The sequence below is a fragment of the uncultured Slackia sp. genome, assembly GCF_934630525.1.
In the GTDB taxonomy this organism is placed as follows: domain Bacteria; phylum Actinomycetota; class Coriobacteriia; order Coriobacteriales; family Eggerthellaceae; genus Slackia.
The window spans coordinates 1-87,868 of record NZ_CAKTVX010000009.1 but is presented as its reverse complement, the minus strand read 5'-3'; the positions used below and the strand labels follow the sequence as shown (position 1 = coordinate 87,868).

At 59.2% G+C, this 87,868-nt stretch carries 73 protein-coding genes, 3 tRNA genes and 1 riboswitch; of the genes, 25 read left to right on the top strand and 51 right to left on the bottom strand.

The window, feature by feature from the left end; all coding sequences use genetic code 11:
* Nucleotides 1-79 precede the first annotated feature (79 nt).
* Complete coding sequence (locus Q0D41_RS08105) at nucleotides 80-3,403, top strand: hypothetical protein (protein WP_294377686.1); 3,324 nt, start codon at nucleotides 80-82, stop codon at nucleotides 3,401-3,403.
* Nucleotides 3,404-3,556: 153 nt separating this feature from the next.
* Entirely contained in the window at nucleotides 3,557-4,345 is a 789-nt protein-coding gene (locus Q0D41_RS08100) for a zinc ribbon domain-containing protein (RefSeq protein ID WP_294377682.1), read from the top strand.
* 37 nt (nucleotides 4,346-4,382) lie between these two features.
* Here Q0D41_RS08100 and Q0D41_RS08095 read toward each other — a convergent pair whose 3' ends face one another.
* A complete protein-coding gene (locus tag Q0D41_RS08095) occupies nucleotides 4,383-5,903 on the bottom strand; it encodes a helix-turn-helix transcriptional regulator (protein ID WP_294377679.1) in 1,521 nt (506 codons plus the stop codon).
* Between the two features lie 291 nt (nucleotides 5,904-6,194).
* Between Q0D41_RS08095 and Q0D41_RS08090 the strand changes: the two genes are divergently transcribed.
* Complete coding sequence (locus Q0D41_RS08090) at nucleotides 6,195-7,838, top strand: FAD-binding protein (protein WP_294377677.1); 1,644 nt, start codon at nucleotides 6,195-6,197, stop codon at nucleotides 7,836-7,838.
* A 134-nt stretch (nucleotides 7,839-7,972) separates the two neighbouring features.
* Here Q0D41_RS08090 and Q0D41_RS08085 read toward each other — a convergent pair whose 3' ends face one another.
* Nucleotides 7,973-8,947 (bottom strand): TM2 domain-containing protein, encoded by a 975-nt coding sequence (locus tag Q0D41_RS08085; RefSeq protein WP_294377675.1) that lies wholly within the window; start codon nucleotides 8,945-8,947, stop codon nucleotides 7,973-7,975.
* A gap of 167 nt (nucleotides 8,948-9,114) precedes the next feature.
* Nucleotides 9,115-10,341, bottom strand: coding sequence for an MFS transporter (locus Q0D41_RS08080; protein ID WP_294377673.1), 1,227 nt, complete (start codon nucleotides 10,339-10,341; stop codon nucleotides 9,115-9,117).
* Nucleotides 10,342-10,526: 185 nt separating this feature from the next.
* Here Q0D41_RS08080 and Q0D41_RS08075 point away from each other — a divergent pair, with 185 nt between their 5' ends.
* Nucleotides 10,527-11,471, top strand: coding sequence for a peptidase (locus Q0D41_RS08075; protein ID WP_294377670.1), 945 nt, complete (start codon nucleotides 10,527-10,529; stop codon nucleotides 11,469-11,471).
* 41 nt (nucleotides 11,472-11,512) lie between these two features.
* Here the strand turns inward: Q0D41_RS08075 and Q0D41_RS08070 are convergent, their stop codons facing one another.
* From Q0D41_RS08070 to Q0D41_RS07980, 19 genes are all read right to left on the bottom strand, one after another.
* A complete protein-coding gene (locus Q0D41_RS08070) occupies nucleotides 11,513-12,115 on the bottom strand; it encodes an HD family phosphohydrolase (protein ID WP_294377668.1) in 603 nt (200 codons plus the stop codon).
* Nucleotides 12,116-12,321: 206 nt separating this feature from the next.
* On the bottom strand, nucleotides 12,322-12,546 hold the full coding sequence (locus tag Q0D41_RS08065; RefSeq protein WP_294377665.1) for an HTH domain-containing protein: 225 nt from the start codon (nucleotides 12,544-12,546) through the stop codon (nucleotides 12,322-12,324).
* Between the two features lie 349 nt (nucleotides 12,547-12,895).
* On the bottom strand, nucleotides 12,896-14,035 hold the full coding sequence (locus Q0D41_RS08060; protein WP_294377663.1) for a putative manganese transporter: 1,140 nt from the start codon (nucleotides 14,033-14,035) through the stop codon (nucleotides 12,896-12,898).
* 138 nt (nucleotides 14,036-14,173) lie between these two features.
* The gene (rsgA, locus tag Q0D41_RS08055) at nucleotides 14,174-15,148 is read right to left on the bottom strand and encodes a ribosome small subunit-dependent GTPase A (RefSeq protein WP_294377661.1); all 975 of its coding nucleotides are present in this window, start codon (nucleotides 15,146-15,148) and stop codon (nucleotides 14,174-14,176) included.
* Nucleotides 15,148-15,891 carry a hypothetical protein gene (locus Q0D41_RS08050; protein WP_294377659.1) on the bottom strand — a complete coding sequence of 248 codons (744 nt, stop codon included), beginning with the start codon at nucleotides 15,889-15,891 and terminating at the stop codon, nucleotides 15,148-15,150. The genes rsgA and Q0D41_RS08050 overlap by 1 nt, the downstream gene beginning before the upstream one ends.
* Nucleotides 15,881-17,401 (bottom strand): TrkH family potassium uptake protein, encoded by a 1,521-nt coding sequence (locus tag Q0D41_RS08045; RefSeq protein ID WP_294377657.1) that lies wholly within the window; start codon nucleotides 17,399-17,401, stop codon nucleotides 15,881-15,883. The genes Q0D41_RS08050 and Q0D41_RS08045 overlap by 11 nt, the downstream gene beginning before the upstream one ends.
* Nucleotides 17,402-17,861: 460 nt before the next feature.
* Nucleotides 17,862-17,937: transfer RNA gene (locus tag Q0D41_RS08040), tRNA-Gly, on the bottom strand.
* 9 nt (nucleotides 17,938-17,946) lie between these two features.
* A tRNA-Val gene (locus Q0D41_RS08035) sits at nucleotides 17,947-18,021 on the bottom strand.
* An 83-nt stretch (nucleotides 18,022-18,104) separates the two neighbouring features.
* Nucleotides 18,105-18,962 (bottom strand): exodeoxyribonuclease III, encoded by an 858-nt coding sequence (locus Q0D41_RS08030; protein ID WP_294377653.1) that lies wholly within the window; start codon nucleotides 18,960-18,962, stop codon nucleotides 18,105-18,107.
* Between the two features lie 108 nt (nucleotides 18,963-19,070).
* A complete protein-coding gene (locus tag Q0D41_RS08025) occupies nucleotides 19,071-19,946 on the bottom strand; it encodes a TVP38/TMEM64 family protein (RefSeq protein ID WP_294377651.1) in 876 nt (291 codons plus the stop codon).
* A gap of 203 nt (nucleotides 19,947-20,149) precedes the next feature.
* The gene (locus tag Q0D41_RS08020) at nucleotides 20,150-21,301 is read right to left on the bottom strand and encodes a PRC-barrel domain-containing protein (RefSeq protein WP_294377649.1); all 1,152 of its coding nucleotides are present in this window, start codon (nucleotides 21,299-21,301) and stop codon (nucleotides 20,150-20,152) included.
* 77 nt (nucleotides 21,302-21,378) lie between these two features.
* On the bottom strand, nucleotides 21,379-21,993 hold the full coding sequence (locus tag Q0D41_RS08015) for a YtxH domain-containing protein (RefSeq protein ID WP_294377648.1): 615 nt from the start codon (nucleotides 21,991-21,993) through the stop codon (nucleotides 21,379-21,381).
* Between the two features lie 276 nt (nucleotides 21,994-22,269).
* Nucleotides 22,270-22,626 (bottom strand): hypothetical protein, encoded by a 357-nt coding sequence (locus Q0D41_RS08010; protein ID WP_294377645.1) that lies wholly within the window; start codon nucleotides 22,624-22,626, stop codon nucleotides 22,270-22,272.
* A gap of 110 nt (nucleotides 22,627-22,736) precedes the next feature.
* On the bottom strand, nucleotides 22,737-23,879 hold the full coding sequence (locus Q0D41_RS08005; protein ID WP_294377643.1) for a hypothetical protein: 1,143 nt from the start codon (nucleotides 23,877-23,879) through the stop codon (nucleotides 22,737-22,739).
* A gap of 28 nt (nucleotides 23,880-23,907) precedes the next feature.
* Entirely contained in the window at nucleotides 23,908-24,777 is an 870-nt protein-coding gene (locus Q0D41_RS08000) for a hypothetical protein (RefSeq protein ID WP_294377640.1), read from the bottom strand.
* Between the two features lie 18 nt (nucleotides 24,778-24,795).
* The gene (serS, locus tag Q0D41_RS07995) at nucleotides 24,796-26,079 is read right to left on the bottom strand and encodes a serine--tRNA ligase (protein WP_294377637.1); all 1,284 of its coding nucleotides are present in this window, start codon (nucleotides 26,077-26,079) and stop codon (nucleotides 24,796-24,798) included.
* A 220-nt stretch (nucleotides 26,080-26,299) separates the two neighbouring features.
* Nucleotides 26,300-27,244: an FHA domain-containing protein gene (locus tag Q0D41_RS07990; protein WP_294377632.1), complete on the bottom strand. Its 945-nt coding sequence runs from the start codon at nucleotides 27,242-27,244 to the stop codon at nucleotides 26,300-26,302.
* The gene (locus Q0D41_RS07985; RefSeq protein WP_294377627.1) at nucleotides 27,237-29,261 is read right to left on the bottom strand and encodes a hypothetical protein; all 2,025 of its coding nucleotides are present in this window, start codon (nucleotides 29,259-29,261) and stop codon (nucleotides 27,237-27,239) included. The genes Q0D41_RS07990 and Q0D41_RS07985 overlap by 8 nt, the downstream gene beginning before the upstream one ends.
* Nucleotides 29,258-30,190 carry a hypothetical protein gene (locus tag Q0D41_RS07980; protein ID WP_294377624.1) on the bottom strand — a complete coding sequence of 311 codons (933 nt, stop codon included), beginning with the start codon at nucleotides 30,188-30,190 and terminating at the stop codon, nucleotides 29,258-29,260. The genes Q0D41_RS07985 and Q0D41_RS07980 overlap by 4 nt, the downstream gene beginning before the upstream one ends.
* A gap of 396 nt (nucleotides 30,191-30,586) precedes the next feature.
* Between Q0D41_RS07980 and Q0D41_RS07975 the strand changes: the two genes are divergently transcribed.
* Together Q0D41_RS07975 and Q0D41_RS07970 are read left to right on the top strand one after the other, a co-directional pair.
* On the top strand, nucleotides 30,587-30,790 hold the full coding sequence (locus Q0D41_RS07975; protein ID WP_294377621.1) for a DUF6724 family protein: 204 nt from the start codon (nucleotides 30,587-30,589) through the stop codon (nucleotides 30,788-30,790).
* 363 nt (nucleotides 30,791-31,153) lie between these two features.
* Nucleotides 31,154-31,240: transfer RNA gene (locus tag Q0D41_RS07970), tRNA-Leu, on the top strand.
* A 382-nt stretch (nucleotides 31,241-31,622) separates the two neighbouring features.
* Here the strand turns inward: Q0D41_RS07970 and Q0D41_RS07965 are convergent.
* On the bottom strand, nucleotides 31,623-31,811 hold the full coding sequence (locus tag Q0D41_RS07965) for a 4Fe-4S binding protein (protein ID WP_114615306.1): 189 nt from the start codon (nucleotides 31,809-31,811) through the stop codon (nucleotides 31,623-31,625).
* 391 nt (nucleotides 31,812-32,202) lie between these two features.
* Here Q0D41_RS07965 and Q0D41_RS07960 point away from each other — a divergent pair, with 391 nt between their 5' ends.
* On the top strand, nucleotides 32,203-32,559 hold the full coding sequence (locus Q0D41_RS07960) for a helix-turn-helix domain-containing protein (RefSeq protein ID WP_114615305.1): 357 nt from the start codon (nucleotides 32,203-32,205) through the stop codon (nucleotides 32,557-32,559).
* A 1-nt stretch (nucleotide 32,560) separates the two neighbouring features.
* Here Q0D41_RS07960 and Q0D41_RS07955 read toward each other — a convergent pair whose 3' ends face one another.
* Nucleotides 32,561-33,007: a hypothetical protein gene (locus Q0D41_RS07955; RefSeq protein ID WP_288484683.1), complete on the bottom strand. Its 447-nt coding sequence runs from the start codon at nucleotides 33,005-33,007 to the stop codon at nucleotides 32,561-32,563.
* A 304-nt stretch (nucleotides 33,008-33,311) separates the two neighbouring features.
* On the opposite strand from Q0D41_RS07955, the gene Q0D41_RS07950 reads away from it, so the two are divergent.
* From Q0D41_RS07950 to Q0D41_RS07920, 7 genes are all read left to right on the top strand, one after another.
* Nucleotides 33,312-33,566: a dynein gamma chain protein gene (locus Q0D41_RS07950; RefSeq protein WP_114615303.1), complete on the top strand. Its 255-nt coding sequence runs from the start codon at nucleotides 33,312-33,314 to the stop codon at nucleotides 33,564-33,566.
* 3 nt (nucleotides 33,567-33,569) lie between these two features.
* A complete protein-coding gene (nikR, locus tag Q0D41_RS07945; RefSeq protein ID WP_294377610.1) occupies nucleotides 33,570-34,088 on the top strand; it encodes a nickel-responsive transcriptional regulator NikR in 519 nt (172 codons plus the stop codon).
* Nucleotides 34,089-34,103: 15 nt separating this feature from the next.
* Entirely contained in the window at nucleotides 34,104-36,590 is a 2,487-nt protein-coding gene (gene hypF / locus Q0D41_RS07940) for a carbamoyltransferase HypF (RefSeq protein WP_294377608.1), read from the top strand.
* Nucleotides 36,591-36,605: 15 nt separating this feature from the next.
* Nucleotides 36,606-36,854 carry a HypC/HybG/HupF family hydrogenase formation chaperone gene (locus tag Q0D41_RS07935; protein WP_114615300.1) on the top strand — a complete coding sequence of 83 codons (249 nt, stop codon included), beginning with the start codon at nucleotides 36,606-36,608 and terminating at the stop codon, nucleotides 36,852-36,854.
* Between the two features lie 9 nt (nucleotides 36,855-36,863).
* The gene (hypD, locus tag Q0D41_RS07930; RefSeq protein WP_114615299.1) at nucleotides 36,864-37,943 is read left to right on the top strand and encodes a hydrogenase formation protein HypD; all 1,080 of its coding nucleotides are present in this window, start codon (nucleotides 36,864-36,866) and stop codon (nucleotides 37,941-37,943) included.
* A 230-nt stretch (nucleotides 37,944-38,173) separates the two neighbouring features.
* Complete coding sequence (gene hypE, locus Q0D41_RS07925; protein ID WP_294377605.1) at nucleotides 38,174-39,199, top strand: hydrogenase expression/formation protein HypE; 1,026 nt, start codon at nucleotides 38,174-38,176, stop codon at nucleotides 39,197-39,199.
* 255 nt (nucleotides 39,200-39,454) lie between these two features.
* Nucleotides 39,455-41,179: a glucose-6-phosphate isomerase gene (locus Q0D41_RS07920; protein WP_294377602.1), complete on the top strand. Its 1,725-nt coding sequence runs from the start codon at nucleotides 39,455-39,457 to the stop codon at nucleotides 41,177-41,179.
* A gap of 80 nt (nucleotides 41,180-41,259) precedes the next feature.
* On the opposite strand, the gene panF is transcribed toward Q0D41_RS07920, so the two are convergent.
* Nucleotides 41,260-42,777, bottom strand: a complete 1,518-nt coding sequence (gene panF, locus Q0D41_RS07915) for a sodium/pantothenate symporter (protein ID WP_294377599.1) — start codon at nucleotides 42,775-42,777, stop codon at nucleotides 41,260-41,262.
* Nucleotides 42,764-43,120 (bottom strand): YhdT family protein, encoded by a 357-nt coding sequence (locus Q0D41_RS07910; protein WP_294377596.1) that lies wholly within the window; start codon nucleotides 43,118-43,120, stop codon nucleotides 42,764-42,766. Before Q0D41_RS07910 ends, panF begins: the two co-directional genes overlap by 14 nt.
* 93 nt (nucleotides 43,121-43,213) lie before the next feature.
* Here Q0D41_RS07910 and Q0D41_RS07905 point away from each other — a divergent pair, with 93 nt between their 5' ends.
* Complete coding sequence (locus Q0D41_RS07905) at nucleotides 43,214-44,755, top strand: hypothetical protein (RefSeq protein ID WP_294377593.1); 1,542 nt, start codon at nucleotides 43,214-43,216, stop codon at nucleotides 44,753-44,755.
* 167 nt (nucleotides 44,756-44,922) lie between these two features.
* Here Q0D41_RS07905 and Q0D41_RS07900 read toward each other — a convergent pair whose 3' ends face one another.
* The 4 genes from Q0D41_RS07900 to Q0D41_RS07885 all read right to left on the bottom strand — a co-directional run bounded on the left by Q0D41_RS07900 (nucleotide 44,923) and on the right by Q0D41_RS07885 (nucleotide 49,610).
* The gene (locus Q0D41_RS07900) at nucleotides 44,923-45,636 is read right to left on the bottom strand and encodes a LytTR family DNA-binding domain-containing protein (protein ID WP_123219552.1); all 714 of its coding nucleotides are present in this window, start codon (nucleotides 45,634-45,636) and stop codon (nucleotides 44,923-44,925) included.
* A gap of 267 nt (nucleotides 45,637-45,903) precedes the next feature.
* Nucleotides 45,904-47,199 (bottom strand): histidine kinase, encoded by a 1,296-nt coding sequence (locus Q0D41_RS07895; RefSeq protein ID WP_294377588.1) that lies wholly within the window; start codon nucleotides 47,197-47,199, stop codon nucleotides 45,904-45,906.
* A gap of 123 nt (nucleotides 47,200-47,322) precedes the next feature.
* Complete coding sequence (locus Q0D41_RS07890; RefSeq protein WP_294377586.1) at nucleotides 47,323-48,288, bottom strand: sulfite exporter TauE/SafE family protein; 966 nt, start codon at nucleotides 48,286-48,288, stop codon at nucleotides 47,323-47,325.
* A gap of 20 nt (nucleotides 48,289-48,308) precedes the next feature.
* Nucleotides 48,309-49,610 (bottom strand): hypothetical protein, encoded by a 1,302-nt coding sequence (locus Q0D41_RS07885; protein ID WP_294377583.1) that lies wholly within the window; start codon nucleotides 49,608-49,610, stop codon nucleotides 48,309-48,311.
* Nucleotides 49,611-49,786: 176 nt separating this feature from the next.
* On the opposite strand from Q0D41_RS07885, the gene Q0D41_RS07880 reads away from it, so the two are divergent.
* Complete coding sequence (locus Q0D41_RS07880; protein WP_294377581.1) at nucleotides 49,787-51,148, top strand: class I SAM-dependent rRNA methyltransferase; 1,362 nt, start codon at nucleotides 49,787-49,789, stop codon at nucleotides 51,146-51,148.
* An 83-nt stretch (nucleotides 51,149-51,231) separates the two neighbouring features.
* Here the strand turns inward: Q0D41_RS07880 and Q0D41_RS07875 are convergent, their stop codons facing one another.
* From Q0D41_RS07875 to Q0D41_RS07860, 4 genes are all read right to left on the bottom strand, one after another.
* Nucleotides 51,232-51,840, bottom strand: coding sequence for a hypothetical protein (locus tag Q0D41_RS07875; protein ID WP_294377578.1), 609 nt, complete (start codon nucleotides 51,838-51,840; stop codon nucleotides 51,232-51,234).
* 148 nt (nucleotides 51,841-51,988) lie between these two features.
* A complete protein-coding gene (locus tag Q0D41_RS07870; protein WP_114615289.1) occupies nucleotides 51,989-52,861 on the bottom strand; it encodes a phosphoribosylaminoimidazolesuccinocarboxamide synthase in 873 nt (290 codons plus the stop codon).
* A 3-nt stretch (nucleotides 52,862-52,864) separates the two neighbouring features.
* Nucleotides 52,865-54,334, bottom strand: coding sequence for a HAMP domain-containing sensor histidine kinase (locus Q0D41_RS07865; RefSeq protein WP_294377689.1), 1,470 nt, complete (start codon nucleotides 54,332-54,334; stop codon nucleotides 52,865-52,867).
* A 195-nt stretch (nucleotides 54,335-54,529) separates the two neighbouring features.
* A complete protein-coding gene (locus Q0D41_RS07860; protein ID WP_114615287.1) occupies nucleotides 54,530-55,234 on the bottom strand; it encodes a response regulator transcription factor in 705 nt (234 codons plus the stop codon).
* Nucleotides 55,235-55,588: 354 nt separating this feature from the next.
* Here Q0D41_RS07860 and Q0D41_RS07855 point away from each other — a divergent pair, with 354 nt between their 5' ends.
* A complete protein-coding gene (locus Q0D41_RS07855; protein ID WP_294377572.1) occupies nucleotides 55,589-56,905 on the top strand; it encodes a hypothetical protein in 1,317 nt (438 codons plus the stop codon).
* A 360-nt stretch (nucleotides 56,906-57,265) separates the two neighbouring features.
* Here the strand turns inward: Q0D41_RS07855 and purB are convergent, their stop codons facing one another.
* The 11 genes from purB to Q0D41_RS07800 all read right to left on the bottom strand — a co-directional run bounded on the left by purB (nucleotide 57,266) and on the right by Q0D41_RS07800 (nucleotide 68,573).
* Nucleotides 57,266-58,609, bottom strand: a complete 1,344-nt coding sequence (gene purB, locus Q0D41_RS07850) for an adenylosuccinate lyase (RefSeq protein ID WP_294377570.1) — start codon at nucleotides 58,607-58,609, stop codon at nucleotides 57,266-57,268.
* A 370-nt stretch (nucleotides 58,610-58,979) separates the two neighbouring features.
* Entirely contained in the window at nucleotides 58,980-59,660 is a 681-nt protein-coding gene (locus tag Q0D41_RS07845) for a TrkA family potassium uptake protein (protein WP_288485160.1), read from the bottom strand.
* Between the two features lie 6 nt (nucleotides 59,661-59,666).
* A complete protein-coding gene (locus Q0D41_RS07840) occupies nucleotides 59,667-60,329 on the bottom strand; it encodes a TrkA family potassium uptake protein (RefSeq protein WP_114615283.1) in 663 nt (220 codons plus the stop codon).
* Between the two features lie 38 nt (nucleotides 60,330-60,367).
* Nucleotides 60,368-61,108, bottom strand: coding sequence for a hypothetical protein (locus Q0D41_RS07835; protein ID WP_294377562.1), 741 nt, complete (start codon nucleotides 61,106-61,108; stop codon nucleotides 60,368-60,370).
* Between the two features lie 171 nt (nucleotides 61,109-61,279).
* Nucleotides 61,280-61,714 (bottom strand): PspC domain-containing protein, encoded by a 435-nt coding sequence (locus Q0D41_RS07830; RefSeq protein WP_294377559.1) that lies wholly within the window; start codon nucleotides 61,712-61,714, stop codon nucleotides 61,280-61,282.
* 13 nt (nucleotides 61,715-61,727) lie between these two features.
* A complete protein-coding gene (locus Q0D41_RS07825; RefSeq protein ID WP_294377557.1) occupies nucleotides 61,728-62,489 on the bottom strand; it encodes a PspC domain-containing protein in 762 nt (253 codons plus the stop codon).
* A gap of 42 nt (nucleotides 62,490-62,531) precedes the next feature.
* Entirely contained in the window at nucleotides 62,532-63,314 is a 783-nt protein-coding gene (locus Q0D41_RS07820; RefSeq protein WP_288485170.1) for a hemolysin family protein, read from the bottom strand.
* Between the two features lie 117 nt (nucleotides 63,315-63,431).
* A complete protein-coding gene (locus Q0D41_RS07815) occupies nucleotides 63,432-64,115 on the bottom strand; it encodes a hemolysin III family protein (RefSeq protein WP_294377553.1) in 684 nt (227 codons plus the stop codon).
* A gap of 241 nt (nucleotides 64,116-64,356) precedes the next feature.
* The gene (locus tag Q0D41_RS07810; protein ID WP_294377550.1) at nucleotides 64,357-65,256 is read right to left on the bottom strand and encodes a DUF2797 domain-containing protein; all 900 of its coding nucleotides are present in this window, start codon (nucleotides 65,254-65,256) and stop codon (nucleotides 64,357-64,359) included.
* Nucleotides 65,257-65,501: 245 nt separating this feature from the next.
* Nucleotides 65,502-66,503, bottom strand: coding sequence for a ferrochelatase (gene hemH, locus Q0D41_RS07805; RefSeq protein ID WP_294377548.1), 1,002 nt, complete (start codon nucleotides 66,501-66,503; stop codon nucleotides 65,502-65,504).
* A gap of 300 nt (nucleotides 66,504-66,803) precedes the next feature.
* Nucleotides 66,804-68,573 carry a serine/threonine-protein kinase gene (locus Q0D41_RS07800; protein ID WP_294377546.1) on the bottom strand — a complete coding sequence of 590 codons (1,770 nt, stop codon included), beginning with the start codon at nucleotides 68,571-68,573 and terminating at the stop codon, nucleotides 66,804-66,806.
* An 86-nt stretch (nucleotides 68,574-68,659) separates the two neighbouring features.
* Between Q0D41_RS07800 and Q0D41_RS07795 the strand changes: the two genes are divergently transcribed.
* The 7 genes from Q0D41_RS07795 to Q0D41_RS07765 all read left to right on the top strand — a co-directional run bounded on the left by Q0D41_RS07795 (nucleotide 68,660) and on the right by Q0D41_RS07765 (nucleotide 78,797).
* Complete coding sequence (locus tag Q0D41_RS07795) at nucleotides 68,660-70,000, top strand: FhaA domain-containing protein (RefSeq protein WP_294377544.1); 1,341 nt, start codon at nucleotides 68,660-68,662, stop codon at nucleotides 69,998-70,000.
* Between the two features lie 10 nt (nucleotides 70,001-70,010).
* The gene (locus Q0D41_RS07790; RefSeq protein WP_123219567.1) at nucleotides 70,011-70,424 is read left to right on the top strand and encodes an FHA domain-containing protein; all 414 of its coding nucleotides are present in this window, start codon (nucleotides 70,011-70,013) and stop codon (nucleotides 70,422-70,424) included.
* Nucleotides 70,424-71,578 (top strand): Stp1/IreP family PP2C-type Ser/Thr phosphatase, encoded by a 1,155-nt coding sequence (locus tag Q0D41_RS07785; protein WP_294377541.1) that lies wholly within the window; start codon nucleotides 70,424-70,426, stop codon nucleotides 71,576-71,578. Before Q0D41_RS07790 ends, Q0D41_RS07785 begins: the two co-directional genes overlap by 1 nt.
* Nucleotides 71,578-74,391, top strand: a complete 2,814-nt coding sequence (locus Q0D41_RS07780) for an FtsW/RodA/SpoVE family cell cycle protein (RefSeq protein ID WP_294377539.1) — start codon at nucleotides 71,578-71,580, stop codon at nucleotides 74,389-74,391. Before Q0D41_RS07785 ends, Q0D41_RS07780 begins: the two co-directional genes overlap by 1 nt.
* 121 nt (nucleotides 74,392-74,512) lie before the next feature.
* A complete protein-coding gene (gene pknB / locus Q0D41_RS07775; protein ID WP_294377537.1) occupies nucleotides 74,513-76,492 on the top strand; it encodes a Stk1 family PASTA domain-containing Ser/Thr kinase in 1,980 nt (659 codons plus the stop codon).
* Between the two features lie 203 nt (nucleotides 76,493-76,695).
* On the top strand, nucleotides 76,696-77,628 hold the full coding sequence (locus Q0D41_RS07770) for a DMT family transporter (protein WP_294377535.1): 933 nt from the start codon (nucleotides 76,696-76,698) through the stop codon (nucleotides 77,626-77,628).
* A gap of 281 nt (nucleotides 77,629-77,909) precedes the next feature.
* On the top strand, nucleotides 77,910-78,797 hold the full coding sequence (locus tag Q0D41_RS07765; RefSeq protein WP_294377533.1) for a DMT family transporter: 888 nt from the start codon (nucleotides 77,910-77,912) through the stop codon (nucleotides 78,795-78,797).
* A gap of 201 nt (nucleotides 78,798-78,998) precedes the next feature.
* Here the strand turns inward: Q0D41_RS07765 and folB are convergent, their stop codons facing one another.
* The 4 genes from folB to Q0D41_RS07745 form a co-directional block, all read right to left on the bottom strand.
* Complete coding sequence (gene folB / locus Q0D41_RS07760; RefSeq protein WP_294377532.1) at nucleotides 78,999-79,358, bottom strand: dihydroneopterin aldolase; 360 nt, start codon at nucleotides 79,356-79,358, stop codon at nucleotides 78,999-79,001.
* Between the two features lie 17 nt (nucleotides 79,359-79,375).
* Nucleotides 79,376-80,197 carry an HD domain-containing protein gene (locus tag Q0D41_RS07755; RefSeq protein ID WP_294377530.1) on the bottom strand — a complete coding sequence of 274 codons (822 nt, stop codon included), beginning with the start codon at nucleotides 80,195-80,197 and terminating at the stop codon, nucleotides 79,376-79,378.
* An 87-nt stretch (nucleotides 80,198-80,284) separates the two neighbouring features.
* The gene (gene folE, locus Q0D41_RS07750; protein WP_294377528.1) at nucleotides 80,285-80,842 is read right to left on the bottom strand and encodes a GTP cyclohydrolase I FolE; all 558 of its coding nucleotides are present in this window, start codon (nucleotides 80,840-80,842) and stop codon (nucleotides 80,285-80,287) included.
* A gap of 196 nt (nucleotides 80,843-81,038) precedes the next feature.
* On the bottom strand, nucleotides 81,039-82,538 hold the full coding sequence (locus tag Q0D41_RS07745; RefSeq protein ID WP_367113829.1) for an alanine/glycine:cation symporter family protein: 1,500 nt from the start codon (nucleotides 82,536-82,538) through the stop codon (nucleotides 81,039-81,041).
* A gap of 144 nt (nucleotides 82,539-82,682) precedes the next feature.
* A riboswitch (glycine riboswitch) is annotated at nucleotides 82,683-82,791 on the bottom strand.
* A gap of 357 nt (nucleotides 82,792-83,148) precedes the next feature.
* Here Q0D41_RS07745 and Q0D41_RS07740 point away from each other — a divergent pair.
* Nucleotides 83,149-84,375 carry a deoxyguanosinetriphosphate triphosphohydrolase family protein gene (locus tag Q0D41_RS07740; RefSeq protein ID WP_294377525.1) on the top strand — a complete coding sequence of 409 codons (1,227 nt, stop codon included), beginning with the start codon at nucleotides 83,149-83,151 and terminating at the stop codon, nucleotides 84,373-84,375.
* 189 nt (nucleotides 84,376-84,564) lie between these two features.
* Here Q0D41_RS07740 and Q0D41_RS07735 read toward each other — a convergent pair whose 3' ends face one another.
* Together Q0D41_RS07735 and Q0D41_RS07730 are read right to left on the bottom strand one after the other, a co-directional pair.
* Nucleotides 84,565-86,286 (bottom strand): Na+/H+ antiporter NhaC family protein, encoded by a 1,722-nt coding sequence (locus tag Q0D41_RS07735; RefSeq protein WP_294377523.1) that lies wholly within the window; start codon nucleotides 86,284-86,286, stop codon nucleotides 84,565-84,567.
* Between the two features lie 273 nt (nucleotides 86,287-86,559).
* Entirely contained in the window at nucleotides 86,560-87,564 is a 1,005-nt protein-coding gene (locus Q0D41_RS07730; RefSeq protein ID WP_294377521.1) for an amidohydrolase family protein, read from the bottom strand.
* Nucleotides 87,565-87,868 lie beyond the last annotated feature (304 nt).

Below are 87,868 nucleotides of genomic sequence, written 5' to 3'. Positions count from 1 at the left end.
GCCCGCCAGAGTCTGCATTGCATCTGAAAGCATTCGATATTCGGCTCCCAAATGCAACAACTAAAAGATAGGAGTTCCCATGAAAGCCCACGCAACCGAAGCAACGCCTCGCTTAGCAAAGAACGCATCGACGGCAAAGCCCATTGCCACAGCGTTGAATACCACTCTCGTCGCAAGCCTGGTGCTCTTCTGCGCATCGCCCCAACAGGCTCTCGCGCAAAACGAGCCGAGCGACACCGGCAACATCCCCGATATGCACACGCCCGATCTATCGCAAATCGCTTCTGCCACGCGAAGCGGCACCGCAATCATCAAAGCGCAGCTCGAGCACGCGACAAGCATCAATGAATTGAAGAGCGTCGCAAGCAGCGCCCAGCAAAACGCCGATGAGGCGAAGGAAGCCCTCAACAGCAACGGCGCACCCTACATTCAGGCAAAAGCGACGCAAGATGCCGCCCAAGCCGCGTACGATTCCGCAAAAACGAACGCCGACGAAGCAAGGCAAGCCGCGCTCGATGAACTTTCCGCGCAAACGAATGCCGCAATGAAAAAGGCTGATGAAGCCCGGGTCGCGCTCGATGCCGCGAACGCCGAACTGCAAACCGCCAAGAACGACGCAGCCGCTAAAGCCAATTCCTACGATGCCGCAAAACGCACAGCAGCCGAGGCTCAGGCCGCCCTCAATGCGGCCAAGCAAGCCGCAAGCGATGCAACCCCCGAAGCCCTCGCAGCCGCGAAAGCGGCTGTCGACCAGGCGAACAGCGCGCTGCAAAAAGCGCAAACCGATGCGGCGAATGCGCAAACCTCGCTCAACGAAGCGCAAAAGCATGCCGATGAGGCAGTCGCCGCCAACACGGCAGCGCAAACGGCGCTCGCCGCCGCCCAGCAGGCCAAGAATGCGGCAGATGGCCAAGTCGCTTCGGCCCAAGCCGCTTTCGACTCCGCACAAAAGGCACTCAATCAGGCAAAACAAGGCGAAGTCGGCTACAACGAAGCCCAAGCGCGCGTCGATCAAGCCAAAGTCGCCTTAGATTCCGCCACATCCGCCGCACAAGCAGCGGCAGATGAGCTCGCTACCGCGCAAGCAGCTTCAAACGCCGCCAACAACGAGCTTGCCCAAGCCACTAACGAACTTTCTGAAAAAGAAGCCGCCGACGCAACCGCGCAACAAGCGCTCTCCAATGCCAACGATACGGCAGCGGCCGCTCAAACCGAATTCGAGAAGGCGCAGACCGCATATCCCAACGCTCAAGCAAATCAGCAAAAAGCCCAGCAGGCGCTCGAAGCGGCACAGTCCGCGAAAAAGGAAGCCGACGAAGCCCTCTCCAACGCGCAGCAAGCAAAAGAAGATGCCGATACCGCTGTCGCAGCAGCTCAAAAGGCCTACGACGACGCGCAGAAAGCCGCCGACGGCGCCATTACCGAAGCCGACCTGAAAGGCACCGAATTCATCGATTGGATGGTTGGCAATACAGGATGGACCCAGCAGCAAATCGACAAACTCGGCATGGGTTACTGCAATGCAAACGACCCGAAGGATGCCTTTTCTATGGCGAACATTCGAGCCGCGGTGCAGCAAATGCGCGTCGTGAACAAATGGCGCACCGACCGCGGGCTCAATGAGCTGCTCGTCTCTTATCAAAAGGCGGGCGTTGTCGCCATGCTCAACGCCGACTATTCAGATGTGAAACTCGAGCATTCCCCAAACTGGACCATCTGCAATGCCGAAAATGCCGCATGGAACTATGGCGTTGACGCAGATTTCGTTAGCCAATGGGCAGGAGAAAAGGCCGACTTCGATGACATTTGCAAGGAACTCGGCTACGAGCAGCAGAGCGAAGCAACCGCCTTCCAGTTCTATCTCGACCACCAGAACGAAATCGACAAGCAGGCAGGCAAGCGCGTGGTGGGGCATTACATCAATCTCTGCACCACGAGCAGCAACGCGATGGGCTTCGGCATCTGCGCAAAGGGAACGAACAGCGGCTGGACAACCGCCGTGCTCGATTTGGACTGGATTAACACCTCAAACATAGAACCAGGAGCACTCACCGTCGATTGGTACGAAGCGAAAATCGACGAATTCGTCAAAGAAAAGACCTCGGCGTCGACGACCGCTGTCGACGCAGCGAAGCAACAGCTCAACGAGGCCACGTCTGCTCAGTCGCGCGCCGCGAATGATGTGCAAGCAAAACAGGAGGCAGCCGCAAGCGCTCTGGAAAATATCGCTTCAGCGCAAAGCGCTCTCGACCAAGCGAACGACGCGCTCGAGAGCATCGATATCGCAGGCAAACAGCAAGCGGTAAACGACGCGAATGCGGCACTCAGCGAAGCGAAAGAGCAAGCGAACGCCGCCGAACAGACAAAGGCAAAGGCAGCCGAAGCGAAGGCGCGAGCTCAGCAAAAGGCCAACGACGCTGCTGCAACACTGCAAGCAAAACAGCATGCAAGCGAGCAAGCCGCAGGAAACGTCGCTGCGGCGCAAAAGGCTTACGACGACGCAGTACAAGCGAGAGACAACGTATTCGCAGGCGTGAGCACCGCGCAGCAAGCCCTCGACGCGGCACAATCGAACCTGTCGGCAGCAACTGCGGCACAGGCCGATGCAGAAGTGGCCCTCGAGAGCGCAGCCTCCCAGGCGCGCGACGCCCAAATCGCACAGACCGATGCGGAAACCAAACTCAACGCCGCCAAGGCCGCCGCAGCGCAGGCGGGCAAAGACGAAGAAGATGCAGAAAAAACCTCCGAGGGAGCCGAAGCCGCATACAACGCTCTCGTCACCCACGCGAACGCGCTCGCCGCAGCACAGGCGGCAGCAGACAAGGCCGCAGAAGACCAAGATGCCGCCAAAGCCGAATTCGATTCCGCCAACACCGCCGTTTCTGCCGCCGAAGCAAAGATTGCTGCCGCCAGCGAAGCCAAGGCCGGAGCCGACGAGTCCCTCGCCACGCTTCAAAGCATTGACCCAGACGCGTCGATTGGGGCAGGAAACAACGCCAACGCAAACGATGCCTTGAATACTCTGTTTGCCGCAGCGAAGCATGCTGCCGAAAACGCTTCCGACGCTCAAGCCGCCCTCGATGCCGCCGCCAAAGAAACCGGCAAACACGCACCCGCCTACATCGAAGCGCTAGTCAATTACAACGAAGCCTTGGACGTGCTCGATGAAGCGAATGCCAAACTCGCGAAAGCCCAGGCAGCCGAGAGGGAAAAGCAGCTAGCCGCCTCGCAGCAAACCAACGCCGCATCGCAACCGCAGCCCGATTCAGCTCAAGCGAAAAGAGCCGGTAAACATACCTTGCCCACCACGGGCGACGCCGCTCCCTTGGGCGCTGCGGCCGCTATCGCAAGCGCAGCCGCCATGCTCGGAGCACTTGCCAAGCGCAAAATAGTCCGCAAGTAAATCGCAGTCAAGACAGCGGCGAAACGGAAGATTCCCCGTTTCGTCGCTGCGCTTTTCGCGACTTTTCAGCATGCGGAAGCCGAGCGCACTACAATGGGCTCATTCACGAAAGGACCCGTGGGCCCGGAAAATTCGTCGCGAAGGAGCCATGCAATGTTTTGTGTTTATTGCGGCACAAAACTCCCCGATGAAGCACGATTCTGCTTCATGTGCGGAAAGAAAGTCGAACCCGCCGACAATGCAGAAAATATCGTTGCCGCAAACAGCGGAAGCATCGACGAAGAAGAATTCAGCATCGAAATCCAAGAGGATCCCACAACCAGTTCCAGCGAGAAAAGCCCCGACGCACCAGAGCCCGCCATCGAAGGAGACCTCGTCGAAGATGCCCACGACGCGTTCGCAACAACCAATGAAAACGACCCAGACGAGACGTCAGCGGAGGGGCAATCCAGCGAGCAAGCCCACGGCGCATCGGAACCCGCCGATGAAAATGACCACGACGAAGCTGAAGAAGGCCAGGGCTTAAACCCGACCAAGCTCGATGCCCCGAACAACTCGTCCAGCGAGACAATCGTGATTCCACTTGCCACACCGTCGGACAAAACAACGATACTCCCTGGATTCGGCGCCGAAAAAGCAGCCCTCGAACAGGAAAAGTCCGACGAAATCGCCGCGCTTGCAGCTCTCTACCCCGATGCCAGCCCCGCTCAATTCTGCGACCCCACGCCTTTTGAGGCGAAAAGCCCCGACATTACCGAATTCATCGCCCCCGCACCCATAAATGGCACCAAGCCCGCCTCTGCGGAATCGGTCCATTACGCCGAAGGCCCAAAAAAGAAGAGCGCTGGTAAACGCGCCCTTCTTATCGCCATCGTTGTAATTATCGCAGTGCTTGCAGCAGCCGCCGCATTCGGCATGTCGCTCGACATTTCGCCCAACTAGCCCTTTGATCTGCGGCTATCAAAGCCGCCAATAGGCATTAGACAACGAGCCTTTGCACTTCATCCTTAGAGTGAACGCCAAGCTTCGCATACAAATGGCGAGCGTGCGTTTTCACCGTATTCTGAGACAAGAACAGCTCACGCTCAATTTCAGCGCGCGTCTTGCCCTGAGCAATAAGTGCGAGGAGTTCAGTCTCTCGCTCGGTAAGGCCGAATTGCTCGCGCAGCACTGAGCATCGCGCAAGCAGCCGTTCGCGTTGCCCAATGGCGCGCTGACCGCTTTCCAAATCGATGCCCGCAGCGCCCCAGTCGGCGTTCACCGATTCCTCGCTGCGCCAAACCAGCACGCTCACGCCAACGAGCAAAAGTCCCACGCCCGCCACAACCGACAACGCGAATGCATCGGACACCACACCAAGCGCGCGCAGTCCATCGCGAACAAGAACGCCTGCTAAAATAGCCCCCTCGCTGCTTGCGCGCGCGATGGCGAACATGCGCAAGCTGGGAATCTCAAAACGAAACGCCACATTCGCGAGCATCGCGAGCGCAAACACGGTAAACCACACGTACGCGAATTTCGTAAGGAACGAAACCACCGCCCCAAGCCCCGCAAACGCAAGCGGGGTAAAAGCGTATGCCGCAATTGCCGCAACCAGGCACGCCTGCGCCAGCTTGCGCAGATCGAATGATTTTTCTCCATGGAACGCGGCGTACATAAGCGCACCGCCCGCCACCGCCGTCGCCCAAATGCGATGAATCGCGCCCATGCCCTCGCCTATATTCGCGAAGAGGCCCGAAATTCCTGACGCGAGCCCCGCAAGAGCCATAATGCCCACGATTTTCCAGGGAATACGAAACTCCACAGCGACGCAAGGCACGGGCCGCTCGGGAGCAACGAGGCGAAAGCTCGCCCACGCGCACGCGAGTGACAGCACCGGCAAAAGCGCTGTAGCCGCAACTGAGTAATTATGGGTCATGGTAGAAATTAGACAATACGTAGCCCATGCAGCGACGCATGACCCGCCGCCATACACCACCATCTGCATGGTGCCAAGCTGACAATAGATTTCCGCCCACAGGCAGAACAAATAAGCACCACCGAGCGCCGAAGCTATGCCCGCGACAAAAACGAGAGTCGCATTCGCATCACCCGGCACAAGTACATAACCGAGCACCGCCGTAAGCGCGGTCGTCGCAGCAACGAGCACGTTGCCCATCGCGCGCTGCGAGCTCAACGGCCCCAAGCGCGAAGCGATCAGCGCCATAATCACAAACATGCCAATATCGCCCACGCGCATACCCATAGACGCCACACTTCGCAGCACGGTGGACTCACCGCAAAAAATAGACGGAATGTGAACGCAGCACAGCCATGCCACAAAAAGGCCCATTCCGAGCAAGCGCAGAGGATGAAGCGCGGTCGATACGGCGGAATCGTCCGGTGCATCGACGCTGGCGGAATCGAACTCGCCAAGCGTTTGCGCGCTCTGTACGCTTCCCGCTAAACACACGTTTTCCGCCGAGCGCGCGCCCTGCGACATCGTTTGGTTTTTCGACATGGCCCCTCCCAAAAAGCCGCTCGACTGCACGGCACCCACTTCACACGGCATTATACCCAAAACGCAATGCTTCTTTCGCATATGCATTCTTCCAGGTCACTAAAGGGGTGATGAGGGGTGAACGCGAATTCACCCCTTTGTGCGCACGCTTCACCCGCGACAGAGCAAGGCGGCGGCGCAATGATGAACCCACCGAAGGCGGAGCCAAGCGCACCACGCGCAAACGGCCCGGGCGAAAGGGTCGCCTCGAGTTCGGAAGAACGCGCGCCTTATACCATTGAGGACGGAACAATGAGCACTAAAGGAATGAGCCGCCGAAACTTCTTGGCATTGGGTTCGCTGGCCACCATCGCTGGAGGCGCCGCTCTTGCAGGCTGCGCCCCAACGAAGTCGGAAGGCAATGCATCAAAAGACGACGCCAAAGCCGCCGAGGTTAAAACCGCCGACGAGACCATGGAATGCGACATCGCCATCGTTGGTGCGGGTGGCGCCGGCATGTGGGCTGCCGTCGAAGCGTGCCGCGCTGGCAAAAAGGCCATCGTGATCGAGAAAGGCCAAGACGTCGGCGTATCCAATGGCTCGATAGCGGGCGGCCCATTCATGGTGGGATCGAAACTCCAGCAGGCAGCCGGCATCGATTTCGGCGTTGAGGAGGCCTTCTGCCACATTATGGAATACGCCCACTGGGCAACCAACGGCGGCGCTATCAAAAAGGCAGTCGAGCTCTCCGGCTCCACCGTCGACCAGTTCACCGACGATTTCGGCGTTCCCACCGGCCTTCGCCCCGATAACTATGGCGCCGGCCACGAGTCGGTTCGCTGCAACTTCCAGGCCGACCCGAAAGATTCCAAAACTCAGCAGAAGGGCGTGAATCGCATGGGGCCGCTGCAGCAATGGTGCGAGGCCAACGGCGCCCAGTTCGTGTTCAGCACCACGGGCAAAACGCTGCTCATGGAAGAAGGCGCCTGCGTCGGCGTGCAATGCGAGCAGGACAAGAAGGTCATCGACGTGAAGGCCCCGGCCGTCATCGTATGCACCGGCGGATTCCTTGGCAACGACGAAATGATGCAGAAGCAGTTCGGCACGCACGTGAACCCCTTGGGCAACGTGCTGTCCATCGGCGAGGGCATCGACATGGTTACCGCCGCGGGCGGCCAGCTGTCCACGCAGTGGGGCATTGCCGGCAACGAATTCTCGGGCTCTAACCAAAACGCCGACGGCGTGTGGGGCAAAAACAACGCCGCCTTCTCCATTGGCATTTATGGCACCATGCTGGTGAATAACCAGGGCCGCCGCTTCGCCAACGAAGGCCGCTTCGCCAATTTGCCGTTGGCACTCGGCGGCGCAATTTCGCTGGTCGGTGGCCAATATTACGCCATTGTCGACCAGACTTACGTTGATGGCCTGAATGCAGGAACCGACGCATGGACTCTATGCGGATCTGATGCTGAAAACTGGCGCACCGGCTCTATGACCCTGAAAGGAAAGAGCCTCGAAAAGGTTCAGGAAAATATCGACGCCGCCGTGGCGGCAGGCTGGGCGTTTAAGGCAGACAGCATTGAGGAGCTTGCCAACGCAATCGACGCGCCTGATCTCGTCGAAACCGTGGACGAGTACAACGACTACTGCGCCGACGGCAAAGACGAGCAGTTCTACAAGCCCGCATGCTTCCTGCAATCCGTTGCCACCGCGCCGTTCTATGCCCTTCAGTACGAGCCCAGCGCTTGGGTAACCATCGGCGGCATTCGTACGAACGACCGTATGCAGGCCATCGACAACAAGGGCAAGGCCATCAAGGGCCTCTACGTTGCCGGCGCCGACAACGGCACTCTGATGAGCGCGCCCTATTGCGACTACGAGGGCTTCTCTCTCATGTGCGCTTATAACGGCGGACGCATGGCAGGCATGTACGCTTCCGAGGACATCGACGCGTAAGCCAACTTTACTCGCGGCCGCAGCTGCGAATGCATGCGCCCAAAAAAGCACCTCCCAATTGCCCCTCCCAAAAAAGCAGGACGACCCAACGGCCGTCCTGCTTTTTCTTTCGAATACGAAGAGGTGGCGCACCTCTAGAACATCTCGCGCTTGTTGAATACGTAGAGCTGCTCGAATTCCGATTGGCTCTTCGTGAGGTAGATAATGCCCTCGATCACGCCGATGAGCCATACCACGCCCGCCGCAATGCCGATCGTGAGCAGGCTGCCCAAAATAGTCACGCCCAACATAATGAAGCCCGTGGTGTGATAGCCCAGATAGAACTTATGCACGCCGAACACGCCCAGGAAAATCGCGAGCAGGCCTGCAGCCACATGGTCTTTCGTATGCACGAGCGGCTGCTGATAGGGAACCTGATAGGCGCCTTGGCCTGGCGCGTAGTAGCCATTGCTTTGCGAATAGTACGCCGCCTGGCCCGGCTGCTGAGCATAAGGCTGCTGAGCAGCATAACCAGGCTGCGCGTAGGGCTGCTGCGGCTGGCCGGCAGGTTGCTGCGGCGCCGCACCTTGCTGCCCGTAAGGGACGCCATTGAAAACAGGAGGCGCCGGCTTGGGAGGCTGCGACGTAGGCATGAAATCGGCAACGGCCGCCGCGACATAGGCGGGATCGACCGGCTTGCCGTCGTCGTCGACGACCTTCTCAATCGGCGGGGTGTTCGGGAAAACCCCGGAAGCCTCCGGCGCAGCAGCCGGCACGTTGGGGGCAGGGGCGGGAACCGCTTCGACCTCAATGGCCTCCTTGGCGCCCTCAATGGGACCGGATGAGCAAGCGCTTTTTTCCTCAACGACGCCTTCCGCTTCCGCGCCGCCCTCTTCCTCGGCATTGTCTTGCGTTTGAATCGCGGGTTCAGCGACCTCGGCCGACGCGGCGGAAGCCGAAGCGGCCGAAGCAGAAGCATCGTCCTCGGCAGACGCGCCCTCGGCGGCCACCTCCGCGCTCGTGGCCGCGGAAAGCTCCTCGAGGCGCTTGTTCATTTCTTCGATTTGACGCTTGAGCGCCTCAATTTCGGCAGCATGCGCAGCCGCCGAATTCTTCGCCTCTTCAGCCATGACCTCTCTCCTTTTCAAAACGGCGCATCGCGCACATTCGCGATGCCCGAAATATGTGTTGGGGCCATACTATAACGAAAAAAGGCGACGGCCTTAAGCCGCCGCCCACCTGTTAAACGAGCGTTATGTTTTCGTAAGTTGCACGCGTCGCGCGAGCGATGCGGGTCCTACCTCTCGGGAACTTTCGTCATAAGAACGAAGCCGACGATGAACAGCACGGCAATGCTGAGCACGCCGATAGAGGAGTTGCCGGTAATCTGGGTAAACACGCTCACGAGCAGCGTGCCAAGCACCGTTGCGTACTTGCCGAAAATATCGAAGAAGCCGTAGTACTCGTTGGCGTGCTCCTTCGGGATGAGCTTGCCAAACTCGCTGCGCGAAAGGGCCTGGATGCCGCCCTGGAACAAACCGACGCACACAGCGAGAACCCAGAATTCCGTGGCGGAGCGCAGGAAAAACGCGGCGAACAACGTGATGCAGAAGTACGCGAAAATCGCGATAAGCAGCATGCGCTTCGTGCCGACTTTGCCCGCCAGGCGGCCATATGCGATGGCCGAGGGGAACGCCACGAATTGCGTAACCAACAGCGCAAGCACAAGTTGGGTTGAGCCGATGCCCAAATCGGTGCCATAGCTCGTCGACATCGTGATAATGGTATGCACGCCGTCGATGTAGAAGAAGAACGCAAGCATGAACATGAACACGCGTTTGTCGGCGAAAATGCGCTTCGCCGTGGCCCACAGGCCCACGAGCGCGTCGCGGAACAGGTGCTCGGTGCGTTCCTTGTAATGCGTTTGGTGCACGTTCTTCAGCACGGGAATGCTGAAAACAACCCACCACGCAGCAGTGATTACAAAGGAAATGCGAATAGCGTCGAGTTGGCCAAGGCCGAAACTCTCACCGAACAGCACAAGCACGAGGCAGATGATGAAGGGCACGCACGAACCAATGTAGCCCCACGCATAGCCTTGCGAAGACACCTCATCGTAGCGGTCTTCTGAATCGGTCGCGTCAATAAGGAAGGCGTCGTAGAACACGAGCGACGCGTTGAGCATGATGGTCGCCACCACGTACATCACCAAGAACACCATCGCGTTGCCCGGAATGCCCATGCATGCGAGCAGCACGGCGCCCGTGCCAATAGAACCCACGAGCAAGCGCTTCTTGTTGCCCTTCAGGTCGGCGATGCTGCCCAAAAACGGCATGAGCAACGCAAGCAAAAGCGACGCCACCGTGGTTGCATAGCCCCAGGCCACCACAACAGAGCTGCCCGGGTCGGCGATCGCCGAAAAGTAAATGGGGATAAGGGTCGACGCCAGCAGCACGAATGCCGAGTTGCCAACGTCGTAGACAATCCAGCTCTTCTCGCGCTTCGTCAGTTTCATTGCGGACATGCGTGCTTCCTTTTTTTTCGTGGGAGGGACGCCCAAAATAACAACTTGCGTAAAGTTCTGGGCGCTGCGGAAAAAACGCTCGAACGATTGTATATCATGGGGCCTACACTGGGGCGCGTGCATTGGCGGCTTAACGTCAATTCGCCGTAAAACGCCCCGCGCCACACTTCCGAAAGGGAGGCATCATGCCTGCAATTCTTACCCACGATTTCTTCGGCCAAGACGTCTATGCTGCGCATTCGCACGTCATCGGCAAATCAATCGACGAGAAAGATGCGTTCTTACTGGGCAACCAAGGCCCCGATCCGCTGTTCTACCTCGTTCTTTCACCGAGCATGAAGGAATTCTTCGGACTGGGCGGCGTCATGCACCACGACACCCCCAGCAAACTCATTGCCGCGTTGAAGGAAAGCCTGCAGGTGCTCGAGGAAGACGAAGCGCCCGTGGGCCGCGCCTATGCGCTGGGCTTTTTGTGCCACTATTCGCTCGACCGAGCCATGCACCCGCTTGTGTATTGCCAGCAATACGCCATTTGCGATGCGGGTGTCGACGGGCTCGACCGCAGCCAGGAAAGCGAAGTCCATGCCGAAATCGAACGCGAATACGACGAGATGGTGCTGTTCAGCAAGCTGGGGCGCACCATTCGCTCCTACCGCCCCTTCGAAGAGACGCTCCATGCGAGCGAGCGCACCCTGCAGACCATTGGGAAAATGTACGCCTTCATGGCGATGAAGGCGTACCGCGCATTCCCGCCCGTCGACCTGTTCGTTTCCGCCGTGCACGATTTCCGCCGAGCACAGCGCTTGTTCTATTCGCCGAATGGCACTATGCAAAGCGCGCTCAATACCATTGAAACGCGCATTCTGAACAGGCAATTCTCGTTCTATAAATCCATGTCGCACCGCGACAATGCCACGCGCGTGAGCGACTTCGACAATCGCATGCGCCACCCCTGGGAAAACCCGTATACCCACGAAGTGAGCACGCAAAGCTTCTGGGATATTTTCGACGGCACGAAAGCCATCGCCTTCAGGGCGATCGAAGCCTTCGATAAAGACGATTTCGACGAAGCCGCAGCGCGCGCGCTCACGGGAAGCCTCAATTTCTCGGGCCAACCGGTGGAAGAATAGAACCGCGAACAGAAAGGCCGCCCCAGGGGCGGCCTTGTTCGTTATTCGGCAGGCTTGAAGGTGTCGCGATCGGGCGCGAAACTCTGCATGGCCTTGATGGTGCGGTCGAACAGCTCGTCCAGCTCCCAACCGAGCATCTCGGCGCCCGAGCGAATCACATCGCGATTCACGCCGGCGGCGAAACGCTTGTCCTTGAACTTCTTCTTCAGCGATTTCACCTCGAAGTCCATCACGCTCTTGCTGGGACGCATAATGACCGCCGCGCCAATGAGGCCTGTGAGTTCCTCGGTCGCGAACAGGATTTTCTCCATCTGCAGCTCCGGCTTGGGCAGGTCGGTATTGAAATCGCTCGTGTGGCTCTGAATCGCGCGAACGAGCTCGGGCGATCCTCCAGCAGCTTCGATGAGCGGCGTGGCATACAGCGTGTGCATCTCGGGCTCATCGTCGTGCTCTTCCCAGTCAAGATCGTGCAGAAGGCCAACAATGCCCCAGAATTCTTCGTTCTCGGGATCGAATTCACGCGCGAAATACCGCATGGTCGCCTCAACCGTTTCGCCGTGCTCAATATGGAACGCGTCTTTGTTGTGCTCCTGCAGCAAATCGAATGCCGTTTCTCGCGTCATGCCAGCATCGAGTTTCGCCATAGTGTTGCCTCCTTATTCCTGCGCGCCGCACGGGCGACGCAAAACGAATTCGCCCTTGAGCAAAATGGCACCCGCAGCGTTTCTATCGCCCACCAAAGAGCGACCCCTAACGAAACGATGCAGGTGCCATTTTCGCCCCTCATCCGGGGATGAGGGCAGGCAAATCTTCAATTAAGCCGAATTATAGGCAAAAAGTCCAGGTGGTGCTAGCGTTTGGCGCGATAAAGGTTCGCCGTTTGCGCGCCGGAATCGGCATGGCATTCCTCGACCTCGACAAGGCCAAGCTTGCGCAAGCGGAAAATCGCCCTGTCGACGGTTTGCACGCTACAGCCCGCCTGCTTAGCGAGCTCCTTTTTCGAGCAGCGCACGCCATCGGACAGCGTCGTTTCCGCTGAAATGTAGCCTAGAATTCTTTTTTGAGCGGAGCTCAAGCGAACTCCTTGGGATTCGGTCTCGCCACGCAACGAAGCCGACCTCCCTTCATAATCCAATATTCCCCCTATGCCGCGCCCTGGCCAAAGTATGCAACGACACAGACCCTATTACATGCAAACAGTTTTCCAACAGTATTAGTAATTCGAAATAAACCCCTGTATTGAAACGATACTGTTTACATGCTGAAAGAGCGCTGAAAAGCCACTAACGACTGGCGAACGACTGCTGACCCCTATGCAATAACGAACGCCAGGAACGCCCTTTCAACTGAACGATTATACTAAACAGCTTCTAAATAATTGTCCATATCATTTCGCCGAAAGACGAAGTTCAACGACAATTCGGCTAGAGTGCGACCCCGAATACTCCAGCAATAAACCCAAACACTACGCCGCATGCGACCAAGCCCGCGACAATAAGGAAATTCTCATGCATGGGACGGTTCGCGCGGAACAGAACGAGCAGGCCGACACCCGCGCTCACCAACAATCCAGCAAGCATGGCCCCCGTAGAAAGGGCGCCCTCGAGATACAACTCAGTAAGAACGACCGACGCGGCGCAATTGGGAATAAGCCCCACGATTGCCGAAACCACCACAGAGAGGTTCGAATTCGCGGAAATGAAGGAAGCGAGCGCGTCTTCGCCAACGCCGTCGATAACGATTTCAAGCGCAAGCGAAACGAGGAATATGAACAGCGTGACCTGCAACGCATGCACCAAAGAGCTCTTCGCGATAGCGCCGAAGCCATGGGCGTGGCCATGCGAGTGATCGTGGGCATGGGCGTGATAATGGGCGTGATCGTGGGCGTGATCGTGGGCGTGCTCGTGCTCGTGCTCGCGGGCATGATCATGGCCATGGTCGGGTCGCTCGCCGGAAGCGCACGCAAGTTCAGCCTCGCGTTCTTCCCCGCGCGAAAGCCCGCCATCCGAATCGTCAGTGCGATCAGCGGCGCCTTCCCCATGCTCCTGGCGCGTATCAGAAAGCGCGGACGGCGCATCGTCTTCATCGTCACAGCCGCAGTGGTCGCGCTCGCACAAATCATGGATGCGCATCGCTTCTACAGCATGGTGGCGAAGCCGCAGCACCGCATCAATGGCAAAACCGGCAATAAGGCCGCAAAGCGCTTTGATCGCGAGAACTTCAACAATGAACTCCACTGGGGCCTGCGCGGCAATCATGATGGGCAGCATCTCATCGCTCGTTGAAAGGAATACAGCGAAGAGCGTGCCCAGGGTAATAACGCGTGCGGAATACAGCGTCGCGGCAGCGGCGGAAAAGCCGCACTGCGGCACTACGCCCAGAAGCGCGCCAATAATGGGGCCCGCAGTGCCAGCACGACGAACGGCGGCAATGCTCTTCGAGCTCGCGTAGTGTTCGAGCGCTTCCATGGCGAGATACGTCACGAAAAGGAACGGCACAAGCTTCAAAGTGTCGATGAATGCATGCTCGAAAGCATGCGGGAGTATTTCAGCAAAAGTTTCCATAGCGGAACATTTTAGGGCCGAATGCCAAAAAACGCCTGATAACGTCATCAACTCACACGACGAACATGTGCATTTTTGCTCATATGAGTAGAGATTCGAAGATGCAAGAGCAGGGACGCCATAAAGGCGACCTGCGCCCTATCCCTTCCAGCGGCGAGGATGGCCCTTGCGCGAGCGAATGCGCTTCGCCTCTTCGTTGCGCTTTTTAGCCTCACGAACCTCGCCGCGCAAACGAAGGTAGCTGTCGTAGCGTTCTTTGGGAAGCTCGCCCGATTTCACGGCGGCGCGCACTGCGCACCCAGGCTCCGCCTCATGGCGGCAATCGCGGAATCGGCACTGTTCAGCGAGCTGCTCCACATCGACGAATGCGGCTTCAATGCCCGCATCAGAATCCCATAGGGCAAGACCGCGCACGCCCGGCATATCGACGACGCTGCCGGCGCCAGGAATCGCGATCATTTCGCGAGAAACCGTCGTGTGGCGACCCTTGCCATCGCCCTCGCGAACGGCGCCCGTTGCCTGCACATCGCTTCCGACCAGCAAGTTCACCAAGCTCGATTTGCCGACGCCGCTTTTTCCCAACAGCACGGCGACGCGACCTTCCGGAATTAAGGCGCGCACCCCCTCAACGCTTTGGGGGTCTTCAGCAGAAACCACCAGAACGGGCGTGCCGTGGGCGATCTTCTCGACCAAATCGCGCGCCTGGGCAAGCTCGACTTCGGTTTCCGCCAAATCGGCCTTGGTAAGCACGACGGCGACGCTCGCGCCGCTCTCGTGAGCCAAAACGAGTTCGCGTTCGAGCCGGCGCACATTGATGCCCACCAAAGGCTCGGCCACGATAACCGTATCGAAATTCGCCGCGAGCACCTGCTGCTCCATGCGCTCGGTCGGGTCTTTGCGCACGAAAGCGCGCTTGCGATCGTGCACGCGTTCGATAATGCCCTTGTCGTGCCCATCGGGCGCAGACACATCGACGACATCGCCCGTCGTCGCGCGCACGTCGGCGCCCTTCACCAAAGCCGTTGCGTGCTCGCAGCGAAGCTCGCGTCCATCGCTCAAACGCACGAGCGGATACCCGCGGTCAAGCTTGATCACAGTTCCTTGCATAAGCATTAACGCGACCTTTCCCGCATGCGCCAAAACACGAGCGCCAAAACGATGCCCGCCGCCAACGCGGCGACACCGGGCACGAAATCATCGATATTGAAGGCGTCTTTATGTTCATAGCCAGCCGAAACCACGTTTACCACCTGGGCATGCACGTCGCTTTCGCCTTCATGCTGAGAGCACGTCAAATTGAACACGCCCCGAACGCGCAGGGTAGTTCCCGTCGTGCCGTATGCCCCGTAGGTGTCGATCTTGCGCAAATCGCTGCGACGCACGAATACGGTAACGGTCGAACCCGTATCTGAGTCGCGCAGCACGATCCACGCATGGTCGGCATCGCCCGTCACGGAAATGGCCTCGCCCACCACTTCGCCCGTCACCTGCACGGTTTGTTTGTCGTAATACGAATCGGCGCCAGCCAAATCGGCGATGGACGCATCGTAGAGGAACGAGTTGTCGGAGGTCTGCCCGTCATCAATCGAGTTAGTCGGATCGTCAACAGGTTTAGGCGCTTCGCCATTGTTGTTTTCGCCCTTTGCGGCATCGGCGTCAGCAGCAGCGGCATCGACGCGCGCCTTGGACACATCCTTCTTGTCGGCGGTGGCGGTTGAATCGGAGCTCGACACCGATCCAGTTGAGCTGCCATCGCCGTCGGTGGCAAATGCAACACCCGCGGGCACCAATGCCACAGCGGCAGCAAGAACCGCAACCAGAGCGGTTCGCGATAGCTTGTTCACGCTAACGTGCACGGACCCTCCTCCTCGGGCGAATGGACGCGATGATGGAAACCAGCAATGCGATGAGCGTTACGTATTCGAGACGGCCAGCCCACATATCAACGATATAGAGCACCTTCAGCGGGTCAGGCATGCCAGGCTGGATAATGCCGCACGACATGCCGATGTTCGACACCATGGATACCGATTCGAACATCGAGGGCGCGGCGGCATAGCCGAACGTGACGGTGACGATGGTCGTAACGAGAAACGCCACGCCATACAGCAGCAACACCACGAGGTTTGCGCGAACCAAATCGTGGGAAAGAGGGCGGCGGCCAACGTGGTAGTACATAACCACCTGTCGCGCCGAAGCAGGTGCGAGCAAATCTTTGATATAGGCGACCAATTCCTTGACCAGAACACCGATGCGCAGCACCTTGATACCACCTGTGGTCGACCCGGCTGAGCCGCCAACCGCCATGCAGAAAATGATGATGAGCAAAGCGCCGCTCGAAATCACCGTGGTCATTTGGTTCACGCTAATGGTTTGGAAGCCCGTCGAGGAGAATGCCGCCACAACAGTGAATACGGCTCGCCGCAAAAGCGTCGGCAGGTCGTCGTAGACTTTCGCCGCGCACAGCGTCGCGACGAAGGCAACCAGAATCACGCTCAACCATACGACGAGCGTGCGAATCTCGATATCGCGGAAGAAATGCTCGATATGGCCCTTCCATACCTCGCTATGCAGGGTGAAGTTGATAGAGCCCAAAAGAATGAGCACCATAATGACGATCTCGAGCGGCGCGCAATGGTAATAGATAATGCCCGTCGACATCGAAGTCATGCCGCCCGTATTGAACGAAGCAACGGCAAGCCAAAGGCCGTTGAAGAACGCGCGCACGGGCGCCATGCCGATGAAGAGGCACGCCGCCGTGGTCAGAATCGTGCCAATGACGATGGTCGCCATCGAGAATCGCACGATGAAGCGAGCCGTTTGCATAATGTTGGGAATAACGTGCTCGCTGCGACCCTCGGAAGAATACAAAGACGAATCAACCGCACGCCCGAACAAGCCCAGCGACAAAGCGATAACGACAACGCCTTGGCCGCCGATGCATTGCATGGTGAAGCGCCACGTATTATCGGCGATCGACATATGATCGATATCTTGCACCAACGAACAGCCCGTCGTGGTCCATGCGCTCATTCCCTCGAACACCGCATCGAGCATGCTGCCATAATGGCCCGACATATATAAAGGTATGCACCCCAAAAGAGCCAACGCAAGCCACGCAAAACCCGTAACGGCCAAGGCCTGCTTCGGCGTGAGTTTGCCAGGGCTGGGGAGGATAAGACGCAAAAGCGAACCGACGATGAGCGCGACGCCCATGCCGAACAGATAATGCGACGCCGGCTGCCACTCGCCAAGCACAATGGCCACAACGAACGGGACGCATTCAGCGGCGGCAAGAAACATCATGAGCACGCCCAGATAATGCGCGATCACGCGGAAGTCATAGAATGAGAATTTCTGCCACATAGCGCGCTAACCCATCAACAGCTTCGTGATAACGACAAGCACACCAAGCCACACGACAAAAGCCACCGTGCACAGCACAACGACGAAAACCCCCTGCATGGGAGTTTTCAGGCTGTTCAAGGTTTCTTTGTAGGCTCGCAAATCCATAATTGCATGATTATACGCCAGCTGGCACAAAACCGTGCATGGGGCGGTTTTCTTGACGGAATTCCACCTCATCGGTTCGAGCCCCGATCCGTGCCCCCTTCGGACCAGAGTTGTAGGCTGGATTCCGAAGAGCCGCATTCGCAGCAAAGGCAGCGAGCGCCATGCTGGGTGAGCAGATTGCCTTGAAAGAGGAGCGAAGCGTACTTCGGTACGCGAGCGACGATTGAAGGGCAAGATGCCGCCCAGCATGGGGTGCAGCGTCAGGTCGCCTCATACGAAAAAGCGCCGTTCGTTAGAACGGCGCAATAAAGACTGGAGCGGACAACGGGGCTCGAACCCGCGACCCCCACCTTGGCAAGGTGGTGCTCTACCAACTGAGCCATGTCCGCATATATAAATGGTGGGCGATACAAGATTTGAACTTGTGACCCCTACCGTGTCAAGGTAGTGCTCTCCCCCTGAGCTAACCGCCCATTTAACTGGCTGTTGTCGAACCAGCGGGTAATTATTATACGAGTTTCAAAATCGCGGTCAAGCCCTCTTTTGAAAATTTTTTCTACAGCCTCAAATCGAGCGACACAGGGCAGTGGTCGCTGCCGAAAATCTCGTTGTGGATTGCAGCATTTTCAACCGAAGCTCGCAGGGTCTCGCTCACCAAGAAGTAGTCAATGCGCCAACCCGCATTGTTCTTGCGCGCATTGAAGCGGTAGCTCCACCACGAATACGCGCCTTCCACATCGGGATGCAGCGTGCGGAACGTATCCACAAACCCCGCATCGAGCAAATCGGTGAATTTACCGCGCTCCTCATCGGAAAAGCCCGCATTGCCGCGGTTCGTCTTGGGATTCTTCAAGTCGATTTCCTCATGCGCCACATTGAAGTCGCCACACATGACAACGGGCTTCGGATGCGCGACTTCACCGGCCCCCGTTCGCGGAAGCTCGGCGACGCACACATGCCCCTCACCTGCCGCCTGAGCTTGCACAGGCACGCCCGCAGGAATCACGCCGGCCTCAAGCCCCTTGCAGAAATCACGAAACGCATCATCCCAGGCCATGCGATGGTCTATGCGGGCCAAGCCATCTTGCGCGTTCGGCGTATAGACATCAACGAGCCAAAACTCGGGGAACTCCAACGCCACAATGCGCCCTTCGGTATCAAGCTCGGGCACGCCCAAACCATGAAGCGCGCGCAGCGGCTCGCGGCGCGTAAAAATCGCGGTGCCCGAATAGCCCTTCTTCTCGGCATAGCTCCAAAACTGCAGGTAGCCAGGAAGATCAAGATCAATCTGACCCTCTTGCAATTTCGTCTCTTGAAGACAAATCGCATCGGCGTCCAAATCGAGCACTGAGTCCTCGAAACCCTTCTTCACCGCAGCTCGCAGGCCATTCACATTCCATGAAACCAAACGCATGACGCGCACTCCTCTTCAAAAACGAAAAACGGGCCAGATAACCCAGCCCGTCAAGTGTAGCAGTCCGGCCGTGCGCGGCACACCACGCCACGCATCTTCCGAATTCGTTTATTTCTCCTGCTCAGTGCCCTTCTTTTTGGAAAGCCCAAGCTTTGCCGCGATATGCAGAATGCGGTCGTGCTGCCAAATCGCAAGAATTCCGATAACCGCCGCGATGCCGAACAGAATGGCGCTTTGGCCGTAATCTCCTTCGATAAGTCTATCGGCGCCAAGCGTGCTAATGAGCACGCCGGGGATGCGCCCGACATTCGCGAGCACCACAAAGTTGCGCATGCTCATATTCGTAAGCGGAACCAGGTAGGTGAACACGTCTTTCGGCAGACCGGGAATAAGGAACAGGATGAACACCATGACATCGAGCTTTTCAGAATTCTCGAAGCGTTCAAGCTTGTTCATCCACTTCTCGGGAATCATCGCGCGAACGAACGGCGCGCCGAGCTTATGCACGATTGCGAAAATGAAGGCGCTCGAAATCACGGCACCCACAATTACGACGAGGGCGCCAATCCATGGCCCATACATCATGCCTGCCGCGATTTGCACGACTTCGCCGGGAATGAACGCCACCACGATTTGCAGGAACTGGAAGGCGAGCAAAATGAACACGCCGCCGACGCCCGCGTTGCGCACATCTTCAAGCACGCGCTGCAAACCGTCAGGCTCGGAAAGCTCAGAAATCCACGGCGCGACAAGCACGCACACGCCCGCCATGAGCACGAAGAACAATCCCAGGCCTACCAATTTGAAAATATCGGCCTTGGTCAGGCGGGCAAGAGAAGGGCGCTCGGAAACGGGAACTTCGTACTTTTCGTTAAAGGCTTCCTTTTTCGCTTCGTATTTCTCGCGATGCTCTTCGCGCTTCTCCTGAAGCTCCTCGCGCTTTTCTTGAAACTCTTCTTTTTTCAGAGCAATCTTGCCGGTCATGCCCGACGAATCCATCGCCATCTGGTTCACCTAGTTTCATCAAAGCGCCTCACCCAAACGCATTGACGCCATTGTGACGCAAAAGACGGTGGCGTCAGGCGAAAAACCCGAATGCCACCGTCTTGCCGTAATTTCGTTAGGTTGCCGTAACAATCGATACGGATTAAGACGAATGCCGCCAGAACGAAACCCGTTCGACTGAGCTACTCGCCCTTCGCCGCCTTGTCGAATTCGCTCTTGAACGCAGCGAACATGCCTCCTATGCCAGGATCTTTGCGAGAAGGCTCCTCGTCGGCATCTTCGTCATCGTCTTCGTCTTCGTCATCGTCATCGTACCCGTCGTCATCGGGCTCTTCGTATTCGCCCTCGTCGTCGGCCGCCTCGACAAGCGCCTCGCCCTCTTCGTCGTACTCTTCGTCGTACTCTTCGTCGCCGGCCTTGGCCTTATCAAATTCTTCTTTGAAGGCGGCAAACATGCCCTTGGTTTTCGATTCGCGCTCGGCGACCTCTTCGCCCACTTCGGTCTCTTCGCCCGCAGCAGCCTTGTTGAACTCTTCCTTGAATGCGCCAAACGCGTCTTTAGTCGCGCTCACTTGGCGGCCAACGCCTTCGGCGCCCTCTTTCACCGCAGCGCCCGCAGCAGCCGTCGCGGCCTCAACCTTGGGCTTTGCAGCATCAGCCGCCTCCTTGGCGGCAGCGGCCGTTTCCCGCGCGCGAGCTCCAGCCTTCGCCGTGAATTTGCCCGCGGCCTCGGCCCAACCACCTTCGGGAGAGAGCTCCCACACATCGTCGGAGACCAAAATCGCGCCCTTGAACACGACCTCTTCGCCCGCTTCGCGCGAATCTTCCTTCACGGCCAAATCGGCACCCATGCCGCGCTTAAAGCCCACAATGTAGCTCGCCGGCACCTCGAGCGTTCCCAAAAGAAGCTTCGCCGTAGCACCGTTGCTCGCTTCCACGGCTTCGACCTGGCCCGTTTCGATATCGAACGTGATGTTGCTCACGAAGCCGACCGCCGTTTCGTCGGCAGTCATGATTGGCAGGCCTTCCCACAAAACGCACTTATCCCAATCGAGGCCCATGGCTCGACATACCGCATGGCCCGAAGTAGGCGCATCGGGCTTAACCCGAATGCGGCCGTCGGCGAAATCGAAGCCGCCAAGGGCCACGAAAATGTCTTTGCGGTGGAACATCCACAGCAAATCGGGACGCTTCACCATAAAGCCAATGCAGCGTCGCTCGGTCGGGTGGAACACGCACGATTTCACCTTGCCGATGCGCTTCGCTCCCTTCTTGCCGCCCACAACGCGGAGCTTTCGAATATCGTGGCTTGTCACCAGCTTCTTACGAGCCATGTCGGCTTCCCTTCCGTTCGCGAAAAGGGCCGGCGCAAGGCCGACCCTTCATTTGTGCTGTACCTGTAGCTGCGGCGTTATTCTGCCTTCTGCTCTTCTTCGGCGGCCTCTTCGACTTGCTCGACGGCCTGCTCAACAGCGGCTTCTGCCTGAAGCTCGTCTGCGACCTGCTCGGCATTCGCGGATGCTTGCTCGGCGTTTTTCGCCACCTGGGCGGCAATACGCTCGCGGGCGGCGTCGATCTTCGCGCGCAGCTCGTCGTTCTTTTCGGCGAATACGGGCTTCACGCCCTCGGCCGCCTCATGCGCGCGGCCCGCAACGACCTGAGCGCCCTGGGCAATGGCGTCGGCGGCCTGCTTGCCGCGATCAGCCGCGGTCACGTATGCCTGTTGAGCGCCCTGAGCGACATTGGTGTACGCCTGCTGGGCAGAAGCGGCGACGTTCGTGTAGGCGGCCTGCGCGTTGGCGGCAGCAGCGCCGTATGCCTGCTGGGCATTTTGGGCGGCGTTGCCGTAGAACTGCTGAGCGTCAACCGCAACCTGTGCGCCCAAACCCTGGGCTTGGCCCCACATTGCCTGGGCCTTGTCGGCCACCATCGCGCGCGTCTCAACGCCCGTGCGAGGAGCGTAGAACAATGCGACTCCCGCGCCGATCAATCCGCCCGCCAGGAACATACCGAGTTTGTTGTTCATATTTGCCTCCTCGAGTACGCGCCGCCGCCACGCAACGACGTTGTTATCATTATTGGGGTCATTATAAGAGAAAACGCCCGCACGAACGCGAGCGTTGCCGTTATGTTGAAGCGAAAGGCCGATGCGCCAAAAAGGAGAATTCGCACAGTACGCAGAACTGCCGGCGACCCATGCCCGCCGCGAGCGCAAGAGCCTCGGACGATTTCCGAGCTTACTCGAAACGATCGGGAATCGGGCCAGGCGATGCACGCAAAGCACCGGTGCCGGAACGCCCGCCTAACGAGCTCGCGCGAGCAAGGCGTCGTTCAGCTCGCACTGCGCGACGGCGAGCGCCTGGCGAGCAACATGCTCGTCGGCATAACTCACCTGCACGCACGCTTTGCGCTCGGAGCGATTCGACCACGCGGTTTTGCCGACAAACACCACCTTGCTGGGCGATTCATCAAGCCGAGCCTGCTCGTCAATAACCAAATGCTCGAGCACATGGGGAATCGACGTGTTTGCGGCCACGCTCATAAACGTTTCGCCACGCTCATTCACGCACGTGTGCGACAGAATATTCGGAAAGCGCGGCAAAAGGTCGGCGATAAGCGCCGGCGTGGCAAAGCAGAATCGCTCATCGGATATTTCCACATGAGCAACCATGCGGTCGGGCCGAACCTCGATAGCCACAATTCGGCACGCCCACTGAAAAGCCGGCGGCGCTTGAGTTGGTTCAAACGGTTTTCGTTGGGAAAACAAGGCTACGCTCCTGCAGCCGCGCCCATCGCGCCAGGTTGCACGGCATTCGATCCGGGAGACAAATCGCCCGAGCTCGAGTTAAGCGCTTCGGCGATTTTGGCGCTTTCCTCTTCATCTAGCGCAGGATCCGAAGACGCAGAGGATGCCGATTCATCGGTCGTTTCGGTTTGCGCGGCTGAATCGCCAGCTGCTTCACCAGAAGCTTCAGCCGATGCTTCACCCGAGGCTTCGCTTGAATCGCCAGAATTCTGAGCAGTGGCGCCTTCTTGGCCTTGGCCAGCATTCATTAGAGCCGCCGCTTCATCAGCCGAAAGCACGCGAGGCTCCCCATCGGTTGAGTCGGAGTATTTCTGGAACACCGTTTGGGACCCATCGGACTCGGTGATAGTGAGCGTCGCACGGTCTCGCGAGAACTCGTATGAGCCGCCGCCCGTAAGATCAACGAACGTATAAGAAATCGTTTTGCTCTTCGTATCCAGGGTGTATTTGAAATCGACCGAATCGGGCATATGGATTGCTTCGGCATCGATAACCACGAGCGCGGTGCCGTTGGCGGTAAGCCATTCGCCCTGGATATCGGCCGAATCGTCGAAACGAAGCCACGTATCCCACGCCCAGAATGCGGCCACGGCAGCGCATGCGACAAGCACTGCCGCAAAGCATACGGCGACGATTTTAAGAATGCGGTTGCGGTGCTCCGAAGAGTGGGGCTTTGCCACCGCTCCCCTACGCGAGGGGCGATTGCGCGACGACGAGCCCGCATCAGGGGAGCACGTCTCATCCAATGCGGAATTCGAGAGGGCATCTGCACCAGGCGAAGACGACGCGTCGGCACGGCCCGACTCGGCCACACTCGGCGATAACGGCGTTTCCTGCGCGACAGGAACTTTCTGCGCAGGCGCCGGTTCCTTCGTCGCCGCAGTCGCAGCCGACCCACGGGCGGTTTTTTCTTTCAGCGATTTTTTCTTGCGCGATTTCGCCGCGGCCTTGCGGCCAAGCCACTCTCCCGCAGCCGCCTCGGCGCTGGAGGCGTCGTCCCCCAGGTCAAACGAATCGGCTGGTTCAAGAAATTCTTTTGCAGGCTGCGGAACAGACTGGCGCACGGAAGGGCGTGCATGAGAGTCGTTCGAACGAGACTTGACCATTCCTACTGCAGCCCTTTCTTGAATTTCACTATGAACCCCATGCCGAACCGAGCAGCGATTCCACGTCGCTTTGCGAAACCTGCCACCCATCATCGCCCTGCTCGAGCGTGAGCAGCACGCGCACCGTGCGCGGCTTTTGCTTGTCGATTGAATCGAGCAGCGCTTCTTTCAAATGTGCGCGATAAGCATCCTCGTCGTCATACGACAAGGCATCGCCCGCCACCTCGCGAGCGAACGAATCAACTGCGCTCGCTATGTTTTTCGAGGTCACATCAACGTCGACCCAAGCCATGCCGTTGTATACATCAGCTTGGACAACTTTGCATTCGAACTCCGAGCGCAAACGCGGAGCCAAATCGGAGGCGTCGATATCTAAATCGGCGAGCGAGTAGCTCCTCTCGTCAACGACGGAATCGTATGCGTCCACGAATTCCTGTACGCAATCGAGGAACTGGCTATCTTCATCGGCGGCAAGCGCATTGAGAGCCTGCTGCACATCGGCCGTCGCTCGCTTCGACTCGTCGTTTTTCGCGGCATCGTCAGACGAAGACGAACGCGCGCTCGACGAATTTTGCGACGACGCATCGCCCAGACGGGTGTCGAGAGGAGACTTCTGTGCAAAACCAATCGCCCACAACGCGAAAATCAAGGCGGCGACAACGATGCATGCGGCAACCAGGGCTACAACCGTAGAGGCGGTAACCACGCGTTTGCCGCCGTGAGCCTTTCCCTTGCCCTTGAGCTTCGCCCGCGATGCAGCTGAGCCCCGCGCGCTTCCGCTTTCCTGCTGGAGTTCCTCATCGGGCGCAGGATTCGACGACTCCGGCGCGTATTTCGGCGGAGGGGGCGGTGGGGGCGCCGCAGCGCCCCGTGTATCGTCGCGAAGAGGTTCGGTCATTCGTGCGCCTTTGCGTTTTTACGCTTCGGCCTTGATGTATTCCATGCCGCCCATGTAGGGAACGAGCACGTCAGGCACCTTGATGGAGCCGTCGGCCTGCTGGTAGTTCTCCAAAATGGCAGCCATCGTGCGGCCCGCAGGCAGGCCGGATCCGTTCAGCGTGTGAACGTAGCGCGTGCCCTTGAAGTTCGCGGGGTCGCGATACTTGATGTTCGCGCGACGCGCCTGGAAGTCGCCGCAGTTCGAGCAGCTGGAAATCTCTTTGTATGCGTTGTAGCTGGGCAGCCACACCTCGACGTCGTAGGTCTGGCGTGCGGAAAAGCCCAGGTCGCCCGTGCACAGAGAAATAACGCGGTAGGGCAGCTCGAGCTGCTGCAGCAGGTATTCGGCTTCAGCGGTCATGCTCTCGAGCTGGGCATCGGAATCTTCGGGCGTGGCGAACTTCACCATCTCGACCTTGTCGAACTGGTGCTGGCGGATGATGCCGCGCGTGTCGCGGCCAGCCGAGCCAGCCTCTTCGCGGAAGCACGGCGTGAACGCGGTGTACCACTTCGGCAAATCGGCAGCATCGAGCACTTCGCCCGCATGCAGGTTGGTAAGCACGACTTCGGCGGTAGGAATAAGGAAGTTGTCGCCGGAAACGTGATATGCGTCGTCTTCGAATTTGGGAAGCTGGCCCGTGCCGAACATGGCCTGACGCTTCACGACGATAGGCGGCCACCACTCTTTGAAACCGCGGGACGTGTGCGTATCGAGGAAGTAGTTGATGAGCGCACGCTCGAGACGAGCGCCTGCGCCGCCGAGCACCGTGAAACGGCTGCCCGAAAGCTTATTGCCACGATCGAAATCGAGGATGTCCAAATCGGTGCCAAGATCCCAATGGGGCTTGAAATCGAAATCGAACTCGCGCGGCGTGCCCCAGCGACGGCGCTCGGGGTTTTCGCTTTCGTCTTTGCCCACCGGAGTGGCGTCGCACGGAATGTTCGGCGAGCCCACCAAAATGTCATTGAGCTTGGCGTCGACTTCTTCGCGCTTGGCGCTTGCCTCGGCGAGCTTTTCGTTGATCTGGCGAACCTGTTCCTTGGCAGCTTCGGCCTCTTCCTTTTTGCCAGCGCCCATGAGCTTGCCGATTTCCTTAGAAGCGGCATTGCGCTCGGCCTGCAGGCTTTCCTCGGCGGAAATAGCCTCGCGACGCTGCTCATCGAGCGATGCGAACAGCTCGGCATCCCACGGGAAATTGCGGTTCGCCATTGCCTGGGCAACGGCTTCCTGGTTATCGCGAACATAGCGAATATCAAGCATGGCCTGGCACTCCTTCAAGTGACTGCGACGCGCGGCGCGCCGCCTTCGGTGGCTTTGAGCCCCGCGCGCATCGCGAGGGGCAATAGAAACATATCGCCAAAGTATAGCCCAAACGCGCACGCTTCAAGCCACGCGCCGCCCCGCCTGCGCGAAGGTTGCACAAGAAAGGGCTGAACCAGCCATAAGACCGCCAGACGCAGCATCCCTCTGTTTATTCGCTTTACGCCCCTGGCACGCCCTCGATGACGATGAACACCGTATCGTCCCCGAGCACAAGGCGGTCGCCCGCGCTCAGCCGCGACATCGCGCCTTCGTGCACAACCGCGCGCTCGCCCGTGGCGCCGCTCACGATTTCCGTGCCGTTCGTGGACCCAAGGTCGCGCACAAACCACGCCGCGCCTTCACGCACGAGACGCGCGTGGTGGGCCGAAGCGCCCGCCCCCACGTCGGCGATATCGTCATCGCCCAAGGCGAGCGCGCCAATTTCAATCTCTTTGCTGCCGGGGTCGACCCAGTGGGGCGAGCCCTTCACGTAGCCATCGACGACACGAAGAAGGCCGAGCGACAAAGGAAGCGGCTCTATTTCACGCACGTCTTCGGCGCCATCGTCGCGCATCATAATGGCTGGCGTGGCCGCGAGTCTGCCACCGTGCGAGGTTTGCGCATACTCGAGCGCAAACGCGGCCGCCTTGCGAGCGCTCCCCATGCAACCGGCCGAGATGAACAGCACCATGGCCACGTCGGCCCGCTCGTCTTCGGAATAGCCCGATCCGCACACCAGGCGGTCGAACACGTTGCGCAAGACGCTCGCGTCTTCGCCAATGCGCGAAAGAGCTGCCGCCATTTCGGGAATTCCCTGGTCGCGAAGCATGATAAGCACATCACGGCCCTGCATGGGACGATTGGTGCGAGAGCGAAGGCGTGCCATGACGCGAAGCGCCGCCACGCCATAGTCGCAGAAATAACGCTCCTGCAGCGAACCAGCCGGCGCATGCACGATGAAGCGCGAGATCCACGTTCTATCGCCGACGCGGCTTATGGGGCTCCGGCCATCCGAAAGAGGGCGATTCGACAGAATAAGGCCCGCGAGCTCTTTGTAGCTGATGCTGGCGTGTTTTTTCATCACGTCAAACAGGGCGCCGCAGGGCGTAGGGTTGTTATTCACTCTGGTCACCTTCCTTCCTTGGGTCTTCTAAAACCGAATCTTTCTGCTCAGCTGGTTCTTCCTGCTCGTCCGAAGCGTTCTGCTCGGCCGAAACATTCTGACCATCCGAAGCATTTTTGCACGCTCTATCGCCTTGGGGCTCTTCCAACGCCGCCGCAGCAGCGCCAAACGCGCCCCGAGGCGCTGCGCCCGGCGGCAAGGTCCCATGTATTTTCTTACGAGCGGGGCCATATACCACCGCCAACGCAAAATCGGCCACAAATGGACACCATGCCGCAGCAGCGGCTGCAAAAAGGGCCGCCGCCAAACTCGCATGCGCGCTCGGCGGAGCCACCGCCGCATTCGACAAGACGAAGCCCTCAACCACGGCCGCCGCCGCAACGCCGAAGCTCGCCCGAATGAAGCCGGCTCGCGAATGCAAGCTCGGACCGCGAAAAACAACTCCGAGCACGGCGGGCGCAGCCAACGCAAGGGCGACCATCCAAGGCTCAAGCGCCCCTCGCCATTGCATGCCGGGTAAAAGAAGGCTCGCCTCCATGCCATCCACCGAATACGCCGCCGACGCGGCTACAACCACGAGCACTGCCGCCGAAGCCGCCCACGCGGCAATACGCACCGCCAATCGCGCGGCAAACATATCGCGCATCGACCCCGCGCCCGAACCATCGAACGTGCATGGGATCAGCGGCTCGCCCTGAAACGAAAGCACAACGTTTTCCAAATAGTGGCCGCAAAACGCCGAAAACGCATTGAAAGCCTCATGCGCCGTGGGGCGCGCCCCTTGATCAGCGGAAAGGCACGCCAAAAGCACGGAGGCGAGCTGGTCGTCGACGAACGCAAGCGCATCGCGCACCTCGTCGACGCTCGGGGCTTGCGCCGCATCGGAGCACGCGCGACGAAGAGCCTTGTCCACTTCCGGCTCGCAGAGAAGCACTGCGGCGATATCGGCCGCCGCCGCATGCGCGAACACGGGGCGGGCGGGAGCGGTCTCGGTTTTTACGCGATACGGAGAGAACGCGCGGTTCGCTGCTTCGGCATTTTTCCCGAACCTTTTTCCGCTTCTCGAATCGGCCGCATCGCCCGAACCTGCCGCGGGCTGCGCGGTTTCCGCCTCCAGGTCAAACGGCGCACGCCCGCAGGCGAGCCGGTATATCACGCTCGCCGTCGCATACACATCGATTTTGGGCGATTTGCGCAGCGCATCGACTCCCGCGATATCCTCCGTAAGCATCTCGGGCGGCGCAAAATCGGCCGTCGCCTTGCGAGTAAGAGAACTGACCCTCGTGAACGACGAGCCTTGCATCTCTTCCGGCGTCGACGACCCGAAGTCGATAAGGCACACATCGAAGAAGCCTTCCTCAACCTGCTCGGCAAGGGAGAGGCGTGAAGTTCGAACCATCACATTGGCGAGCGAGATGTCGCGATGGACAAAGCCGCCTTCAAGGAAATCAAGGTGCGCAAGCAGGTCAAACACGTCGCGGCCGATTTGAGCAGCCACAAGCGTGGGCATGCGGCCGGCCCCGTCAACCGCAAGGGCGTCGCATACATGCGCGAGCGTTTCGCCGCACACCCATTCCATAACGATGGCAGGCGCGCCCGCGACCTCGCCCATCCCATACAAATGAGGAAATCCCTTGAGGCCCGAAACGGCCTTGTGACACTCGAATTCCTGACGAAACGCGGTTTTCAAACCCGCTCCATAGCGTTCGTATTCAGCATCGCTCGCACGCTCGTCGCGCTCGGGCATAACGAGCGTTTTCAGCGCGAACTGCTCGCCAAGCACATTGGTCGCACGCACGACCGACCCAATGCCGCCGCGACGGCGTGTAGACTCGTCAACGAAGAGCGTGCCGAAACGGCGCTTGTACGAATCGAGCGCCTCGCCCTGCATGCCAACAGCCGGCTCGAAGTGCGCAACGCTCACTACCCGAGCGCCGCCGAAGGGGTCGCCGCCCCCATCGATTGCCGAATATCCCAATGGCCGCGAGTCGCGCGGCCCCGAAAGCCAGCCACTCATGCCAAGCTCCTCGCCCTATCCTCATGCGCGCGGTAGCTCGCATAGGGCCCAGAGATGTCCACGGCGCTCGCCGAGGCCGATTGCTTCGCGGCCCCCCACTGACCCACGAGCGCGACCGACATAGTGCCCAAGTCGTTCACCATATATTCAATTTCTTCCCAAAAGCGGTAATAACGCGAACGCTCGGCCACGGCAACTTTCATGTTGAGCGCCGCCTTCATGGAGTCGATCGAGCTGTCATAGACAAGCATGTCGGAATACCATTGCGCGGCATCGCCGAAATACCCCAAGTCCACGTCGTAGTTCAAATGCCCCGCAGATTCACGCAGGCTGCCAGAAAGCTGCACGCATTGATTGAACCGGTCCACGAGAAACGCGTGGAATTCATTTTCTTCGGCCGCCGTAAGGCCCGACGCCGTCGCAGCGCCGCCCGAACTGTTGGAACCGGTGCCACCCGAACCACCTGAGCCAGCGGGGCTTCCGCCCGAAGGGCCCGACTGGTCAGAACCGCCCGACGCATCGCCCGAAGAGGAATTGCCCGATGAAGGGTCCTGCGAGTTGACGGATTCGTTTTTCGAAACGGTCGCCTCGGTCGATTGGAGCGCGGAAGCGAAAAAGCTCGAGAACGTAAGCGCAGAAGATGCCGAAACGTCAGAAGAGGGCTCGCTCCCGTCATCAGAAGAGGCTTCGCTCGAACCGTCGCCGACGAGCGCGCGAATAATGCCCTCAGGCGATGCGGAGCTGCTCTTCTCGGCGTGGAAAGACGCATACGAGCTCGGCACGGAAAAGCCCGGGAAGAGCGCCGCATACAACAGCGCGCTTGAAAACAAAAGCGCGAAAGAAAACGTCACAAGTGACGCGGCCGCTGGCGCAAGCTTCACCCGCTTGCGGGGGTTCGATGCCTCAATCTCACCGCCCAGCCTCTTCAAAACCCACCAACCTTTCCCTTCGCGATGCATTTGCTTCACCAATAACCGTTTATAGTATCGCAAAGCCCCGCAGTCTTCAGGCGCGCGCTCGCTAACGGCCTTCTTTATCCGCCGGCGCCGACCGCAGAAGCGTATGAACGCGGCTTCGCGCGAGCCCGCTAAACCATCCGCCAAGCTCCGGCGAAAAAGCAAACGCGCTTGCACAGGGCGGCCCGAGTGCGCCCAAAAACACGCCAAGCGCCGCAAGCGCGCAATTCCCCCGCACGCGCACCCGTTCCGCGAGGTTGTTTGGTTCTCTGCAATATGAACAAGTCTCGCCCAACTTCTGCGCGCAATCGTTTAGAATCGCAGGAGCGCGAAGGCGCAATTACTCATCTAAAACTTAGGAAGATCGTCATGAGCATAGAGTCGCTGTACCACTTTTTCTTCGAATCATTCGCTGGCGTGGGCATTCTGGTGCTTGCAGGCCTCGTGATTTCGGTCTTGGTGTGCGTGATTATGGAGTGGCGCACCCGCCAAACATTCAAAGATCGCGGCGAAGTCGAAGACGACGATGACGATTTCACCTTCTTCGATGATGACGATGACGAGGACGAATAGTCGCCGAACCAACCAGGCACCTCAAGCCCACAACCGTTGAAAGAAATGCCGGCTTCGTGTCGGCATTTTTATTTTGAGGAAGGCGCCCGAGGGATAAAGCTCCCGAGCTCGGCTCCCCGCGCTCCCGAAATCAGAAATCCTCAGGCTGAAAAAACAAGTGCAAGGGCGTTGCGCTTGCACTTGCAGCGTTGCGCGCGCTTTTTCAACTAATCCAAATGCAAGCGCAAACCCCGCGCCTCCATTCGCAGTGCCGAGGTTACTTCTTCAGCCAACCACGAAATCGAATCTCATTTTTTCGAAAAAAGTGCTTGCATCCACGAATCGCTTCAGATATAGTACTAACTCGCTTCAGCAAGAAGCCACGCGGGTGTGGCGGAATTGGCAGACGCGTACGGTTCAGGTCCGTATGGGGGCAACCCCATGAAGGTTCAAGTCCTTTCACCCGCACCACTTAAAACTTGAGGCCAGGAGTTCACTCCTGGCCTTTTTCTATTTCCGGGAATGCCGAGCCACAGCTTTGACTTAAACGCCGCTGCCGGCGCGAAAGGGCAAACTTTTCCAGCGCGAGCGCAAAGGCGCAAGATTTGCCAGTGCGAAGGCGCAAAACCTTGCTTGGCAAGCATGGGCACCGCACCATCGATTGCAAATAGCGGCGGTTTTGACCACTTCGGCGTAAATCGTGGTCAAAACCGCCGCCATTTGCAAACGCCGCTCTCGCGAAATCTATCTGCAAACGTCTCCTTCGCGAAGCTCCTTCACTTTCAGCCCAAAACGAACGAAGGCCCCGCGCTCATCTCGAACGCGGGGCCTTCAAAGGCAACCAAAATCTGAATTAGTCTTCGCTGATCTCGGTGATGCAGCCCATGGGGCATTCCTCGACGCAATCGCCGCAGGCGATGCATGCATCTTCGTTCTCGACAACGACAACGCCGCCGGCAATCTCCAAAACGTCCTGCGGGCAAGCGTCAACGCAAATGCCGCAGCCAATGCACTCTTCGGTTTCAAGCACAGGATGAGCCATTGTGTGCTCCTCTCACTTGTGTACTCAGCTTCAACGCTGAAAATCAACACTGACAAAAACTCAAACCGGCACCCCGCCGGCTCAAATCACTGACCGCAAAATACCATGACTTGCAGCGTTTGCAAGAAGAAATTCGGAAATGGCGTTGAACGGTTCCAACCTTTTTGTAACGCGTTAGCAAAACCCCACGTCACACGTTCAGAAGATAGCCGCATGCAACAAATTGCATTTTCGAATTGCTCGTTTTTTTCATAGGAAACCCTATGAATTATTTGCGGTAATCAGGTTTCTGTGGGATACTAACCACCGTGCAACCAGCAACCGCACACAATTTCATAAGTTTCGCTTACACACACCTTAAACACCGCACGAGCGAAAGGATCCATGGCGCATGGCCACTAAGCTGTCTAGAACTTCATCTCCCGTCGAGGCGACGCTTTCCTTCATGTCTGACAAATGGAAAGTCCTCATTCTTCGCGACCTTCTTACCGGCACGAAACGCTTTGGCGAGCTGAAGAAATCTATCGGCAGCATCTCCCAAAAAGTGCTCACCTCAAATTTGCGTGCCATGGAAGAAGACGGCCTGCTCAAGCGTGAAGTGTTTGCCGAAGTGCCGCCGCGCGTCGAATATACGCTCACCGATCGCGGCCGCAGCCTCGAGCCCGTCATCGACGCCATGCGCGTCTGGGGCGAGGCGCACATGGCCGAACTCATCATTGAAGAAGAAGCCACCTACAAGCAGAACTAAGTTACGCACGTTTCAGCGTTTTGATGAGCGCCCAGTCGCGCTGCTTCAACTTGTCGTCAGACAAATCTTCCTGGAACGATTCGAACGCCACGAACGGGCGCCCCAACAAGCGCGTTGCGGCATTGAGCGGCAGCTTTGCATGGTAGCCATCTGAGAGCATGGCCGCCGCAATCCCATCGGCCACGATAATCGCCGCTGGGTCAAGCGCTTCCACTACGAACGTCGCACGCGCGGGGTCGCCAACAAGCGACGCATCCACTATCACGGGGTCTGGCATGCCAATACCTGCGCATGCCGCGCAAAGCGCAGAAAACACCTGGTCAGGCAATTCGCCAAAACCAACGATGCACGCATCGGCATCCACGTCGCCCGCAATGGCCGCATCGTATTCCGCGAGCTGCTCGAACTTCGCATCGAGATACATGTTACTTTTCGCTGGTTTTTTCACACCTATCCCCTTTTCTTGCTTTCAATGCAACACGCGCGGGACCATAATAGCCCCAAACCCGAGAGGCCAAACAGCAAAACCCTCTTCGGGGCAACTCCGACGGAGCAACCCGCCCGAAAGGCAACGCGCTCAGTCGCCGCACTTCCAGTCGCGAGCGGCAACGTAACGTCTAAAAGCGAACGCCCGCCGAAAACCGTACGGATGAGCGCCCATCGCGCCCATCGCCATTTTTTGCGCCAGCCCCAACGACCACCGGCCAACGAGGCCGAAGCGTCGCCCGCGTGGCGCAGTGAGAGGAGCCACCATGTGCACCAACGGCATTAACACCGGCCAGTTCGAGCAAATGATCGAGCAGATCGACGACCACATCAAGCTGGAACGCCGCTGGGCCCACAACCTGGCCCACCAGGCAGAAGACGCAGGCTTCGAAACCGCCGGCGAGAAGCTCCATGCGGCCATGAGCGCCCTCGACGACATTCGCGCGCTGCTCGACGACGCCAAAGAAGCCCTGGAAGACGACGCTGAAAAGGCCAGCGGCGTGACCGTCAAACTGGTGTAAATCATGGCTCAAGACCTTATGAGGTTCTCGGTCGCAATGCCCGAGAACCTCTTGGTTCGCTTCGACGCCCTGGTCGCGCGACGCGGCCTGGCGAAAAACCGCAGCGAGGTCATTCGCGACCTGGTGCGCGACGCGCTCATCGAGGAAGAATGCTCCATGCCCGGCGAAGAGGTCATGGGCACGCTCACCATCGTGTTCAATCACCACACGGGAGACGTGCGCGACAAACTCGACGGCATTCAACACGAGTTCTTCGAGCAAATCATCTCGAGCATGCATGTGCACCTCGATGCCGAAGCCTGCATGGAGGTCATTATCCTGCGCGGCGAAAGCGGCCTGATTCAAACCATCTCGAATATCATCCTGGGCACGAAGGGCGTAACGCACGGGCATCTCACCATGACCTCGACGGGGCATGGCATCTACGACAACCAGCCCACACCGGGCACCGATGCCGTGAATGCCGCGCGCGCTTACGCGCACGACCACCCGCATACCCACGGCCATAGCCACACGCACTAGCCCCAAGGAGCATCCATGAGAGAAGCCCTCGACATAGAAGTTCATGGCGTCGTTCAAGGCGTAGGCTTTCGCCCGTTCGTCTTCAACGCCGCGCTGCGCCACAACATCTGCGGTTGGGTGCTCAACGCCACCGCGGGCGTCTTCGTGCACGCGGAAGGCGAGCCCGAAGACATCGACGCGTTGGTTATGGAAATCAACAGCAATGCGCCGGCCGCCTCGCGCGTGGACGAAATCAATATGAAAGAAGCCCCTCTCGAAGGGTTCTCCGATTTCGAAATTCGCTATTCGGACGAAGCCGAAGCCGACGCGACCACCCTGGTGTCGCCCGACTTGGCGACGTGCGACGAATGCGTGGCCGAGCTGTTCGACCCGCACAACCGCCGCTACCATTACCCGTTCATCAATTGCACGAATTGCGGACCGCGCTTCACGATCATCGACAGCCTCCCCTATGATCGCGCGAAAACTTCCATGGCGGGATTTCCCATGTGCGAAGCGTGCGACGCCGAATATCGCAACCCGGCGGACAGGCGCTTCCACGCACAGCCCGACGCATGCTTCGAATGCGGTCCCCATATCTCCTGGTGGGAAAAGAGCTTTGCGGAAAACCCCGCAACGGACAAAGCTTTTGACGGCGCCGATGCTGACGAGGACGGAACGCTGTGGGGTTGCACCCTTCAGGCCAGCGATGCGATTTTCGCGCGCGCGGCCGAACTTTTGCATGAAGGGGCCATCGTCGCCGTGAAAGGCCTTGGCGGCTTCCATTTGGCATGCGACGCACGCAACCCCGAAGCCCTCGCCGAGCTGCGCCGCCGCAAGCGCCGCGAAGGCAAAGCATTCGCGGTTATGTATCGCACGCTCGACGATGTGCGTGAAACCTGCCAGGTCAACGACGCCGAACGCCGCTTGCTCACGGGCACGCAGCGACCCATCGTGCTCTTGAAGAAGCGCAGCGACGCGCAATTCGCCGCAGGCCTCGCCGACCATCTTCCCGAACTGGGCGTTATGCTGCCGTATACGCCGGTGCAGCACCTGCTGCTTGCCGCGTTCGGCGGACCGCTCGTCATGACGTCGGGCAATCTGCACGATGAGCCCATTTGCATGACCGATGACGAGGCGCGCTCCCAGCTCGCAGGCATCACCGACGCGTTCCTGGGCAACAACCGCCCCATTCGCTGCCGTTTCGACGATTCGGTCGTGCGCGTGATTTCGGCGGGCAGCGCCGGCGACGCCGTGCAAATGGTGCGCCGCGCGCGCGGGTTCGCGCCCATGCCAATTTCGCTTGCGAAGAAGGGTGATCAGGACAGCGGCCAGGCAAAGCGCGTGCTGTTCGCCGCAGGCCCCGAACAAAAGAATACGTTCTGTCTGCTGCGCGGCGACGAGGCGTTCGTGAGCCAGCATATTGGTGACATGGAAAACGCCGAGACATTCGACGCGTGGCTTTCGGCAAAAGAGCATTTCGAGAGCCTGTTCCAAGCCGTGGCCGAAAGCCTTGCGTCCGACATGCACCCCGAATACCTCTCGTCGAAATGGGCCGAAGAGGCCCATCGCCGCGCAGCCGACGCAGGCGAAGAGCTGCCCCTTGAGAAAATCCAGCACCATCACGCGCACATCGTAAGCGCCATGGCCGAATGCGGCCTCGACGAAGCGACCATTGGAGTTGCTTTCGACGGCACGGGCTACGGTTACGACGGGCGCATTTGGGGCGGCGAGGTTCTGCTCGCGAACCGAACCGATTTCGAGAGATTCGCGAACTTCGCCTACCTTCCCATGCCAGGCGGCGCGGCGGCGGTGAAAAACCCGCTGCGCATGGCCTATGGGGCATTGCACGAATTCGACCTGCTCGATCACCCCGCGGCCGCCCCCGCGATTGAGGCGCTCGGCGATGCCGCCCAGGTGTGCGACCACATGATTGAACGCGACCTGAATTGCCCGCGCACCTCAAGCGTCGGCCGGCTGTTCGACGCCGCGAGCGCGCTTTTGGGCGTATGCGAGCACCCCGCCTACGAAGGCGAAGCCGCTGCGTTGCTGGAGGCGGCCATAAGCGACGCCTCGTTGGGCCGAAAGCGAACCATCGACCCCGAAGCCGCAGGCGACGCCTACCACATGGGCGTTTCCAAGAATTGCGCCAACCCCGACAGCACCGCGCATGACACGAGTGTCATTCTGCTCGACGCCCAGCCCGTATTCGCGAGCATGCTCGATGACATGGCGGCAGGCGTGGCGACGTCGGATATCGCCCGCAAGTTCCACGACGCCATGGTCGAGGCCATTATGCAGGCATGCCTGGTGGCAAATGCCGCCTACGGCATTTCTACCGTGGCGCTTTCGGGAGGCGTATTCATGAATCGCTACCTGCTCGAGCACACGCTCGCCGCGCTCGAAGCCGCCGGCTTCACCGTCGCACTCAATAAAGAGCTGCCGTGCAACGACGGCGGCGTTTCATTCGGACAAGCCGTCATCGCCGCAGCGCGCCACGCGCAGGCAGATGCGCAGAAATAGAGGGAGGAACCCAATATGTGCCTTGCGATTCCCGCAAAAATCACCGAGCTCGACGAGGGCAATATGGCCACCGTCGACATTTTGGGCGTCACGCGCTCCATCTCCATCGACCTTACCCCGCAGGCAACCGTAGGCGACTACGTGCTGGTGCATGCGGGATTCGCGATTGAGGTGGTAAGCGAACAGGCCGCGAACGAAACGCTCGATCTTATTCGCCAATTCCCCGAATTCGCCGACGACGTGCAACCCGCGCCCGCGGTGTAGGTGGCAGCCATGGTTGACCAAAACAGCTTCAAAGACCCCGTGCTTGCACGCGGGCTCATCGAAAGCATCCAGGCGCTCGCGCCCGAGCATGCGACCCTTATGGAAGTATGCGGAACGCACACCGTCGCCATCGCCCGAAACGGCATTCGTTCGCTCATGCCCGAAGGCTGCCGCCTCGCAAGCGGTCCAGGCTGCCCCGTATGCGTGACGAGCAACCACGACATCGATACGGTCATCGCGCTCTCGCGCGTTCCGAACGTGATTATCACCACCTTCGGCGACATGACGCGCGTGCCTGGCTCCACGAGCTCGCTTCTTAAGGAACAGGCCGCGGGGCGCGACATTCGCATCGTGTATTCGCCCCTCGACGCGCTGACGGTCGCCAAGGAAAACCCCACGCGTCCCGTCATTTTCGTAGGCGTCGGCTTTGAAACCACCACGCCGCTCGTTGCCATGGCGATCAAACGCGCCAAGGCGATGGGGCTTGCCAATTTCAGCGTATATGCAGCGCACAAGAACATGCCCGGTGCGCTCGACGTGCTCATGGGCGACCCCGAGCTGAAGGTTAACGCCCTCATTTTGCCGGGGCACGTAAGCACCATCATTGGAATGAAGCCTTACCAGTTTTTGGCCGAGAAATACCACATCCCCGGCGTTATCACCGGGTTCGAGCCGCTTGACGTGCTCGAAGGCATCGCCATGATTATGCGCCAGCTGCACGAAGGGCGCGCCGAAATCGAGAACGCGTACGCGCGCGGCGTCATGCCCGAGGGCAATCCCGTGGCACTTGCCGCGATTGACGAGGTGTTCGATACCTGCACCGCGACATGGCGCGGCCTTGGCCCCATCGAGGGAAGCGGCTACCGAATTCGCGATGAATTCGCCGATTTCGATGCGATGCGCGTGCATGAGGTCGAGGTAGAGCCCACGATCGAGCCGAAGGGGTGCCGCTGCGGCGATGTCCTGCGCGGCATTATGGCACCAAGCGAATGCCCGCTGTTCCGCAAGGTTTGCACGCCGGAAAACCCCGTAGGGCCCTGCATGGTGAGCTCCGAGGGCTCCTGCGCCGCGTATTTCAGGTATTACTAACTATGATGATGGCTGGTGGTTCCTCGCGGAGGGGCCGCTTCGACATGCTCGGTTTCTCAATTTTTTCCAAAACGGGAAACCGGAGCGAGGCGCATAGGCCGCAAAGCGGCCGGTAGCCGAGCGGGCATGTCGTAGCGGCCCCTCCGCGAGGAACCACCGAAATCGCCCATCGAATCCCGCTATTACTGGATGGGGTCCACACTCATCACCCGATGAAGGGAGTTTTCATAATGGCTGACGAAACTGTTCTTTTGGGTCATGGCTCCGGCGGAACCATGATGAAGCGCATCATCGACGACGTGTTCGCCGCGACATATGGCTCTGAAGAACTTGCCCAGGGCAACGACGCGGCGCTTCTGCCTGCCCCCGCCCCTGGCGAGCGCTTGGCGTTTTCCACCGACACGTTCGTGGTCACGCCGCATTTCTTCCCCGGCGGCAACATCGGCCGTCTGGCCGTTTGCGGCACGGTGAACGACGTTGCCACGAGCGGCGCCAAGGTGAAATACCTCTCGGTCGCCATGGTGCTCGAAGAGGGCTTCCCCATGGATGACCTGCGCCGCATTTGCGAAACGATTCGCGAAGTCGCTGCCGAGGCCGGCGTACATGTGGTAACGGGCGACACGAAAGTCGTGAATCGCGGACACGGCGACGGCATTTACATCAACACAGCAGGCGTGGGCCTGGTGCCGGCCGACGTCGAGCTTTCTGGCGCGAACTGCAAGCCCGGAGACGCCATTCTGCTTTCCGGCACGCTGGGCGATCACGGCATTTGCATCATGAGCCAGCGCGAGAACCTCTCGTTCAACGCTCCCATCGAAAGCGACGCCGCCCCTCTGAACGGCCTTATTGCCGACGTGCTCGCCGCCGCCCCCGATACGCGCTGCTTCCGCGACCCCACCCGCGGCGGCTTGGCCTCGACGCTCAACGAGCTGGGCGCGCAAAGCGGCGTTGACATGGTGGTCTCGGAAGACCGCGTTCCCGTGAAAGACGTGGTACGTGGCGCGTGCGACATGCTCGGCTACGACGTATTCCAGGTTGCCAACGAAGGCAAAATGGTCTGCATCGTGCCCGCCAAGCAGGCCGAAGCCGCGCTCGCTGCCATGAAGGCCAACAAATACGGCGCCGATGCCGCCATTATCGGCCGCGTCGAGGAGGCCAACGAAACCCGCGGCCCGAAAGTCTTTCTGGAAACGGGCTTCGGCACGCGCCGTATCCTCGATATGCTCGTAGGCGAACAGCTTCCGCGCATTTGCTAATTACCCGCAATGGGGCAGGGAAAGCACCCCCTGCCCCATTTTTTTACGGCCGCGCTCGCCCCGCCATCACGCCACCTCCACATTGAGCAGGCGATAATTTCCAGTTGAGGCCCGATTTCGGTACAATACCCCAACAACGAAGATATCACTCAGGCGCGCGTTTTCTGCGCGCCTGCTTCGTGAAGGGGAACTTTCGGCAACACCTGCACCAGATTGCTCCCCGCATTCGCATAATGATTGCGAGAAAGAGGAACCATGCTCATCAACGACACCGAGAAGCTTTACCCCTCGGCGAAAATCCTGGTTCGCGACAAAGTCGCCAGCCGCCTTCACGCCAAGGATGCAAGCCTCTACGATTTCGACGAAGCTGCCGCCGAATGCGCAAAGAACTTCACCGGTTGGGCAACGCTCGCGAGCCAGCCGCCCTATCCTTATAAAAAGATTCAGGCTTTCGCAGAAGGCATCATCGCCGAAGGCTTTAAAACCGTTTTGCTTATTGGTCAGGGCGGCTCCACCCAGGCCCCTATGACTATTACCAAATACAACAAAGTCGACCGCAACGCGCTCGACTTCAAGGTACTCGACTCCGTGTCGCCCGTTCGCGTGCGCTCGATTCTGGCCGGCCTTGATTTGGAGCGTACGCTCGTACTCGTTTCCAGCAAATCGGGCGGCACCATCGAAATGCGCAGCGTGCTCGACGCCGTGCTCGATCACTTCGAGATGTACCTGAAAACCGAGAAAATTCCCTCGCACCTGGTCGCCATCACCGACCCCGGCAGCGACCTGGAGAAGCGCGCCCATGATGAAGGCTGGCGCGCATGCTTCCTTGGCGAGCCCACCGTTGGCGGACGCTTCAGCGCGCTTTCGGTATTCGGCCTCGTGCCCGCTGCGCTCGTTGGCATCGACCTGGGCGGTTTTTTGGGCCACGCCAAAGACGCCGAGCGCGTCTGCAGCGAAAACTCCATCGACAACCCCGCCATTACGCTGGCCAGTTTCCTGTATGACAACTACTTGAACGGCCGCGACAAATTCAGCTTCCTCACGCCAAAGCGCGGGCGCGTGCTTGGTCTTTGGATCGAGCAGCTTGTCGCCGAAAGCCTCGGCAAGCAGGGTGTGGGAATTCTGCCGAACATCGAGCTCGACGCGCTGCTTCTTACCGAAGACCCGAAAGACCGCAGCGTCATCACCTATCAAACCAAAACCGACCTATGGGACGAGCGCAAGAATTTCGACATGAGCCTCGCCTACCTCGACCCGACCATTCCGCGCCTTTCCTTCCGCATCGACAGCGTGCTCGATTTGGCTGAGCATTTCGTGATGTGGGAATACGCAACGGCCATGTGCGGCTATCTTATGAAGCGCTGCCCGTTTGACCAGCCCGACGTCGCCTCCACCAAGGCAGCTGCGCTGAAGTTCCTCGCGGAAGGGTGTCCGAAGCCCGATTTCACCGAGAACTTCATCGGCAACGTGAACATGGGCGAGGCCGAGGTCACCATTGCGCCGTGCATCAAATCGGACACGCTTATGGGAGCCTTGCGCAACCTATTTGCGTCGATTAAGCCGGGCGACTACTTCGCGCTCGATGCATTCTTGCCTTTCGACGGCGAAGGACGCCGCGAGGCGCTCGAGATTATTCGCCATGGCGTCGCCGACAAGCTCGGCGTCGTAAGCTGCCTCGAGATTGGCCCCCGCTACCTGCATTCCACGGGCCAGCTGCAAAAAGGCGGCACGAACAATGGCGTGTTCCTCATGGTTTCGGCCGACGAATTGAAAGATATTCCGCTGCGCCATGTTGAGCCCGAAAGCTTGGGCATGCTCGCGCGCACGCAGGCTGCCGCCGACCTCTCGATTCTTATCGAGCGCGGCCGCCGTTGCATGCACCTGCACCTGCCCGACAATTCCGGCGTGACCATTCGCGCCCTGGGCGATGCCGTCATGAAGGTTCTCGACGAAATCGAGCGAGAGCGCGCCGCCGAATAGACGCGCCCCACAAAAACGAAACGAGCCCGCAGTTCATTGAGCTGCGGGCTCTTCTCTTCGGAAAGAATATCGATGGATCCCTACGCCTCGGGGAAGAACACTTCGCGCATCTCAGCGTCGGCAGCGGCGTCGGCAACATTCGCGCGACGATTGCCGACCCACGAGCCAATCACCATGCACAGAAGCGACACGGTAATGCCGATCACGATTTGGTGCAGGCCGAACAGCTTGAAACCAAGCGCCATGCACAGGCAATAGACAGCCGTGCCGCCCACCATCGACGCAATCGCGCCCACTTTGTTCGCTCGCTTGAAGAAGAGCGCGCCCACAAGAACCCAGCAAAATGCCGTTTCAAGACCGCCGAACGCGAACATGTTGATCTTCCAAATGACGCTCGGCGGAACCACGGCAAGCACGAATACGATAACGCCCACACCCAGGGTAATAATCTGGCTCGAACGAGCCACCACGGCGTCGCTTACCTGCTGGCCCCTATCGTCTGCATAGTGCAGCCACAAGTCTTTGATAATGGCCGAAGACGAAGCGATGAGCAGCGAAGACACCGTAGAAATGGACGCGGCGACAGGACCGATGATCGCCACGCCGGCAAGCCATGGCGGCAGGGTTTCCACAATGGTACGCGGAATAATATTGTCAACGCTTCCGCCGTACGAGGCCAAGTCCCCCGTAAGCACGCCCGCGGAAAGCACGCCGAGCGTGGTAACGCCGATCATCATGGCGCCGATAATGATGGTGCCGCCGATCATCGCGCCGCGCAGGCTCTTCGTGTCTTTGTAGCCCATGCATCGCACCACCGATTGGGGCAGCGCAAACGTGAAAATGCCCACGAGCAGCCACTGCGTGAAGTACAGCGACACAGGCATAGTGCCACCCGAAAGGGGTTCGAGCATCTGCGGATGGTTCGCGCGAATGGTGCCCATGATGTTTTCCCAGCCGCCACCCGCAATAAGAATACCAGCCGCGAGCACCACAATGCCCACGAGCATCGCGATGCCGCACAACGCATCGGTCACGGCAACGCCGCGGAAGCCGCCCACCGTCGTGAAAATAATCACGGCAACACCGAAAATGGCTAAGCCGACGAAATACGAATAGCCCGTCACGGCCTCGAACAGCTTCGCGCCGCCCACGAACTGAGCGACCATAGTTGCCGCAAAGAACAGCACGATAATCAGAGCCGCAGCATTCGCCAACGCATTGCTGCGGAAACGGGCGCGAATCACGTCGATCACCGTAACCGCACCGAGCTTGCGCGACACGAGCGCCATCTTCTTGCCCATGATGCCATAGAGCAAAAACAGCGTCGTTACCTGCACGGCCGCCATATACACCCAGCCAAAGCCGGTTTGCCACGCCTGGCCGGGGCCGCCCACAAACGAGCTCACCGAGCCATAGGTGGCAATGGTGGTCATGGCCAGCACGAAACCGCCGAGCGTGCGGTTGCCAATGAAGTATTCCTTCACGAAGCCGCCTTCGCCCGCCGCCTTCGAACGGCGACGTGCCGCAATCGCGAGCCCGAGGGCAAATACGAGGAAGATGAGCACGGGAAGCAGGCCCGCAATACTAGTTGTTTGCATCGCGTTCCTCCTCGTCCAGGTCGAAATCAGCGAATACCCGACGGCCCAGCACCACAGTCGCCACGATGGCGGCGATCCATGTGCCGACTGTTCCGCCGAACACCCAAAGCGGCGTTCCGAACGCTTCCACATCGAATGCGGAAAGGCCAAAGCCAGCCACTATCCACACCACCACAACAATCGCGAGCGCGACCACGGTCGCCTTCGCCTCGTGATTGGCTTGCGCCATTTTCTCGCGATAGGTCCACTGCTTCTTTTCTGGCCGCACGGTCAGCTCCTCTCCTTCGGACGTGCACGCGCCACGAACGATAACGCGCATATTGTACGCGCCGTCGACCTGCATAAACGATTTTTCCTTACCCATCGGCATTATGCGGGGGTAAGCGGGGCATTCCGAACGAGAGGCGGAGCTATACTTACACCCAGGAGGTATGCTATGCACTTGAAGAAAACGAAGCGCGGCGAGCGCGTATACCTCTCGGTTGTGCAGAACTACCGAGAGGGCGGAAAAACGAAGACGAAGACCATCGAATCGATTGGCTACGTCGACCAATTCACGAGCCAATACGCCGACCCTATCGCCCACTTCCAGAGCTACGTCGCCGAGCTCAACGAGAAGGCGAAGAGCGAAAACCCGCCCATCGCTTTCACATTCCCACGCGACGCAACCATCGACGACACCCATATCGCGCAGGCCCGCTGGGGAAGCGCCATCGCGCTCGCATACCTCGACGCGCTGGGCGTTCGTCGCTTCTTCGAAAATCGCGCGGGACACGTCGGATTTCCCGCGCATGCAGGCCGCATTTTCGAGATGCTCGCATCCGAACGCATGATTCACGTGGCCCCCAAGCGCGAAACGTGGCAACGCCGCGCCTCATTCCCGCGCACGTGCGATTTCACGCTGGCCGACACGTACGCCGCCTTCCAGTGCTTCGCGCGCAACGAGCGAGCTCTGGTGGCGCATCTCTCAAAAGCCTATCAAGCGATTCGCGAGCCCTACCAGGTCAATTCGGTGCTGCTGGTTCTCGCTTCGTTCACGCTGGCCGACACGGGCGACGTGAACGCGACGAACGCTCGACTGGCAGGCGGAATCGATCGCGACGAAGGGCTGTCGATGGGTATTGGCATGCTGCTCGACCGCACGGGCATTCCCATGACCTACCACGTCACGAGCGCCTCGCCGAGCGCCGAAGAGGTATCGGGGCTCGTCGCGAGCGCGAAAAGCAATTTCGGCGCCAAACGCGTCATTGTGGTTGCGGGCCGCACTCCCCATGCGCGCGAAATCGTCGAGACGCTCGCGGAAAGCGGCGATGGCTTCGTCTTTTTCCGGCCGCTCGAAACAGCCGCTTTCGACCTTCAAGCATGGGTCGCCGACGCCTCCGATTACATCACCACGCAATCGGGCAGCTACAAGGTCAAATCGCGCACCGACGAAATGGCCGGCATTCGCGTCAAAGACACGGTGCTCTGGGGCCGCGACTACGCGAAAATCGCCCGCAAGCAAGGCCGAGCCGAAGACGAGGCGCGCGATTTAGCCCTCGATGGCTATATTTGCATATCGTCAAGCGAAACGAAGCTCACCGCTGGCACGCTGTTCCATATCTATCGCGAGCTGTGGCGCCTCACCGAACCGTTTCAGCTGTTGGAATCCGATTTCTCGCCTTCGCCCTACCCCGTCGCCCATGCCATTCACTTGCGCGCGCATTTCCTGGTGTGCTACGCCGCATTCTTCGCCTTGCGTCTGCTTCGCAGCGATATGGGATGGAACAGAAACGCCGCTCAGGTCGCCGATGCGCTTTTGCGCATGGAGGGCAGCCACCTGGCCGAGAATTGGTTTTTGTTCAGCTACCGAAGCCCCGTAACCGACGAGATAGAGCAGGCCGCGGGCGTTGACGTGGCGCGCAGGCTGCGAACGGCCGCCGACATTAAGCGAGACATCGCAAAAGCGAGGGCGCATATTGAAGAAAAATCCCAATAAGCCGCCTGACAAGAAAAAGACAGCGAGAGCCCGTCTCGTGAGGTGAGTTCGGTTGAAAGCTAGGCGACACGTACTTTGGTACGCGAGCCGACGCTTGAAACCGAAATCGCCCGCGAGACGGGATCGCAGCGTCAAGAAAAAGGCCGTTCGTCAGAACGGCCTTTACGTTAAAGTCCCAACGCCTTTTTCAGCGAGGAAACGCGGCGACGAGAAACGGGGATTTTCTCGTCGGTCGCATTCAGCGACAAAAGCAGCGTGCCGCCGGGAACGGGCTCGACCTCTTCGACATGCGAAAGGTTCACCAAGTAACCGCGATGCACGCGGAAGAAACCGTGGCCATCGAGGCGCTTTTCGAGCTGAGCGAGCGACACGGTGGAGAAGTAGCGGTCGTTGTCGGTTTGCAGGTATGCGTAATCGTCGCGCGCCATGACGAAACGAATGCTGTCGATAGGGATGAGAATCTTCTTGCCGCCCTTTTCGACAGGAATGCGCTCCGACTGGCTGGCCTTCACATGCAGCGTGATGTATTCGCTCGCGCGGTTCACAGCCTGCTGCAGGCGATCGGTTTCGACGGGCTTCACCAGATAATCGACGGCATTCACCTTGAAGCCCTCGAGCGCGTGCTCGCTGTAGGCGGTAACGAAAATGACCGCCGGAGGATTTTTCAAACGCTGCAAGGCCTCGGCGAACTGAATGCCATTGACCTCGGGCATGCTCACATCGAGGAACAACACGTCCACGGGATAGCTCTGCATTTTCTCAATAGCCTCGCGTACGCTCGCGGCCTCGGCGAGCACTTCGACTCCACCGACTTCGCCCAGCAAGTAACGCAGCTCGGAACGAGCAGGAGCTTCGTCGTCAACGATAATCGCGTTCAGCACAGCATCCCCCAATAACTGGAAAGTTCGTATAAGGAAGGCGGGCTCAAGCGCCCCGTGCCAACGGCGTAAAACCGTCGGCGAGCGATGCCCGTATACGAATAGTAGCCCAAATACGCGATGTTTAAAAGCGTGGAAACCATAGAATGGGACACCTTTGGCCCCACTTCACGCAAGCTATAGATATCGCTAATGGAAAATACCGCTCACCAGGAAATTCATACCTTTCGCTAGCTCAGGAAAACCAGTCGCCGACAAAACGCCATGACGCTAGTCTTCCACCAAGCCATCTTTCATGAACATGGTCACGCGGGTGCCATTGCCCGGCGTCGAATCGACTTCCATGCGCGACTCGGTGCCGAAATAGCCGCGCAAGCGCTCGTTGATGTTCTTCATCGCAATGCCCAAGCCCTTCGAGGCTTCGGGGCGCAAAAGCTTGCGGCGTTGTTCGGCGTCCATGCCCACGCCGTTGTCGGAAACGGTGATATACAAGTCATCGCCTTCGCTGTACGCCAGAATATGAATCTCGAGCTTGCCTTCTTGCGGCATGGCGTGGCGCACGGCGTTTTCCACAAGCGGCTGCACCATGAACGCGGGCACCATCACGCTTTCCAAGCCCGGCTCGATATCGACGTCAATGGCAAGGCGGTCTTCGCCGAATCGCGCCACTTCGAACGTGAAGTAGCGCATCGTCTGCTCGACCTCACGCGACAACTCGAGCAAATCGTCGGAATTCTCAAGCGTGCGGCGATAGAACACGGCGAACTCGCGCAGCAGCATGCGGGCGCGATCGGGGTCGGTGCGCACGAGCGACGCGATGGTGTTGATGGTGTTGAACAGGAAGTGCGGGTTGATTTGGCTTTGGAGCGCCTTGAGCTCCATGGTGGTCGCGAGCTTCGTTTGCTGTTCCAGCTCAACGGCGGCAATCTGCGTCGAAAGCAGCTGACCCAGGCCCTCCGCGAGCGCCACCTGCGTTTCGGTGATGTCGCGCGAGCGGCGATAGTAAAACTTCAGCGTGCCGATAATGGCGTCGCCTCGCGTAAGTGGCACGATAATGCCCGCTCGCAGGCCTTTGATGCTATCGGGGAAGCCAATCTCTTGCGGCGTGCCCAACACGCGCAGCTTGCCGTCTTCAAGCGTGGCATGCGTAGCCTTCGTGCGAATGGGGGCGCCACCGGGGCTGATTTCCTCGTCGTCTCCGGCATAGCCCAAAATCGACTCGCGGTCGGTGATTGCCACGGCCTGCGCTCCAATGGCGGGCAGCAACAAATGGCACACCTTCTGCGCCGTGGGAATGTCGAAGCCCTCTTGGAAGCACGCAAGCGTCTGCGACGCGATTTTCAAAATCGTATCGGACTGGCGAGCGCGCACCGTGTCAGGGTTAAGGCGCAGATAGATGAGCAGCGCCACAGAAATGGTGAACGAAACGCCCGCGACCACGTTCAAATTGCCCACCGTTTCGGGCCAAGCCACCGCGCACGCAAGCACCGCGGCCGAAAGCATGCATATTGCCGCAAGCACGACATCGAGCACGCGCGCATAAATATTTCGGGGTGGTTTGGACATGAGATTCCTTTCATACGTTAAAAGACGCCAACCGCTGAGCGGAATTTCGAGAACGTCTCTTGGGGGTCGACCAGAACCGCTATGCGCCATTTTCGCACGACGCGACGGAGCAATCGCCTTCCCTTAAATCACACTTGCCTCATTCACGATCAAAAGCACGGCCATCAGCAGCAAAAACGCCGCAAAGGTAAAGCGCAACGCACGCTCGGGCACGCGTTTCACCAAATTGGCGCCGACAACCGCGCCAGGGATAGATCCAACCATCATCGCAATGCCAACCATGTAGTCGATATTCCCTAAAACGGCCTGCTCGATAACGCCGGGAATAGCCAGGATGCATACCGCGGTAAGCGACGTTCCCGACGCCAGGCGCATGGGAATGCCGAGCATACTCACGAACAGCGGCACCATGATGAAGCCGCCGCCCACGCCAACGTATCCGCTCATGAAGCCCGCAATAACGCCGATGAACGCCACCTTCGCCACGTACTTCGGGGTGAGCTTGATTGCCGGCATCTCGGGGGAAGCGGCTTGCGCCTCCGCGACACCCGAGCCGCCAGCCGCCACAGGCGCCGTCGCCACGAGGTTTGCCGCCGTCGCATCGTTCGTCGCCACAGCAGCGCCCACCGCCTTGCCGTCGCTCCTCTTCGCGGATGCGGCCGCTATGTCCATCGCTTTGCCGTCGCACGCCTGGCAACGTTCTTTCGCAGCACCGCCCTTCGGCGCCGCCAATGCCTTTTTCAGCATAGTGAACGACGAGTACGCAACGATGACCGCAGCCGCACCCATAATCGCCCAGCCAGGCGACACGTTTGCGGCCCACACGCCAACGGGCGAGAGGCACGCGCCCGCCAAGCCGCACACGATTCCCACGCGCGGCAGGGACGTCTTGTTTTTAGCATGCTTCCACATGCCCGAAATAGACGTAGGCACAATGGTGAACAGCGATGTCGCCGTGGCGGCAATGGGCTCCATGCCAAAAACCAGACGGAACAGGGGCACCATAATGGTGCCGCCGCCAATGCCCAAAAGTCCTGAAAGCACGCCGACGCCCACACCAACGAGCGCGGCGATGAAGAACGAAACCATGAATGTACTTCCCATAAATCCTATTCTGCGTTGCCCATATTAAGGCGAATCTCCGTTGTTGCGCCAGGGTCGATTCCGCCGGCGGCTCCCCATGCCGCACGTTGGGCGCGCTGCGCCTCGGCTTGCTGCGCATCGCGGTTCGATGAGCTCAAAAGCACGCTCTGGAGAATCGCGTCGTTCGCCATGCGCTTCATGACCGCCGGCCACATCGACTGGAAGCCGAAATACTTCGAGCAGTGGTCTTCGGCATATCGAGACGCCTCGCCCGTGGCCGCCTTCGCCGCGCGACGATACCCGGCGCCATCGGGGCGCCCGAAGCTGCGCAGCCACGCCGTGCGCTTAATGCGGCGCGTGATGCCCGGCTCCAAGAAAGGCCCCGGGTACGGCAGCAACGATTGCGGCTTGATCTGAAGCAGGTCGATCTGGGTTCGCCCGTATTCCACCTTGCGATACTCGTAGAGCCAACGGAAGATATCTTGACGGAAACGAAGCCCTTCACGCTTGGTTTCGGGCGGAAGGTGATGCATGTACCACGTGTTGTCGAACCAGATATCGCTTCCGTACATGCGCAAATCGAGCATGTAATCCAAGTCTTCGCCGCGAGCGATCCACGGGTCGAACGACACGCGACGAAACGCCTCGCGATGCAGCGCCAAGCAACCACCGCACACATGGTTCGAACGAGACAGGCGCGGGCCCTTCATGGCCTTGGAAATCCACTTGTTGAATGCGGTAGCCTGGTCCCAATAGCGGTTGTACCATTTCGTGGATCGACTCGAGAGGTATTGGCCTTCTTTGTTCAGATAAAAGCCCGACTTCGCAAGAATGGGCACGCCGCTGCGCGTAAGCTTGCCCAGGCCATACATCGCCTTTTCCAAAAACGCGGGGTCGTCAATCACCACATCGTCGTCGATGAATACCACCGAATCGAAATCGAGCGCACCCGCAAGAAGAAGCCCCAGGTTGCGCATTGCGCCATAGCCCGCAAGACCCACTTCGCCGCGCAGGCCGATATTGAGCTGCTCCATGCGCTGACGCACAAGCGCCATCTCGGGAGCGCCCACCACGGCGATATTCAAATCGGGGAATTGCTCGGCAACGGCGCGAATTTTGCTTGCGGCCTTATTCTCGATAGCGGGTTCGGCAATCACGAGCACGATGATATGCCCAAGCCCGCGCACGCACCGAAGCGATTCGAGGCAGCGGGGCAACTCGCCCGAGGCAGACATCGACGTTGTATGGTCATATGTCGTGGTAACGGGACCCGATTCAACGCGCCCACGCGCGGACACGAACGTGGGAATAATCACAACTGGGTTCATGGGCACTCTTTTCCATCGCCCGAGGCAAGGTGCGTGTCCTCGCCCCAGCGGAGCCGTATTTCAGTTACGGTTATTCTACCCCTTTGTTCCGCCCCGCCCCAACGCAACGTATAATGCCCTGGTATTACTTGCGATGCGGCCCATGCGGCCAAGCACGCTCCAACCAAGGAGAACCCATGAAAACCCACCGTCCCTACCCTATGGCATTCATCACGCCCAAAGGCGAACGCGCATGCCGCGCCGGTCACCCTTGGGTCTACGATGCGGAAGTCGAGCGCATTGTGGAAGCGGGCGACCCCAAAGAAGCGGCCCGCACGTGGAAAGAATCGATCGAATCCGGCGGAATCGCCCCGGAAAACGGCGCCCTCGTCGACGTGCTCACACGCAAAGGGGCATACCTTGGCACGGGCATTTTCTCGCAGCAAAGCAAGATTCGCATTCGCCTGCTTTCGACCAACGCGAACGACGCGTTCGATTCGGCGTTTTGGGAACGCAAAATTCGCTGGGCATGGAACCATCGTCGCGCCGTGATGGGCGACGACGTTTCCGCCTGCCGCATGATTTTCTCCGAGGCCGATGGCTTTTGCGGCCTCGTCGTCGACCGCTTCAACGACGTGCTTGTGACCCAAACGCTCGCCTACGGCATGGAGCGCCTGAAACCTGTCGTGTTCCCCCTGCTTGTGAAGGTACTCGCCGAAGATGGCGTCATCATTCGCGGCATTTACGAGCGCAATGACGTGTCGACGCGCAAGCTCGAAGGCCTTCAGGAAAGCTGCGGATGGTTCCCCCTGGGAAGCGATTTTGCCGGCCTGGGCGCTCAACCTGCGCTTACGGCGGTGCCCGCGCCTCTCGCGCCAAACGACGAAGCCGCAGCGGCATTCGGCCCCACTACGACCGAAATCGTCGAAAATGGCGTGCGCTACCACGTCGATTTCGAAAACGGCCAAAAAACCGGCTTCTTCCTCGACCAGAAATACAACCGCCGCGCTGTGGCCAACATCGCCCGCGGACGTCGCGTGCTCGACTGCTTCACGCACACGGGTTCGTTCGCCCTTAACGCCGCCGCTGGCGGAGCCGAGCACGTGCATGCCGTCGACATCTCGCAGCTCGCGGTCGACATGGCAGAATCGAATGCTCGCCTGAACGGCTTCGAAAACCGCATGAGCTTCCAGGCTGTCAACGTGTTCGATTTGCTGCCCGAAATCGAGGCTCAGAAAAAGGCGCCGTACGACTTCATCGTTCTCGACCCGCCGGCGTTCACGAAGAGCCGCAAGACCATCGATTCGGCCACGCGTGGCTACCACGAGATCAACTATCGCGCTATGAAAGCCTTGCCGCGCGGCGGATACTTGGCCACCTGCAGCTGCTCGCACTTCATGGATACCGATCGCTTCCGCAAAATGCTCGTGAGCGCGGCGCACGATGCTGGCGTTCAACTTCGCCAAATCGAGGAACGCCAGCAATCGCCCGACCATCCCATCGTGTGGGGCGTGCCCGAAACCGACTACCTCAAGTTCTTCCTCTTCCAGGTCGTGTAAAGGCGGAGCAAGGAAGGGCATGCCAGCGCGGCACGCCCATCGGAGCCGCACAAAAAAGCCCGCTCGATTGAGCGGGCTTTTTGTTATTCGGACTTCTTTTCGTCTTCAGCTGCTTCTTCGAGCTTTGCCTTGCGAATGAAGGAATGGCCGAAGCGCTTCTTTTCCGCCTTCGCGGCTTCGCGCTCAGCTTCCTTGGCGGCATCGACCTTGTTCTTCGCTGCCGTGGTGGGATGCTTCTTGGCCTCTTTGGGGTGCTTCTTGAGCATCTCCATTTGGTACTCGCGGCGAACCTTGCGCACCTTGGCGAAGTCGAACCACAAAGCACCGATGATCAACGCATATGCGGGAATCAGGAAGCACCACGTCATGGTCGGGTTATCGGGCCACCAGGAGCCAGCGCCCATAGCGACCAGCGTGCAGACGATAGCGCCGCCGAGCATGCCCCACCAAATGCGCTTGTACTTCTTGTACTGAGCCGTAGGCGGATTGTAGTACTTGCGGTCGAGCTCGGCCTGCTTTTGGCGGGCGGCCTTTTGCGCGGCCTTCTTTTCCTGCGGAGTCTTCTGCGTGGACTTCACGTACACGCTCGACGCGGCTTTCGACTTCGGCTTGAGCGAAGAGGCCGACCTCTTGGTCTGGCCCTTCGGTCCGTCGGTCTGATAGCGGTCGTTCATCGGGTTTCGTGTGCTCATATGGATACTTTTCTTCTCGAAAACACTTGGTAAATCCAAGGCATAAATAATAAAGAAAGGCCCCATCAAAGGCAAACCTTCAATGGGACCTTTTGGCGTTTCATTGAAAAACGTCGCAATCGCGCCGAAATAAACGAAAGAAGAGCGCTTAGAAGTTGAACGTGCGGCCCGAAAGCTTCTCGTATGCCTGGATGTACTTCTCGGTGGTCTTCTCGATAACGTCGGCCGGCAAATGCGGCGGGTTGCCCTGGCGATCCCAATTGGCGTTGAGCCAATTGCGCACGAACTGCTTGTCGAAGCTCGCCTGCTCGCGGCCCACTTCATAGTCGTCGGCGCTCCAGAAGCGAGAGCTGTCAGGAGTGAGCACCTCATCGCCCAGAATCGTACGGCCATCGAGCACGCCGAACTCGAACTTCGTGTCGGCGATGATGATGCCCTGCTTGCGCGCATGCTCTGCGGCGGTCTCGTACACCTTCAGCGACAGGTCGCGAATGTCGGTCGCAGCTTTCTCGCCCACGATTTCAACCGCGCGCTCAAAGCTGATGTTCTCGTCGTGATCGCCAATCTCGGCCTTCGTGGAAGGCGTGAACAGCGTCTGGGGAAGCTTGGCGGAGTTCTGCAAGCCAGAAGGAAGCTCGATGCCGCATACGCTGCCCGTCTTCTGGTAATCCTTGAAGCCGGAACCGGTCAGATAACCGCGCACGATGCACTCGATAGGAATCATCTGGGCTTTCTTCACGATCATGAAGCGGCCGTTGAGGTAGTCGCTCCACTCTTTGAACTGCTCGGGCAAATCGTTCACGTCGGAAGAGACCAGGTGGTTTTCGACAACGCCCTCGAGCAGCTCGAACCAGAAGCAGCTGATCTGGGTAAGAACCTGGCCCTTGTGGGGAATTTCGTCTTCCAAAATGTAGTCAAACGCCGAGATGCGGTCGGTCGCGACGAACAGCAGCGTGTCGCCAAGATCATAAATGTCGCGTACCTTGCCCTGCGCGTCGGGCTTGATGGTAATGGGGTTCACAGCCTAGTTCCTTCCCTTTCGTTTTGCCGCCTGCGCTTTTGCGCCGCGTTCTTTCGAATTGGCCTTTTCCTTTTGCGCCTTGATGCGCTCTTCGTCATAAAGCGGAACATGAATGGTAAAGCAAGCGCCTTCGCCCTTCTTGCCTTCCACCTGCACCCAGCCGCCATGGCGGTCGACGATTTCTTTCACAACGGCCAAGCCTACACCCAAACCGCCGCTTTGACGCTGACGGCTTTCCTCGGCACGCCAAAAACGCTTGAACACCATGCGGCGCTCTTCGGGGGAAAGGCCGATGCCCGTATCGCGAACGGCAATTGCGGCCATAACATCGCCGCGCTTGACCGAAACGGTAATCTTGCCCGGCGCCGGCGTATAGCGAACCGCGTTGGAGATGAGGTTCGCGGTTGCCTGGCGCAGCATATCACGGTCGCCGTAGACGATGACGTCGGGCTCTGCGTCGTATTCGAGCGTGAGGCCGGCGTCGTTGACGAACGCTTCGTGCGACATAACAAGCGGACGAATAATGTCGCCCACGTCGACGACTTCCTCATTCATGGGGGTCGAGCGGCTCTCGAGGCGCGAGAGCTTCAAAATGGCGTCGACCAAGCGAGAAAGGCGCTGCACCTCGGCGTCAATCGTGTTCAGGCGCTCTTCGTCGGCCTCGAACACGCCATCCATAATGGCCTCGACCGTCGATTGAATCGCCATGAGAGGCGTGCGCAGCTCATGCGCCACGTCGGTGGTGAGGCGGCGCTCGAGTTCCTGATTGCTCTCGACGCTTTCCGCCATGGCGTCAAACGTTTTGGCGAGCTCGGCGATTTCGTCTTTGCCATCGAGGTTCACGCGAGCCGAAAGATTGCCTTCTTTGATTTCCTGCGCCGTTTTCGTGATGCGGTTAATAGGACGCACCAAGCCACGCGCGAACAGAACGCCGATAAGCGAAGCAAGCGCGACAGAGAGCACGGCGGCAAGACACATGCCCTGGTAGCTCTGCATGCGGAATTCTTGATCGGCCTTCGAAAGCAGCAAATCGCTGCCATAAACCCAAATTTGGACGGTGCCGACAACCTGCCCATCGCCAAGCGTGATGGCCGCGGAGGCCATCTTGCCATCGGACGGCGCAAACGAGCCCGTTTCATCAATGCTGTTCGAAGACGAATACGAAGAGCCGCTGGGGCGCGACGAGTCGTACACGACGGTTTCGGTCGAAGAGGAAATAACTTGAATGCCCATGCCCGGCTGCAGCATATGCACCGATTCGGCAGGCTCCACGTCGTTAATCGAAAGCGACGGGTAGCTCATTTTGTTGCCCTCGCCAATGGCGCCAAGCGTTGCGGAATTGCTTCGCTCGTAGCGGTTCGCGATGTTGGCGGCAGTCGTATCGGCGAGCTGCTGAACGTTTTCGCGGGTATAGGCCTGGAAATGCTCTTCCCACACATAGGAAAGAACGCCCATTGCCACCACGACGGTCATGATGGCAACGAGCGAAAAGGTTACGGTTACGCGAGTGGTATACGAGAAGCCAAAGAACCAATCATGGATGCGCTGGCGCGCGGTTCGCTCGTCGTCTCGCTTTTTCTTGCCACTTGCTTGCTTAGGTTCTGACGCCATAATTGCTGCGATCTCACCCTCGTGTTTCTCAATGCCGGCAAGCCGGCGCAAACCGACTTACTGCTTGGTGGGGTCTTCGAAACGATAGCCCACGCCATGCACGGTGTGCAGCCACTTGGGGTTACGCGGATTGTCGCCGATTTTGGCGCGCAGGTTCTTCACGTGGGAGTCGATCGTGCGCTCATAGCCCTCGAAGTCGTAGCCGAGAACCTTCTCGACGAGCTCCATGCGCGAATACACGCGGCCAGGATAGCGAGAAAGCGTGGTGAGCAGCTTGAACTCGCTGGCGGTAAGGTCGACTTCCTTGCCCTTGACGAGCACCTTATGGCCCGAAACGTCAATCGTGAGCTCGCCGAACTCGAGCACCTCGCGCTGAGGCTCAGAATCGGCGTGCACGCGGCGAAGCAGCGCACGAACGCGGGCGACGAGCTCGCGAGGGCTGAAGGGCTTCACCAGATAGTCGTCAGCGCCAAGCTCGAGACCGATGATGCGGTCTTCAACCTCGCCCTTCGCGGTGAGCATGATGATAGGCACATCGGAATTGTCGCGAATGGCACGGCACACGCGCTCGCCCGGCACGCGGGGAAGCATGAGGTCGAGCACGACCAGGTCGAAATGATGCTTGGAAAATTCTTCGAGGGCTTCCTGGCCGTCGCCAACGGCGGTCACCCAGTAGTTCTCACGTTCGAGATAGGCGGCTACAGCATCGCGGATTGCCTTCTCGTCTTCGACGAGGAGAATGCGTCGCGTTTCGTTGCTCATGATGAATGCTCCCCTGCTGTATTGATTTCGAGGCCGACACGCGACCCCGGCGTACGGCGCATGCCGCGCGCAATTTTCGATTTGGGTTTATTGTAACGATTCAGGCGCAACCGTGGGCCATTTGCTGGCAAAACGACATAATAAGCCCCTATGGCCCAAAGAAACCAAACACCACGACATTCCACACGCGGCGCTTCGCAGCGCAGCAGGCGTCCGCATGCCCAAAACACGCGCGCAACCCGCGCGTCGCGCGGCGCAACAGCACGCCCATCGGCACGCAGCCAGGCGACAAGGGCGCCTCGCCATGGAGCCTCGGCGGTTCGCGGCAAAGCGGGGCGCGGCGCGCATGGCACCGTGAAACAGAGCCTCGGCTCTACGACCTTTATGCCCGGCCCCAATGCGAGCATTGGCGCAGGGCGCCCCAGCGCGGCATCCCAAGCGCCTGACGCGAGGATCAACATCTCCCTGCCGGCGGGCGAAAGCCTCTCCATTACGCGACGTCAATTGCTCATTGGCGCTCTTGGCGTTGGTGCCGTGGTGGTTGCCGGCGCAGCCGCATCGGCCGTAAGCAACGAAAAGAAGGCTGACAGCGAAGTCGACGCGCTTACCGTGAATAAGGAATCGGTGTTCTCGATTTCCGATTGCACTGTGCTCGACTCTGCCCCGCTCTCGCTCGCCGGCGAGTTCAAAATGCCCTACGGGACGTTGGTGTGGGCGAACAGCGAAACCTACGCGGCATGCCTTCTGCCCACCGAAAGCTCAAGCCCGCTCACGCAGGCCGCCGTTCTCTCGCTTTCCAGCGGGCAATACACCGTCGTGCTCGACGGTCCGCATAGCAGCGAACGCGGGTTCGACATTTACGACGTGCGCTGCAACGACCAGGGCATCGTATGGATTGAATCCAATTGCTATACGGGCGAGTGGCGCGTTTTCCAAGCCACGCTTTCGCGCGGCGTTGCAGGCGATGCCAAGCAAGTCGATTCGGGCAATGGCGACTGGGACGTGCCATCGATCACCGTTGCGAAATCGCGAGCGTTTTGGCAGGTCATGCCCTCAACGAGCGGAAACGCCACCTCCGAGCCGTCCGCGCTGAAATCGGCGGCCTTCGGGTCGAGCGACGTGCGCGTCGATTGGGAAAGCAATGGCCGCATGAGCACGTCGCCCTATTCCACGGGCGACGCCATTTGCATTTCGCCGCGCTCGCAAGCCTCCAGCTCATATTCGCAGCTCACGCTCATCGATGCGGAATCGGGAGCCATGCGTGAGTCGCTCACGCTGCCCGCCTCGATGCGCCCGCTCGAAGCCGCCTATGTGAATGGACGCTTCTCGTTCACGTTCGACTCCATTTACACCTACGGCGAAGGCCTCGCGAGCCTCGGCACATACGCTCCCGTAAGCAACGACACGGGCGGCCAATGGTTCTGCTTCGACCGCAACCCGCTGTGTGCCCCCGCATGGTGCGGCGGAAACCTCGTCGTGAAATCAACCCGCACGGTCGCTGGCGTGAACTTAAACACGCGCGAGATGTTTTCGCTCGACTGCCCCGACGATTGCGACAACTACGGCGATTTCCTCGCCAGCCAAGGCGATGTCGACTCCCTCGTCACGTATCTGGGAATGAGCACCAATGAAGACGACGCGTATACCCTCGTGCGCGTGTGGACCGTATAATCACGCCCCGTCAAACAAGCCAACAACAGCCCAAGGGCGACGCCGCAAGCGCCGCCCTTTTTCATGAAATGCTGGCCGTCAAAAACCAAACAGCAGCCGTATCAATGTGCGGAAGGTGCCGGGGCGGCCGCCCCGAAATGCCCGCTCGGCTACCGGCCGCTTCGCGGCCTATGCGCCGAGCTCCGGTTTCCCGTTTTTAGAGGAAATGAGAAACCGAGCATTTCCGATCGGCCGCCCCGGCGCCTTCCACGCACGGGCCACGACGAGCCCTTCCGCGCAACAAGCAAGGCTTCTTTCTCCATATACAAAAAGGAGCGCCCGGCAGGTCGCCGAACGCTCCTTCGCGGTAATCGAACAAGCTTAGAATTCCAGGCCTTCGAGCTTCTTGAAGGCTTCATCCTTGTGCTGCAAGAACGCCCACGGATCGAAAATCTCGTCGAGGGTTTCCTTGGAAAGCTTTGCCTCGGGGTCGGCTTCCAAACGCTCGCGATAGGTGGGGCCGGCAACCGCATTCTGGATGTCATGCCACACAGCCATGGCATTACGCTGCACAATGACGTAGGCGTCTTCGCGCGTAATGCCCGTATTCACGAGGGCAAGCAGCACCTTCGAGGAGAAGATTAGGCCACGCGTGCGATGGAGGTTGTGCTCCATCTTGTCAGGATACGTCTGCAGGCCGTCGAGCATCCACTGCATTTTGCCGAACATGTAGTCAAGCGCAATGAAGCTGTCGGCCAGAGCCACGCGCTCGGCGCCCGAGTGCGAGATGTCGCGCTCGAACCACAGCGCCACGTCGTCGAGGCCGACCTGGGCGTTCGCCTTCACGATGCGAGCCAGGCCGCACACGCGTTCCGCGGTGATGGGGTTGCGCTTGTGAGGCATGGCCGAAGAGCCCTTCTGGCCAGCCTTGAACGGCTCTTCCGCCTCGATGACGTCGCTTTCCTGCATGAGGCGCACCTGCAAAGCGATGCTCTCGAGCGTGGAGGCGCACACGGCAAGCGCGCACATGACCTGCGCATGGCGATCGCGGGCAAGCACCTGCGTAGACAGCGGGTCGGGAGTCAGGCCCATTTTCTCGCAGACGTACTGCTCAACGAACGGGTCGATGCTCGAATAGGTGCCAACCGCACCAGAAATGGCGCCCGTTGCGGCAACCTCGCGGGCCTGCTGCAGGCGAGTCTCGGCGCGCTTGAGGGCCCAAGCCCAGCTGCCGAACTTCATGCCGAACACCATGGGCTCAGCATGAATGCCGTGGGTACGACCCACGCACAGGGTGTCCTGGAATTCAAACGCGCGACGCTTGCAGGTTTCGCCGAGCTGCTTCACGTCGGTCAAAATAATGTCGAGCGCCTGGGTAATTTGGTATGACAGCGCGGTGTCGCCCAAGTCGGAAGAGGTCATGCCATAGTGCACCCAACGGCTGGGCTTTTCTTCGCCTTCGGGAATATCGGCATCGATATACTCGGCCATGTTCGTGAGGAACGCGATAACGTCGTGGTTCGTCACGGCCTCGATTTCGGAAACGCGGTCGACGGTGAAGTTCGCATGGTCACGAATCCACTTTGCGTCTTCCTTGGTGATGCCGCACTGCCCCAGCTCGGCCTGGGCCTCGCATGCGAGCAGCTCGATTTCCTTCCAAATGTTGAACTTGTTCTCAAGCTCCCAAATGGCGCCCATGGCCGGGCGCGTGTAGCGAGAAATCATACTGGTCCTTTCAGGCGAATTGACCAGGCTATTATACGGCCAATGGTACAGCGGGGGCGCAAACTCGCGGAATCGCGATAAAGTCGAAGCACGAACACCTTAGAGGCGAAAAAGAGAACCGCTCGCGCGCAGAAGGCGCCGGGGCGGCCGCCCCGAAATGCCCGCTCGGCTACCGGCCGCTTCGCGGCCTATGCGCCGAGCTCCGGTTTCCCGTTTTTAGAGGAAATGAGAAACCGAGCATTTCCGATCGGCCGCCCCGGCGCCTTCTGCGCCTATGAACAAAAATCGCCTTGCATGGAACAGTCTTCAAGGATGGCCGAGACCGCCTCAATTCCCGAAAGCAAACCAAAGAGAGCAGCCCAATCTGGCCCTACAAAGCGCCGAATACCGCGCGAACGTCGTCGACGATATCGTGCTCGGCAACCACGACGGCCTTATCGCCCGGGTAAAGCACCATGTCGTCGGTCGCCACCTCGGCCTCGCCGTATTCGCGGCGATCAACAGCAATGAGCAGGCTGCCTTCGGGCAGATCGATAACATCGACGGGCACGCCGTCGTTCATTTTGAAGTGGCGAAGCTTCTGCGGGATCGCGATTTCGAGCAGCGCGATATCGCCGCGCGAAAGGGCCGACACGACGCCCACGCCGCCCATCAGGGCTTCTTCTTCAATCATGTTCGCGATAAGCATGGTCGACGACACGCTCTCGATGCCGACCTCGCGAAAGATTCGACGATTCTTGGGGTTGTTCACGCGGGCGATGCAGCGATTCACGTTGAATACGCGCGTCGCGATTTCGCACGCCACCAGATTGTCGTCATCGCGGCCCGTTACGGCAACGAAGACGTCGGCCTTACGAATGCCCGCGTCTTCCTGGAAGTCGGAGTCGCAGCCATCGCCGTTAATGATGAGGTATTCACCCTGAAGCTCGACGGAGAGATGGTCGGCCGTATCGCGGTCGCTTTCGAGCACGGCGACTTCATGGCCCTTACCCAACAAAACGCTCGCCAGGTATTCGCCGACTTTGCCGCCGCCCATAATAACGATATACACCGCAGCCTACCTTTGCATCATGTAAACCGAGAACGAATTCAGCAGGTCATGGCGAATGCATGCCAGCACGCTGTCGCCATGGTAGAGCACGCTGTCGCGCGTGGGAATGGAGCTCATGGAGCCGTCGCGGCGCTCGAACGCGATAATGCGAATGCCGTGGTTGCGTTCGAGGTCGCCCACCTTCACGCGGCCGCGAGGCGTCATAGATAAATCGATGGAGAAGCGAAGTACCTCGAAGTCGCCGAACGTATCGAGATGGCTTCCGTGGCCCGACATGATTTTCGAGAAGATTTCCTCAGCAACGAGCGAGGTTCCGCACACATAGTCGAGGCCCAACTGCATATAGGCTCGCTCGCGCGCGGGGTTGTAAAGTCGCGCGATAACGTGAGGCACGTGGAAAATACGGCGAGCAACCTCGATCACCATGAGGTTCGAGTTGTCCGACTGCGTAACGGCGGCCACAACATCGGCTTCCTCCACGCCCGCGCGCACAAGAACGTCCTCGTCGAAGCCTACGCCCTGCAGGGTGTTGCCATTGAAATTGCGATCGAGATTCGAGAACGCCGCAGCATTGCGGTCGACGACGCACACATTGCCGTCGCCCTGGGAAAGCAGCGTTGCGAGCTGAGAGCCAACACGCCCGCAGCCAACGATGATGATATTCGCCATACTCCTGCCTTTCGGCCTACGCCGAGGTCAACGGCGCGTTAGAGGAATTTGTAGTAAACAGGCTTGACGCCCCAGTCGCCGATTTGGCTTGCACCGAGGGCTTTCCAGCAGCCCGGCGCCAAATCGAGGGCTCGGCCATATTTCTCGAAGCCGCCCGTGTCGGTCACCGTTGCGACGATGATGGTTTCGCCGTAGCGAATGGCAACCGCATGTCCAAGCAGATTCGACTGCGATTGCGGAACGGCCACCGTGAGCTCGTTTTCGGAAAGCAGGCGGCCCGACGCGGTGGCATCGGTACAGAAGTTGCCCGAGCCATCGTCGTTGTCGGAGCGGCTGTACGCCGAAGCCATGCCATAGGACCAGCCGTCAGACTCATCGGGGAGAATGCGCGGTGCAGTGGGCAGCGGATTGGTGGTTCCCAAGGCCAACGCGGCCTCGGCGGTAGACAAATTCAAGGTGTCATATGCAGCAAGCGCGATAACCGGATCGGGGTCTTTCACCGTAATGGTGCGCGATGCGGTTTTCGTAAGCGAATTTGAATCGCTAATGCGCTCCTGCGCGTTGGAATTGCCTTCGGAAGAAGCGAATGCTTCATCGTCGGAAACGGTATTGCGCGCCTCGCCGATGCCAAGCGTGGAGTTGTCCACGTCGTGGGATGCAACGGCGGGCTCAAGGGTGATGACCGTGAACCCCGCAGCAACAAGGGCGACAACCGCCACGGCGATGAACGCCGCTGCGAATGCGTGCCTATTGCCGCGTTTTTCAGCGATACGAGCCACTCGGCCTCCAATGTTCAAGATGCGCGCCGCCCAAACCTCATGCGGCGAATCGCGGCCGAAAGCACGTATGTGCTGGCCTGCGAAACGCATCTGCCAATACAAGAAAACTGGATTATTATATCGCGAAACCGAGACGGCTCAAAATCCACGCCGCGAACGGCGCTCGCAGCTTCACACCTGCGGCACAAAAAGAGCAATAACCAGGTACGCCACCGTGGCCATCGGGGGAAATGCGGCAAGCAGAATAACCGCGATAATGCGAACCACCGTAGCGTCGACGCCGAAGTAATACGCGATGCCGCCGCATACGCCGAAGATGCGCTTGTCGGCGCGCGAACGGCGAAACGCCTCATGGTTGCCGGGCTGTGCAAAGCCCGACAGCTTTCCAGACTTAGTCGCCCACAGCAAATACCCGCCGGCAGCAAGCAATCCGCAGGGCCACACAATGCTCCACAAATGACGAACGAAGTTGATCAAACTCGAAATCGCGGCGGCCGGAACAAGCACATTCACAAGGTTCCATGCGCCAATAAGAATGAGCACCACGCCAATAACGACGGCGACCTGCGGGGCATTGCCGCGTTTTCCCGAAGAATTTTGAGCCATGACGAAACGCCTCCTAGAACATGCCGCGCGGCGTATAGGGCGACGGCGATATCTCGATTACCTCAAGCGGAGCCGGAGGCGCAAAACCAAACGTCGCTGCAGCCAAAAGCACGGCGAAGCACGCAGCGGCCGCGAAATAAAACAGGTCGTCCTTTATGGCTTTCCCAATGAGCACGAGGCCAACGACGACAAGAAGCCCGGGCCACAGTTCCGAAATGCCATACAGAAGCGTCTCAAAATCGACCACCCCGACCGAAACGGCCAAAAGCGTCAGCCCGCAGAACATGAGCATGAGGCCCAGCGAGAAACGGCGCAGGCGCGCCATGCTGCGAGAGGGCGTGATCATGAGAGCCGCGCCCGTAAGGCACACGGCGATGGGCAAAAACTGCCACCACTCGACCTTCGGCGCAATAATCGTGAGGGAAAACGCCGTGACCACCGCGAGCGCCGCGGTGCCGATCCACATGCCCGCGCGCGACCAGCCGTGAGGCCCAATGCCGCAAGGGGAATCGTCTTCGGAAAAACACGGGCGCGGCGAACCATCGGCCGCATACGCGTCACACGGCAGGGTCTCGGGGGAAATCGCCACATGCTTGGGCAACACGAGCCACAGCGTGGCATATACCAGGGTAAAGAGCCCGAACGTAGCAAGAACGAGCAGCACGGCGAGAATGCGAACGGCAGCGGGATCCATATCGAGCCCTTCGGCGATACCGGAGCACACGCCGGCAATGGCCGTATCGTCGGAGCGATAAATTTTCCTCGTTGCCGCCAACGTGTCCTTCCTTCTCGCCACGCGCGGCACGTGGCCGCGCTCTTAAGCCTGCTCTACCTTCGTCACCAAAAGCTCCGAAATGCGACGGCGGCGCACCTTGCGCACCTTGAACGTGAAGCCGTCTTTCGCGAATTCATCGCCAAGCTGGGGAACGCAATCGAATTCGTCCATAAGCCAGCCGGCCACGGTTTCGTAATCGTCGCTCACCTTCACGGGGAAGCCCGCCTCGGCCGCGTCGTCTGTGGGGCACGAGCCTTTCACGCACCACGAGCCCTCGCCAAGTGCTTTGATGTCGGCATCTTCGAAGTCGGTTTCGTCGACGATTTCGCCAACGATTTCCTCAACGATGTCTTCGATGGTAATTAAACCAGCGGTGCCACCGTATTCGTCAACGACTATCACCATCTGTTGACGATTCGTTTGCATCTCGTTGAGCAGCGGCAGCAAGCTCTTGCTTTCGGGCACGAAACCCACCTCGGCCACGTAATCGGCCGCAAGGTCGTCTTCTTTATCTTCGAGCAAAGGATCGATGAGGTCTTTGTAGCGAACGATGCCGATGATGTCGTCGTCATCGTCGCGAAACACGGGCAGGCGCGAGTAGCCTGTGCCGCGCATGCGGTCGATGGCCTGGCGCACCGTTTCGTCGGAGCCCACCATGATCATGTCGACACGCGGGGTCATGACCTCTTCCGCCGTGGCATCGCCGAGGTCCATGACCTCGTGGATCATGCGCTTCTCTTCGTCGTCGAGCTCTTCGTTGTCGGCGACCATCGTGCGAATCTCGTCTTCCGAGACCTCTTGGCGACGCTTGTCGCCGAAAAACATCGAAAGGAAGCCTTTCGAGGAAGGCTTTTCTTCAAAAGAAGGGGTCGAACTCGTAGGGCCTGCGTCCATAAAGGCACGTCACCGCTTTCTTAAATCACCGCAGCCATGCGGGTGTGCTTACAGCACGAACAACAATATCGAGAAAAACTGCAGGACGCTGCCAGCGAGCACCCACAGATGGAACACCATATGCATGAAGGGAATTTTCTTCAGCACATAAAACACGCAGCCGATGCTGTAGCAAACGCCGCCGGCGACAAGCAGCCAAAGACCGGTTGGCGCGAGGTTTTCGACGAGCGCCGGCAAGAATCCCACTACGCACCAGCCCATGATCAGGTAAATCACGACCGACACCCAGCGGGGACGGAATGTCCAGAACGCTTCGGCGGCCATGCCGATAATCGCGAGCGCCCACACGAACGCGCACAGGTACACGCCGCCCGATTCGGAAAGCGTAACCAGGCAATAAGGGGTGTAGCTACCCGCAATGAACAGGTAAATCGCAGCGTGATCGATGACTTTGAACACGCGCTTCGCGCCATCGATGGCAAGAGCGTGGTAAAGCGTCGAGGCCAAGTATTCCATGAGCATAGAGATGGAATAGATGAGCGCCGCGGCCAAAAGCACGCCTGCGCCATCGCCGACGGCGCGCACAATGCTAATGGGAATCGCCGCGATGGCCAAAGCCGCGCCTACGCCGTGCGTAATCGAATTGCCGATTTCTTCGCCCACGGAATATTCGCGCACCTTCTTGTGGCGGCGGATGGTGTCGTGGGCGGCGGATGTCGTTGAAGTAGTCATGGGCGCAATTCTAGCATGCCAACCGCTATGCGCGGTCCCCTTGCCATATTTGAGCACAAACGAGCGGCGATAGGGCAAGACGGCCAATGGATACGCCCGGAACAGGGCCGCCCGCACAGTGACTTTTTACGACGCCTGGACGAATTTGCCCGAAAAAACGGCTATGATTCCAATGCGGGCGGTGCCACCGAGGGAGGGGTTGTGGCGCCGCCTTTTTGCGTATGGCGCCAATTGCATCGCGTTAGAACAGCCCCATTTGTTGCGGCTCATACTCGTATTCGCATAAAAGCTCGCCGACCGTGATCTCGACCTCGTACGATTCCCATTCCTTCACAGGCGCGGCAAACACGTTTCCGCCTTGCTCAAGCATCAAAATGCCGCCCACCATGCCCACGCAGCGGCCCGCCACCATATCGCTTGGCGAGTCGTCAGGCAGCTGCACGATATCGGGCGCCGCTTCCACGTCGCCGAAGTAGTATTTCGTGAGGTCAAGCACGCCGCCTTCGGGCTCAACGCCATGGGCGCGAGCCGCTTCGTACACCGTTTCGATTGCGGCATCGGCCTTGAACGGGTCGCTAAGCAGGCGAACTTTCGTACCCAAACGCATGGTTTCGTAAATGCCCTCCTGCGCGCACAAGTGGGCCTCGAGCGCGCGGGCCTCGTCGGCATTCGCGAAACGCTTCAGAATGCCCGCGACGCGCGCACCCTGCTCGAGCAGGCGCTCAATGCCGCGCGTCTCCGACGAAATGCCCACCTTCAAATGCTGCGGCGAGAAATACGCCATGTACACGAAGTGCGGCGTGAGATTGTAGGCGCGCTGCTGAGCCGAAATGCTGTCGGCGTTGTAGAAAGCGGGATTGAAGCCCGTCTCTTCGCGGCAAGCCGGGCACATATTATCTTTGTACTGGGAAAACGGCATGAGCTCCACGCTGTTTTCGCACGCCTTCGATTGGTAGGTTTTCAAATCGAACGGCCCAATGCAGAAGCGCTTTTGCGTATGGCGGAACGTAAAGGTGCGGCCCAGAACGGGCAGGCGCATCTGCCTTTTTCCATACACATCATTGACCAGCAGATAGGGACCATCGGCGGCATAGCCGAGCCCAGAAAACACGAGCGTTGCATTCGGCATGAAACGAGGCATGCGGGCGAATCCTTTCACAAATGGCAGCGCCGACGCGCCGCGAAACTTTCGGCGTTCGATAATAGCGCAAACGCCGCGCAGGCGAGACTTCGCATTCGCGGCGAAACCGAAGGGGCACATGCGCATTCGGCCACGGAAGCGAAACGCCCCGCCATCCAGAAAGAGGCCCAAAGGCTACGCTTTATGGCGCACAAGGAAGAATAGCGACGCCATGCGCGACGAGAAGGCGCGCGGGACGTGGGGCTTTACGCGCCCTTCGCCATAATGAGATTGGCCAGCACGCCGACAATCGAATCGGCCGCGCCAAGCGCGGGAATATAGGTGAAATTCGGCGCCTCGGTGCCCGCTTCGCACGCCGCCGAGACGAATTCCTCGCGCGCCTCGATGCCCACCTCATACGAAGTCTCGATGCAATCGACCGAGAAAATGGGGCACACCACCGCAACGTCGCGCGCACCTTCAGCTGCCAAACGACGCAACTCGGGCTCGAGGAAAGGTCCAAGCCATTTGCGCGAATCAAAGCGCGATTGGTAGGTGAGCGCCACATCTTCGGGCGCAATGCCCAACTTGGACGCCAGCCCCTCGGCCGTGGCCTTGGTCGATTCGGGATAGGTATCGCCCGCCGCTTGAAAGCTCACGGGGATGGAGTGGAAGGAAATCACGAGCTTTTTACCTGGCTCATACGACCACGCATCGCGCACCGATTGCGCGAGCGCATCGAGATAGCCCGGCGCATTCCAATAGTGCGAAATCGTGCGCACTTCCGGCCGCGGCAGCTCGGGATGCTCGGCCATAGCCTCGCCGAAGGCGCGCTCGAATTCCTCCAGGCACGTGCCCGCGCACGCCTTCGTTTCCTGCGGATAGAGCGGCACAACCACAATTCGAGAGACGCCCGCGTCGAGCAGCGCCTCAATGGCCGATTTCGTCGACGGGTTTCCGTAGCGCATGCCCAGCTCAACCGCGACGGGTTCGCCCATAAGCTCCACCAGGCGCGCGCGCAACTTGTCGCGCTGCACAAGCGACGTGAGCAAAAACGGGCTGCCCGCTTCGGTCCAAAACCGCTGGTAGTGCTCAGCAGTTTTCTTCGGGCGATTCGGCAGAATGCAGAAATTGAGCACCGGCTTCCAAATAATCCGCGGCACGTTGATGAGGTTGCGGTCGGAAAGGAATTGCTTCAAGTAAGGACGAATTGCCTCGGGCGTCGGAGCATCGGGGGTTCCCGTGTTAAGAATCAAAACGCCCAGCACAACAAACATCCTTCCATGCAATGCGAGCGGCGAAAAGCCGCACGCCCCCTTTATAGCGAACTGAACTTTATCACCAGACAAAATGTGGCTGGCCCTGCACGGAGCCAGCCACATGAACCGCAGGAAAATGACGGCGTATAACGTAATGAGGAGCGCATGGCCACGCGGCGCGCGGCCCAGCGCCTATTCGACGAACTCGGCGACGATCCTTCGAGCAACCTCGTCGAAATCGAGGCAACCCTGAGCAGTAAGCCGCCCCCTCGCAAATAAGATCGCCAAAGGCGACAGCCCCAACGTACGTTACTCGCGCGAGGGAACGCCGGCCGCCGTAGCGCAGGCCATAGCGATTCCAGCGACCAAAGCGGGGGCGAGTTGCGCCACATCGGGGAAATCAGCGCCGCCAAGGCGCGCCGCCGCGATAACGCCGAGCACGAGCACCGCCGTAGCGGCCGCCATGCCGCACGTCGCGAGGCCCCGATTGCCGCGGGCGCACAGAAGCGAGCCTACCACGGCCGCAGCCAGCCACGACACCGCCATGGCCCACATGCTCGGGCTTGCGACGAGCGACAACGCCGCATTCTCCATAGCGCTCGCGCCCGGCATAGCCCCAAACGCGAACACATTCCAGCCCGTCAAATCGAGCGAGCCCGCGCATGCCAGGCAAAACGCCGCAACCACCGCAAACACCGTGCTTGCAAGCGCATGCTTCGCCCCCAGGAAATACCCCGCGAGCAGCGGTACCACCGGCGCGAAGCCGAACGCGCCCACCAAAATGGCCGTTGCCCCCACATTCGCGCACGCATGATGCCGCGCGCCGCCAAGCGCGAGCCACGCCGCCCCCGCGAGCGCGAGCGCGAGCGCCAGAAACGGCGACCCCGAAAGCGCGAGCGCCACCACGAGCGCGCCCACGGCAAACACAGCACCTGCCCCGGGCCACGCGAGCGCCGCCGCAACGGCAACGCCAACCACACCCCAAAACGCCGGCTCCATGCGCCCGGCAATCGTCATGCACGCAGGAATGTTCGCAGCTGCCTCGAACGCGGCAAACCCACATACAACAGCCGCCCACAAACGCGCGACCAGCGCCTTCGTACGCGGCGTCATGCGATTGAACACGCTCAAGCCCGCATACGCGCCGCCGCGCCCCGGCAAGAATGCCGACACCGCACCGCCTTCTTCATCAAAATCGACTCCGTCGTCGCACGCCTCACCCACGAGCACCGCAAGCTCACGCGCGCCTCGCCGCGCGTCGCCCATATGCGGCAGCATGGCGTCGGCAAACAGCTCCACCGAATCGAAACGGTCGTCGCGGTCAATCGCAAGCGCGCCAAACAAAGCCTCGTCGATTTCTTCATTCAAATCGCCGCGCACCATAGACGGCACAAACACTTCCGCCTGTTCAATAGCACGTTCGGCCGCATCGAGCCCGGGTACCCGAAACGGATTTTCACCCACGAGCATTTCATAGGTAAGCGCGGCAAGCGCCCACTCGTCGGTACGCGCGTCACACGCTTCAAGGCGCATTTGCTCAAGCGGCATATACCCAATGGTTCCGCCCGCCGCTCTACCATACCCCGCCGCATGCGACAACTGCGACAGGCCGAAATCGGCCACTTTGACCTGGCCTTGCCGATTGATCAAAACGTTATCGGGCTTAATATCGAGATGAAGCACCTGGTTCTCGTGCGCCGTTTCAAGCGCACCGGCCACCGCTTCGAACACGCACGTCGCCACATCGAGCGACAACGCGCCTTCCTCGCGCATGAGCTCGGTGAGCGTGATGCCGTCCATGTATTCCATAATCAAATACGCCTGGGCACCCGATGCGTCGAAGTCATACACGCCCACGATGTGCGAATCGGACAACATGGCAGCCGTGCGCGCCTCATCGAGCCCGGGAATCTCGCGCGGCGAGCGCGCGTCAGCGGGCGACGCATAGGCGTCAAGGTGCAAACATTTAATGGCCACGCGCCGTTGGATGCGCGTATCCCACGCCGCAAGCACCGTTGCGAAACCGCCCGCGCCCGCTTCCTCGAGCGGCCTATATCTGTTCAAGATGAGATTTTGCACGCCACATGGCCTTTCTGTTTTAATGGTTGGCTATTATATCTTTTTTAAGCTCACGTATTAAAACCGCAGAAAGGCTTGAGTCGCCCATGGGATTCTTCTCGAAATTCGAAGGCAAAATGGAAGATACCTTCGAGGGTGCAGCGGGGAAAATGAACAACGCCCCCATCTCGCCCGTCCAAATAATGAAGAAGGCTGAAAAGCAAATGCGCCGCGAGAAGATGGTGAGCGCCGGCCGCGAATTCGCCCCCACGCTCTACACCGTGCTCGTGAACGCCGACGACGACCAGCGTCTCTTCGGCTTCTATCCCACGCTCGCGGGCGAAACCGAAACGCGCCTTGAATCGGCCGCATCGTCGGAGGGCTTAGCCCTGGACTGCAAGCCGCTCGTGCGCTTCATCGTGGACGAGAGCCTGAAACACGGTAAATTCGACGTGATCGCCGAAGTGGTAAGCGCGCCTATCATCGCTCAGCTGCGCGATGAGGAAATGCAGCGCTACGGCATGGCCCCCGCCGGTGGCCGAGGCTACGCGCAACAGCCCCAGCAGCCCGCGTACCGCCAGCAACCGCAAGCGCAGCCCCAGCAGCCCGCATACGCGCAGCCCAATCGAAATGCGGCCTTCGGCCAGGCACCCGGATACGGCGCCGCGGCAGGCGCGGCATACGGCGCGGCCCAGCAGCCTGCTGTAAAGCCGCCGCTGCCGCAGGTCAACGAAGATGAAATCGATTACGACGCCAACTACGGCGAATACACGTTCAACAGTGAGAACTTCAGCGACCCCCATGCGCCGGTCAACGTGCCGCCCGTAATTGAGCCCGAAGCTCCCGCCTACGCCAATCAGCAGCGCGTCGCGCAGCCTGCCGCCGCCGGCGCCCAGGCCGCCCAATCGTTCGCGCAGAGCATTCCGCAGCCTCCCGCGCCCGAACCGGTCGTCCTGCCCGAGCAGGCCCCCGCGTTCCCCGGCGCGTTCCCCGCGACCTACCCCGCAGGCGGGGCTGGCGCATTCCCCGATGTCGCCCACGTCGCCGAAGCTGCAGGCGGCACGCCTGGCATGCCGGGCAATGCGGCTTATGCAGGCGTTCCTGGAACCGTTGCCTTCACCGCTGGAGCCGCGCAGGCAAACCAAATTCCCAATGCCAACGCCGTTCGCGCGCGCCTCATTGACGTTGCGTCGAATCGCTCCTACGACCTTGCCACCAACCGCGTGCTCCTCGGCCGCGAAACGGGCAACGACATCGTCGTGAACGACTTGAATGCTTCGCGCCAGCACGCCCAAATCGAATTCGAACCGCAGGGCGTCTGGGTCATTACCGACCTTGGCTCCACCAACGGCACGCTCGTCAACGGCGCACCCGTCACGCGACGCGGCCTGTCCGACGGCGACCGCATCACGCTCGGCATCACCGATTTCATCTTCTCACTGCGTTAGGAGCCCTTCCGTGATCGACATCGTCCTTTTAGTTGGCCGTCTTCTGTTCGTCGCGCTTTTGTACCTCTTCCTGTTCGCAATCATGAAAACGGGAATTGGCCTGGTGAAAGGCCAGCGCAAACGCGAAAAGGCCTGGGAGGTGTCGGTAGAACGCGGGCCCAAAGAGCTGCGCGGCGTGAAAATGCCCGTGCGCGGCCCCGTTATCGTGGGCCGCTCGCCCGGCGCTGACATCGTGATTGGCGCGAGCTATGTTTCCGCACGCCACGCGCGCTTTTCCATCATGGGCCAAAACCTGTTCGTTGAAGACTTGGGCTCAACGAACGGCACCGCCGTGAATGGCCAGCGCATCGCTGAGCCCGTCGCGCTCAAAAGCGGCGATGTGGTCAATATCGGCGACGTCACCATGCGAGTGAGGTACGAATAATGACCGCCGCACAGAAGGCCCAACGCCGCGGCCGCCACGCCAAGGTCGATTTGCCTGAATACGGCTCCCGTACCGACGTCGGCCTCGTTCGCGACCATAACGAAGACAGCCTGACCGTAGCCCCGCCCGTATTCGCCGTCGCCGACGGCATGGGCGGCCATGCAGCAGGTGAAGTCGCCAGCGAAATCGCTATCCAAACGCTTGTCGAAAACGCACCCGACACCGCCGACGGCGATGCGCTCGCGCGCGCCGTGGTCGAAGCGAACCGCGCGGTCATTCGCGCCGCAGTCGACGGACGCGGCAAGCAAGGCATGGGAACCACTATGACCGCTGCCGTGCTCGACGGGGTTCGCCTCGTGGTGGCACAGGTCGGCGATTCGCGTGCCTACCTGCTGCATCGCGGCAACCTCCAGCGCATCACGCGCGACCACTCGCTCGTGGCCGATATGGTCGAAGCGGGCGAAATCACCGAAGAGCAAGCTCGCGTGCATCCCCAGCGCAGCGTCATCACCCGCGCGCTCGGCAGCGACCCGCGAACCCTGCCCGATATTTACGAGATGACGCTCGAAGGCGGCGACAGGCTGCTTTTGTGCTCAGACGGCCTTTCGTCGATGATCGAAGACGACGTCATCCAAAGCGTGCTTTCGCGCCGCTGCGATCCGCAGCTTTGCGCGAATATCCTGGTCAACGAAGCAATTAAGGCCGGCGGCTTCGACAATGTGACCGCCGTCGTGATTGACGTGAAAGGCGACGAGGAGACCCGCGTGAAGAAGGCGCGGTTCCGCAGCCGAACGGGCGCCATTATCGGTGCGCTCGCGCTTCTTGCCGTGCTCGCCGCAACCGCCTTCGGTTCGTATGCCTACCTGAACCACGTGGCGTTTCTCACCGTTGATTCAAACAACGAAATCGTCGTGAACCGCGGCCTGCCGGGCGAGGTCTTCGGCATCCAAACCTACACGCTCGACCATAAAACCGGCGTGAAAACGAGCGATTTGGACCTTCCGCAAAACACCATCGATAGGCTCACCGAAAACGGCGGCATGCGCGTCGACTCCGTGGCCGACGCCGATTCGCTGGTAAGCACGTGGAAATCGCAAGCGACATCCGAGAAAACGCAGGACGACGCCAACGAGGGAAAGGGTGGTGACAAATAATGAGCCGTCGCAATACCGAACTGCTGCTTTTATGCCTGGCAGCGCCGTTCGTCGTGCTGTTGTTCGCCATGGTGCTCGTTCAGCAAGGCACAGCGCTTTCGCTCGAATCGCTCACCGCGCCCCTCGGCTTGTTCGCCGCGTTCGTGGTCGCGCACATCGCCACCCGCTTCCTCGCGAAAAACGCCGATCCGGCCATCCTGCCCATCACATTCGGCCTTTCCGGCATCGGCATTGCATTCGTCACGCGCCTCGCGCCCGATTTGGCGGTAAGCCAGATCGTCTGGCTGTTCGTGGGCATCGCGTGCATGGTGATCACCCTGGCGGTCGTGCGCAACATCGACCGTCTCTCGCAATACAAATACACGTTCATGGTGCTGGGCATCATTTTGCTGCTCTCCCCCATGATTCCCGGCCTCGGCCAGGAAATTCTCGGCAGCCGCATTTGGCTGAAGCTTGGTCCTTTCAGCTTCCAGCCGGGCGAAATCGCGAAAATCTGTATCGTCATCTTCTTGGCGTCGTATTTGGCGCAAAACCGCGAGATGCTCTCCATTTTCACCGTGCGCGTTGGCCGCTTCCGCGTGCCCGACCTGGGAACGCTCGCCCCGTTGCTCGTGATGTGGGCGATTTCGTTCATCATCGTCGTATTCGAGAAAGACTTGGGCAGCGCGCTCGTATGCTTCGTGCTGTTCCTGGTCATGCTTTATATCGCGAGCGGAAAGAAGCTCTATTTGGTGGTGGGCTTCGGCCTTGCCGCCATTGGCTGCGTGTTTTTGTACCAGTTCTTCGGCCACGTGCAAATTCGCGTGAACACCTGGCTCGACCCGTTCTCTGACGCATCGGGCAATGGCTATCAGCTGTGCCAAACGCTCTATTCCCTGGCCGATGGCGGCATGGTGGGCGTAGGCATCGGCAACGGCCTCGCCGAAAACATTCCCGTCGTTGAGTCCGACTTCATCTTCGCCGCCATCGCCGAAGAAACGGGCTTGCTCGGCGGAGCCGCCGTGCTGCTTTTGTATTTGAGCCTGTGCATTCGCGGTTTCGCAACCGCGGCTCGCGCGAAAAGCGACGTGTCGGCCATGATGGCTGTGGGTTGCACCGTGACCATCGTGCTTCAAGCGTTCATCATCGTGGGCGGCGTCACGCGACTCATTCCGCTTACGGGCCTTACCCTGCCCTTCATTAGCCAAGGCGGATCTTCCCTGCTCGCAAGCTTCATTGGCATTGGCCTTTTGCTGCGATGCGGCGACGAAGGCACCGGCATCAACTCGGAAGTCCGCGACGGAACGAGCCGCATGGCCCCCATTGGCGCGCACGGCTCGCACGGCCGCCCCGCAGAAACGGGCGTGCTCGGCCGCGTTGCCCTGGGCAAGCGCCTCACCAATACCGCGCTCGCGTTCGCGCTCATGTTTGCCGCACTCGTGGCGAACCTCACCTACGTTATGGTGTTCATGGCCGACGAGTATCAGAGCTACCCGGGCAACAACCACACGCTCTATAAGGAAGCGCGCACCGAACGCGGCTCCATTTCCACATACGATGGCATCGTGTTGGCCGACAGCGTTCAGGCCGACGACGGCGGATACACGCGCGAATACCCGCAGGGTTCGCTCGCCGCTCACCTGGTGGGATACTACTCGCAGGTTTACGGCGCATCGGGCATCGAGGCCTCGCAGAACGACGCGCTGAAGGGCGATTCGAGCTTCGCAAGCTGGACCGACGTGGTGAACAGCATGGCAGGCATCGAGACGCCCGGCAACGACGTGCGCCTCACGATCAATTCCGAGATTCAGAAAACCGCCGAATCGGTGCTCGAGGGCTACAAGGGCGCCGTCGTGGTCATGAACCCGAAAACGGGCGCGGTGCTCGCCTGCGCGAGCTCGCCCACCTACGATATCAACGACGTCGACGACATATTGGCCCAGGCCGCAAGCGGAACCGACACCACGAATGGCGCGCTCATCAACCGCGCCACGAGCGCCGTGTATGCGCCGGGCTCCACATTCAAGCTCGTTACGCTTACCGCGCTCATCGAGGGCAACCTCGCCACGCCTTCCACCACCGTCGACGCGCCGGCGCAAATGACCATCGGCAACGCATCGGTCACCAACGCCGACGACATCGGCTATGGCACCATCACGCTCGCCCAGGCCCTCGCCGTTTCATCGAATACGGCATTCGGCCAGTTCGGCGAGGAAGTCGGCAGCGACCTGCTCGTGAAAACCGCACAGAAGTTCGGCTTCGGCAGCGCCATTGACACCGACATCCCCACCACGGCGAGCCTCATGCCCGACCCCAACGAGATGACCACCTGGGAAACCGCGTGGGCAGCATGCGGCCAGCCGGTAGGCGAACACGCAAGCCCCGCAGGCCCGCAGGCTACCGTGCTGCAAATGGCCATGGTCGCCTCGGCGATTGCGAACGACGGCGTGCTCGAGAAGCCCTACTTCGTTGAAGGCATCTACAACGCCCAAGGCGAGCGCTCCTTCAGCGCAACTCCGAAGAGCCTCGGCAGCGTCATGTCGAGCTCTTCCGCGAAAACCATCACCGAAATGATGGGAGGCGTCGTGAACAACGGCACCGGCGCAGGAGCGAAAATCCAAGGCGTGCAGGTCGCCGGCAAAACCGGCACGGCCGAGACAAACAAGGAATACAACGACAGCTGGTTCGTAGGCTTCGCACCGTCCGACAATCCCTCGGTTGCCGTCGCCGTGCTCATTGAAGAAGGCGTGCACGGCACCGACGAATCAGGCCTGGCGAGCGTGCGTGCGCAGAAGGTGTTAACTTCGGCACTTCAAGCGCAAGGCCTGCTGTAGTTGGAATAAAATGAGGTATTTAACGAAAGAAAGCGCTCGGCAATCGAACTAGGAAAACGCACCAGCCGAAAAGCGCTTAACCATAGGTCCATCCGCGGCGGCGGAAGGTGAGGAGAGAAACGTGATAGGCAGAGTATTCAACGGCCGATACCGCATCACCGAGCGCATCGGCATTGGCGGCATGGCCGAGGTCTACAAGGCCCAGGACCAAACGCTCGGCCGCATTGTCGCTGTGAAGGTGATGCTGCCGCAATACGCAGCCGACCCTGAATTCGCGGCGCGCTTCAAGCAGGAGGCTGCATCGGCGGCCAACCTGCAGAGCCCCTACATCGTGAACGTATACGACTGGGGCCATGACGATGGCACGTACTTCATCGTCATGGAATACGTGCGCGGCACCGATTTGAAGAGCGCCATTCTGCAACGCGGCGCCATCAATCAGCGCAAGGTCGCCGAAATCGGCAGCCAGGTGTGCCAAGCGCTTTCCGTCGCGCACAACCAAGACATCATTCACCGCGACGTGAAGCCGCAAAACATCATGGTCCAGCCCGACGGCAACGTGAAGGTCATGGACTTCGGTATCGCGCGCGCGAAAAACTCCGTGAAATCGCAGACGAGCAGCGTGCTCGGCACGGCGCACTATATTTCGCCCGAACAAGCGCAGGGCAAAGAGCTTACCGGCGCCTCCGACATGTACTCGCTCGGCTGCGTGCTCTACGAAGCCGCCACGGGCCAGTTGCCCTTCGACGGCCCCGATGCCGTAAGCGTCGCCATGAAGCAGGTTCAGGAAGAGCCTCTGCCCCCTTCGCAGGTCAAGCCCGACATTTCGCCCGACCTCGAAGCCATTATCTTGAAGGCGATGGATAAAAACCCCTACAACCGCTTCCAAACGGCGCGCGACATGAAGCAGGCGCTCGACGACTTTCTTATGGGACGTCCCGTGAACATCGCCGGTGCGGCGGGCGGCTTCGCAAGCGCACCCACATCGGTCATGGGCAGCGTGCCTGGCATGGCGGGCGAAGCGGGCGGCACCGCTGTCATGCAGCCCATCGGCAACGACGCGGGGATGAAAACGAACTCGTACCGCGGCGGCAACGATATCGACATGGGCAAGGCGAAGAGCAAGAAACGCGGCCCCCTTATTGCCGTGGCAGCCATCGCGGCAGTTGCCGTTATCGCTGCGCTCGCATTCGCGATAACGGGAGGCCTCGGCGGGGGCGACAAAGTTCCCAACGTGATTGGCCAAACCCAGGAAGCCGCCGTTCAAACCATTGAAAAAGCCGGCTACACCGTGGGTACCGTCACGGAAGACTACGACGCCGAAACCGTAGCGGGCCGCGTATGCAAGCAAGACCCTGAAGCCGACAGCGACCTCGAAAAGGGCGGCAAAATCAATATCGTCATTTCGAAGGGCGTGAAGAAGGGCTCCATTCCCAATCTTTCAGGCATGACGTCTGAACAGGCCGAAAAGGCGCTGAAAGACGCCGGCCTGAAGGCCCAGTATGCCGGCAACGAGGCGTCTGACGCCGACAAAGACACCGTGAGCAGGCAAGACCCCGCAGCAGGCAAGGAAGTCGACGAAGGCACCACGGTCAAGTATTGGATTTCCACGGGCCCCGAAGACACGTCGGTGCCTAATGTAGTCGGATCCGACCAGGCAAGCGCTAAAGCCCAACTGGAAAGCGCCGGGTTCACCGTGCAGGTCGAAACGGGCGACTACAGCGATAAATACGGCGAAGGCATCGTCATGTCGCAAAGCCCCAACGGCGGCAAGCTTGAAAAGGGCGGCACCGTGACCATCACCGTATCGCAGGGCCAAGACCCCGAGAAGAGCAAGGTCACCGTACCATCGGTCACGGGCATGAGCCAGAGCGAAGCGATTAACACGCTGCTCTCCTACAACCTCGCCTATGCGCTTGACACGGCATCCGCCGGTTCGGGAACCCCGGGAACGGTTGCCAAGCAAAGCGTCACCGCTGGCAAGAAGGTCGACAGCGGCACCGTGGTCACTATCTACGTCGTGCCCGAATCTTCGAGCTCCACGGGTGATAACACGAACAATTCCGGCAACGCTTCCAACACCGGAAGCACGACGAACTAGCGATCAGCCCTTACCTTCAAGAAGCGTCCCTCAACTGAGGGGCGCTTCTTTTTTAATGCAATGGCGTTCTCGGCGATGGAGCGAACGGCTACGACAACAGATTCCGAATCCGTCTCCGAAAGCGACGCCACCGTTCGAAATACCTAACTTCACGCGATACGCAACCCTCGATTCGCCTCAAAGGCCCCGCTACAATAGCGAACATGGCACACATCAAAAACAACCCCCCAACCGCTGCAACGCCGCTTCCCCAATGGGGATATAAGGCTATGCTCCTCGGCGCCGCCGCCATTTGGGGCCTCAGCATTTGCATCATCAAAGACACCGTCGCGGTGTTTTCTCCTGCTTGGCTTATGGGCATTCGCTTTTTCCTCGCAGGCATTCTGTTGCTCATCGTTTTCCATAAACGCGTCGCGCAATGCCTTAACCGAGAGATGCTCGTTGCTGGCGCGATAATCGGCCTCGTGCTCGCGCCGGCATACCTGCTCAACACATCAGGCCTTCAGTTCACCACGGCATCGAAGGGAACGTTCCTTACGGGCACGTATTCCATCATGGTGCCCTTCATCGCATGGGTTATTTCGAAGCAACGCCCCACGCGCTACAACATCGCCGCGGCGGTGCTCGCCCTTGCCGGCATTGGATTCATCTCGTTTTCCGGAGCAGGTGAGGTTTCGCTCACCTTCGGCATCGGTGAAGCAATTATGCTCGCATCGGCATTCTTCCTTGGTTTGCATATGGCGGCATCGGCGCGCCTCTCAGATGGACGCGATGCGCTCGTGCTTTCCGCGATTCAATTCATCGTCGCGGGCCTTATTGGCATGGCGTGGGGAGCCGCAACGGAAGGCGCTCCGAACTTAGCCACGTTTGCCGACCCTTCGGTATTCGCAGGCATGACGTACCTCGTGGTATTCGCTTCATGCGGCGCGCTCTGTTTCCAAAACATCGGCATCAAGCATGTTCCCGCAGCACCTGCCGCCCTGCTGCTTTCGACCGAAAGCCTTTTCGGCGTGACATTCGCCGTGCTCTTCTTTGGCGACACGCTTACCATCACGGCAGTCATCGGCTTCGCGCTCATCATCTTCGGCATCGCGATAAGCGAAACCTTCCCCTTAAAGAAAGGAAGTTCGCAGTAATTCGTGGCAGAAAACGTCGCCATGGGGCCCTATTGCATACGAAACAACGCACATTGGCAGGAATCGCACCCAAGGGGCCCCTCTTTCGTCGAAAATCAAAGGCAAAACAAGCTTTTATAAAGTAAAATGCCTGGTCGCGCTATTCCTCACGATTATTTTATTGCCCAAGGCCCCTGCAATAGGGCCCCATGGGCGCACTTCCTGCCAAATCAACGTCGCAACTCGTACAATAGGCAAAGAAAACGAAGCGTCGCCGCAGCAAGAATCACGAAAGAACTCCCATGAAAAAAGAACTCCCCGCCCTGTTCTACAAACTGCTCATTATTGCAGCCACCATTATTTGGGGCTTCAGCTTCGTTGTCGTAAAAGACGCCGTCGATGCCGTATCGCCCGCATGGCTTATGGGCATGCGCTTCGTCGCCACCTCCGCAATTCTGGCCGTGGTATTCCATAAAACGCTGCGTGCGAACTTCGATACGAGCCATCTTTTTGCAGGCGTCGTGCTTGGTGTGCTCTCGTTTTTGGGCTTCTGGATTCAAACCATTGGCATTACCGACACGACCCCCGGCCGCAATGCGTTTCTTACTGCGACGTATTGCGTCATGGTGCCGTTCCTTTATTGGATTGTGGCGAAGCGTCGCCCCACGGTATTCAACCTGGTAGCCGCCGTCATGTGCATTGCGGGCGTCGGGTTCGTTTCGCTCGGCGGCGATTTCACGTTCTCTATGCGCTGGGGCGATGCGATGACCCTGCTCTCGGCCGTGTTCTTCGCGCTGCATATGGTTATGGTGCCCGTTTTCGCCGACCGTCGAGACATCATGACCATCACCATCGTGCAAATCGGCACAAGCGGCCTGTGCGGCATCGCAATTGGAGCGCTCAGCGAACCTACGCCCGCCTTCTCATCGCTTGGCATCGATTTTTGGGCGCAACTCGGCTACCTGGTGGTCTTCGCTTCGTGCTTGGCCATGGTATTTCAAAATGTGGCGCAAGCGAAAATTCCCCCGGCGCAAGCGTCGCTTTTGCTCTCGCTTGAAAGCGTGTTTGGCGTGGCGTTTTCCGTGCTGCTTTATGGCGAAGAACTCACCTGGATGCTGCTTGCGGGCTTCGCGCTCATCTTCTGCGCCATAGTGATGAGCGAAATATTTCCCAGGCCCAAGAAAAAGTGACCCACCGCTGGTGAATGGGCCACCTCCCTTCTTCACGACCACGTTCGGCTACCGCTCCCTACGGTCGCTATGCGCCTCACTGGCTGTGTTCAATATTAGAATAGAGGGCATATTTGAACACAGACGGTCTGAAAGAAGCGCGGTCGCCCATCCACCAGCTTCCCAACCTCGGCAGGCAGCCCGTCTACGCCCCCATTCAGCCTATCGGCCTCGCGTGATTTTCACCGAGGCATACGCAACAGGCAGGCCAATGGGCGCCCAAGGCTTTTTCAGCTCAACATCAATTTCTTGAATCAGCGGAAACCTATCCAACGCGGCATCGGCCACAGCCTGCGCCGCGCGCTCAATCAGCTTGAACGTCGATGCGCGCAACATTGCATCAACCAGATGGCATACCGCGCCGTAGTCGACCGAATCGTCCAACGCATCGCTTTTGCATGCCACAGAAAAATCGCCACGCAACGCCAGGCTCACAATGAATTTCTGCCCCAATGCGTTTTCTTCAGGAAACACGCCGTGGTTCGCGAATACTTCTAAATCGACGATGCGGATTTCATCCATCGTATCCCCTGTTCAATCTAGATTTTAATGCCGGCATTCATTTTTTCGGGCAGCCAGTCGCATCGCTCGCGCGCCGCGCACGCGTAACACGGACGAGACACTTTATCAGCCTCATAGAGCAGCTTCCCCAACGGCGATGCATCGTCGACGAAGCGGCGGTGCTGCGCCACGGCGGCAACGATGGCCGTTTTTTCAAGCGCCGAGAAGCCATCAATATCCATCAAGATGTTCGCCGCAACGCGCGCGCCGGCAACTTCATGCGGCTCGCCGTGCTCATATTGCTCAGCCTTGCCCAAATCGTGAAGGAGGGCTGCCGCATAGACCGTTTCTTTTCGGAAGGGCATTTTGCGCTCAAGCACCCGAATGTAGGCGATGCGCGCCACGTCGAGCAGGTGATCGACCCCATGACAACAAAACTCGCGGCCCAATTCGGCACGATGGATGCGTTTCATGTGGTCGATGAAATCAGGATGGCGGCGAATCACATCTACCGCAGGCATGACCTGGTCATTTCCGCAAATGCCACGCAACTCGAGCTCCTGCTCGCGCGCAATCATCGATGCCGTCTTCGGCGATGCCGCCCCAAGGGACGACACGCCCGACGGCAAAACCTCGGCAACAGAAACCCCGCCGCCCGTTACTGGCACGGAAGTTGCGGAAAAGCGAGAATCAACCGCAAGGGGGTTAACCGGGCCCTCGAAGCCCTCGAGCTTCGCGGCATCGGACGTGTTTACCGCCGACAAAGCTGGAGCGTCGCCCTGCATTTCGTGCACAACGCGACCCGTTCCGGCCTCGCGTTCGGTCACTTTGAATCGTTCGGTTTTATCGGGCTTCGCCATACTCGCCTCCCCGGTTCATGCATTCGGTCAATCAAAATAATAAGCCTCGCAAAAAAGCAAGGCTCATCGATGGTCTATGCGCTCGGACTATTTCCCAATCAGGCGGAAGAATTCATCAACCAGCGCCTGATTGCCTTCGAAAACGCCACGCTTTGCAAGCGTTGCGGTCGAAGCGCCTGGCTTGCTCACACCGCGCATCGACATGCACATGTGCTCGCCCTCGACCATGACGATAGCGCCCTTCGCGCCCAAATCGTCCATGAGCGCATCGGCGATTTGCGAAGTCAATCGCTCCTGCAGCTGCAGGCGTCGAGAGAACACCTCGACCGTACGCGCGAGCTTCGAGAGCCCCGTCACGCGACCGTCGGGGATATAGGCGAGATGCACCTTGCCATAAAACGGAAGCAAGTGGTGCTCGCACAGCGAGTAGAACTGAATATCGCGCTCGACGACCATATCGTCGGAGTCGATGGAAAACGTCGTAGACAAATGCTCCGATGCCGATTCGTCCATGCCTCGGCAAATTTCGGCATACATGCGCCCCACGCGCTGAGGCGTCTCGAGCAGCCCTTCGCGCTCAACGTCTTCCCCCATGCCCTCGAGCAAAAGGCGAACAGCCTGTTGGATTTTCTCCTGGTCGACCACGTTTGGTTCCCGTCTTTCCGCAAACAACAAAAACGCGCCCGAAGGCGCGTCGGTTCATGGGGGATATTATAAAGCTGCAAACGCCGAAAGCGCCGTTGGCTCGAAGTTTCTTCAAACGAGCGGGCGGCAGCGATCCACAACTCCACATGAAGCCAATCGGTTCGCCGTCGCCCGCTTCCATCGGACAAATCGATTCTTACTGCGCCTTGTACGGAACCATAGCTTCCTCGTCGCCGTTCGCTTCCTCAAGACGCTTGAAGAAGTCCTTGGTCTCGCGAACAACCACGCCCGAAAGCACGATCAGGGCGATCATATTCGGAATAGCCATGCATGCGTTGAAGATGTCAGCGATGGTCCACACGGCAGCAACCGTCATGTACGGGCCGGCGAACACGCAGGCGATATAAGCCCAGCGGTACACCTTCACGGCCTTCTTCGAGCCGTTGCTGAAATACTCGAGGCAGCGCTCGCCATAGTAGTCCCAGCCCAGAATGGTGGTGAAACCGAACAGCGCCAGGCAAATCATGAGTACGAAGCTCACGGCCTCGCCGGGAATGAACGGCAAGCCAGCCTGGAATGCAGCGGTGGTAACGGCTGCGCCCTCAAGGCCGGGAATCTGATACGCGCCCGTCATCACGAGGGCCAAGCCGGTCATGGAGCACACGATGATTGTATCCAGGAAGGTGCCCGTCATAGAAACCAGACCCTGACGCACAGGCTCTTTGGTCTGGGCAGCGGCGGCGGCAATAGGAGCAGAACCGAGGCCAGCCTCATTGGAGAAAATACCGCGCGCGATGCCCTTCTGCATAGCAATGATAATCGCACCCAGGGCGCCACCAGCGGCGGCACGCAGACCAAACGCGCTCTCGACAATCGTGACCAGCGCATCGGGCAGAGCGGTGATGTTCACTACGATGAGCACCAGAGAGAAGCCCACATAGATGACCACCATAACGGGAATGATCTTCTGAGCGACGCTCGAAATGCGCTTCAGGCCGCCAATGACAACCAGGCCAACGAAAATGGCGACGACGAGCGAGCCAATAACCGTAGCGAGGGAGTATTCCATGCCGAACAGACTCACGGTATGCGCCATGTTCGGGTCAAAGAAGCCGGTGATAGCCGAGTTGATGGAGTTCACCTGCGTGAAGGTACCAATGCCGAACAGGCCGACGCACATTCCGAAGAACGCGAAGATCTTTGCGAGCCAACGCCAGGAAATCTGGGGCAGACGCTGCTTCATGCCGCGCTCGATGTAATAGAACGGGCCGCCAAGCACATGGCCGTCTTCGTCAATGCTGCGATACTTCACCGCAAGCAGGCCCTCGGAATACTTCGTGGCCATTCCGAACAACGCAGCGAGCCACATCCAGAACATCGCGCCCGGGCCGCCGGCAACGACAGCCGTCGCAACGCCCACGATGTTGCCGGTGCCGATGGTGGCCGAAAGCGCCGTGCACAGCGCGCCGAAGCTCGACACCTCGCCGTGAGCGTCATCGCCCTTTTCATTCTTCATCATGTAGCGAAGCGCGCGGGGCAACTTGGAAAACTGCAGGCCGCGCAGGCGCACGGTCAGCAGGATACCACCGGCCAAAATGAGGACCATAAGCGGCACGCCCCAAATAAAATCGTCGATGGCGACCAAAATGCTGTTCACCGTGGCGAAAAACTGTTCCACAACTCTTCCTTTCTTCATTCCGCATCGCGAAACGTCCGACTATCTAACGCCGCACGCGACACGCTTTCAGAAAGCGAAGGAGCCTTGGAATATAGGGAGAAATGAAAAACAGAAGAAGAGCTGTTGCAGGAATACGCATGCACGAATACCTGCAACAAGCTGCGAAGCTGCTCTGTCCTTTTGCCTGAGAGTTTCACGCCGCGCGATCATGGGTTTCGCGGCGCTTGCCCCTTCGGCACCCAAATGATTGGGATTCTCCAGAGGCCCCTAACGCGTCCAGTCTCGGCCGGGAAAGCTTCGATTCAAGACGTATCGACGGGGTGGCGCTATGCACTTGTAACCTTGGAGGATTGAGAAGAGCGACAAGAGAGAGGAAAAAGGCTAACCTCAATCCCTCAAGGTGCTGACGGAGACTATAGCACTATCGCACGCTACAGTGGAACAGTTTTTTTCAAAAAGGTTTCAAGGAAGCATAGAAGCTTGACAGCGGCGACCGTCCAATCGAAAGCACCCGCCTATGAATGCACGAGATCGCGCATTCAGAGCTCCTTTCGCCTCTCTGCGGCCTGCGCGCGCCGATGTCGTATACTCGGCATATTGATTTTCGAAACGCAGCCAAGGAGCAGCCATGGCTTACAACAATTTCTCACCCGAATTCGTCGAGCGGTGGAATGCCGACACTGAAAACGGCGTTAGCAACCCCTATCGCTGCGCCAACGAAGATGCCATACGGCGCAACCCCAAGCGAGACATGTCGCAGCGTTTGCACCGCCCGCCCTTCTGTCGCGACATTGACAAAATCCTCAACGTGCCGCCCTACAACCGCTACGCCGGCAAAACGCAGGTATTCAGCTTCGTGCGCAACGACGACATCTCGCGACGAGGCTTGCACGTACAGCTCGTCGCCCGCACCGCGCGCACCATCGCACGCATGCTGCGCCTCAACGAAGACCTCACGGAAGCCATTGCCCTTGGCCACGATTTGGGACATACGCCCTTCGGACATGCAGGCGAGCACATCTTGAACGACCTCTATCACGCCGACACGGGACGCTATTTCAACCATAACGTCCACAGTGCGCGTGTGCTCGACCATCTCTACGCCCGCAATACGAGCCTGCAAACGCTCGATGGCGTGCTGTGCCACAACGGCGAAAGCAGCCAGAAATCGTTCTACCTAGGCACGACGCATTCTTTTGAAGATTTCGATGCCCGCATGGAGGCATGCTATACCGACGAGGCGGCCATTGGGCACCTGCGCCCCAGCACGCTCGAAGGCTGCGTCGTGCGCATCTCTGATATGGTCGCCTACGTCGGCAAAGACCGCCAAGACGCCATGGGCGTTGGCGCGCTGGAATCGGACAGGCATTTCACGGCAGGTCCCATGGGCGTTATGAATGCCGAAATCATCAACAACCTCACCGTCGACATCGTCGAGCACAGTTACCTTCGCGACCACATCGAAATGAGCGACGACGCCTTCGCCGCGCTTAAAACCGCCAAAGCCGAAAACTACGAGCGCATTTACCTAGCCGGCGACCAGGGCGACATTTACGAAGAAGAGATTCGCCCCATGTTCGAAGAACTCTATGAGCAGCTACTTCGCGACCTAAAAGCGAATAACGAAAGCTCCCCGCTCTTCAAACACCATATCGAGAAGATTGAGCGACAGCGTCGCCTTTACGACGACGACGCGCCCTACCGAAAGGAAGAGCCGCACCAAATCGTCGTCGACTACCTCGCCGCGATGACCGACGAGTATTTCCTGGCAGCCCACAAATTCATCTGCCCCCACAGCAGCCACCATGTAGAATTCCGCAGCTACTTCGACGGAATCGACTACCAGCGGGCATGATTGCGTCAGCATAGGCAATATAGGCTTCGGCTGCCTGACATACGGATACGCAAGATTCCGCACGAGCCGAACGCGCCAGTGGCACGTTCGTGCGAGCCAGGACCTGCCCGAAGCGGAGCCGCGTGTCAGGCGGCCGAAGCCGGACAGCAGAAGAGGCCGGGCGAACCCGGCCTCTTCTGTATCGAACTCTTACGCCGCAGCGTCTTTCTTGTTCATGATCTTCGCGATTACAACGAAGCCGCCGCACGCCAACACAATGGTGACGGCCAACGGAATCCACGGGCTGCCCATGATGCCCGCAAGGACATAACCGATAGCGCCCGACACGAATACGATAGATGCGTACGGAATCTGCGTCGACACGTGCGCCATATGGTTGCACTCAGCGCCGGCAGACGAAAGAATCGTCGTGTCGGAAATCGGCGAGATATGGTCGCCATACACCGCGCCGCCGAGAGTCGCGCCGATGGCGACCAAGAACAGCGGGTCGCTCGGGTCAAATACGCCCACAACGATAGGCAGGATAAGCGCGATGGTGCCCCAGCTCGTGCCCATAGAAAAGCCGATGAATGCCGCAACCAGGAAAATAGCGAACGGCAGCAGAGCCAGGCTTACGCCCAGGCCATTCAAGAAGCCGCTCACAAACGGACCCGTACCGATCATGTAACGGCATACGCCGCCGAGCGACCAAGCGAGCACGAGGATCATAATGGCCCCAACCATGGAGCGCACGCCTTCGGCGACGCCTTCCATGTAGCCCTGAAGCGTGCACAGGCCGCGAGGCAGATACATGGCAGCAGCAACGACCAACGCCACGAACGAACCGATGCACAAGCCAGCAACAGGATTCTCGCCAACGGCGGTCGCGAACTCGACGCCTTCGAAGAAGCCGCCCATATACAGCATGCCCCAAATGGAGAACACAATTAGAACGAGAATAGGCACAACAAGGTCGAACACCTTGCCCCTCTCGGACACTTCCATTCCCTTGAACTGAGCTTCGGCCTTATTCGCCTCAAACGCCTCGGCGAGCTCAGTCTCTTCCGCAATAACGGTCGCAGGCAAATCGTGCGCGGTCTGCGGGTTATTCTTCGCGGCGATTTTGGCGGCAGTGCGCTCAGTGGCAACGCTCAGGCGCGTATCGCCCTCGACCTCGTTGGGATTGGTAATAACCTTGCCTGGGTTTGCGGCAGCAACTTCCTCGGCCTCGGCGGAACCATACTTCGCGGCAGCCTCTTCGGCCTTCTTCATGGGGCCAAAGTCCAAACCGATGAATGCAACGAAGAACACGAATACGATAGTGCCAAGCGCGTAGAAGTTATACGGGATTGACTGAACGAACAGGTTGAAGCCGTCATCGCCCAGGTAGCCGCCAACGGCAACAGCCCACGAAGACACCGGGGCGATAATGCACACTGGCGCCGCGCTCGAATCGATAAGCCATGCGAGCTTTTCGTGGCTCATGCGGAAGCGGTCGGTAATAGGACGCATAACCGCGCCAACCGTGAGGCAGTTGAAATAGTCGTCCACGAAAATGAGAATGCCCAAAACGGCGGTCATTACGCGGGCGAGGCGAGCGCTCTTCACGTGCTGAGAAACCCATGCGCCATATGCGCGAGAGCCGCCGGCAATGGCGATAAGCACGACAAGCGCACCCAGCAACGCCAAGAACAGCAGCAGCGCGCCGTTGTTGGCGATTTGCTCACCCATCATTTGGGGAACCAGGCAGAACGCGTCAACGAGCGAACCGAATCCAACGCCATCGATGGTGAAGGTATAAATCACCATGCCAACAAAAACGCCGATCGTGAGGGAGGAATACACCTCCTTCGTAAGAAGCGCCAAACCGAGCGCCAAAAGCGGGGGCACAATAGACCATATGCCCGTGTCAATGAGCGCAAAACCTTCCATTATCCACTCCTTCACAAGTGGACGCGCTTTCACCTCTTCCCAAAATGCCCGGCAAACCGGAACATCGGCGAAAGCGCGCCCGCTCAACAGATGTAGAGAAGAGTATACCCCGCCTTGACCAGGCGGGGTATAAAAGAAGCCGATAATATGGGAACGGTTGAATAATCGGGTGGTACGTTCAAACCCAATTCTGAGCAGGGCGTTATATTTCCGCTGGCGCCGATCCGCGCCACAAAATACAGCCCCTCCAGCAAATCGGCCACCAGAAACGAACTATTCCAAACCAAGGTCAAGCAGCGCATTCGCGTTGCGATACAAAATATCACGCAACTCATCATCGGTTAGGCCAATATGAGCGAGCCTCGTCAAAAAGTCCGCGGTGTCTTCCCAAGGAGAATCGGTGCCAAACAAAATACGCGTCGTACCATATTCGCGCACAATGCGCAGGAAGTCATCGTTAGAAATATGGCCAAGCTGGAACGCCGTATCCATATACCCGGGCCATTCAGGATGCAGCTCGGGCGGATGCGTGAAATCAGGCACACTGCCGCCTAAATGAGCCAAAACCGTGCGCTCATAAGGGAATTTGTTAAAGAAGCGGTCAATTTCAACAGGCGAGCAATCCCAATCGGGACCAACCGTCGGGTAATCAATGCCCGAACCCGTATGGAATAAGATGACCATATTCTCTTCAATGGCGGCCTCGTATATAGGAAACATTTTAGGGTCGCTCATTTTGAAATGCTGATTCACCGGATGAAGCTTCATGCCCTTAAAACCCAATTCCGCGCATCGGTGAATCTCGGCAACAGGGTCATCCATATCGCGCACCACGCTCATGAACGGAACAATATCGGGGTCATCGGTATAATCCTGCAGCCATTCATTGAATTGCGGCACCTGGCGAGGGTTCGTAGGCACAGGAAGTATCACCGATTTCGTAACGCCAAGCTCGCGTTTTCGCTCACGAACGCCATCGAGCGTGCCAGGATTAAAAGCCGTAGCGCCGAAGTTGTCTCCGAAATAAGCACGCATGCGAGGCGCAAAGCTATCGACCCATGCGTGAGTATGAACATCGACAATTGGACAATCGGGAAGAACTCCCGACCCCGGCCCTTCGGTCGGTCGAGTGTGGCGAAAATGCCAAATAGGCCACCCGTTCGCATCGGGATGGTCGGCATCATGAAGATGCTTCTCGTCCTCCAGAATCACTTTAGCGGGCGTCCATCCCTGGTCGGGATAGAGACGCTCATGAACCTCATGCACTTCCCAGGTCATAGTCATCCCCTATCGTTTTCACTAAGGGAAAATAGTATCCAATTCCACAAAACAAGAAACGGACGAAAAACGATTTCTGACCAAGAGAACACCCCGCAGTTCGCTAGGCAACCTGAAAATGAACCTGTTAAACGCTGCGAGCATTTAACAGGTTGCGGCGGGCCTTGCCCCCGATATAGGAAAGGGGCCTCGCGGCCCCAAAAAGAAAAAGGGCCCGAAGGCCCTGTATATGCGGAAGCGCCCTGCATGAGCGCGACGCCCTGTCCTCCCGCAGCCTGGCGCTGCAGTACTTTCGGCGAAGGCG

Coding starts and splice junctions, on each gene's coding strand:
- Q0D41_RS08105 (WP_294377686.1), top strand. CDS start 80: ATGAAAGCCCACGCAACCGAAGCAACGCCTCGCTTAGCAAAGAACGCA.
- Q0D41_RS08100 (WP_294377682.1), top strand. CDS start 3,557: ATGTTTTGTGTTTATTGCGGCACAAAACTCCCCGATGAAGCACGATTC.
- Q0D41_RS08095 (WP_294377679.1), bottom strand. CDS start 5,903: ATGTCGAAAAACCAAACGATGTCGCAGGGCGCGCGCTCGGCGGAAAAC.
- Q0D41_RS08090 (WP_294377677.1), top strand. CDS start 6,195: ATGAGCACTAAAGGAATGAGCCGCCGAAACTTCTTGGCATTGGGTTCG.
- Q0D41_RS08085 (WP_294377675.1), bottom strand. CDS start 8,947: ATGGCTGAAGAGGCGAAGAATTCGGCGGCTGCGCATGCTGCCGAAATT.
- Q0D41_RS08080 (WP_294377673.1), bottom strand. CDS start 10,341: ATGTCCGCAATGAAACTGACGAAGCGCGAGAAGAGCTGGATTGTCTAC.
- Q0D41_RS08075 (WP_294377670.1), top strand. CDS start 10,527: ATGCCTGCAATTCTTACCCACGATTTCTTCGGCCAAGACGTCTATGCT.
- Q0D41_RS08070 (WP_294377668.1), bottom strand. CDS start 12,115: ATGGCGAAACTCGATGCTGGCATGACGCGAGAAACGGCATTCGATTTG.
- Q0D41_RS08060 (WP_294377663.1), bottom strand. CDS start 14,035: ATGGAAACTTTTGCTGAAATACTCCCGCATGCTTTCGAGCATGCATTC.
- rsgA (WP_294377661.1), bottom strand. CDS start 15,148: ATGCTTATGCAAGGAACTGTGATCAAGCTTGACCGCGGGTATCCGCTC.
- Q0D41_RS08045 (WP_294377657.1), bottom strand. CDS start 17,401: ATGTGGCAGAAATTCTCATTCTATGACTTCCGCGTGATCGCGCATTAT.
- Q0D41_RS08030 (WP_294377653.1), bottom strand. CDS start 18,962: ATGCGTTTGGTTTCATGGAATGTGAATGGCCTGCGAGCTGCGGTGAAG.
- Q0D41_RS08025 (WP_294377651.1), bottom strand. CDS start 19,946: ATGACCGGCAAGATTGCTCTGAAAAAAGAAGAGTTTCAAGAAAAGCGC.
- Q0D41_RS08020 (WP_294377649.1), bottom strand. CDS start 21,301: ATGGCTCGTAAGAAGCTGGTGACAAGCCACGATATTCGAAAGCTCCGC.
- Q0D41_RS08015 (WP_294377648.1), bottom strand. CDS start 21,993: ATGAACAACAAACTCGGTATGTTCCTGGCGGGCGGATTGATCGGCGCG.
- Q0D41_RS08005 (WP_294377643.1), bottom strand. CDS start 23,879: ATGGTCAAGTCTCGTTCGAACGACTCTCATGCACGCCCTTCCGTGCGC.
- Q0D41_RS08000 (WP_294377640.1), bottom strand. CDS start 24,777: ATGACCGAACCTCTTCGCGACGATACACGGGGCGCTGCGGCGCCCCCA.
- serS (WP_294377637.1), bottom strand. CDS start 26,079: ATGCTTGATATTCGCTATGTTCGCGATAACCAGGAAGCCGTTGCCCAG.
- Q0D41_RS07985 (WP_294377627.1), bottom strand. CDS start 29,261: ATGAGTGGCTGGCTTTCGGGGCCGCGCGACTCGCGGCCATTGGGATAT.
- Q0D41_RS07975 (WP_294377621.1), top strand. CDS start 30,587: ATGAGCATAGAGTCGCTGTACCACTTTTTCTTCGAATCATTCGCTGGC.
- Q0D41_RS07965 (WP_114615306.1), bottom strand. CDS start 31,811: ATGGCTCATCCTGTGCTTGAAACCGAAGAGTGCATTGGCTGCGGCATT.
- Q0D41_RS07960 (WP_114615305.1), top strand. CDS start 32,203: ATGGCCACTAAGCTGTCTAGAACTTCATCTCCCGTCGAGGCGACGCTT.
- Q0D41_RS07950 (WP_114615303.1), top strand. CDS start 33,312: ATGTGCACCAACGGCATTAACACCGGCCAGTTCGAGCAAATGATCGAG.
- nikR (WP_294377610.1), top strand. CDS start 33,570: ATGGCTCAAGACCTTATGAGGTTCTCGGTCGCAATGCCCGAGAACCTC.
- hypF (WP_294377608.1), top strand. CDS start 34,104: ATGAGAGAAGCCCTCGACATAGAAGTTCATGGCGTCGTTCAAGGCGTA.
- Q0D41_RS07935 (WP_114615300.1), top strand. CDS start 36,606: ATGTGCCTTGCGATTCCCGCAAAAATCACCGAGCTCGACGAGGGCAAT.
- hypD (WP_114615299.1), top strand. CDS start 36,864: ATGGTTGACCAAAACAGCTTCAAAGACCCCGTGCTTGCACGCGGGCTC.
- hypE (WP_294377605.1), top strand. CDS start 38,174: ATGGCTGACGAAACTGTTCTTTTGGGTCATGGCTCCGGCGGAACCATG.
- Q0D41_RS07920 (WP_294377602.1), top strand. CDS start 39,455: ATGCTCATCAACGACACCGAGAAGCTTTACCCCTCGGCGAAAATCCTG.
- panF (WP_294377599.1), bottom strand. CDS start 42,777: ATGCAAACAACTAGTATTGCGGGCCTGCTTCCCGTGCTCATCTTCCTC.
- Q0D41_RS07910 (WP_294377596.1), bottom strand. CDS start 43,120: ATGCAGGTCGACGGCGCGTACAATATGCGCGTTATCGTTCGTGGCGCG.
- Q0D41_RS07905 (WP_294377593.1), top strand. CDS start 43,214: ATGCACTTGAAGAAAACGAAGCGCGGCGAGCGCGTATACCTCTCGGTT.
- Q0D41_RS07895 (WP_294377588.1), bottom strand. CDS start 47,199: ATGTCCAAACCACCCCGAAATATTTATGCGCGCGTGCTCGATGTCGTG.
- Q0D41_RS07890 (WP_294377586.1), bottom strand. CDS start 48,288: ATGGTTTCGTTCTTCATCGCCGCGCTCGTTGGTGTGGGCGTCGGCGTG.
- Q0D41_RS07885 (WP_294377583.1), bottom strand. CDS start 49,610: ATGAACCCAGTTGTGATTATTCCCACGTTCGTGTCCGCGCGTGGGCGC.
- Q0D41_RS07880 (WP_294377581.1), top strand. CDS start 49,787: ATGAAAACCCACCGTCCCTACCCTATGGCATTCATCACGCCCAAAGGC.
- Q0D41_RS07875 (WP_294377578.1), bottom strand. CDS start 51,840: ATGAGCACACGAAACCCGATGAACGACCGCTATCAGACCGACGGACCG.
- Q0D41_RS07865 (WP_294377689.1), bottom strand. CDS start 54,334: ATGACCGTCGTGGTGGCAATGGGCGTTCTTTCCTATGTGTGGGAAGAG.
- Q0D41_RS07860 (WP_114615287.1), bottom strand. CDS start 55,234: ATGAGCAACGAAACGCGACGCATTCTCCTCGTCGAAGACGAGAAGGCA.
- purB (WP_294377570.1), bottom strand. CDS start 58,609: ATGATTTCTCGCTACACGCGCCCGGCCATGGGCGCCATTTGGGAGCTT.
- Q0D41_RS07840 (WP_114615283.1), bottom strand. CDS start 60,329: ATGGCGAATATCATCATCGTTGGCTGCGGGCGTGTTGGCTCTCAGCTC.
- Q0D41_RS07830 (WP_294377559.1), bottom strand. CDS start 61,714: ATGGCTCAAAATTCTTCGGGAAAACGCGGCAATGCCCCGCAGGTCGCC.
- Q0D41_RS07820 (WP_288485170.1), bottom strand. CDS start 63,314: ATGTTTTTCGGCGACAAGCGTCGCCAAGAGGTCTCGGAAGACGAGATT.
- Q0D41_RS07815 (WP_294377553.1), bottom strand. CDS start 64,115: ATGACTACTTCAACGACATCCGCCGCCCACGACACCATCCGCCGCCAC.
- Q0D41_RS07810 (WP_294377550.1), bottom strand. CDS start 65,256: ATGCCTCGTTTCATGCCGAATGCAACGCTCGTGTTTTCTGGGCTCGGC.
- Q0D41_RS07795 (WP_294377544.1), top strand. CDS start 68,660: ATGGGATTCTTCTCGAAATTCGAAGGCAAAATGGAAGATACCTTCGAG.
- Q0D41_RS07785 (WP_294377541.1), top strand. CDS start 70,424: ATGACCGCCGCACAGAAGGCCCAACGCCGCGGCCGCCACGCCAAGGTC.
- Q0D41_RS07780 (WP_294377539.1), top strand. CDS start 71,578: ATGAGCCGTCGCAATACCGAACTGCTGCTTTTATGCCTGGCAGCGCCG.
- Q0D41_RS07770 (WP_294377535.1), top strand. CDS start 76,696: ATGGCACACATCAAAAACAACCCCCCAACCGCTGCAACGCCGCTTCCC.
- Q0D41_RS07765 (WP_294377533.1), top strand. CDS start 77,910: ATGAAAAAAGAACTCCCCGCCCTGTTCTACAAACTGCTCATTATTGCA.
- folB (WP_294377532.1), bottom strand. CDS start 79,358: ATGGATGAAATCCGCATCGTCGATTTAGAAGTATTCGCGAACCACGGC.
- Q0D41_RS07755 (WP_294377530.1), bottom strand. CDS start 80,197: ATGGCGAAGCCCGATAAAACCGAACGATTCAAAGTGACCGAACGCGAG.
- Q0D41_RS07745 (WP_367113829.1), bottom strand. CDS start 82,538: ATGAAGAAAGGAAGAGTTGTGGAACAGTTTTTCGCCACGGTGAACAGC.
- Q0D41_RS07740 (WP_294377525.1), top strand. CDS start 83,149: ATGGCTTACAACAATTTCTCACCCGAATTCGTCGAGCGGTGGAATGCC.
- Q0D41_RS07735 (WP_294377523.1), bottom strand. CDS start 86,286: ATGGAAGGTTTTGCGCTCATTGACACGGGCATATGGTCTATTGTGCCC.
- Q0D41_RS07730 (WP_294377521.1), bottom strand. CDS start 87,564: ATGACCTGGGAAGTGCATGAGGTTCATGAGCGTCTCTATCCCGACCAG.